Genomic DNA, 115,343 nt, shown 5'->3' on the forward strand with positions numbered 1-115,343 from the left:
CCGTCTCGCGTCCGCATCCGCTGTGGTCGGAGCAAGATCCCGAACAGTGGTGGCTGGCGACGGACACGGCGATGAAAGCCCTGGGCGCGCAGCATAGCCTGCGCGACGTGAAGGCGCTGGGCATTGCCGGACAGATGCACGGCGCCACCCTACTGGATAAATCGTTACAGGTGTTGCGTCCGGCCATTTTATGGAATGACGGCCGCTGCGCCGAAGAGTGCCAGCTGCTGGAAGACAAAGTCAGCGCTTCCCGGCAGATCACCGGCAACCTGATGATGCCGGGCTTTACGGCGCCGAAGCTCTTATGGGTACAGCGCCACGAGGCGGCAGTGTTCAGCCAGGTCGATAAAGTGCTGCTGCCCAAGGATTATCTGCGCCTGCGCATGACCGGCGAGCTCGCCAGCGATATGTCTGACGCCGCCGGCACGATGTGGCTGGACGTCGCCCGGCGCGACTGGAGCGACGAGATGCTCGCCGCCTGCGATCTCAGTCGGGATGCGATGCCGGCACTGTTCGAAGGCAGCGACGTCACCGGGCAACTGCGACCTGAGGTGGCGCAGGCGTGGAATATGCCGCCGGCGCTGGTGGTGGGCGGCGGGGGCGACAACGCCGCGGGCGCGGTCGGGGTCGGCATGGCCGATGCCGGTCAGGCGATGCTGTCGCTGGGCACCTCAGGCGTCTACTTCGCCGTCAGTGAAGGGTTCCTTAGCAAACCCGAAAGCGCGGTGCACAGCTTCTGCCATGCCCTGCCGGGCCGCTGGCATTTGATGTCGGTGATGCTCAGCGCGGCCTCCTGTCTGGACTGGGCGGCAAAATTAACCGGTCTCGCCAGCGTGCCGGCGCTGATCGCGGCGGCGCAGACGGCGGATGAAAGCGCCGGTCCGGTGTGGTTCCTGCCCTATCTGTCGGGCGAACGCACGCCGCACAACAACCCGCAGGCCAAGGGCGTCTTTTTTGGCCTGACGCATCAGCATGGGCCGGCAGAGCTGGCGCGGGCGGTGCTGGAAGGGGTGGGCTATGCGCTGGCGGATGGTATGGACGTGGTGCACGCCTGCGGCATCAAGCCGCAGAGCATCACGCTTATCGGCGGCGGGGCGCGCAGCGCTTACTGGCGGCAAATGCTGGCGGATATCAGCGGCCTGCAGCTCGATTACCGTACCGGGGGCGATGTCGGCCCGGCGCTGGGGGCCGCCAGGCTGGCGCAGCTGGCGGTTCACGACGAGGCAGACCGCCCCGGGCTGCTGAAGCCGCTGCCGCTTGAACAAGCCCATCGCCCGGACGATCGCCGTGTGGCCCACTATGCGCCGCAGCGGGAAACCTTCCGCCAGATTTATCAGCAACTGAAACCGCTGATGTCTTAGCCTCAGTCCGTCCGGCAGCGCCGGGCGGATTCCCTTCCTGAATGTCCCGGCTACATCCATCCATAAATGCGTATTTATTTATTCCGAAATCTCCGCTTTGTCGTACGTAATCTGAGGCATCGCCGAGGGAGTCGGTCATAATCAGCCCCTGTCGACCAGGGAGGTGAGATGATCACAAAACGCAATATTGCCAGGGGGATGATGGCGGCAGGATCGCTGGTTTATCTGCTCGGTATCTGGCGGACCTGCCCGCTGTTCAGCGGCAAAGGGTATTTTCTCGGCGTGCTGGTGATGGGGATGTTTGCTGTTCTCGCCCATCAGCGCGCCAGTCAGTGGCAGGAACAGGACGACGGTTTTATTGCCTTATGCCGGCTGGTGCTGCTGCTATCGGTCGGCCTGCTGCTGGTCGGCGCCTGGTATGTACCGGCAGACTGGCATGAAAAAGCCGTCTATATCGCGGCATGGTTTGTCTGCTTATATGGCGCATCGGCAACCCCCGAACGGACCCGCATCGCCCGCGCGATGCAAAAAACGGAATAAGCGCCGCCCCGAGGCGCGTAAAAGGTAAAAAGTGATGGAAAACAAGCACGCGACGTATTCTCCTGCGTTTCATTTGATCTCCTGGATTGCCCTGATCGGCGGCATCGTCACCTATCTGGTGGGGCTGTGGAATGCCGATATGCAGTTGAATGAGAAAGGCTATTATTTTGCCGTCCTGGTACTGGGGCTGTTTGCCGCGGCATCTTATCAAAAGACGGTGCGCGATAAGTATGAAGCCATTCCGACCACCGCGCTGTACTACACCACCTGTCTGGTGGTCTTCGTTATCGCTGTAGGTCTGCTGGTTATCGGACTGTGGAATGCCACTCTGCTGCTCAGCGAGAAAGGGTTCTATGGGCTGGCGTATTTTTTGAGCCTGTTTGGCGCTGTTGCGGTACAGAAAAACGTGCGTGATGTCTGGGACCCGACGCGCTTACGGGAACCTCTCAGCGTGACGGAAGAGGGGCCTGAGACGTAAGTCGGGCCCCCCTGGGCGGCGGACCGTTAGCTGACCAGCCGGCGGCTATCAATCCGCTGCACCAGGCCTGACAGCAGCAGGCTGCCGAGCAGGGCGGCGCTAAATATCCACACAATATCCAGCAGCGGCCAGCGGGATAGCTCCAGATGGCTGGCGCGCAGCGCATGCACTATCAGGGCATGAAAGCCGTAGATCCCCAGCGAATGTCGCGCAATGCAGGCGATACCGGGCAGGGGACCCGCGTTAAGCCAGTTTTTGGCCAGCGTCAGCAGGGTGACCGCGCAAACAAACACCGCCGGTCCGCAGTAGAGATACCAGGTGTCGCCGAAGTCTCCGCGCCAGCGCAGCTCATGCAGCGTGCCGCGGGAAATGACCCACACGGCGGCGATGAACAGCGCGGCGCAGAGCGGTGTTAGCCATTTTTTATCGGTGTCCAGGGTGCCAATGGCTCTGCCCAGCACGCCGTAGAGCACGTAGTAGAAGGTGTCGCCGTTGATATAAAGGTTGACTGGCAGCCACTCAATCCCGGCGGCTTTAACGCTGACCATATTGGGGTTGGCCAGAATGCCGAGGATCGCCATCAGCGCCAGCAGCATTGTGCTACTGGTGGACTTAACCTGAAGCAGCGGCGAGAGCAGGTAGATGACGGCGATAGCAAAGAAAAACCACAGGTGGTAGAAGACGGGCTTCTGCAGCAAATTCTTTAACGACAGCTCGACGTTGATATGGGTAAACAGCGTGATATACAGCAGAGATAGCGCGCTATAGAACGCAATGCACAGGCCAATCCGCCAGAAATGGCGCGGCTGGGCGCTGCGTTCCCCAAAAAAGAGGTAGCCCGAGATCATAAAAAACAGCGGCACGCTGACGCGGGAGGCGGAATTGAGCAGATTGGCGATATCCCATTGCAGCAGGGTAATCGCATGGGGGTGAGTGATATACCAGCTGGTGCTGTGGATCATCACCACCATCATGCAGGCGATGCCGCGCAGGTTGGTGATCCAGTGTATCTTTTCTTGCATCAGTCCCTCAATGTCTGCTGGCGAAATAAGATATGACCTGCCCGGTTTCCCGGTGTCGCAATAGATTAGTCTGAGTTTTCGGTCACAGACTTGTCGCAGTTTCATGATATTCGCAAAATACCTGTAATACTGAATCTTTAGGATAACAACTTGCTAACAAGGCGGTGGAGGAGAACGTGGTGAAAGGTGTTGTTTCCGTCATGCTGGTGCTGCTCCTCGCGGGCTGCAGCGAGACCGTCTCCCCGCCGACGCAAAAAGCGCAGCGCGCTCGTATTACGCCGCAAACCACGCTCAATATGGCGCAGCTTTGCAAGGATCAGGCGGCTATCCGCTATAACACGCAAACGCAGCTCGTTGACGTGAACCACTTTGAACAATTCCAGGCGAGCTATGAGCTTTCTGGCCGTACCGGCAAGAATGAGCGTTTCATCTGTTCCTTTGACCCGGACGGCCAGTTTATGCATCTTTCGATGCGCTGAATCGACCCCGCCTGGCGTAAATTTCGTCCGTTTTCCTGAAACAACGCCGTTTCGTACTGTATATCTCGCAGCCAGCGGGTATACTGACTCCTTCCTTTAAATCCACACGTATCCAGCACGAAATCATATGCAAAAGTTTGATACCAGGACCTTCCAGGGCCTGATCCTGACCTTACAGGATTACTGGGCTCGTCAGGGCTGCACCATTGTTCAACCACTGGACATGGAAGTCGGCGCCGGCACCTCTCACCCGATGACCTGCCTGCGCGCGTTAGGACCGGAGCCGATGGCGACCGCCTACGTACAGCCTTCCCGTCGTCCAACCGATGGCCGCTATGGCGAAAACCCGAACCGTTTACAGCACTACTATCAGTTCCAGGTGGTGATTAAACCCTCTCCGGACAACATCCAGGAGCTGTACCTCGGGTCGCTGAAAGAGCTGGGTATGGACCCGACTATCCACGACATTCGCTTTGTCGAAGACAACTGGGAAAACCCGACGCTAGGCGCCTGGGGTCTGGGCTGGGAAGTGTGGCTCAACGGCATGGAAGTGACGCAGTTCACCTACTTCCAGCAGGTCGGCGGCCTCGAGTGTAAGCCGGTGACCGGCGAGATCACCTACGGTCTGGAGCGTCTGGCGATGTACATCCAGGGTGTGGACAGCGTCTATGACCTGGTCTGGAGCGATGGCCCGCTGGGGAAAACCACCTACGGCGACGTGTTCCACCAGAACGAAGTGGAGCAGTCCACCTATAACTTCGAATATGCCGACGTCGACTTCCTGTTCACCTGCTTCGAACAATATGAGAAAGAGGCCCAGCAGCTGCTGGCGCTGGAGACCCCGCTGCCGCTGCCGGCCTACGAGCGTATTCTGAAAGCGGCTCACAGCTTCAACCTGCTGGATGCGCGTAAAGCCATCTCCGTCACCGAGCGTCAGCGCTATATCCTGCGCATTCGCACCCTGACTAAAGCAGTGGCGGAAGCGTACTACGCTTCCCGTGAAGCGCTCGGCTTCCCGATGTGCAACAAGAATAAATAAGAGGCGGCCATGTCTGAGAATACTTTTCTGGTGGAAATCGGCACTGAAGAGCTGCCACCAAAAGCGCTGCGCAGCCTGGCGGAATCTTTTGCTGCGAATGTGACCGCGGAGCTGGATAACGCTGGCCTTGCGCACGGTAAAGTGGAATGGTTTGCCGCCCCGCGTCGTCTGGCGCTGAAGGTGGCCAACCTGGCGGCGGCGCAAGCCGATCGCGAAGTGGAAAAACGCGGCCCGGCTATTGCCCAGGCGTTCGATGCCGAAGGCAAGCCAAGCAAAGCGGCCGAAGGCTGGGCGCGCGGCTGCGGTATCACCGTCGATCAGGCCGAACGTCTGACCACGGACAAAGGCGAGTGGTTGCTGTATCGCGCCCATGTGAAGGGTGAAAGCACCGAAGCGCTGCTGCCGAACATGATTGCCAGCTCGCTGGCGAAGCTACCGATCCCGAAACTGATGCGCTGGGGCGCGTCTGACGTCCACTTCGTGCGTCCGGTACACACGGTGACTTTGCTGCTGGGTGACAAAGTGATCCCGGCCACTATCCTCGGTATTCCGTCCGATCGCGTGATTCGCGGCCATCGCTTTATGGGCGAGCCGGAGTTCACCATCGACCATGCCGACCAGTACCCGCAGATCCTGCTGGAGCGCGGTAAAGTCATCGCCGATTACGAACAGCGTAAAGCCAAAATCAAAGCTGATGCGCAAGAGGCGGCGCGTAAGATTGGCGGTCAAGCCGATCTGAGCGAAAGCCTGCTGGAAGAGGTCACCTCGCTGGTGGAATGGCCGGTGGTGCTGACGGCGAAGTTCGAAGAAAAATTCCTCGCTGTGCCGTCTGAAGCGCTGGTTTACACCATGAAGGGCGACCAGAAGTACTTCCCGGTCTACGACAACGCCGGCAAACTGCTGCCGAACTTTATCTTCGTGGCCAACATCGAGTCCAAAGATCCGCAGCAGATCATCTCCGGTAACGAGAAGGTGGTCCGTCCGCGTCTGGCCGATGCCGAGTTCTTCTTCAATACCGACCGTAAAAAACGTCTGGAAGATAACCTGCCGCGTCTGGAAACCGTGCTGTTCCAACAGCAACTTGGGACTCTGCGCGACAAGACCGATCGCATCCAGGCGCTGGCGGGCTGGATTGCCGAACAGATTGGCGCTGACGTGAACCACGCAACCCGCGCGGGCCTGCTGTCCAAGTGCGACCTGATGACCAACATGGTCTTCGAGTTCACCGACACCCAGGGCGTGATGGGGATGCACTACGCGCGCCATGACGGCGAAGCGGAAGACGTGGCCGTGGCGCTGAACGAGCAGTATCAGCCGCGATTTGCTGGCGACGCGCTGCCGTCTAATCCGGTGGCCTGCGCGGTAGCGATTGCCGATAAGATGGACACCCTGGCGGGTATCTTTGGTATCGGTCAGCATCCGAAAGGCGATAAAGACCCGTTTGCGCTGCGTCGCGCCGCGCTGGGCGTGCTGCGTATCATCGTTGAGAAGAACCTGGATCTCGATCTGCAGACGCTGACCGAAGAAGCGGTTCGTCTGTACGGTGAGAAGCTGACCAACGCCAACGTGGTTGATGATGTGATCGACTTTATGCTGGGCCGCTTCCGTGCCTGGTATCAGGACGAAGGCTACGGCGTCGACACGATCCAGGCGGTACTGGCGCGTCGTCCAACCCGCCCGGCGGATTTCGATGCGCGTATGAAGGCGGTATCGCACTTCCGTACTCTGGAAGAGTCCTCCGCGTTGGCGGCGGCAAACAAACGTGTCTCTAACATCCTCGCGAAATCCGATGAGACGCTGAACGACATCGTTCACGCTTCAGTGCTGAAAGAAGCGGCGGAAATCAAGCTGGCGGGTAATCTGGTGGTGCTGCGCGACAAGCTGCAGCCGTATTTCGCCGCAGGCCGTTATCAGGATGCGCTGATTGAGCTGGCCGCGCTGCGCGAGCCGGTGGATGAGTTCTTCGAGAACGTGATGGTTAACGCTGAAGACAAAGATGTTCGCATCAACCGTCTGACGCTGCTGTCCAAACTGCGTGAACTGTTCCTGCAAGTGGCGGATATTTCTCTGCTGCAGTAAGCGTATCGGTAATAATAAAGACCTGCCTCAGGGCAGGTTTTTTTATACGTGAAATATAAATAGGTGAACCGTTAATAATTCTGCCATTGATATCTTCATTATTTGCATTCATCGTTGAGAAATGTTTTAGGAATATATAAACATAATTCCGAGAGGTATTTACGCTAGAATGGCGGCGGGTGCTTGAGACTGTGTGTCTCAGGTATTCAGCGGGAGACAGACAGAGAAAAGCCCCACCTGATAGTAATCAAAGTGAGGCTCCCCTATGCATGAACACCATAAGAGTAGCCTCTTACTTGTTGAAAATCAACACTGTGTATGGGTCCACCACATATTGCAATTTTTACTCTCACGTAAAATATAGTCCACTGGCGTCATCAGTTCGAGTGATTTATGTGGCCTTTTGCTGTTATACAGCACCAGATATTCAGCCATTCTTTGATTAAACAAATTCAGGTCGTCAAAAAGCAACAATTCATTGAATTCAATAAATTGTTCTCTAAGTGTCCGGTTAAATCGCTCACAGGTCGCATTCATTTTCGGTGTGTACGGATAGGTCCAGATGTGTTTAATCGAGGCTTCCTGCAACGTTTTATCAAAGTTTCCAAGGAATTCCTTACCGTTGTCAGTAACAACCTGTTTGATAGCAACAGGAAAGAGCTTTGTGGCCTTGCTGAAGAAATGGCTGGTGATATCGCTGTTGAGTGAAGGAACTGCCAGGGCGAGCGCGTAGTCGCTGTGCTCGTCGATCATGGTAATAATATAGCGGCGCAGATCCCCCATTCTGAGTTCAATCGCGTCCATCCCTATGAGTTCGCCTGTTTTTACCGGGCGGTACTGTTTAGGCCTTCTGGGCTTCACTGAGCGTTTTTTTATCAACCTGACTTTGCCTCTGGCACTGAGGCGAACGGGAACCATCCGCATTTTATCGTGCGCTCCGGCAATGATCCTTCCAATGGTTGATGTACTGGGACAGGTAAAATGTCGCAGTTCACACCATGCCTTCAGCCTGACAAAAATCTGCTCTTTGCCGAGATTGGGTAGCTCAGTTCTCAGGCGCCTGATTTCCTTGATCACATCAGGGTGCCAGTGCCTTGAACGGCGAACCAGGGGGGCTTTGCTTCTTGGAATAAGCGCCTGAGGACCACCGGTGCGAAGCAACTGGCGCCACCAGTAGAGCGTTCGTGTTGATACGCCAAAAGCATCAGCTGCGGCACGGATACCATGCTTATCCCAGAAGTTCAGGGCCTTCATTCTTAACTTCGCAATCTCGGGCATAAGGGAGTGTTTCATCGCATAAGCAGTTGCTCGGTAATACCCAAAATAGCCTACTCCGACATGTTGCATCAACATCAGGTAACCCCCTTATTAACCCTGAGGTATTTGCAATATCTGTGTGAACTTACACACACTGGAGGCGTGGAATGCTGCAAAAGTATCTGTTGTTTGGCTTAGTAGTGATTTGCTTCACTATTTTATTATTGACCTGGATGGTTCGTGATTCGCTATGTGAATTACAGCGCAGGCAGGGAAATATTGAGCTGGTGGCATTCTTAGCCTGTGATATTAAACAGTAAGAGCATCTGGTGGGGATCTATCCCCACCATGCTTGCGGTGTCAGGCATTCTCAATGCACCCTTTCATTGTTCACCAAATAAATCATTTGCCTCCTGATATCAGGAGGCCTTTTTATTTTTACAAGATCGTTGAATAAAACAGGCTTGCAACGCATACCGGAGTGTGGCTATCCTATGTCCCGACGAATCCCTCGTCTCACCGGAGCGCGCCCCACAAATGAACAAACACGACTGATGAATTTCACGCCTTACCTCGCAGACGTTGCGGGTAGGGGAGTATTGATTTCATTCAGGAGTGCTTATGGCTCATTGCGCCCACATCCCCGCTTTTGTTTTACATCAGGTCACCTGTCAGTTTGCGACGGGACAGACCCTGTTTGGTCCGCTCAGCGTCTCGCTGGAACCGTCCCTTTGCGGCCTGGTCGGCCGGAACGGCGTCGGCAAGACGCGTCTGCTGCGTCTGCTGGCGGGCCTTGATTCTCCTGCCGGCGGCCATATTGAGCGCGCCGCCGCCGTTGCCTGGGTAGCGCAGCAGCCGACGCTCACGCCGGAGACCACCCTCGCTACGCTGCTGGGCTATGCGTCGGTTTTTGCCGCCTTGTCTCGCCTTGAACAGGGCCAAGGGCTGGCCGACGATTTCGATCTGTTAGATGGTCACTGGGATCTCACCGATCGCCTGAGTTTAGCGTTCCGTGAAGCCGATCTCCCGCCGTTCTCTGCCGATCGCCCCGCGTTTTCACTCAGCGGCGGCGAGCGGATGAAGGCTCTGCTGTGCGGCGCCTTCGTCTCGGGCGCCGATTATCTGCTGCTGGATGAGCCTACCAACCATCTGGACCGCCAGGGGCGGGAGTGGCTCTATCACCAACTGGAAAGCTGGCAGGGCGGGGCTCTGATCGCCAGCCACGACCGCGAGCTGCTGACGCGGATGCCGAGGATTATTGAGCTGACACCGACGGCGCTGCGCAGCTACGGCGGCAACTATGATGAATATCAGCGCCAGCGTATGGCGGAGCAGCAGGCCGCGCGCGCGGCGCTGGAGCATGCCGTGACCGACCGACGGCGCCCCCGCGCGCGAATGCAAAAGGAGCATGACGCCGCCCAGCGGCGCTCGGCTCAGACGCTGCGTACCGTTGATACGCTAAATATCGCCTCCTTCGAACGCGTGAAGTACAAAGGCTCGGCAAAAGAGCGCCCGGGAGCGCTGCGCCGTCAGCATCGTGAACAGAACAGCAGTCTGAATGCCGCCGTGCAGCAGGCGCGGGAGCGGATAGAAGACGACAATCCGGTGATGTTCACCCTGCCGGGTAGCGAAGTGGCCGCCGGCAAGCAGGTGCTGGTGGTGGAGTCATTACAGCTCGACCATGCGCCGGCTGCGCCGCTGAACTGGCGTATCGATGGCCCGATGCGCATCGCGCTAAAGGGGCCAAACGGCTGTGGCAAAACCACTTTGCTGAAAACGCTGTTGGGGCTGGAGCAGGCCGCGTCAGGCGATGTCCGGCTTTCGGTGAGCGCCGCTTACCTCGATCAACATCTGACGCAGCTGGATTTATCCCTGTCGGTAATGGCGCACCTGAGCCTGGAAGATACCCCCCTGGATGAGGGCCTCCTGCGCACCCGCCTGGCGCAGCTCCAGCTGGGCGCGGATAAGGTCACTCTGCCGCTGTCGGCGCTCAGCGGCGGCGAGCGCCTGAAAGCGGCTCTGGCGTGCGTGCTCTGGCGACGCGAGCCTGCCCAACTGCTTTTGTTGGATGAGCCGACCAACCATCTCGATTTAGCATCGACGCAGGCTATTGAAAGCGCGCTGGCGGCGTTTCCCGGCGCGATGCTGGTGGTGTCGCATGATGAGGCGTTTTTACAAGGTCTGAAGCTGACCCATAGTCTGGCGTGGCGGGAGACGGGCTGGCACTTTTCCCTGCTCTGAATGCCCAGTAGCCGCCATCTTATGCTGGCGGCTACTGGCGACAGATAAAAAAAATCCCCGCCATCAGGCAGGGATTCTCGATTCTTAGCGGCTTGAACTTACAGAGAAGTTACGTTGCCAGCTGCCGGGCCTTTAGCGCCGCTTTCGATGGTGAAGGATACTTTCTGACCTTCGTCCAGGGATTTGTAGCCATCGTTCTGGATAGCAGAGAAGTGTACGAACACGTCTTTAGAGCCATCGTCAGGAGTGATGAAGCCGAAGCCTTTGTCAGCGTTGAACCATTTTACGATACCAGTCATTTTACCGGACATAGTGAATTACCTTTAAAAAAATAAGTGAGCCTTGCGGCGTAGGGGTCTGGACTACAGATTTAAAGCGATAAAGGGAAAGTTCACTACGGGGGTATCTTTGGATAACCTTAGAAGGACTGCTCTATTCGACTGCTCTGTGGTCTGTACATCAAACCTGCGAGCATTAACGCACGTTCAGCACCTGATAGCAAACTTTTTTTTACGGTGCAGCGGCAAAAGCTCCCTTACTGGCCTTTGCCGCTGCGCGCGAGATTAATCGAGTAATTGTCGTGAAAGCTGTGGATTGGCCTGAATCAGGCGCATCAATTTCAGCTCGGTGGGAGACGGTCTGACCCGTCTCGACTCCCACTCTCTTACCATGGCGACGCTCACGCCCATGACGTTGGCAAAGTCGTCAATCTTAAGTCCAGTGCCTTTACGCAGCTGTTCAAATTCACTAAACACAGTGGATTTACGGTTTGAGGTAAGTTTCTGATTATCATCCTTAAAAACGATGTGTTCCAGGCTGCTCAGCAGTTCAAACACGGGATCTTTATATTCCATTGAGAACTCCTTTTATCACACAGCGGAAAAGATTTTTCTATAGCTCATTAAGAATAGTCAGAAAATGGCGCAAGGGATGGTAACGTCGGTGATTATTTGCCAACAGGCTATCGAATCTGCCCCGACAGCCAAACGGCAGCGTAGCCTAAAAGAATGATTATTAACGCGATGAGGTGGCTTCGAAAATTTTTGTAAAAGGATAAGAAAAAAGCGGCAAAGCCGGCGCGGGGCGCCGGCTTATAGGGTTAGGCTTTCTGCAGGCTTCTCGCCTCATCTGTCGTCGCCGGCACGGATTTACTGACCCGGTACTTGATCAGCAGCGCAATGGCTGACAGGAACGCCGGGATGGCCAGCAGGGTGAAAATGGTCTCAAAGGAGAGCTGAGCCTGCATCAGGAAGGCGCCGCTGAACGCGCCGAGGATGCCGCCGAAGCGGCCGATACCCAGCATCCAGGCGACGCCGGTGGCGCGCCCCTGCGTCGGATAGAAGCCAGCCGCCAGCGCCGGCATCGACGACTGCGCGCCGTTCATAATGCTGCCGGCGATAAAGACCATCACTCCCATTAGCGCCAGGCTGCTGGTGGAGAAGCCCACCAGGCAGACAAAAACGCCGGTCAGCAGCCAGCCGACGGCCACCACTTTATTGGGGTTGATCTTGTCCATCAGGGCGCCGAGGATCAGCACGCCAATCCCGCCGCCGAGCGGGAACAGGGCGGTAATAATTGAGGCCTGACTCATCGAGGCGCCGGTTTCACGGATGAGCAGCGGCAGCCAGCTGGTCAGCAGATAGAAAATCAGCAGACCCATAAAGTAGGTCAGGCACAGCATCACGGTACCCACCGCGTAGCGAGGAGAGAAAATGACGCCGATCGCGGATTTCTCTTTCACCTGGCCCGCTTCGCGTAGTACAAATTCCACTGTCTTCGGCAGCGGCGCGATATGGCGCAGGATAGCAGCAATGCGCTGCGCCGGGTGCTGCTTCACTACCAGATAGCGGACGGACTCTGGCAGCAGGAATATTAATGCCACCGCCAGCAGGAGGGGCATCACGCCGCCCAGCACCAGCACGCTCTGCCAGCCATAGTGCGGGATCATCCAGGCGGATAAAAAGCCGCCCAGCGAAGATCCCATCGGAAAGCCGACAAACATCAGGTTCACCAGCAGCGCCCGACGGCGCTCCGGCGCATATTCACTCATTAGCGTCGCGGCATTCGGCATCGCCGCGCCAAGGCCCAGACCGGTCAGGAAGCGCAGCAGCGTCAGCTGATTAAGGCTGGTGGCGAAGGCGGTGAGCAGGCTGAATCCGCCGAACACCACGATCGACATGATCAGCACTTTTTTGCGGCCGATGCGGTCAGCCAGCGGCCCTGCGGTTAAGGCGCCGACCGCCAGACCCACCAGCGCGGCGCTCATCACCGGGCCGAGAGCCGATTTTTCCACGCCCCACTCTTGCACCAGGTCGGAGGCGATGAACCCGATAATTGCGGTATCGAACCCGTCCATCGCGACGGTGATAAAGCAGAGCGCAAGGATCATCCACTGGTAGCGGGTGAAGGGGTGCTCGTTGATAAAGGCCTGAATGTCGATGGTTGTCTTAGTCATACGGCTTTCCTGGCAGACTGAGCGAGGGACAGAGGTTTATTATTATCGTCGCCTTCGCGTCGTTGAGTTTGATTTGTGCGATAATCGAACATGTCGCCGTTAATCGCTCATTCATCAAATCATTGAAGTGCGAGGCAGGCAATCCAGACGCGTGCCAAAGCGTGCGATTATCGTCCGCTTTAAGGCGCAGTGCCGGGTTGTGGCTTTTTATTTATATTAATATCAATGACTTATGAGATGCTGGCCCACCTGATCTTAAGACCATATTTGTGATGCGCATAACAGACGTTCTACAGCGCGACGATGGCGTGCAAAATGGTGTTTTTCCCGCGTAAGATTAGCAGGAAAGGGTATCCTGCGAGGCCGAGCTGGACTATCCTTGTCAGCGTCTGGCACGTGTGTGCCGTTGTGCGCTTTTTTTGGCTGAAAGGAGTAAAAAAATGGCGACAGGAAAGTCCTGCTCTCGCTGGTTTGCGGCTATGGCGGCCTTATTGATGGTGGTTAGCCTGAGTGGGTGTTTTGATAAAGAGGGCGATCAGCGCAAAGCGTTTATCGACTTCCTGCAGAATACGGCGATGCGTAGCGGTGAACGTCTGCCGACGCTGACCGCCGATCAGAAAAAACAGTTTGGGCCTTTTGTCTCTGACTACGCGGTGATCTACGGTTACTCGCAGCAGGTGAGCCAGGCGATGGACGCTGGTCTGCGCCCGGTGGTGGACAGCGTCAATGCGATCCGCGTCCCGCAGGATTATATGACCCAGCGTGAGCCGCTGCGTCAGGCGAACGGCGCGCTGGGCGTGCTCAGCCAGCAGCTGCAGAATGCGAAAATGCAGGCCGATGCCGCGCATGGCGCGCTGAAGCAGGCTGACGATCTCAAGCCGGTCTTCGATCAGGTTTACGCCAAGGTGGTGACGGCGCCAGCCGACGCGCTGCAGCCGCTGATCCCGGCCGCGCAGATCTTTACCCAGCAGCTGGTTCAGGTGGGGGATTTTGTCGCTCAGCAGGGGACGCAGGTGAGCTTTGTCGCCAACGGCATTCAGTTCCCGACCTCCCAGCAGGCCAGCCAGTACAATGCGCTGATTGGGCCGCTGGCGGCGCAGCATCAGGCGTTTAATCAGGCATGGACGGCGGCGGTGAACGCCACCCGTTAATGCTTCATCTGGCTGACGTTGGCTGCGGCGAACGGGCAGGATGATGGACAGGATGCAAAAAGAACCCGGGGAGGGCGGTTGCCGCCGTTACTCGGGTTTTTTTATGGCTTATTTTACCTGCGGATTGACGCAGTTTTTCTCTACGTTGCCGTTCAGGGCGTCGATCAGGTTGTCCACCGCACAGGCCGCCATATTGTAGCGCGTCTCATGGGTGGCGGAGCCGATATGCGGCAGCGCGACGACGTTCGGCAGGCTCAGCAGCGGTGAGTCCTTGGCCAGCGGTTCGTGTTCGAACACATCGAGACCGGCAGCGTGGATCTCACCGTTCTGCAGGGCGGCGATCAGCGCCTGCTCGTCCACTACCGGGCCACGCCCGGCGTTAATGAAGATGGCGGAAGATTTCATTTTGGCAAACTGCGCCTGACCGAACAGATGGTGAGTCTCTTCGCTCAGGGGCAGGATCAGGCAGACAAAGTCAGCCTCCTGCAGCAGGGTATCGAGATCGCAATAGCGGGCATTGAAGCGTTCTTCCGCCTGCGGATGCTGGCGACGCGCGTTATACAGGATTGGCATGCCGAACCCGAAGTGGGCGCGCTGCGCCAGCGCCATACCGATGCGGCCCATGCCGACGATGCCTAAGGTTTTATGGTGAACATCCGTGCCGAACCAGTCCGGACCAATGCTCTTCGTCCATTCACCCGCTTTGACGCGCTCCGCCACTTCCACCACCCGGCGCGCGGTACTCAGCACCAGCGCCATGACCGTATCGGCGACGGTCTCGGTCAGCACGGTCGGGGTATGCATCAGCAGCACCCGGCGGGCGTTCAGCGCCTCGACGTCGAAGTTGTCATAGCCAACGGAAACGGTGGAGGTCGCACGCAGCTTCGGCATCTTCTCCAGCAGCGCGGCGTCAACCTTTTCGCTGGAGCCCAGCAGGCCTTCAGCCTGGGCGAAGGCCTCAGCGTGCTGCGAAACGGTCTCCGGCCGCAGGTTTTTCACCTGAGTGACGGAAAAGTGCTCCTCCAGACGCTGTAGCAGGTCGTCGGGAAGCGTTTTATAGAGAATGACAGACGGCTTCATGCGAATCTCCGTAGTATGAGTCGTTCAGGCGTGATGAGCGCCAAGTGGAAGGTTTTGATTATTAGCTGGCTTAACAATCAAAGTCAGCCATACTGAGGCGAAAAGCGCTACCCCCATAAAAATATAGGACGCTGCGGGGCTGCCGGTGGCGCCGTTCAGGTAGCCGACAAACCACGAGCCGCAGAAGGAGCCCAGCGCGCCCATGCTGTTGATCAGCGCCATGGCGCCCCCGGCGACGTTGCGCGGCAGCATTTCCGGAATAATGGCGAAGAAGGGGCCGTAAGGCGCATACATTGCCGCCCCGGCCACCACCAGCAGGGTGTAGGAGACCCAGAAGTGGTTGGCGCCGACCGCCCAGGAACCGATGAAGGCCAGTCCGCCAATCAGCAGCAGCGGCCAGACGAACAGCTTACGGTTTTGCAGTTTATCCGAGGCCCAGGAGACGACGATCATGGCGATGGTGGCCGCCAGGTACGGGACAGAAGAGAGCCAGCCCACTTCCACCATCCCCATATTTTCACCGCCGCTGCGGATAATCGACGGCAGCCACAGTACAAAGCCGTATACGCCGATACTCCAGGCAAAATACTGCGCGCAGAGCAGGATCACGTTGCGGGAGCGGAAGGCTTCGCCATAGTTACGCACCGCTTTGATGCCTTGCTGTTCACGATCCAGTTGTTCCTGCAGCGCCGCTTTTTCACTCTCCGCCAGCCAGGACACCTGCGACGGCTTATCTTTCACCAGCACCCACCAGCAGAAGGCCCAGATCACCGCCGGCACCCCTTCGATGATGAACATTTCCCGCCAGCCGAAGGCCTGAATCAGGTAGCCGGAGACTACCGACATCCACAGGACCGTCACCGGGTTACCGAGGATCAGGAAGGTGTTGGCGCGAGAGCGCTCTGATTTGGTGAACCAGTTGCTGATATAGATAAGCATCGCCGGCATCACCGCGGCTTCGACGACGCCGAGGATAAAGCGGATCGCCGCCAGCGCCGGGATATTATGCACAATACCGGTCAGGGAGGCGCAACCGCCCCACAGGATCAGGCAGATAAAGATCAGTTTGCGAACGCTGCGGCGCTCCGCATAGATAGCGCCGGGGATCTGGAAGAAGAAGTAGCCGAGGAAGAACAGCGCCCCCAGCAGGGAGGAGATCCCCTTGGTGATGCCCAGGTCTTCGGTAATGCCTGCCGCGGAGGCGAAGCTGAAGTTGGCGCGGTCGAGGTACGCCAGGCTATACGTGATAAACACGATAGGCATGATGTACCACCAGCGTTTCGTTGCATTTGTTGAGCTATTCATAGGCTTGCCTCTGTCAATGAGGAGACATACGTCCGTCGAAACGGACGCTGCTGTGCCGCGCTGCAGGTAGGGTACAGGACGGCTGTTATCGTTGCGTAGAAAAGTTACTCGCCCAGCGCGTCGCGAGTGGGCAGCCCCTCGCTGTCGCCCTGGACCTGAATCGCCAGCGAACCGATTTTATTGCCGCGGTTCACCGCCTGAAGCAGGGTTTTGCCTTCCAGCAGGGCGCTAATCACCCCGACGGCAAAGCCGTCGCCGGCACCGACGGTATCGACGACGTTATCGACTTTAATGGCATCGACCGTTCCCTGTTCGCCGCTGGCGCTCTTGAACCAGGCGCCGTCGCAGCCGGTTTTAATGACTACCGCCTTGACGCCGCGGGAGAGATAGAAATCGGCAATCCCTTCCGGGGTCTGCTGGCCGGTAAGAATCACGCCCTCTTTTAAGCCTGGCAAAACCCAGTCAGCCTGGAAGGCGAGACGGTTGAGTTTCTCCACCATCTCGGCTTCGCTTTTCCACAGCACCGGGCGCAGATTGGGGTCGAAAGAGAGGGTTTTTCCTTCGGCTTTCATTACCTTCGCCGCATGCTCCAGCAACGCGTAAGAGCTCTCAGAAAGGGCCGCCGCGACGCCGCTCAGGTGCAGATGGCGGGCGCTGGTGAAGTAGTCGGCGCGAAAATCGTCCGGCGAAAGATGGCTGGCTGCGGATCCTTTGCGGAAATACTCCACAATGGGATCGGTTCCATTTTCGACTTTCGATTTCATCTGGAAACCGGTAGCGAAGCGGTTGTCGATGGCCACAGCGTGGCTATCGATCCCCTCTTTCGCCAGCGATTGCAGTACGAAGCGGCCAAAGCTGTCGTTGCCGACGCGGCTCACCCAGCCGACTTTCAGGCCCAGGCGCGCCAGGCCGGTGGCGACGTTCAGCTCGGCGCCGGCGACACGTTTCATGAAATGCTCCACCTCGGCCAGATCCCCGGTTTCGGTGGCGACAAACATGGCCATAGCTTCGCCGATGGTGATGACATCTAAATTTTCCACGACTTAATCCTCGCGTAACAGGTTGACGTAGCGGCGGGTCACGGCCGTCAGGTCATGGCCAGTCAGCGGAAACTCGATTCCACGCGGCGCGTCGGCGGGAAGATTATCGAGCAGGGCCAGCCAGCGTTCGGCGGCCTGATCCGGCGGTACAGCGCGGAATTTCTCATGATGAGGCTCCGCCGCTTTAACATGAATATAGCTGACTGCCGGCGCAAGATGACGTGCCGCCTCTTCCGGCGAATCGCCAACCCACAGCCAGTTGCCCATATCAAACGTTAAGGTGATCGGCAGCTGATGGACCCGGCAGGCGGCTTTGAAGCGCTGCATCGGCGCCAGCTGGCCGCAGTCGGTCTGGTCATTCTCTACCACCAACGCCATGCCGCTGTCGCTGAGGATATCGCGCAGCTCATCCAACTGCTGATTGTGGAGGAAATGGCCAAGGGAGAGCTTCAGCCACAGAGCGTTCAGAGTTTGCGCTTCCGCGAGCAGCGTCGGGAGATCCGGGTTAAGCTCGCCGTTGTCGGTGAACAGCGCCTGCGGCGCGGAGTAGCAGGCCAGCAGGCCGTGGCGCTCAATGGTGGCCGCCAGCGAGGGCAGAGCGTTGAGCTCTTCCGCGCTGCACAGCTCGCGGCGGATTTCGACGCCGTCCGCGCCGGCGTTGGCGATAAACGGCAGGACGGCGGCCTGCCCGCCTAAGGATTTAACATGGTCATTACCATACGCAGCGGTAACGACAATAATTTTTCTGGCCATCGCGCTCTTACTCCCGGCGTTTGTTGCTTAATCTCCTTAATACGCTAGATGGTATCGGTTCCATAAGAAAGGGCGAGATGTTTAATTTATGATCGGCATCACGAAGGATCGTTAACGGGAGGTTGATCCGCGGACGATAAGCTCGCCGGAAAATACCCGTTCGCGGATGGGGTCGTTAGTGCCGGCAATGCGCCGAATAACCTGTTCGACCGCCGCGTAGCCGATCTGCCACGTCGGCTGTTTGAGGGTGGTAATACCGACGCCGGCCAGCTCCGCCCACTCCAGTTCGTCGAAGCCCAGCAGGCCGATATCGCTCCCCCAGATCAGGCCGACGCGCTTTAGGGCGCGGGCTACCTGCAGCGTCAGCGCGCCGTTGGCGGAGATGACCGCTTTGCGCATCCCGCGGTGGCGGGCATGGAACTGACGCAGGACGTTGTCCAGCATCGCGCCGTCGTTAAGCTGCACCTCGGCGTTTTCGGCCACCACGCCGTGGTGGCGGGCAAGCGTGGCGCGAAAGGCGCTCAGGCGCTCGCGACGGGTATTCACCGAGCCCAGCGGTTCGCTGAGAAACAGGATGGCCTCGAATCCTTTTTCCACCAGATGTTCGGTGGCGGTGGTGGCGGCCTGGGCGTTATCAAGCCCGACCACATCGCAGGCGAAGTCGGGGATTTTACGGTCGATCAGCACCATCGGCAGGGCCGACTGCTGCAGGCGGTTCAGGCCATCCTCCCGCATACCGACTGCGTTGACCACGATGCCTTCCACCTGGTAGCTGCGCAGCAGGTCCAGGTAGTGCAGCTCCTGATCGAGCTCGTTATTGGTATTACACACCAGCAGGGTGAAGCCCTTTTCCCGGCAGGCTGCTTCAATGCCGCTCATGACGTTGACCGAGTAGGGATTGGTGATATCGGCGATGATCAGGCCGATGAGGCGGGTTCGGCCGTGCTTGAGGCCGCGGGCCATCAGGCTGGGGCGGTAGTCGAGTTCGGCAATGGCTTTTTCAATACGTGATAACAGGTCGTCGGAAAGCAGATGCTTCTCGCCGTTAAGATAACGTGAAATGCTGGTTTTGCCGGTCTTTGCGGCTTTCGCCACATCGCTGATAGTTGCACGCGCCGCTTTCGCCATGGTGGCTTCCTTTGCTGAAAATCTGCCAACACCTTAGCGCGAAAAATAGCGATATCAAGCATTTTGCCCGGCAGAGCGGCTGCCGGGCGACATGAGGTTGCGCTTACTGCAGCGGGCTGAGGGTAATTTCTACGCGACGGTTCTGCGCTTTGCCTTCCGCCGTGCTGTTGCTGGCGATAGGATTCGCCGGGCCCATGCCGGTGGTGCGAATGCGATTGGCCGCCACGCCCTGGGTGATGAGCGCGCTGGCGACGCTGTCTGCACGCTGTTGCGATAGACGCATATTCAGATCCTTGCTGCCGGTGCTGTCGGTGTAGCCGACCACGTTAACGGCGGTTTTCTCATACTCTTTCAGCACCATGGCCACGCCGGTCAGGGTGTTGGCGCCGGCCGGCTTCAGGTTGGCGCTATTGCTGTCGAAGGTGACGTTATTCGGCATGTTCAGCACGATATTGTCGCCATTTCGCGTCACGCTGACCCCGGTTCCCTGCATTTTGTCGCGCAGCTTCGCTTCCTGCACGTCCATGTAGTAACCAATGCCGCCGCCGAGCGCCGCGCCGGCCGCTGCGCCAATCAGCGCGCCTTTGCCGCGGTCATGTTTGGAAGAGGAGAGCGCGCCGACGCCAGCGCCCACTAAGGAGCCAATACCTGCGCCAATACCGGATTTGCCTGCTTCACGTTCACCGGTATAGGGGTTGGTGGTGCAGCCAGAAATGGCCAGAGTGCCGCTGACCAGCGCCGCAATCATAAGTACGCGTTTTTTCATTTAATGTCCTTAATCCTTTTTATTCTTTGTCACAGCGAACGTGACGGTTGATTATGACGCGCGATTACGGAGAAAATTCCCCGGATACCATCTCTTTTTGTAAATAACATTGAACGGTTGCCCATCACGCCGTCATGACACCTGCATTCGCTGACCAGGAGCCGCCCTTGCCAACCTCATCTGCAACCAAAACCATCTTAACCGCCGCCCACTGGGGACCGATGCTGGTGGAAACGGACGGGGAAAACGTCCTCTCTTCCCGCGGCGCGCTGGCGACACCGTTTGCCAACTCGCTGCAAACGGCAGTGCGCGATCAGGTGCACAGCAAAACCCGCGTGCGCTATCCAATGGTGCGTAAAGGCTTCCTTGCTTCACCGGACAAGCCCCAGGGGGTCCGCGGTCAGGATGAATTCGTGCGGGTGAGCTGGGAGCAGGCGCTGGATCTGATCGATGCCCAGCATCGGCGGATCCGCGACAGCTACGGTCCGGCCTCCATTTTTGCCGGCTCCTACGGCTGGCGCTCTAACGGCGTATTGCATAAGGCGGCGACGCTGCTGCAGCGCTATATGAGCCTGGCGGGCGGCTATACCGGCCATCTTGGCGATTACTCCACCGGCGCGGCGCAGGCGATCATGCCTTATGTCGTTGGCGGCAATGAGGTGTATCAGCAGCAGACCAGTTGGCCGCTGGTGCTCGAGCACAGCGAAGTGGTGGTGCTGTGGAGCGCCAACCCGCTGAACACGCTGAAAATTGCCTGGAATGCCTCCGACGAGCAAGGGATCCCGTGGTTTGATCGGCTGCGCCAGAGCGGTAAGCGGCTGATCTGCATCGATCCGATGCGATCGGAAACCGTCGATTTCTTTGGCGATTCGATGGAGTGGATCGCGCCGCATATGGGCACCGACGTCGCGCTGATGCTGGGGATCGCCCATACGCTGGTGGAAAATGACTGGCAGGATGATGCGTTTCTTACCCGCTGCACCAGCGGCTACGATATTTTTGCCCGCTATCTGACCGGCGAAAGCGACGGCGTAGCGAAAACCGCTGAGTGGGCAGCAGCGATCTGCGGCGTTAAAGCAGATAAAATCCGCGAACTGGCGAAACTTTTCCACGAAAATACCACTATGCTTATGGCCGGCTGGGGCATGCAGCGTCAGCAGTATGGCGAGCAGAAACACTGGATGCTGGTCACTCTGGCCGCCATGCTGGGACAGATCGGTACCCCCGGTGGCGGGTTTGGTCTTTCCTATCATTTTGCCAACGGCGGCAACCCGACCCGCCGCGCGGCGGTGCTGGGCTCGATGCAGGGGAGCGTGGCGGGAGGCGTGGACGCGGTGGAGAAGATCCCGGTCGCACGAATTGTCGAGGCGCTGGAGAATCCGGGGGCGGAGTATCAGCACAACGGCATGGCGCGGCGCTTTCCCGATATTCGCTTTATCTGGTGGGCCGGCGGCGCCAACTTTACTCATCATCAGGACACCAACCGACTGATTCAGGCGTGGCAGAAACCGGAGCTTATCGTCATTTCCGAATGCTTCTGGACCGCCGCCGCGCGCCATGCCGATATCGTCCTGCCGGCGACCACCTCGTTTGAGCGTAACGATCTGACCATGACCGGGGACTACAGTAACCAGCATCTGGTGCCGATGAAGCAGGTGGTTGCCCCGCGAGATGAAGCGCGCGACGATTTCGCGGTCTTTGCCGACCTCAGCGAACGCTGGGAGGCGGGTGGCCGCGAACGCTTCACCGAAGGGAAGAGTGATTTGCAGTGGCTGGAGACTTTCTATCAGATGGCCGCCCGGCGCGGCGCCCAGCAGCAGGTGACGCTGCCGCCATTTGCCGAATTCTGGCAGGCTAACCAGCTGATTGAGATGCCGGAGGAGCCGAAGAATGCCCGTTTTGCGCGTTTCGCCGCCTTCCGCGCCGATCCCCAGGCCAACCCGCTGAAAACGGCGAGCGGTAAAATAGAGATCCACTCGCCGACCATCGCCGCTTTTGGTTACGCCGACTGTCCGCCGCATCCGATGTGGCTGGAGCCCGACGAGTGGCATGGCAACGCAGAGGCGGGGCAGCTGCAGCTGCTGTCGGCCCATCCGGCCCACCGTCTGCACAGCCAACTGAACCACACCGCGCTGCGCGAGCGCTATGCCGTCGCCGGGCGCGAACCGGTGACTATTCATCCGCAGGATGCGCAGGCGCGCGGGATTGTCGATGGCGATCTGGTGCGGGTATGGAACGCCCGCGGTCAGGTGCTGGCCGGCGCCGTGGTGACGGAGGGGATCCGCCCGGGGGTGATTTGCCTGCATGAAGGAGCGTGGCCCGACCTGGATCCGCAGGTCGGCATCTGCAAAAACGGGGCGGTGAACGTCTTAACCAAAGATATTCCGACATCCCGGCTGGGCAACGGCTGTGCCGGGAACACCGCCCTGGCGTGGCTGGAGAAATATACCGGCCCGGCGCTGCCGCTTACGGCATTTGATCCGCCGGCCAACGCATAATCCACGTCGGGTGCTGAGTATCGTCCTGCCATGCGCAGTCTTCAATCCGGAAGCCCTGCGCATGGTAGAAACTGACCGCCGATTCGTTCTTCTGATAAACCTCAAGGCTCAGCCAGGCGTAGTGCCGTTTGACTTCATCCAGCAGCGCCCGACCAATACCCTGGCGGGTGGCGCCCGGCGCAACAAACAGCGCGCCGACGAAACGGGAGTCCAGTACGCTGACAAAGCCTTTTAACTCGCCATCCTGCTCCCAGACCCAGGTGCTGGCGGCGGGAAGATAGACATCCCGTACTACCGCGACGCTGTCGCGCCAGTAGCTTTCGCTGATAAAAGGATGGGCATGAATCGTGCTGTCCAGCCACAGCGCCAGCAGCGGCGCGGTATCTTCAGTGTCCCACTTGCGGATCATCCTGACCTCCAGGGTGACAGAAGCAGCCGGTGACATGGTCGTTGACCAGCCCACAGGCCTGCATAAAGGAATAACAGATTGTCGAGCCGACAAACTTAAAGCCGCGTTTTTTCAATGCCTTCGACAGCGCATCGGAAGCCGGCGTCGTGGCGGGAATTTCCGCCAGCGTCGCAGCGCGGGTCACCTGTGGCGCATTGTCGACGAAGGACCAGACAAAATCAGTGAACGACTCGCCATTTTCTTCCATCGCCAGATAGGCGCGGGCGTTGCCGATAATGGCCTGGATTTTTCCCCGATGGCGAATGATGCCGGTATCCTGCAGGAGTCGCTCGATATCGTCATCACCCATCGCCGCCACGCGCACCGGATCGAACTGGTGAAAAGCCTGGCGGTAGTTCTGCCGTTTTTTTAACACCGTGATCCACGATAAACCGGCCTGCTGGCCCTCAAGGCAGATCATTTCAAACAGCTGGCGACCCTCTTTTTGCGCCACACCCCATTCGGTATCGTGATACTCGATGTATAACGGATCCTGACTCACCCATCCGCAACGCTGCATAGCTGTTTCTCCCTCTGCGCTAAAAAAGTGGACGCCCGCCTTGACGGCTGAAAGATAAAGATAATAGTTAATACAGGGAAATCGTATCCCCACTAAAAACACAGCAATATTGCCGATTCGGCTCTTTTCTGGAGTCGCATTAATGATAATAAAGAAATGCAATGGCCTCCGGGGGTTCTTGATCCCGGCGAGCGTATCCGTCTGGGTGTCATGTGTCTCTGGAGCGAATGCCTGGCAACAGGAATATATCGCTATCGATACAAAAAGTAATACGTCGGAACGCTATACATGGGATAGCGATCACCAACCACGTTATGAAGATATTCTCGCCGAGCGGATGAAGTCCTCTGAGACGCCCGGCGGGCTGGCGTTAAACCAGGGGCTGGCGCCGCCGGACAGCGGCCGCGGCCTGAGCGTTGGCTGGAATTATCCGCTGGCAAACGGCGTAACCTCCGGGCCGGTGGCCAGCCTGCGCAGCGACGTCACCGCGCCGACGGTGAGAAACGCAGGCGAGGCGGGCTACGTTAACACGCTCGGCTGGCGCATGGATTATCAGGCGCTGTGGGGCGTGCATCCCTGGGCGCAGGTGAGCTATAACCAGTCGCTCGCCAGCGATGTCTGGGCGCCGATGACCCGTGCCAGGGAGGGAGGCTGGAGCGATGTCACCCTGGGCGCTGATATGCGGTTGGGATCCCACGTGGCGGCATGGGCAACGCTATCGCAGGCGGATAACCTGCCGTCAGGGGAAAATACGCTCTATTTGATGGGGGTCAGCGCCAATTTTTAATCGGGAATTGTTACGCATTTGAAACGATGTGGTTATTGTTAAATCTCAGCAATGGCGCATTTCTGTGAGATAGCGCACACTAACTTTTTGCCTGTAATTTACGGAATGAATGTTATGCAATGCCATTCATTCCAACATTAATGCATTTCATTCCCCGCTGATGGCAGTTCATGCCTTTTTCCCCCACTGGATGAGGGGCCTTCGCTATTGTGGCGGCAGTTAATTTATCAGGACAACTGCTATGAACGCTGCAAACCGTCAATCGACCCGCTGGCTGACACTGATCGGCACCATCATCACCCAATTCGCTCTCGGTTCGGTTTATACCTGGAGCCTGTTTAACAGTTCGCTGTCTGACAAACTGGGCGAGCCGGTCAGTCAGGTGGCTTTTTCCTTTGGTCTGCTGAGCCTCGGGCTGGCGCTCTCTTCGTCGGTCGCCGGCAAGCTGCAGGAGCGCTTTGGCGTGAAGCGCGTCACCATGGCCTCCGGGATCCTGCTCGGCCTGGGCTTCTTCCTGACCGCGCACTCCAGCAGCCTGATGATGCTGTGGCTGAGCGCGGGCGTGCTGGTGGGGCTGGCGGACGGCGCCGGTTACCTGCTGACCCTGTCGAACTGCGTGAAATGGTTCCCGGAGCGTAAAGGGTTGATCTCCGCCTTCTCCATTGGCTCCTATGGTCTCGGCAGCCTGGGGTTCAAATTCATTGATTCCCACCTGCTGGCCACCGTTGGCCTGGAAAAAACCTTCGTTATCTGGGGCGCTATCGTGCTGGTGATGATCGTCTTTGGCGCGACCCTGATGAAAGATGCGCCAAATCACCCGGCAGCCACCGCGGCCAACGGCGTCGTGGAAAACGACTTCACCCTCGCCGAATCGATGCGTAAACCGCAGTACTGGATGCTGGCGGTGATGTTCCTGACGGCCTGCATGAGCGGTCTGTACGTAATTGGCGTAGCGAAAGATATTGCCCAGGGAATGGTCCACCTGGATGTCGCCACGGCGGCCAACGCGGTAACGGTTATCTCGATTGCGAACCTCAGCGGTCGCCTGGTGTTAGGTATCCTGTCTGATAAAATCTCCCGCATTCGCGTGATTACCATCGGTCAGGTCGTGTCGCTGGTGGGGATGGCCGCGCTGCTGTTCGCCCCGCTGAATGCCTTGACCTTCTTCGCCGCCATCGCCTGCGTCGCCTTTAACTTCGGCGGCACCATTACCGTCTTCCCGTCGCTGGTGAGTGAGTTCTTTGGTCTGAACAATCTGGCGAAAAACTATGGCGTGATTTATCTGGGCTTCGGTATCGGCAGCATCTGCGGCTCTCTCATCGCTTCGCTGTTCGGCGGTTTCTACGTGACCTTCTGCGTGATCTTCGCCCTGCTGATCCTCTCGCTGGCGTTATCCACCACCATTCGTCAGCCGAAAAGCACGGTATATAACGAGGCGCACGCCTGAAACCTGCAGCGTGAAACGTGCCCCTGGTTATTTCCCTAAGCAAATAGTGCCAATCCAGCCAAATGTTTTGTAAATGTTTGGCTGGATCACATTCCCTCCTGATACTTTTCTCGTTCCCTGTGGTCTACTTATCGCGGTTTGTAGAGGTTTCTGATAACCAACCCTAACGCACCCTATTAGCCTACTGACTCGTGCCACAGCGTCAGGCGGTGTTTTATTCTTCTTTTTCCAGGTTTGCTTGCATGAAATATATTAGAACGATGACGCAGCAGAAGCTTAGTTTTTGGCTGGCGCTGTACATCGGCTGGTTTATGAACGTCGCCGTTTTTTTCCGGCGTTTCGATGGTTATGCTCAAGAGTTCACTTTCTGGAAAGGGCTTTCCGGTGTTGTTGAACTGGTTGCCACGGTATTTGTCACCTTCTTCCTGTTACGTCTTCTGTCGCTGTTCGGCCGCCGTATCTGGCGCATTCTGGCGACGCTGATTGTCCTGTTTTCCGCCGCGGCGAGTTACTACATGACGTTCCTCAATGTGGTGATTGGCTACGGGATTATCGCTTCGGTGATGACCACCGATATCGACCTGTCGAAAGAGGTCATCGGCTGGCACCTGATCCTCTGGCTGGTGGCGGTGAGCGCGCCGCCGTTGCTGTTCATCTGGAGCAACCGCTGCCGCCATACGCTGCTGCGCCAGCTGCGCACCCCGGGCCAGCGGGTTAAAAACGTGCTGATCGTGGTGCTGGCCGGACTAATTGTCTGGGGACCCATCCGCCTGCTAGAGCTGCGCCAGCATGATGTGGAGCGCCATTCGGAAGTGGATATGCCGAGCTATGGCGGGGTGATCGCCAACTCTTACCTGCCGTCGAACTGGTTGTCGGCGCTGGGACTGTACGCCTGGGCGCAGGTGGATGAATCCTCAGACAACAAATCGCTGATTAACCCGGCGAAGAAGTTCACCTACGTCGCGCCGGAAGGTCTGGATGATACCTATGTGGTGTTTATCATTGGCGAAACGACCCGCTGGGACCATATGGGCATCCTCGGCTATAGCCGCAATACCACGCCAGAGCTGGAGAAAGAGAAGAATCTCGTCGCCTTCCGCGGTTACTCGTGCGATACCGCTACCAAACTGTCGTTACGCTGCATGTTTGTGCGCGAGGGCGGGGCGGAAGATAACCCACAGCGGACGCTCAAAGAGCAGAATGTCTTTGCCGTGCTGCATCAGCTGGGCTTCAGCGGCAATCTGTACGCCATGCAGAGCGAGATGTGGTTCTACAGCAACACGATGGCCAACAATATCGCCTACCGCGAGCAGATTGGCGCCGAGCCGCGCAACCGCGGTAAGAGCGTTGACGATATGCTGCTGGTGGATGAGATGAAGCGCGGTATGGCGCAGGGCAACGCCTCCGGTAAGCATCTGATCATTCTCCACACCAAAGGCTCCCACTTTAACTACACCCAACGCTACCCGCGCAGCTTCGCCCAGTGGAAACCGGAGTGCGTCGGCGTCGACAACAAGTGCTCGAAAGCGGAACTGATCAATTCCTACGACAATAGCGTGACCTATGTCGATCACTTTATCGTCAGCGTCCTCGACCAGCTGCGGGATAAGAAAGCGATTGTGTTCTATGCCGCCGACCACGGGGAGTCGATTAACGAGCGTGAACACCTGCACGGTACGCCGCGCAAGATGGCGCCGCCGGAGCAGTTCCGCGTGCCGATGATGGTGTGGATGTCGGATAAGTACCTGGAAAATCCCGATCACGCCGCCGCGTTTGCCCATCTGCAGCAGCAGGCTGCGATGAAGGTGCCGCGCCGTCACGTCGAGCTGTACGACACCATTATGGGCTGCCTCGGCTATACCTCGCCGGATGGCGGGATCAATGAGAACAACAACTGGTGCCGGTGGAAAAAGTAAGGCCCGATAGTTTTCAGATTCTCGGGTCTGTTTTCCTTTCCTGAGCCCAGGATAAGCTAATCCCTCGCCGGCTGACGCCGCGCGAGGGATTTTTTTCGCACAGTGGACGTGTCTGGCAGGTGACCTCTTCTTCTTTGATTACCCCTGTTTCCTCGCTTCCCCTGTGCATGAACTTTTCATGGAGAGAAAGGATGAAGGTGATAAAGGGGTTGGTCCTACTGTGCCTGATGATGCTCGCGGGCTGCCAGTCTGAGGAAGAGACCAGCCAGTTCCTGCTGGCCTGTAAATACGATGCGCCAGCGACGATCGCAGCCATGCTGGATAACGGCATTGATGTGGATGGTCAGGATAAAACCGGCTTAAGCGGCCTGATGGTCGCTGCTGCGGAAAATCGACGCGATGTGGTTGAATTGCTGCTTAAGCGTCGGGCGAAGCCGAACCTCCAGACGCGCCAGGGCGTCACGGCGCTGATGCTGGCGGCGGCGCGTGGCAGCGATACCGCGATTATCGGCGATCTTCTCCAGGCGGGAGCGTCGGTGAATCAGACCTCCATCGACAAGAGTACGGCATTGATGTCCGCCATCTCCGACGGCGGGGACGTCAGAAACGACTATCAGCATATTCTGGCGATGAAAAAGCCCGATGCGCCTGTCGAAGAGGAGAGTACGCTGGACAAGATAGTTGGCGCAACGGCGGCGAAATCGCTGGCGACGGGCAATCGCGCGCTGATGACCGAAGACATGGCGTTACAACTGGCGCCCGGCGCGTTTAAGAAGAACGTCGACGAGATAGTGGCGCTGCTCCTCAAGCACGGCGCGGACGTGAAGGCCGTCAACGCGTCCGGGGAATCGGCCTTTTTCCTCGCTGTCGATCACGCGCGATCGGCGGAAACCATCACGACCCTGGCCAACGCCGGGGCGGACACCAGCCTGGCGGATAAATCCGGCACCACACCGCTGATGCTGGCGGCGGCGGGGGATGATCCCGATCTGGTGCTGGCGCTGTCGGCCTCCGGGGTGGAAGTGGATCAGCCGAACCGTGAAGGACTCACGGCGCTGCAGGTGGCGGCGGGGCAGGGGGCGCCTGCGGTGATCGCGGCGCTGGTGCAGCGCGGCGCAAAGGTGGACCAGCTTTCCGCCAACGATCTCAGCCCGCTGATGCTGGCGGTCAAAATGAATAATAAAGCCAATGTCGAGGCGCTGCTTGCGGCTGGCGCCAGCGTCAACCTCAGCAATAAGGCCGGCTATACGGCGATTGGCTACAGCCGGGCCGGCGAGGTTCGCCAGCTGCTGCTGGCACAGCATGCCGAGCTGAAGGGGCAGGCCGCGCATATGGCGCAAAGCGAACTGCAGTTTTGTGCTAATGCCTTTGCCGACAAGCTGGCATACAGCGACATCGCCCGGGCGGTGAATAACGATACCCGCCCGGATATTATGCGTCATCAGCAATCCTGCCTGGAGCTGGGGGAGCTGACGATGCTACTGGGAGAGTTTACATTCACCCCGGCGGGCGCGACCTATCTCGGCGAGCCGGTGACATGTAAGGTATCCGAGTATCGCAAAACGTTTGAGGTGAACTGCCGCTAAAAACGTTGAGCAACCGGCGATTCGCTGCTCAGGCTGCTGAGTTTCTCGCCGGTTGAGCGATTTTTTGAAAATAAGGCATTGACGGGTAGGCATCCCAGCAGTAAGATGCGCCCCGCATTCGGTGATTGGCGCAGCCTGGTAGCGCACTTCGTTCGGGACGAAGGGGTCGGAGGTTCGAATCCTCTATCACCGACCAAATTCGAAAAGCCTGCTCAATGAGCAGGCTTTTTTGCATCTGAGGCCTGCGAGGATGAGAACCTCCGGGGGCAGGAGGTTCGACTCGAGCGAAGCGAGAGAACGTTGCGTCAGCAACGGCCCGCAGGGCGAGCCACGAAGTGGTGAGTCATCCTCTATCACCGACCAAATTCGAAAAGCCTGCTCAATGAGCAGGCTTTTTTGCATCTGAGGCCAGTGAGGATGAGAACCTCCGGGGGCAGGAGGTTCGACTCGCGTTTCGTAGGCCCGCGCAAGCGCAGCGCCGCCGGGCATCATCAGTGCACAACTGGCCAAAAATACCACCAAAATCACAATAAACGTCTTTACTCACGTTTTCAGCCGGCTATTCGCTATTTTGTGACATCTTCCATTGCATTTTTTTATCGATGAACAGATCTTTTTTCGCGAAGCTTATGGCTGAATGCAGCATTTTCCGCTGTGCGTTTTAACGTTCACGCTATTAATCGCTCACATATTGGTCACACAGCAAGAAATTTTTCTCATTTGCTGGCATTGTTTCCCACTGGGTGTTGCAAATTAATAAGGTCTTTATTCTGCTGAATTGCCAGTAGCATAAATTTCTCTGCTGAAAATAGCGTCCTGAAGTTTTTTTAATCTTTGCCTGCCGTTTCTCACGCTGGATGTAAAACCCGGCTGGCTGTATTGACGTTTCCCCATTCTGTTGACAGATTGTAGGGCATGAGGGGCATTTCATGGAGAATCCGTACTGCAACTCAGTCGTTTTTGCGAAAGGAATCCCCATCTCTCTCTACGCCTTCGGGCACCACCGACCGGACCGGGTAAAAAATAAATAAAGGTCCGGCGGATATATGCAAACAACATCACAATTTTGGAGCAGAATAATGAGTATTTCCTTGAAGAAATCAGGGATGCTGAAGCTTGGTCTGAGCCTGGTCGCCATGACCGTCGCCGCCAGCGTGCAAGCGAAAACCCTGGTTTATTGTTCTGAAGGCTCGCCGGAAGGATTTAACCCACAGCTCTTCACCTCTGGCACCACCTATGATGCCAGCTCCGTACCGATCTATAACCGCCTGGTCGAATTTAAAACCGGTACGACGGAAGTTATTCCAGGACTTGCTGAGAAATGGGAAGTCAGTGCGGATGGCAAAACCTATACTTTCCACCTCCGTCAGGGTGTGAAGTGGCAGGATAATAAAGACTTTAAACCAACCCGTGACCTGAACGCCGATGACGTGGTGTTCTCCTTCGATCGCCAGAAGAATACTAATAACCCGTACCATAAAGTTTCTGGCGGCAGCTATGAATACTTTGAAGGGATGGGCTTACCGGACCTGATTAGCGAAGTGAAGAAAGTGGACGATAATACCGTCCAGTTCGTCCTGACCCGTCCGGAAGCGCCGTTCCTCGCTGATCTGGCCATGGACTTCGCCTCCATTCTTTCGAAAGAGTATGCTGACAACATGCTGAAAGCCGGCACGCCGGAAAAAGTGGATCTCAATCCTATCGGTACCGGCCCATTCCAGCTGCTGCAATACCAGAAAGATTCCCGCATTCTGTATAAAGCCTTCCCGGGCTACTGGGGTACCAAGCCGAAGATCGATCGTCTGGTCTTCTCCATCACCCCGGACGCTTCCGTGCGCTATGCCAAGCTGCAGAAAAATGAGTGCCAGGTGATGCCGTACCCGAACCCGGCGGACATCGCGCGCATGAAGGAAGATAAGAACATTACCCTGCTGGAACAGCCGGGTCTGAACGTTGGTTATCTCTCCTTTAACACCGAGAAGAAACCGCTGGACGACGTCAAAGTACGTCAGGCGCTGACCTACGCGGTCAACAAAGAAGCGATCATCAAAGCGGTTTACCAGGGCGCAGGCCAGGCGGCGAAGAACCTGATCCCGCCGACCATGTGGGGCTATAACGACGACGTTAAGGACTATACCTACGATCCGGAGAAGGCGAAGCAGCTGCTGAAAGAAGCGGGCCTGGAAAAAGGCTTCACCATCGATCTGTGGGCGATGCCGGTACAGCGTCCGTACAACCCGAACGCCCGCCGCATGGCGGAGATGATTCAGGCTGACTGGGCCAAGATTGGCGTCCAGGCCAAGATCGTCACCTACGAGTGGGGCGAGTATCTGAAGCGGGCGAAAGCGGGCGAGCACCAGAGCGTGATGATGGGCTGGACCGGCGACAACGGGGATCCGGATAACTTCTTCGCGACCCTGTTCAGCTGCGCCGCGGCGAAAGACGGCTCCAACTACTCGCGCTGGTGCTATAAGCCGTTTGAAGATCTTATTCAGCCGGCCCGCGCTACCGACGACCACAACAAGCGTATTGAACTGTACAAACAGGCTCAGGTAGTGATGCATGACCAGGCTCCGGCGCTGATCATTGCTCACTCCACCGTCTATGAGCCGGTGCGTAAAGAAGTCAAAGGCTATGTGGTGGACCCGCTGGGCAAACACCACTTCGATAACGTCTCTGTCGAATAATAAGCACGATGCCTGACCCCCTCTCCCCGCGTGGGAGAGGCGGGGGGCGTATTCCCGCTATTCCGGGGAATGCTTTTGTGAGCAATACAGACGCCCTGTCGCCAGGCGGGGCGTCACTAGAGAGAATCCGGGTTATGTTGCAGTTTATTCTCCGACGTCTGGGACTTGTCATCCCGACATTTATCGGTATCACCCTTCTCACCTTTGCCTTCGTCCATATGATCCCCGGCGATCCGGTGATGATTATGGCGGGCGAACGTGGTATTTCCCCCGAACGTCACGCGCAGCTGCTGGCCGAAATGGGCCTTGATAAGCCGCTGTGGCAGCAATATGCCCACTATATCTGGGGCGTGCTGCACGGCGATTTAGGCATCTCGCTGAAAAGCCGCATTCCCGTGTGGCAGGAGTTTGTCCCGCGCTTTAAAGCCACCCTTGAGCTGGGCGTCTGCGCGATGATCTTCGCCGTCGCCGTCGGCATTCCGGTGGGCGTGCTGGCTGCGGTAAAACGCGGCTCCATCTTTGACCACACCGCGGTGGGCCTGGCGCTGACCGGCTACTCAATGCCTATCTTCTGGTGGGGCATGATGCTGATTATGCTGGTTTCGGTACAGCTGAACCTGACGCCGGTCTCCGGGCGCATCAGCGATACGGTGTTCCTTGACGATACCCTGCCGCTGACCGGCTTTATGCTGATCGACACCGCCATCTGGGGCGAGCAGGGCGACTTTATTGACGCCTTAATGCATATGATCCTGCCCGCTATCGTGCTGGGCACCATCCCGCTGGCGGTGATCGTGCGTATGACCCGTTCGTCGATGCTGGAAGTGCTTGGCGAAGACTATATCCGTACCGCGCGCGCCAAAGGCCTGACCCGGATGCGGGTGATCGTGATCCACGCTCTGCGTAACGCGATGCTGCCGGTGGTCACGGTGATTGGTCTGCAGGTGGGCACCCTGCTGGCGGGCGCCATCCTGACGGAAACCATTTTCTCATGGCCTGGTTTAGGTCGCTGGCTGATCGACGCGCTGCAGCGTCGCGATTATCCGGTGGTGCAGGGCGGGGTGCTGCTGGTGGCGACGATGATTATCCTCGTCAACCTGCTGGTCGACCTGCTGTACGGCGTGGTGAACCCGCGTATCCGGCATAAGAAGTAAGGGGGCCATCATGTCACAAGTTACTGAAAATAAAGTTATCGCTGCGCCGGTACCCATGACTCCGCTGCAGGAGTTCTGGCACTATTTCAAACGCAACAAAGGGGCGGTCGTCGGGCTGGTATACGTGGTGGTGATGATCGTCATCGCGGTATTCGCCAACTTCCTCGCCCCCTATAACCCGGCGGATCAGTTCCGTGATTCGCTGCTGGCGCCGCCGTTCTGGCAGGACGGCGGCAGCCTGTCGCATCTGCTCGGCACCGACGACGTGGGCCGCGATATTCTGTCGCGCCTGATGTACGGCGCCCGCCTGTCGCTGCTGGTGGGCTGCCTGGTGGTGGTCCTGTCGCTGATCCTCGGCGTGGTGCTCGGCCTGGTGGCGGGCTATTTCGGCGGAGTGGTGGACTCAATCATCATGCGCGTCGTCGATATTATGCTGGCGCTGCCGAGTCTGCTGCTGGCGCTGGTGCTGGTGGCAATCTTCGGGCCCTCCATCGTCAACGCCTCGCTGGCGCTAACCTTCGTGGCGCTCCCGCACTATGTGCGTCTCACGCGCGCCGCGGTGCTGGTGGAGGTCAACCGTGACTACGTGACCGCCTCCCGCGTAGCGGGCGCCGGCGCGATGCGCCAGATGTTCGTTAATATTCTGCCTAACTGTCTCGCGCCGCTGATCGTTCAGGCGTCGCTGGGCTTTTCCAACGCCATTCTCGACATGGCAGCGCTGGGGTTCCTCGGCATGGGCGCGCAGCCGCCGACGCCGGAGTGGGGCACCATGCTTTCCGACGTGTTGCAGTTCGCGCAGAGCGCCTGGTGGGTAGTCACCTTCCCGGGCGTGGCGATCCTGCTGACGGTGCTGGCATTTAACCTGATGGGTGACGGTCTGCGTGACGCGCTCGATCCCAAACTGAAGCAGTAAGAGGTTCGAGATGGCGTTATTGAATGTAGATAAATTATCGGTGCATTTCGGCGATGAAAACGCGCCGTTTCGCGCCGTAGACCGCATCAGCTATAGCGTGAAGCAGGGTGAAGTGGTCGGTATCGTCGGGGAGTCCGGCTCCGGTAAATCCGTCAGCTCGCTGGCGATTATGGGGCTGATTGACTATCCCGGCCGGGTGATGGCGGACAAACTGGAATTTAACGGCCGCGATCTGCAGCGCATCTCTGAAAAAGAGCGGCGCCAGCTGGTGGGGGCGGAAGTGGCGATGATCTTCCAGGATCCAATGACCAGCCTCAACCCGTGCTTTACCGTCGGCTACCAGATTATGGAAGCGATTAAGGTCCATCAGGGTGGTAATAAGCAAACCCGCCGCCAGCGGGCCATCGACCTGCTGAACCTGGTGGGCATTCCCGATCCGGCCTCGCGGCTGGACGTCTATCCGCATCAGCTTTCCGGCGGCATGAGCCAGCGTGTGATGATCGCGATGGCGATTGCCTGTCGGCCAAAACTACTGATTGCCGATGAACCGACCACCGCGCTGGACGTGACCATTCAGGCGCAAATCATTGAGCTACTGCTGGATCTGCAGCAGCAGGAGAATATGGCGCTGGTGCTGATCACCCACGACCTGGCGCTGGTGGCGGAAGCCGCGCATAAAATTATCGTTATGTACGCGGGTCAGGTGGTGGAGACCGGTGACGCGAAAGATATCTTCCGCGCGCCGCGCCATCCTTATACCCAGGCGCTGCTGCGCGCGCTGCCGGAATTCGCCCAGGATAAAGCGCGTCTGGCCTCGCTGCCGGGCGTGGTGCCGGGGAAATATGACCGTCCCAACGGCTGCCTGCTTAATCCGCGCTGCCCCTATGCCACGGATAAATGCCGTAGCGAAGAGCCGGCGCTCGCGGATCTGACCGGCGGCCGCCAGTCTAAATGTCACTACCCACTCGATGATGCCGGGAGGCCTGGATTATGAGTACGCAAAAGGCCGCCACGCCACAACCGCTGTTGCAGGCCATTGATCTGAAAAAACACTATCCGGTGAAGAAGGGGTTATTCGCCCCGGAACGGCTGGTGAAGGCGTTGGACGGCGTCTCCTTTACCCTTGAGCGCGGTAAAACGCTGGCGGTAGTGGGGGAGTCGGGCTGCGGCAAATCGACCCTCGGTCGTCTGCTGACGATGATTGAGATCCCCACCGGCGGCGAGCTCTATTATCAGGGGCAGGATCTGCTTAAGCACGACCCGCAGGCGCAGAAGCTGCGGCGGCAAAAAATCCAGATTGTGTTCCAGAACCCGTATGGTTCGCTGAACCCGCGTAAAAAAGTGGGGCAGATTCTGGAGGAGCCGCTGCTGATTAACAGCAGCCTGAGCAAAGAGCAGCGGCGTGAAAAAGCGCTGGCGATGATGGCGAAAGTGGGCCTGAAAACCGAGCATTACGATCGCTACCCGCATATGTTCTCCGGCGGTCAGCGTCAGCGTATCGCTATTGCTCGCGGGTTAATGCTGGATCCAGATGTGGTGATTGCCGATGAGCCGGTCTCCGCGCTGGACGTTTCGGTACGCGCCCAGGTGCTGAACCTGATGATGGATCTGCAGCAGGATTTAGGGCTGTCCTACGTGTTTATCTCCCACGACCTGTCGGTCGTCGAGCACATCGCCGATGAAGTGATGGTGATGTATCTCGGCCGCTGCGTGGAGAAGGGCACCAAAGACCAGATCTTCAACAATCCGCGTCATCCGTACACCCAGGCGCTGCTGTCGGCGACGCCGCGTCTGAACCCAGACGACCGGCGCGAGCGGATCAAGCTGACCGGCGAACTGCCGAGCCCGCTAAATCCGCCACCGGGCTGCGCCTTTAACGCGCGCTGTCGCCGTCGCTTTGGCCCCTGCACTCAGCTCCAGCCGCAGCTGAAGGATTACGGCGGCCAGCTGGTGGCCTGCTTTGCCGTCGACCAGGATGAGAATCCGCAAAAGTCCCACGCCTGATGGCGCGCTCCCGGTCCCATGGCCGGGAGCTTCTCTCCCGCCGTGGATAAAACCTGGCGCTTGCGCATATTGCCGCAGTTTATGTCACGCTCTCAGAGCATTCTTCGTAGATTATCCGAAAAAATAAGCCTTTCAGTCCATTTTTATAGAATTAAAGAGAAATTAAAATGGTTCAGGTTTATTCTTTCGCTGATCTGACGCTATGATTTCATCATGACCTAATACTTTTATATAAAAACGACTGGGAAGCGTGGTGATTGCGGGAAGTTAAGGATGTACGCATACCTAAAAAATGGGGCTACCCTTCTGCAAGGGGAATGTTAGTGTAGCGATACTTCTGCCGTGGAATCATCCCGAAAATCAAATTCTAAACTATTATAACCCTGTCAATCGTGTGTATTGGTACGTCACCATCGGCGCGTTATCTGGCATCCCAGAAGCGTGACGATATTTTTAATATACCCAGAAAATAACAACAAACTTAATATGAAATTTTTAAAATCATGAGGTTATCAATGAACCATTATGATGATCTGCAGCGCTTTCAAGAAAAAACGCGGACGCAAAACCTCAACTTTCAGGATCTTTCTTCGCAAGCCGCCACGCGGGAACACGGCGACTGGGCGATCCTCAATCAGCTAAATCCCGGCGCCGAGAAAACCTCTTCTCTGGCGCTGGGAGGCTCGGTCTCCGCGCCGTTGCCGCAGTCGGTGCCTGCGGATCTGTTCCGCCAGGTAGAGGCGGCCGTAGCAGCGGCGCCAACCTCTGATCCTGTTGTGTCTGCCGCTTCGGCCGCGCCTGCTACCCCCCAGCCGGTCGTGGAGACCGCCGCAGCCGCACCGGAGCCGGTCAGGCAGGAGCCTGCGCCGACCCCTGCGCCTTCAATTCCGGCGTCGGAACCGGCCATGGCGCCGCCGCCGAGAATGGCCCCCCGACCCGCGCCCGCCGCCGAGAACTATGCCCACCTGTTCGCCGCGAAAAGCGCGGAGCCGGTGGCGAAAAATAAAGACCAGCCTTTGAAATCACTTCTGGAAAGGATCGCGACATGCCGTTGATTTGCGTCTGTTCACCGAAAGGCGGCGTAGGGAAAACGACCCTGGCGGCCAATTTAGCCTATTCGCTGGCGCGGACGGGCAGCAAAGTTCTGGCGCTGGATTTTGATGTCCAGAACGCGCTGCGTTTGCATTTTGGCGTACCGCTGAACGATGAGCGGGGCTATGTGGCGAAGGCGCTGGAGCTGCACGACTGGAGCCAGTGCGTGTTGAGCGCCGGCAGTAATATTTTCGTCCTGCCATATGGCGAAGTGAGCGAGGCGCAGCGTCAGGCGTTTGATGAGCAACTGACCCATAATGACCATTTCCTCCAGCGCGGTCTGTCCGCGCTGCTTAATTATCCCGGGCTTATCACCATCGCCGATATGCCCCCTGGACCTTCGCCCGCGCTAAAGGCGCTGACGGGGCTGGCGGACCTGCATCTTATCCCGCTGCTGGCGGATACCGCCTCGATGTCGACCCTGGCGCACGTAGAAAAGCAGCGCCTGACCGGCGCGGCGCTGAATCATAAGCACGGGCACTATTTCGTCATTAACCAAAGCGATAGCCGTCGCCAGGTCAGCCGGGACGTCACCAGCCTGATGGAAGAGAAACTGGGCGAGCGACTGCTTGGCGTGATCCATCGTGATGAAAGCGTAGTGGAGGCCAATGCCTCGCAGAAGTCGATCCTGGACTTTAACGCTTCCTCGGCAGCGGCCTTCGATATTGAAATCATGGCTAAAAAAATATCTTCGCTGTTGGGTATTCATATTGGCGATGGCACGGTGCACAGCCAGCCACGCATGTCAGGGCGTTAACTTTTTGCAGGGCTGCTGAATGAAAAAATCTCTTTTTTGGTTGCTGGCGCTGGTGCTGTCACCCGTCGCCGTGCTGGTGGTGATCACGCCGATGGACAGCCAGAAGCAGTATATTTTTGGTCTGTTAAGTATCGGTATTCTCTTTCTGATGGGCTTCAGCAAGCGCCGCAGCGTATCGGTCATTATGGTCGTCACGTCGCTGCTGATGTCCACCCGTTACATGTATTTTCGCCTCACGCAGACCCTGCACTTCAACTCGTCCATTGAAGCTATTCTCGGCATGGGACTCTTTCTGGCGGAAGTCTATATCTGGGTGATGCTACTGCTTAACTATCTGCAGACGGTCTGGCCGCTGAAGCGCGGCATTGTTCCGCTGCCGGATGATATGAGTAAGTGGCCGACGGTCGATATCTATATTCCGAGCTATAACGAACCGCTGGAGGTGGTGCGCGATACCGTCCTGGCGGCACAATGCATTGATTATCCAAAAGATAAAATGAAAATCTATCTTCTGGATGACGGTAAGCGCAGCGAGTTTGCCGTCTTCGCCGCCGACGTTGGGGTGGGCTATATCACCCGCAATGACAACAAGCACGCCAAAGCGGGGAACCTTAACCATGCGCTGACCCTGACTCAGGGGGAGCTTATCTGCGTTTTCGACTGCGACCACGTCGCCACGCGCGTCTTCCTGCAGGCCACCGTCGGCGGCTTCCTGAAAGACCCGATGCTGGCTCTGGTGCAGACGCCGCACTACTTCTATTCCCCGGATCCATTTGAACGTAACCTCTCCGTCGGACGCAACATTCCCAACGAAGGGATGTTGTTCTATGGCCCGATTCAGCAGGGGAACGACAACTGGAACGCCACCTTTTTCTGCGGCTCCTGCGCGGTGATCCGTCGCGAGGCGCTGGCGCAGATCGGCGGTTTCGCCGTCGAAACGGTGACCGAAGATGCTCATACGGCGCTGAAGTTTCAGCGTCTGGGGTGGAAGTCGGCCTTTCTCGATATCCCACTGGCCGCAGGCCTCGCTACTGAACGCCTGGTGGTGCACGTCATCCAGCGTACCCGCTGGGCGCGCGGGATGACGCAGATTTTCCGCGTCGATAATCCGCTGTTTGGCCGCGGGCTGACTTTTCAGCAGCGCTTGTGCTATCTCAGCGCCATGCTCTACTACCAGTTCGCGCTGCCCAGGGTGGTGTTTGTCACCGCCCCGCTGGCTTACCTGCTGTTTAACCTCAATATTATTTACTCTTCAGCGAGCCTGATTGTCTCCTATGCGCTGCCGCACCTGTTCCTCGCTATTTACGTCGGTTCGCGAATGAACGGCCGCTATCGCTACAGCTTCTGGGGGGAGATCTACGATATTGTGCTGGCCTTCCACCTGGTGCTGCCGACCCTGGTGACGATGATTTTCCCTAAACGCGGCAAGTTCAACGTCACCGATAAGGGCGGCCTGCTGGACGTCGGCTACTTCGATTTCACCGTGGTGCGCCCGCATCTGGTGGTGGCCTGCCTGCTGGCCCTGGGGGTGATCGTCGGCATCGTCCGGGCGATTGGCCATGACTACTTTGGCTCGGATCCCAACGTTATCGCCCTCAACGTCGGGTGGGGGATCTACAGTCTGATCTTCCTGCTGGCGGCGATTGCCGTGGCGCGCGAAACGCGGCAGGTGCGAAAAACCATTCGTATCGATGTCGACATTCCGGTGGTGATCCATTACGCCAGCGGCATCGTCTCGCGCAGTCATACCGCGGATCTGTCGATGGGCGGCTGCCGCGTGGTCGCGCCTGATAATCGCCATCTGGAGGATGACATCGAAGAGATTGAGCTGATCCTGCAGTCCGGGGCTATCTCGATTCCGGCCCAGCTGGTCACCTCTGACGAGCGCTTCCTGCGCCTCAAGTTTGATGAAGATATTCCGCTTTCGCGCCGCCGTGAACTGGTGCGCGTGGTGCTGGCCCGCGCGGATGCGTGGATTAATCCGCCGCGCCCGCAGGATAACCCGTTCCGCTCCTTCTTCACCATTTTACGCTGCGTGTTCGAACTGTTCTGGCTGACGTGGAAAACCCGTCGTAGCCAGCGCAATCGGGCAACAGTGGCGAAAACGGCGCAGGAGGATGGGACGTTATGAAGCGATTAACCACGCTGGCGCTGCTGGCAGGGATGCTCTCTGCGCCTGCGCTACACAGTGAAGAACCGGGCTCCGGCTCCGCTGCCCCGCTGAGCTTCCCGCAGCTCAACGACGCGGCGGACAGCGAGCCAGGCGACGAACCTCCGGCTGCCTCGCCGGAGGAGGGCGCCTCTCCGGCAGCCCCCGCCACCGCCGGCGATGCGGTGGCGACGGCCCCTGCGCCGGTTATGCCGGACTTACCCCCGCCGGTGAGCGGCACGGCCGCGCCGGAGGTCATTCCTGTCGCTCCGGTCTGGGGAGGCGATCTGAATCTGGCGCAGATGGGGATGCCGGACGGGATTATCCTCAGCGGCGGCCAGCGACAGGGTGGGGTCAGCTTTACCCTGCCTGCCGATCAGGTGGTGATCCATTCTCAGCTCAGCCTTGCCGTTCGCGTATCGCCGGAGATGGCGAGCCGCAACGCCACCCTGCAGCTGATGCTCAACGGTCAACCGCTCGGCACGCTGCCGCTGGGCGCCGATGGCGAGGATGTCTCCCATTATCAGCTGGATATTCCGCCCGCGCTGATGGTCTCCAGCAATAACCTGAGCGTGAAGATCAACGATGGCGATACCCTGCAGTGCCAGCGTGACATTCATGATACGTCGCGGGTGACGGTGCTGCCCACGTCGCATTTCAGCTGGGAAAGCCAGCAGCTGAACATCAGCGACGACCTGAGCCACTTCCCGCGGCCCTTCTTTGACAGCATGCAGATGACCCCGGCGGACATTGCGGTCGCCTATGGGGCCAAGCCGTCGGCGGACGTCTTCAGCGCCGCGGCGCTGATCTCCTCCTGGCTGGGTATCCAGGCGGACTATCGCGGCATCGCCTTCAGCGCTCTGCGCGACCGTCTGCCGGAACGCCACGGCATCGTGATTGGCCATCCGGGGGAGCAGGTGGGCGGCATGATGCTGCCGGAAACCGATAAGCCGCTGCTGCGCATCATCGCCAACCCCGCCAATCCGGCCTATAAACTGCTGCTGATTGTCGGCAAAAACGATACGGCGCTGCGCATGGCCGCCTGGCGGTTAACCCGCGGCAACTTTGCGCCGCAAACCGCGACGCTGGATGTCGAACCGCAGACCATCCCGGTTGGCAAAGCATATGATGCCCCGCGCTGGATCCCCACCGATCGTCCGGTCAAGCTCAGCGAGCTGCTGCGTAAGGATCAAAGCCCGACCGTCAGCGGCGTCTGGCACGAACCTTTACGTATCGCCTTCCGCGCCGCGCCCGATCTCTATCTGTGGGATGGAGAGACCATTCCGCTACAGGTTGGCTACCGCTTCCCGTCGGAAAGCTGGATTAATGAGGACAAGTCCTTGCTGAGCGTCACGCTCAACGGCACCTTCCTCAACAACCTGCCGATGAACAAGCAGGGGCCGCTGGAGAAAGTCTGGCGCTACCTCGGGGGCGATGCGCGCCAGGAGCGCTTTACCATCCCGCTGGCGCCCTACCTGATTTACGGCGATAACCAGCTGTCGATGTACTTCAATGTGGTGCCGAAGGACGATGTTCCGTGTTCGGTGCTGCTGAATAACAATATCAAGAGCCGGATCACTGACGACTCCTGGATCGATTTGAGCAAGACGCGTCACTTCTCGCTGTTGCCCAATCTCTCCTACTTTGTCGGCGCCTCGTTCCCCTTCTCGCGGCTGGCGGACTATTCGCAGACGACCCTCCTGCTGCCGGCGGACCCGTCTGAAACCCAGGTGGCGACCCTGCTGAATCTGGCGGCACGCTCCGGGAACGCGACCGGCACCGCGCTGGCGAATAACCGCGTCGTGCTCGGGATGCCCACCGGCGGGGGGGATTTGCAGTCGCTGCGCGAACGTGACGTGCTGGCGGTCACCGCTCTCGATCAGCAGGCCTTTAACCAGAGCCTGCTGGCCGACTCACCCTACCGCCCGGTAGATAATGTGCTGAGCGTCCGCGAGCCAGACCTGTGGCAAAAAGTCCAGCGCCGGCTCACCGGCGACTGGACTTCCGCCAGCCTCGACGCCGATCGCTACTTTTCGTCGAGCAGCGCCTGGCGCGGGTTCATCAGCTATCGCTCGCCGTGGAATTCCACCCGCCTGGTGGTGGTGGCGCTGGCCAGCAATGATGACCAGCTGGCGCGACTGAAGACCGATCTGGACTCGCCGCGCATTAACGCCGGGATCCGCGGCGATACCGCGGTGATCACCAGCGATAACGGGGTGCGCAGCTTCCAGGTGAGTACGCCGTTCCCCAGCGGTCAGATGCCGTGGTACATGATGGCGGTCTGGTATGCCAGCCAGCACTCAGGTTTCCTGGCGGTGCTGGGGCTGATTGCCACCTCGATAATGGGACTGGCGCTGACCGCGATGTTTAAACGTCACGCCCGTAAGCGTCTGGGTTCGGGGGATAACCAATGAAAAGAAAAATAATAATAACGATGAAAAACACCCGTCGGCTCACCACGTTCTGCCTCACCGGCGCGTTGACTCTCGCTGCCTCGGGCGGCGCGCTGGCGTCGGGGAACGACGCGGCGCTACAGGCGCTGTTCGCTCAGGCCAACTACTGGCATGAGAAATCTCATGACGAGCTGGCGATGGAGTCCCTGCAGAAGGTGCTCTCGGTGGATGCCAACAACACCCAGGCGCTGTATCTGATGGCGCTCTGGTCGCAGCAGGGCGGCGATATGCAGGCGGCGGCGCAGTGGCGCGCGCGGCTGGCGAAAGCGGCCCCTGACAGCCCGGGACTACAGGATCTGGACAACGCCAAAAAGATGTCGCAGGTGCCGCAGGGCCAGCTCAACCTGGCCCGCCAGCAGGCGCGCGGAGGCAATATCCCCGGGGCGCTGGCGACCTGGCGCAGTATGTTCAATGGCAATACGCCGCCTGCCGGGCTGGCGGCGGAATATTACCTGACCATGGCCAGCGACAAATCGCTCTATCCGCAGGCTATCAGCGAGCTGCGCCAGTACGTGGCGCAGCATCCGCAGGAGAACGCCCCGCGGGTGGCGTTGGGCAAAGCGTTAACCTGGCGGGAAGAGACTCGCCGGGAAGGGATCGCCCTGCTCGAGCCGATGGCCAGCGGCAATAAAGAGGCGGACAGCGGCTTGCGCCAGGCGCTGCTCTGGCTGGGCCCGCAGGCCGGGGATGAGCAGTATTACGACACCTGGATGCAGCGGCATCCCCAGGACAGCGAAGTTCAGAATTACTTTCGCGAACGGCGCAGCGGTCAGGCGCGCGGCGAGGGCTACGCCAATCTCAACAGCGGCAATACCGCCGCCGCGAAACAGCAGTTTGAAGAGGTATTGCAGACCAACCCCCAGGATGCCGATGCGCTGGCGGGCATGGGCTATATCGCCCAGCGCAGCGGCGACTACCAGGCCGCGTCGCAGTATTTGAGCCGGGCCGCGGACCTCGGCGGCGACGCCTCGGCGACCCGTCGTCAGCAGGCGGCCGATGCGCTGTTCTACGGCCAGCTGGCGCAGGCCCAGCAGGCCTATAAGCAGGGCAATATCAGCCAGGCGCTGGCGCTCTCCGCGCCGTTGGCGCAGCAGAGCGGGGCGCAGGGCGCCTCGGCGAAGCTGTTCCGCGCCGATGTGCTGCGGCACAACAAAGATTTGCCCCAGGCGGAGCAAACGCTGCGCTCACTGTTAAATGACGATCCGCAGAACGCGGCGGCGCGGGAAAACCTCTATTACGTGCTGCGCGAGCAGAATAAATCCGCCGAGGCGCAGGCGATGCTGCAGACGCTCCCGCAGAGCCTGCGGCAAAAACTGCAGCCGCGGGTGGTGGCCGGTATGCCGGGCGATGCCCTGCGCCGTCAGGCCCAGGCGCAGGTCAGCGGCGGTAACCCAGCCGGCGCCATTGCCACCCTGCGCGAAGGCGTCGCCCGCTATCCGGACGATCCCTGGCTGCGCCTCGACCTGGCCCGGCTGCTGCAAAAATCGGGTAACGGCAGCGAGGCCTCTTCGCTGATGTCGGCGGCCTATCGCCCCGGCGCCAGCAACAGTGCGCTGTATGCCGCCGCCCTGTTTGCCAGCGAAAACGGCGCCTGGCAGCAGGCGCAGACGCTGCTGGCGCGCATTCCCGGCGGCAGCCAGACCAGCGACATGCGCGATTTGCGCCAGCGGGTGAACTACAACCTGCAGTTGGTGACGGCCGAAAACTACCTGGCGCAGGGCAATACCATCGCCGCCAGCAATACCCTGCGGGCGATGGCCTCCACGCCGCCAAAAGCCCCGGCGGACGCCGGCAAGCTGGCGCGTCTGCTGGCCGAGAGCGGCGACCTGACCACCGCGGTCTCGCTGGTGCGCAACAATATCAGCAGCGGCGTATCCGGCAATGCCGGGGATTACGCCGATCAGATCGCTGTCCTGAATCAGGCCGGGCTGACCGGCGAGGCGCAGAACCTGATCAGCAATCCGCAGCTGCAGGCCAGCAGTACGCCGACGCAGCTGGCGAGCATTCGCAATGGCTATGTGATCAACGAAGCCGACCGCCTGCGCGAGCAGGGCAATTACGCTGCGGCGTATGACAAGCTGATCCGCGCTATGCAAAGCGATCCGCAAAATACCGATCTGATGTTCGCCATGGCGCGGCTGTACCAGAGCGGCAAAATGAACAAAGAGGCCGGGGTGGTCTATGACTACCTGATGACGCGCGATACGCCGAACCAGGATGCGCGCGCCGGGGCCATCGACGTGGCGCTGTCGGCGGGGAACAACGATCGCGCTGAACAGCTGGCCGGCGGTTTGCGCCAGGATAACTCCCCGGATCGCCTGCTGCTGCTGGCGAGAGTGGCGGAGGCCCAGGGACATCATCAGCAGGCGATGACCTATCTGCGCAGCGCCCGCGGCAAACTGCTGGGCATGCAAAGCACCAACAGTAGCGAAACGCCGACCGTCGGCGGGGTGCTGGCGGCGGATAACCCCTTTATCGGCGTGTCGCAAACGTCGGCGCCGACGCGGACGGCCTCCGCCTACGGGCAGTACATGCCGTGGCAGGTTGCCCAGTCGGCCGCCGCGCCTGGTTCCACGCTGCCGGGGATCCAGCGCACCGATCTGCCGGTGGACACCGCCCAGACGCGGATGCTGCGTCAGGTGGACACCATGATGGAGTCGCTGCAGGAGAAAACCGGCAGCTGGCTGCAGGGGGGAATGGACGTGCGTGGACGCGACGGCGAATCGGGCACCAGCAAGCTGACGGAGCTCCGGACGCCGCTGACCTGGTCATCCTCGCCGTTTGGCGACTCGCGCTTTGACTTTACCGTCACCCCGGTGTCGTTGAACGCCGGGACCGCCAGCGGCGACGCCTGGCGTCGCTACGGCGCCAACCCGCTGGCTAACGCGGTCTCCAACATGGTGAGTACCGCCACCAGCGAGCAGGCGGCGATCGCCTCGATGACCGAGGCGGAGCGGACGGCCTATTTCGCCAGCAATCCAGGGGCCGAGGCGTTAAGCGGCCTCGGCACCCTGAACGCGGCAGATTTCAATCCTACCACCAGCAGCGGGATGGAAAACCTGGCGAAGCTCGGGAGCTATGATGCGGGGCAGGTGGCCAGCTATCTCTCTTCGTCCAGCCGCAAGCCGAACGTTGACCAGACCAGCGGCTCGACCGATTCGCAGAAGGCCAATGGCGTCGAACTGGCGCTGGCGTTAAGTGGTGACGATTACCGGGTCGATATCGGCAGCACGCCGTTGGGCCAGGATCTTAATACCGTAGTCGGCGGGGTGAAATGGTCGCCCAAGCTGACCAACTATCTGTCGCTGATCCTCACCGGCGAACGCCGCTCGCTAACCGACAGCCTGCTTTCCTACGTGGGTCTGAAAGACGCCTATTCCGGGAAAACCTGGGGGCAGGTGACGAAAAACGGCGGCACCCTGCAGCTGAGCTATGACGACGGCGACGCGGGCTTCTATGTCGGCGGCGGTGGATACAGCTATCTGGGGCAGAACGTCGCCAGCAACACCAGTATCAACGCCAATGCCGGGGTCTATCTTCGTCCCTACCATGACGAATACCGCCAGCTGCAGGCCGGGTTGAGCATGAGCTATATGGATTACTCCAAAAACCTCAGCTACTTCACCTATGGTCAGGGGGGCTACTTTAGTCCGCAAAACTACGTCAGCGTATCGCTGCCGGTCAGTCTGACGGAGAAATATGATAACTGGACCATGAAGCTCGGCGGCTCGGTGGGCTATCAGTCTTACAGTCAGGATAAGAGCGCCTATTTCCCGACCAATTCGGAGTGGCAACAGACCCTGGAGACGGCGGTGAGCAATGGGTTTGCCAAGGAAGCCTACTACTCCGCGACCTCGAAGAGCGGCATAGGGTATACCCTGCGCGCCGGGGCGGATTACAAGGTCAACAAACAAATGACCCTGGGGGGCCAGATTGGCTATGACACCTTCGGGGATTATAACGAAAGCACCGCCGGGCTCTATATTCGCTATATGTTAGGAGATCATTGATGATGACGGAGAACAATAACCCGGTGGTGATGACCTGGTTTCAGCAGCAGCAGACGCCTGCCGGATGGTTCGATCTGTTGATTATTATGGTCGAAGGTATGCTAAATAATGCCGGCGAGCTGGAAAGCCAGCCTTTCCTGCGTCAGATGGGCGCCTCGCTGGCGGAGACCCATCCGCTGCCGGCGTCGGAGACGGTGGGGGATCTGGAGGCCAATATCAACCGGCTGCTGACTCATTTTCACTGGGGCGTGGTGACCATCGATGTCGGTGAGGACGGCCTGCGCCTGCGCCATCAGGCGTTGCCGGTCAGCCGCGACGAAGCGGGGCGCGTGCGCTGGTGCAACGCGTTCTGTGCCATACTCGAGGGGTTATATTCTCGCTGGCTGCAGAGTCAGGGAGGCAGTGCCCACGTGATACTGCAGCGTGAGCGGGTGTTCTCCGTGTCTGACGTTCAGTTTCTCTACTACCATCCATAAAGAGTGAATTTATGCCCCTGCGTGCTTTAGTGGCGGTGATAGTGACAACGGTAGTGATGCTGGTGCCCAGGGCGTGGGCGGATACGGCCTGGGAGCGCTATAAGGCCCGTTTTATGATGCCGGATGGTCGTATCATTGATACCGCCAATGGCAATGTGTCGCATACGGAAGGTCAGGGCTTCGCCATGCTCCTGGCGGTGGCGAATAACGATCGTCCGGCGTTCGACAAGCTGTGGCAGTGGACGGACAACACCCTGCGCAACAAGTCTAACGGGCTGTTTTACTGGCGCTATAACCCGGTGGCGCCGGACCCTATCGCCGATAAAAACAACGCCTCCGATGGCGATACCCTGATCGCCTGGGCGCTGCTACGCGCGCAAAAGCAGTGGCAGGATAAGCGCTATGCGATTGCCTCTGACGCCATCACCGCCGCCCTGCTGAAGTCTACGGTGGTGTCTTTCGCCGGTCGCCAGGTAATGCTCCCGGGCGTGAAAGGGTTCAACCTCAATGATCACCTGAACCTTAACCCTTCCTATTTCATCTTCCCGGCCTGGCGCGCCTTCGCGGAGCGGACGCATCTCACCGCCTGGCGGACATTGCAGAGCGACGGACAGGCGCTGCTGGGGCAGATGGGCTGGGGGAAATCACATCTACCCAGCGACTGGGTGGCGCTGCGGGCGGATGGCAAGATGCTGCCAGCCAAAGAGTGGCCGCCGCGGATGAGTTTCGATGCGATCCGTATCCCGCTGTATCTCTCGTGGGCCGATCCGCACAGCGCCTTGCTCGCGCCCTGGAAGGCCTGGATGCAGAGTTACCCGCGCCTGCAAACCCCGGCGTGGATCAACGTCAGCACCAACGAGGTGGCTCCCTGGTATATGGCCGGCGGCCTGCTGGCGGTGCGCGATCTGACGCTGGGTGAACCGCAGGAGGCGCCGCAGATTGACGACAAGGATGATTATTACTCTGCGAGCCTCAAGCTGTTGGTCTGGCTGGCGAAACAGGATCAGCGCTAAATTCGGTGATTGATTTGCCGCCTTCCCCGCCCGTATGCCTGCGGGCTGAGAAGGTAGAATGGGAACGTCTCACGATGTAAGGCCGCCAACATAGGCGGCCTTGTCGCTTATTGCGGATAAGGCACCCAGCTACCGCCATTCAGCTGGACATAAGGCTTGCCCTGATACTGGATGACGATGGCGTTGGCGTTCTCGGACACCGCCGCGCTCTGCGGCAGGTTGGCGACATACTGCTGCCAGTTGACGCTGTCCTCGCTGAACATTTTGCCGTCGAGGGCGCGCACCACCAGCTCCGACACCGCCAGATAACTGCTGGGCTGAACGATGATAATCGGCGCCCCTTCATGCGGCGCCTTCATGCCGAAGAATTTCACCGCCGTCGGGACGTTAGTGATCGACGGGCTTGGAATATCGCGCAGGCCAGATACCTGCATCTTATCGCCCTTCAGCGCGCCGCCGTGTTCCGGCACCACCACCACCATCACTTTCCGCCCCGATTTCTCCAGCTCGGTGAAGAAGTTATCCAGGTCATCAAACAGCTTCTGCGCCCGCACTTTGTAGTCTGCGGTTTTGCTTTGTCCCGGGAAGTGGTTGCCGTCATGCAGCGGCAGGGTGTTATAGAAGGTGGCGTTCCGCGGATTGCTGCTGGCCTCTTCGGTCTTCAGCCAGCGGTTGAGGACCGCCAGATCCTCATACACCGGGGAGCCGTCAAACGCCTGCAGGCTGACCGGCAGGCCGGTCTGGTCCATCAGCGGACTCTGCATACCGCCCAGCGAACGCAGCTCTTTCAGGAAGTCGCCGAACAGACCGTTATGGCCGAGCATCAGCTGCTGGTTGAAGCCGAGCTTTGCCAGGTTTTCAAACAGGTAGCAGTCGGCGCCGGACGGCTGATACAGATTAGTATGCGACAGCTGGCCGCAGCTGGCGCGCAGCAGGCGCACCGCCGCCGGGCCGCTGTAGGAGGTCGCGGAGTTAAAGTTTTTGAAGACAATATCAAAGTGCTTCCATAGCGGATGATCCATCAGACCGGCGGCTTCAATATCCGACCAGGAGAGGGAGCAGATGTTGATCACCAGCAGGTCAAACGGCTGCGCATCCGCCGGCAGCTGGTCCGGGAACGGCGTCTTGCGCTTCTGCTCGGCGGCATAGAAAGCGTTCAGCCAGTTGGTCAGGTTGGCTGAGGTCGGCGGCTCGGTCTGCGGCGGAATATCGCTGTTGGCGGGGCTGGACGCGGCGCCAGCGGCGGCGTTGGCCCCGGTATTGGCCTGTGCGGTCGTGGCGGCGGCCGTGGTGGGCTGACCGGCGGGCCATAGGGTAAAGGCCGGCAGCAGCGGGCTGACCGCCAGCCAGACGATCATTGCCGAGACAAACACGGTGACGCGCAGCCACTGGCTGATAAACAACCATAGCACCAGTAAAACAAAGAAGGCGCCAACCATGCTCCAGTTGATAAAGCGGACAATCAGATCCCAGATATAGCTGGCGCTGAAGCCGGCGATTTGCGACCCCTGGCTAAAAATCGACTCTGGCCCGGGCAGCCAGGTATCGTGCCAGAACAGCGCGAATCCCAGCGGAATAGCGATCCAGTGGCGGATACGGTGTAGCTTTTCGCGCGGGATCGGCACCAGCAGAAAGGCGAGAAATACCAGGTTCAGCATCGGATGGAAATTGAGATACCCGGCCCACAGCAGGGCAAACTTGACCAGAAAGTAGAAGTTCCAGCCGCCAAGGCCGCGCCAGTACTGCCAGAGCGGAAGCGGTGCCGCGGTCGTTTTTTTATTTGTCATTTGTTCGCTTTGCCTTGCTTAACCGTTGTTCCCCGGCGTAATACCCCTGCCGGTTTCACGTAACGGGGTTTAAAGAACATCAGTCTTAACGTCGTGCGGATCCGGCGCTGATAGTGGCGCGTCAGGTAGCCCAGCGGAAAAAACAGCAGGGCGCAGAGCACCACCAGTTGCAGAATATCGGCGAGAGACATCATCAGGCTTGCTCCTCGCGGGTGGTTAACCGGTGTGGTTCGGGGTAGCGTCGCCAGTGGCGTCCATCGTGGGTGGCGTTAATGGTCTCGTTTTTACCGACTGAGAGAGGCAGCGGCGTGTTCCAGCGCGCCGACTCGACGCCGCGCATGATTACGATTTCCGAGAGGATTTGCTTGTCTTCAAACCACACCATACGGTTAGAAAAAATATCGCCGGTCGGCAGCGGGAAAATGTGGTTTAGCGCGGTATCGAGGTCATTGATCCGGCAAAACGACAAAAACAGCACCAGCCGGTTATTGCCGATGGTCATGATGTCGCCCATCCGGTTAGGTTTGCATAACGTCAGCGCCTGTTCAACGCGCAGCCCCGGCGCCGGGCGCAGGGCCACCATCACGCCTTTGCTGTCGGGTGGAAGCAGGGTATTGGTCATCACGTTGTGCACCGCTTCGCAGAAGGCATCCCACTTCTGGTAGCCGCGCAGCTTTAACGGCTGGCTCCAGGTCAGCAGGGTGGCAAAATCTTCCGGGATATGGCGGGAGAACTTTTGGTTCTGTACGCTTTCGATTAGCGTCAGGCAGCGGGAGAGCGATGCGCTGCTGGGGATCACCAGGCTGGCGCCGCTGCTGAGCAGTAGCCGCTCATCGGTCGCGCGCAGGCTCGGGGTTTGTTCACGGACGATGATTTTCAGCGCCGTACCGCGCTGGCGACGCAGGGTATGAATATAGCGGCCCAGCTGTTCAATTTGCGTATTTTGGGTAATGGAGAAGAGGATCGTCGCCGCTTGCGCGGTGCGCCCGGCGTTGAAGACCTCGTCGTTGGTGTCAAACAGCGTCCAGTATTCCGACAGCGGCGGTGCGCCTTCCAGCACGCGCACATGGCTGAGGATCGCTTTTTCGTCGCTGCGCGGCTGCACGCTGGTTTCAGCGTCCTGCGCTAATCGCCAGCCAGCGTCATCATGTTGCACCATCAGCTGCTGTTGGGCGCTGATACCCTTATCGCTTCCCCACCAGGCAATATCAAAGATATGCCGGTCGCCCTGGTAACGAATACTTGCCAGTCCGGAAAGGGAGCGGTACTCACGTAATAAGGGAGTCAACTGCCGATCGATTTCCTGCGCGGAATTGATCGCTAAGAACGCGCAACGGTGATATTGCGCCCAGCGGCTGGTCTTTTCTACCCAGGCGCATAACTTTTCATTATTTATATTTTGCCAGGCATTTTCAGCGCATAGCAGAATAAACAAATAATTGCCAGGTTCGAGGGAGCAGACTAAATCGCGGTGTATTTCCTCCAGCGCCTGCGGGCGATTCGGCAGGGTGAACAGCGCGATATTATCCGGACCGTGAATATGATCTAATGAAATGATATCCTTGGGTTTGTTTCCCATAACCAGCGCGGCAACGTGGCTGTTTTTCGCCTGCGCGGCCAGTGTCTGATTAAACAGGCTGACGGCATCGGCATAACGGTCGACGTTGAGCCACCATACTCCGCCGACCGGCATATGGCACACTTCATCCCATAATGATGAAATACCCAAAGTAAATACATTATCCACGGCATCCCTCGTGCGCCCTGATTGACACTGAATAAGTTTACTAGCGAAACCGACAGAGTAAACCTAACATTGAAATTAAAGGTCATCAGTTTTAGCATGTACACCTGCTTTTAAGGATGAGCTGTATACGTCCTCTGGTTTAATAATAAATTTCGAACGGACAGAGATATGCCAGCAAAAGATCCTGCGGTACCCACGGACGCCACGCTGGGGTACACCTTTCAAAATGATTTTCTGGCGCTTAGCCGGGCATTTTCCCTGCCGGATATTGATTATCATGATATTTCCAGGCGCGAACAGCTGAACGCGGCGCTGAAGCGCTGGCCGCTGCTGGCAGAGTTTGCAGAGAAAAAATAAGGAAGCCGGAGATGGCTATTCTGGGATTACAGGGCGTGCGCGGGGGAACTGGCGTCACGTCCATTACGGCTGCACTCGCCTGGGCCCTGCAATTGCTCGGTGAAAGCGTGCTGGCGATCGACGCCAGCCCGGATAATATGCTGCGCTTTTTCTTTAATACCGATATCCATCATCAGGACGGCTGGGCGCGGGCGCTGCTCGACGGCCGGGACTGGCGTGACGCGGGCTTGCGCTATACGCAGCATATCGATCTACTGCCGTTTGGCCAGCTCAGCGCCGGCGAAAGAGAAAATGTCGACCAGCTGCAGCCCACCCTGGGGGCGATAGCGGAGGCAGTACAGCAGCTACAGGGCCAGTACCGCTGGCTGCTGCTGGATCTGCCGGCGGGTTATTCGCCGTTGACTCGCGAGCTGCTGACGCTTTGCGATCGCTCGCTGGTGGTGGTTCATCCCGACGCCAATAGCCATATCCGTCTACACCAGCAGCCCCTCCCGGCCAACGGCGATATTCTGATTAACGATCTGCGGGTCGGCAGCCAGCTGCAGGAAGATCTCTACCAGCTGTGGCTGGAGAGCCAGCCGCGCATCCTGCCGGTGACGATTCACCGCGATGAGGCGATGGCCGAGTGCCTGGCGGCGAAACAACCTCTCGGGGAGTATCGTCAGGATTCGCTGGCGGCGGAAGAGGTGCTGACCCTGGCGAACTGGTGCCTGATCCACTATTCCGCCGGGAGAGCGGCATGATCCGCCTCAGTACGCTGCTGCTGGCCCCGCCGGTGGGGGAGCGGCTGCGTGCGCGCTATGATGACTATCGGCAGCACGGCGCTTCGTGGCTGTCGGCGTCGCTTGGCTGTCTGTGGGCGTCGCTGGTCTGGGCGCTGATGCCGCTGGAGACGCCGCGCTGGCAGGCGATTCTGGCCCGCCATGAAACCTATTTTCCCCACATAAATCCGCATCGCCCGCGTCCGCTGGATCCGCTGCGCTACCTGCTGCAATCCCTGTGGTTACTGACGACGCGCGTGCCGGAGCCGGAGAAAAAGGTCAACTGGCGTTCGCTGGCGGCGCTGGAAGGGGTGCACGGTCGCTATACGCAGTGGATGGAAAAATTGCCTGAGCAGATGAACGCCCGCACCGGCCATCTGGATAAACAGAAAGAGCTGGCGCACCTCAATCCTAAACTGCGCCGGGCGATCCTTGGGGGGGTGACCTTCTGCTCGCTGGTGCTGGCGCTGATGTGTATTACGCAGCCCTTTAACCCGCTGTCGCAGTTTATCTTCCTGATGCTGCTGTGGGGCGTGGCGCTGCTGGTGCGACGAATCCCGGGCCGTTTCTCGGCGCTGATGCTGATCGTGCTGTCGCTGACGGTGTCGTGCCGCTATATCTGGTGGCGCTATACCTCGACGCTGAACTGGAACGACCCGGTAAGTCTGGTGTGCGGGATCATTCTGCTGTTCGCAGAGACCTACGCCTGGGTGGTGCTGGTGCTGGGCTACTTCCAGGTGGTCTGGCCGCTGAATCGCCAGCCGGTGCCGCTGCCGGAGGACATGGATTTGTGGCCAACCGTGGACATCTTCGTCCCCACCTATAACGAAGATCTCAACGTGGTGAAAAACACCATTTACGCCTCGCAGGGCATCGACTGGCCGAAGGACAAGCTGAACATCTGGATCCTCGACGACGGCGGACGGGAAGCGTTTCGCCAGTTTGCCAAAGATGTTGGGGTGCACTATATCGCCCGTACCAGCCACGAACACGCCAAGGCCGGCAACATCAATAATGCGCTGAAATATGCCAAAGGGGAGTTCGTCTCGATCTTTGACTGCGACCATGTGCCGACGCGCTCGTTTCTGCAGATGACTATGGGCTGGTTTCTGAAAGAGAAAGAGCTGGCGATGATGCAGACCCCGCACCACTTCTTCTCGCCCGATCCCTTTGAGCGCAACCTTGGTCGTTTTCGCAAAACGCCGAACGAAGGGACGCTATTCTACGGCCTGGTGCAGGACGGGAACGACATGTGGGACGCCACCTTCTTCTGCGGCTCCTGCGCCGTTATCCGCCGCGGCCCGCTGGATGAAATTGGCGGGATAGCCGTCGAAACGGTGACCGAAGATGCCCACACCTCGCTGCGTCTGCACCGGCGGGGATATACCTCCGCCTATATGCGTATTCCGCAGGCGGCGGGGCTGGCGACGGAGAGTTTATCCGCGCATATCGGCCAGCGCATCCGCTGGGCGCGCGGGATGGTGCAGATATTCCGCCTCGATAATCCGCTGTTTGGCAAAGGCCTGAAGCTGGTGCAGCGCGTCTGCTACGCCAACGCCATGCTTCACTTTCTCTCCGGTATTCCGCGCCTCATCTTCCTCACGGCGCCGCTGGCCTTTTTGCTGCTCCATGCCTATATCATTTATGCGCCAGCGCTGATGATCGCGCTATTCGTGTTGCCGCACATGATCCACGCCAGCCTGACCAACTCGAAGATTCAGGGCAAATATCGCCATTCGTTCTGGAGTGAAATTTACGAGACGGTGCTGGCCTGGTATATCGCGCCGCCCACTTTTGTGGCGCTGATCAACCCGCATAAAGGCAAGTTCAACGTCACCGCGAAGGGCGGGCTGGTGGAAGAGGAGTATGTCGACTGGGTGATCTCCCGGCCCTATATCTACCTGGTGCTGCTCAATCTGGTCGGCGTCGCGGTGGGGATCTGGCGCTTCATGTACGGCCCGGAAAATGAAATCCTCACCGTCTGGGTGAGTATTGTCTGGGTATTCTACAACCTGATTATTCTTGGCGGCGCGGTGGCGGTCTCGGTTGAAAGCAAGCAGGTTCGCCGTTCGCACCGTGTCGAAATGAGCATGCCGGCGGCTATCGCCCGCGAAGATGGTCACCTGTTCTCCTGCACCGTCCACGACTATTCCGACGGCGGACTGGGGATCAAAATTAACGGCGACGCGCAGGTGCTGGAAGGCCAGAACGCCAGGCTGCTGCTCAAACGGGGACAGCAGGAGTATGCCTTCCCGGTCAGGGTCGCGCGGGTCAACGGCAGCGAAGTGGGGCTCCAGCTGCTGCCGTTAACCAACCAGCAGCATATCGATTTTGTGCAGTGTACGTTTGCCCGCGCTGATACGTGGGCGCTTTGGCAGGATAGCTTCCCGGAAGATAAGCCGATGGAAAGCCTGCTGGATATCCTCAAGCTGGGCTTCCGTGGCTATCGTCACCTGGCGGAGTTTTCGCCGCCGTCGGTGAAGGTGGTTTTCCGCGCGCTCACTTCGCTGGTGGCCTGGATAGCGTCGTTTGTACCCCGACGCCCTGAACGCGCCGCGCCGACGCTCTCCGCAGACCCGGCAATGGCTCAACAATGATGATAATGCGATGAAAAGAAAACTTTCCTGGATGTGTGCAGTAGCGGTGGGCATGTGCAGCTGGTATCCACTGGCCTCTTACGCGGCGCCGGCCGCGGTGGCGAACGCTGCCCCTGGCGTTCAGCCGCAGGCCGCGACCCCGGCTGCGCCGATCGTGGTGGGCGAGCCGACGGCGACCCTCGCCGAACCGACCGCTCCGGCGGCGGTGGCCGAGAACGTGCCGCAGCGGGAGGTGAAGCTGAGCTTTGCCACCATCGCGCCGCCGCCCGGCAGCATCGTGCTGCGCGGCTCACGGCCTGACGCGTCGGTCGAATTCGGCATGCGCAGCGATGAGCTGGTCGCCAACGCGCTGCTCAATCTGGAATACACCCCATCGCCCTCGCTGCTGCCCGTGCAGTCGCAGTTGAAGGTCTATCTTAACGATGAGCTGATGGGCGTCCTGCCCGTCACCAAAGAGCAGCTGGGGAAAAAGATCCGCGCGCAGCTGCCGATTGACCCGCTGTACATCACCGACTTCAACCGCGTACGGCTGGAGTTTGTCGGCCACTACCGCGACGTCTGCGAAAACCCGGCCAGCAGCACGCTGTGGCTGGACGTCGGACGCGAAAGCTATCTGGATCTCACCTACCAGTCGCTGAAGGTAAATAACGATCTGTCACACTTCCCGGTGCCGTTCTACGATCCGCGCGATAACCGCCCGCTGAAGCTGCCGATGATTTTCCCGGGCTCGCCAGCGGTCACCCAGCAGCAGGCGGCGGCGATAGTCGCCTCCTGGTTCGGCAGCAAGGCCGGCTGGCGCGGCCAGCAGTTCCCGGTCTATTTCAATGAACTGCCGGATCGTAACGCCATTGTCTTCGCCACCAACGACAAGCGTCCGGACTTCCTGCGCGATCATCCGCCGGTCAAGGCGCCGACCATCGAAATGATCGACAACCCGAACGATCCCTACGTCAAGCTGCTGGTGATTTTCGGCCGCGATGATAACGACCTGCTGCTGGCGGCGAAGGGGATTGCTCAGGGCAATATTCTGTTCCGCGGCAGCAGCGTCACCGTGGACGGCATCAAAACCCTGCAGCCGCGTCAGCCTTACGACGCGCCGAACTGGGTGCGCACCGACCGTTCGGTTACCTTTGCTGAGCTGAAAACCTATGAGCAACAGCTGCAGTCCAGCGGCCTGGTGCCGGATGCCATCACCGTGGCGCTTAACCTGCCGCCGGATCTCTATCTGCTGCGGGCCAACGGCATCGATATGGATCTGAAATACCGCTACACCATGCCGCCGGTGAAGGACAGCTCGCGGATGGATATCAGCCTCAACGACCAGTTCCTGCAGTCGTTCAGCCTTAACAGCTCCCAGGACGTGAACAAACTGATCCTGCGCCTGCCGGTGCTGCAGGGGCTGCTGGACGGCAAATCGGAGGTCACCATCCCCGCGCTGCGTCTTGGGGCGGTCAACCAGCTGCGCTTTGACTTCCAGTATATGAACCCGATGCCCGGCGGCTCCATCGACAACTGTATTACCTTCCAGCCGGTGCAGAACCACGTGGTGATCGGCGACGATTCGACCATCGACTTCTCGAAGTATTATCACTTTATCGCCTTGCCGGACCTGCGCGTCTTCGCCAATGCGGGCTTCCCTTACAGCCGTATGGCGGACCTTTCCGACACGCTGGTGGTGGTGCCGAAGGCGCCGACCCAGGGCCAGGTGGCGACGCTGCTGCAGGCGCTGGGGGGCATCGGTTCGCAGACCGGTCTGGCGGCGATTAATCTGCAAATGACCGACGATGGCAACCAGATCAAGAACAAAGATGCGGATCTGCTGCTGATCGGCGCGATCCCGTCGTCGCTCAAGGACGACACCAAAATCAACCTGCTGGTCGAGGCGACCAAAAGCTGGGTGAAAATGCCGATGCGCCACTATGACCTGGCGAGCATTTATCCCGACGATGAGGCCCGCACGCCCAATACCCGCACCGACATTACCTCTTCCGGGCCGATGGCGGCGGTGATTGGCTTCCAGTCGCCGTATAACGATCAGCGCAGCGTGGTGGCCCTGCTGGCCGACAGCCCGCGCGGAAATGAACTGCTGACCAACGCCCTCAACGACAGCGGTAAGCGGGCAGCGATGTTTGGCTCGGTGGCGGTGATCCGCGAATCCGGCGTCAACAGCCTGCGGGTGGGGGATATTTACTACGTGGGTCATCTGCCCTGGTTCGAGCGCATCTGGTTCGCGCTGTCTAACCACCCGATACTGCTGGCGATCTTCGCCGCCATCAGCATTGTGCTGCTGGCATGGGTGCTGTGGCGCATGCTGCGCATCATCAGCCGCCGCCGTCTTAGCCTGGATGATGAGTAAACCATGATGAAAGTACTTTGTGGCGCGGTGCTCTCGGCGCTGCTGCTGGCGGCGGGCCAGGTGGGCGCCGCCTGCCAGTGGCCCGCCTGGGAGCAGTTTAAACAAGCGTACGTCAGCCCCGAGGGACGGGTGATTGACCCCAGCGATGCGCGCAAAATCTCCACCTCCGAAGGGCAGAGCTATGGCCTGTTTTTCGCCCTGGCGGCCAACGATCGCGCGGGGTTCGACAAACTGCTGACCTGGACGCAGAACAACCTGGCGGAAGGCGATCTGAAACAACATTTGCCGGGCTGGCTGTGGGGCAAAAAGGACGATGAGCAGTGGACCCTGCTGGACAGCAACTCGGCGTCCGACTCGGATCTGTGGATAGCCTGGGCGCTGCTGGAGGCGGGGCGCCTGTGGCAACAGCCGCAGTACACCGAGACCGGAAAAGCCCTGCTGGCGCGGATTGTCGCTGAAGAGACGGTGGCGGTGCCGGGCCTCGGCACGATGCTGCTGCCGGGAAAAGTCGGTTTTGCCGATGACAGCGGCTGGCGGTTTAACCCCAGCTATCTTCCGCCGCAGCTGGCCACCTACTTTGTGCGTTTTGGCGCGCCGTGGCCCGCTCTGCGCGATAGTAACCTGCGCCTGCTGCTGGAGACCGCGCCGAAAGGCTTTACCCCGGACTGGGTGCGCTATGAGAAAGGGAAAGGCTGGCAGCTGAAAACCGAAAAGCCGCCGATCGGCAGCTATGACGCGATTCGCGTCTACCTGTGGGTGGGCATGCTCCATGATGGCGATAAGCAGAAAGCGCGTCTGCTGCAACGCTTCACGCCGATGGCGGCGCAGACCACGAAGCAGGGGATACCCCCGGAGAAAGTGAATATCGCCACCGGCAAAACCAGCGGTCAGGGGCCAGTGGGCTTCTCCGCGGCAATGCTGCCGTTTTTACAGGACGACGAGGCCCGGTCGGTGCAACGCCAGCGCGTCGCCGATAACTATCCCGGCGCGGATGCCTACTACAGCGCAGTTCTGACGCTGTTCGGCCAGGGTTGGGATCAACACCGTTTTCGTTTCACGGCGAGTGGCGAATTACAACCTGACTGGAACCAGGAATGCGCAAGCTCACACTAAGTTTACTCACGCTGTCCCTCGGCGTTGCGCTGCTGCCGTTAGCGCAGGCGGCGACGACGCCTGCCCAGGAGCATCTGCTGGAGCAGGTCCGCCTCGGCGAGGCCAGCAATCGTGAAGACCTGGTGCGCCAGTCGCTGTACCGTCTGGAGCTGATTGATCCCAACAACCCGGAGCTGATTGCCGCGCGGATGCGCTATCTGCTGCGTCAGGGGGATGCCGCCGGGGCGCAAAAAGAGCTGGAACGACTGACGAAGCTGGCGCCGGACTCCCCGGAGCTGAAGGCGTCGCGCAATGAGATGAAAAGCAACACCGGCGAGGGCCGCCAGGCGCTGCAGCAGGCGCGACTGCTGGGCGTGGCCGGGAAGGTCGATGAAGCCATCGCCGCCTATGAAAAACTGTACGGCGGGGTGCCGGATGACGTTGACGTCGCCATTGAATACTGGACGCTGGTGGCGCGCCTGCCGGCCCGCCATAGCGAAGGCGTCAGCCAGTTGAAAAAACTGAACGCCAGCGCGCCGGGCAACGTCAGCCTGCTGACTTCGCTGGCGAAGCAGATGTTCGCCGATAACAAACCGCAGGAGGGGTTCGCCTATCTGGCGGAGATGGCCCGATCGGCCTCGGGACGCGGTATCGCCGCCGATATGTGGTTCAGTGAGGTGAAAAGCATGCCGGTGAGCAAGGCCAGCGTGCAGGCGTTGCAGCAATTTCTTCTGCAGTTTCCCACCGGCTCGGTGGCGGCGAACGCCCGCGTTCTGCTCGACCAACAGCAGGCGCAGCTGCAGGATCCGACTTTCCGCGCCCGCTCGGAAGGGCTGGCGGCGGTCAGGTCCGGGAATACCACGCAGGCGGTCGCGGATCTGCAGAAAGCCGTTCAGGCCGACAGCCGCGACAGCGACGCGGTGGGCGCTCTCGGCCAGGCCTATTCCCAGCGCGGCGACCGCGCGCGGGCAGTGGCGCAGCTCAGTAAAGCGATTGCCATGGACCCTGACAGCCCGAACCGCGGCAAGTGGGACAGCCTGCTGCAAACTAACCGCTACTGGCTGCTGATAAAGCAGGGGGATAACGCCCTGAAAGCCGGCCAGCTTTCGCAGGCGCAGAACTATTATGCCCAGGCGCAGCGGGTCGATCGCACCGACAGCTATGCCGTGCTGGGGCTGGGGGATGTCGCGGCGGCGCGCAAAGAGGCGGCGGCGGCGGAGCGCTATTATCAGCAGGCGTTGCGCCTGGATCGCGGCAATAACCTGGCGGTGCGCGGCCTGGCCAACCTCTATCGCGCCGAATCGCCGGAGAAAGCCAGCGCCTGGATCGCCGGCCTCCCCCCCGCTCAGCGGCGCAGTATCGATGATATTGAGCGCAGCCTGACTAACGACCGGCTGGAGAAACAGGCGCAGGCTCTGGAGAGCCAGGGCAACTGGGCGCAGGCGGCGGAAGTTCAGCGTCGGCGCCTGGCGCTGGATCCGGACAGCGTCTGGATAACCTACCGTTTGGCGCGGGATCTGGTCAGCGCCGGCGAACGCCAGGAGGCCGACGCGCTGATGCGGACGATGGTCAACCGCCAGCCGCAGGACGCCGAACGGGTCTACGCCTCGGGACTCTACCTGTCGGGGAACGACCAGGACGATCTGGCTCTGGCGCAAATCGCCGCTCTGCCGCGCAGCGCGTGGACGGATAACATTCGTGAACTCGAAGCGCGCCTGCAAAGCGACCGGGTGCTGCGCCAGGCCAACCAGCTGCGCGACAGCGGCGACGAAGCGCAGGCGATCGCCCTCATCAAACGGCAGCCCGCCTCGGTGCGCTATGATCTGACGCTGGCCGACTGGGCGCAGCAGCGCGGCGACAGCCAGACGGCGATTGCCGACTATCAGCGGGTGCTGCGTCAGGAGGCCGACAACGGCGATGCGCGCCTCGGCCTTGCGGAAGTCTACCTGGCGGAGGGCGATAAACCGGCCGCCCGGGCGCAGGTCATGCAGCTGAAAGGCGCAGAGACCGAATCCATGAACATGCAGCGGCGGGTGGCGCTGGCGCGAGCTGGCCTTGGCGATACCGCTGACGCGCAACGGATTTTTAATCAGATTGTGCCGCAGGCGAAGGCGCAGCCGCCCTCGATGGAGAGCGCGCTGGTGCTGCGCGATGCCGCGCGCTTTGCCACCCAGAGCGGGGCGCCGCAGCAGGCGCTGACGCACTACCGGGAAGCGATGGTGGCCTCCGGCATTACCCCCGCGCAGCCGCAGGATAACGATACTTTTACGCGGCTGACGCGCAACGACAGCCATGATGACTGGCTGAAGCGTGGGATCCGCAGCGATGCCGCCGACCTTTATCGGCAGCAGGATCTGAACGTCACCCTGGAACATGACTTCTGGGGTTCCAGCGGCACCGGCGGCTATTCCGACCTGAAGGCGCATACCACCATGCTGCAGGTGGATGCTCCGCTGGCGGATGGCCGGATGTTCTTCCGCACCGACCTGGTCAATATGGATGCCGGCAGCTTTTCCACCCACAGCGACGGGAGCTACTCGCCCAGCTGGGGCACCTGCGGGGAGATCGCCTGTACCAGCGGCAGTAAAAATCAGACCGACAGCGGGGCCAGCGTGGCGGTCGGCTGGAAGAATGACACCTGGAGCGGGGATATCGGCACCACGCCGATGGGCTTCAATGTCGTCGATGTGGTGGGGGGGCTGAGCTACAGCAGCGACGTCGGGCCGGTGGGGTACACGGTCAACGTCCACCGGCGGCCTATCTCCAGCTCGCTGCTCTCCTTTGGCGGGCAGAAGGACAGCAGCAGCCATACCGGCGCCACCTGGGGCGGCGTCCGCGCCGACGGCGGCGGCCTGAGCCTGAGCTACGATCGCGGGGATGCTCACGGCATCTGGTCCTCGCTGGGCGCCGACTCGCTGACCGGTAAAAACGTGGCGGATAACTGGCGCGTGCGCTGGATGACCGGGTACTACTACAAGGTCATCAACGAGAATAATCGTCGCGTCACCGTCGGCCTCAACAATATGATCTGGCACTACGACAAAGATCTCAGCGGCTACACCCTCGGCCAGGGCGGCTATTACAGCCCACAGGAGTATCTCTCGTTCGCCGTGCCGGTGACCTGGCGTCAGCGCACCGAGAACTGGTCCTGGGAGCTCGGCGGGTCGGTGTCATGGTCCCATTCGCGCACCCAGACGCAAGCCCGCTATCCGCTGCTGAACCTGATCCCGTCCGACTACCGGCAGCGCGCCAGCGAGCTGACGGAGGAGGGAAGCAGCAGCCATGGATTCGGTTACACCGCCAGAGCGCTAGTGGAGCGGCGGGTGACCAGCAACTGGTTCGTCGGCGCCGCGGTCGATATTCAGCAGGCGAAGGATTACACCCCGAGCCATGCGCTGCTTTACGTCCGCTACTCGGCGGCCGGCTGGCAGGGGGATCTGGATATGCCGCCCCAGCCGCTGGTGCCCTACGCCGACTGGTAGCAGAATAGGCTGAATTACGTTACAGAGCGCCACTCCGCGACGCGCTTCGCGTATACTCGTGAGGCGTTGCCCACCGTTGGCCGTCGGGGATGTATCCCGGCGTCCGCGCCACCGCGCGGAAATATCCCGTCACTTCATCCCTCGCGGGCGTGGGCGAAGGATTTAAGTATATAATCAGCCTGAAACGACCGGGATTGAAGGATTGATACCGGGTATGTATTCAGTATCAGTGGAGAACACCGTTGCGCGTCAGCCGTTCACTTACAATCAAACAGATGGCGATGGTCGCGAGCGTGTCCATGGCCTTTGTATTGGTTTTTTGCACTATTTTGCTGTTTCACTTTGTGCAACAGAGTCGCTTTACCACGGCCACGCAGTTAGAAAGTATCGCGCGATCCGTTCGCGAACCGCTGTCTGCGGCTATTCTGAAAGCCGATATTCCGGAAGCGGAAGCCATTTTAAGCCGTATCCAGCCTGCTGGCATCGTCAGCCGGGCGGATGTGGTATTGCCGAACCAGTTCCAGGCGCTGCGGATGCGATTTATCCCCGAGCGGCCGGTGCCGGTAACCGTCACCCGGCTGTTTGAACTGCCGGTGCAGATTTCGCTGCCCATTTATTCGCTGGAGCGGCCGGCCAACCCGCAGCCGCTGGCCTATCTGGTGCTGCAGGCCGACTCCTATCGCATGTATAAATTCGTCATGAGCGCCCTTGCTACGTTAGTGACTGCTTACTTACTTCTGGTGCTGATGCTGACGGTGGCGCTCACCTGGTGCATCAACCGGCTGATGGTTCGCCCTCTGCGGCGTATCGCCCGCGAGCTGAACGATCTCTCCCAGCAGGAGCGTCTTGGCCATCAGCTGACCCTCCCGCGCCTGCACCATGACGACGAGATCGGTATGCTGGTGCGTAGCTATAACCGCAACCAGCAGAGCCTGGTCCGCCAGCATGATGAGCTGTCCATCCAGTCGACCCGCTTCCCGGTCTCCGAGCTGCCGAATAAAGCCTTTTTGCTGGCGATGCTGGAGCAGACGGTGGCCCGCCCGCAGAGCGCCGCGCTGATCGTCGTCGCCTGTGAAACCCTGCAGGACGCTGCCGGGGTCCTCAAGGAGAGTCAGCGCGAAATGCTGCTCCTGACGCTGGTGGAGAAGCTGCGGGCCGCGATCCCGCCGCAGATGGTGCTGGCTCAGGTGAGCGGGTATGACTTCGCGATTCTCGCCGATGGCCTCGCCGAACCGTGGCAGGCGGTAACGTTAAGTAAGCAAGTGCTCACTATTATTAATGAGCGTTTACCGCTGCATGGGCTGCAGCTGCGCCCCTACGCCAGCGTCGGGATAGCCATGTTCCACGCCGGGCTCAGCGCCGAGCAGTTTTACCGGCGCGCGGTGTCGGCCGCCGTCACTGCACGACGTAAAGGCAAAAACCAGATCGAGTTCTTCGATCCCGAGCAGATGGAAAAGGCTCAGCGCCGCCTGATGGAAGAGCACGACATTATGACCGCGCTCGATAACCAGCAGTTCGCGATCTGGCTGCAGCCGCAGGTGGCCTGCGCCAGCGGCGAGATCTGCGGCGCCGAGGTACTGCTGCGCCAGCGGCAGGCGGATGGCAGCTGGTCGCTACCGCCGTCGCTGATTGAGCGCATTGAGTCCTGCGGGCTGATTATCCCGGTCGGCTACTGGGTGATGGAAGAGGCCTGCCGCCAGCTGGCGGCCTGGCAAAGCCAGGGGATTATGCTGCCGCTGTCGGTCAATGTTTCCCTGCTCCAGCTGCTGGAACACGACCGCGGCGAGGAGATGCTAAAGCTGATCGCCCGCTACCGCATCGCCCCGGGCACCCTCATCCTCGAGGTGACGGAGAGCTGCCGGATGGACGATCCGCAGGATGTGATGGCGCGGTTGCGACCGCTGCGCGAGGCCGGGGTACAGATTGCGCTGGATGATTTTGGCATGGGTTATGCCGGGTTGCACCAGCTGCAGCAGATGAAAGCTCTGCCGGTGGATATTCTGAAAATCGATAAAGTATTCATCGATATGCTGCCGGAGGATGTCAGCATGGTGCCGGCGATGATCCAGCTCGCGCGCGGCCTGTCGCTGCGTATCGTGGCGGAAGGGGTGGAGAACGACGCCCAGCGCCGCTGGTTGCAAGCCGCCGGCGTCGAGGTGCTCCAGGGCCATCTGTTCGGTTGCGCTTTGCCGCAGGAGGCATTCAGCGCGCGCTATCTCTCCCCGGCCCGGGAGGATGCAAATTTGTAAATGTTTTGTTGACTTGTGCGAGTCAGCTCAAAGATTTTAACAATTGCGTTGCACTTTCGGCGTTAGTTATTTCTGAAATGTTTCCAGGGTGTTATTTTTAAGCCACAGACGTCAAATATCCCTTCTTGCTCTGTGGTTATTCCCAAAGGACACCCTATGAAAACCTCTATCTTTAAAAGCCTCTATGTCCAGGTGCTGACGGCCATAGCGATCGGTATTCTGCTGGGCCATTTTTACCCGGAACTGGGCGCGCAAATGAAACCCTTTGGCGACGCCTTCGTTAAGCTGATTAAAATGGTGATTGCTCCGGTTATCTTCTGTACCGTCGTGACGGGGATCGCCGGGATGGAAAGCATGAAAGCCGTTGGCCGTACCGGGGCGGTGGCGTTGCTCTATTTCGAAGTTGTCAGCACCATCGCGCTGATTATCGGTCTGATTATCGTCAACGTGGTGCAGCCGGGCGCCGGGATGAACGTCGACCCGTCGACGCTCGATGCGAAAGCGGTGGCGGTGTACGCTGAGCAGGCTAAAGATCAAGGGGTCGTGGCCTTTTTACTGGATGTGATCCCGGGCAGCGTCATTGGCGCCTTCGCCAGCGGCAACATTCTGCAGGTTCTGCTGTTCGCCGTCCTGTTTGGTTTTGCCCTGCACCGTCTGGGCAGCAAGGGCCAGCTGATTTTCAACGTCATTGAAAGCTTCTCCCAGGTTATCTTCGGCATTATCAATATGATCATGCGCCTGGCGCCGATCGGCGCCTTCGGAGCCATGGCCTTTACCATCGGTAAATATGGCGTCGGCACCCTGGTGCAGCTGGGGCAGCTGATTATCTGCTTCTATATCACTTGTATCCTGTTCGTGGTGGTGGTGCTGGGGAGCATCGCCCGGGCCACCGGCTTCAGCATCTTCAAATTTATCCGCTATATCCGGGAAGAGCTGCTGATTGTGCTGGGGACCTCCTCATCAGAATCGGCGCTGCCGAGAATGCTCGACAAGATGGAGAAGCTGGGCTGCCGCAAATCGGTGGTGGGCCTGGTGATCCCGACCGGCTATTCGTTCAACCTCGATGGCACCTCTATCTATCTGACGATGGCCGCAGTCTTTATCGCCCAGGCGACCAACAGCCATATGGATATTTTCCATCAGATCACCCTGCTGGTGGTGCTGCTGCTCTCCTCGAAAGGGGCGGCAGGGGTGACCGGCAGCGGCTTCATCGTGCTGGCGGCGACCATCTCGGCCGTCGGGCATTTACCGGTGGCTGGCCTGGCGCTGATCCTCGGTATCGACCGCTTTATGTCCGAAGCCCGCGCGCTGACTAACCTGGTGGGTAACGGCGTTGCCACGGTGGTGGTGGCGAAATGGGTGAAAGAACTGGATGCCAAACAGATGGATGACGTTCTGAATAACCGTGTTCCGGCGAACAAAACGCACGAATTATCCTCTTAAATCCTCCTCTTAGGCCCGTACTCCCTTGCTGGAGTACGGCCTCCTGCGCATAATTAGAGGTCATTCCCGCCCGGCGGGAATGACACGAAATGATTATTTTACGTTGTCATGCGACATTTTCGTCTCCGTGTGGTCTAACCGACGTATTTCACTCTCACTTTTTTCGGCAGCCCGTCAGTGGGGTGCTGTTGTAACCAGGAATGTTCATCAGGGGTTCACATGCAGGGCACAACAATTAAACTCTTAACGGGCGGTTTGCTGATGGTAGCGGCGGCCGGTTATGTGCAGGCAGAAGCGCTCCAGCCTGATCCGGCCTGGCAACAAGGGACCTTAGCGAATGGTTTGTCGTGGCAGGTATTGGCCACGCCGCAACGTCCCAGCGACCGTATCGAAGTCCGTTTGTCCGTCAATATTGGCTCGCTGAGCGAAAGCACTCAGCAGAGCGGTTTCAGCCGCTTTATTCCCCGCCTGGCGTTGACGCAAAGCGGCAGCCTGCCGACGATGCAGGCGCGCTCTTTATGGCAGCAGAGTATTGACCCGAAGCGTCCTCTGCCGCCGGCCATCGTCTCCTACGATTACACGATGTTTAATCTCAGCCTGCCCAATAACCGCAACGATCTGTTGAAAGAGGCGCTGAGCTGGCTGGCGGACGCCAGCGGTAAACTGGCCATTACGCCTGAATCGATCAATCATGCGCTGCAGGGCAGCGACATGGTGGCGACCTGGCCACTGGATACCAAAGAGGGTTGGTGGCGCTATCGCCTGAAAGGGTCCACCATGCTGGGCCATGACCCCGCCGCGCCGCTGAAGCAGCCGATCGACGTGGCGCAGCTGAAAGACTTTTATCAAAAATGGTACACCCCCGACGCCATGACGCTGATCGTGGTGGGGAATGTCGACAGCCGCAGCGTTGCCGAGCAAATCAATAAGACCTTTGGCGATCTGAAGGGCAAGCGGGAAACCCCCGCAGCGGTGCCGACCTTATCGCCGCTGCCTACCGTGCCGGTCAGCATCATGACCAACGCGGTGCGTCAGGACAAACTGTCCATCATGTGGGATGCGCCATGGCAGCCGATCCGCGACTCCGCGGCGCTGCAGCGCTACTGGCGTGACGATCTCGCCCGTGAAGCGCTGTTCTGGCACGTGCAGCAGAGCCTGAGCAAAAATAACGTGAAGGATATTGGCCTTGGCTTTGACTGCCGGGTGCTATATCAGCGCGCGCAGTGCGCCATCAACATCGATTCACCGGGCGAGCGCCTGAACAACAACCTGAGCGTGGTTTCGCGCGAGCTGGCGAAAGTGCGGGACAACGGCCTGCCGCAGGAGGAGTTTGACGCGCTTATCGCTCAGAAAAGCCTCGAGCTGCAGAAGCTGTTTGCCACCTATGCGCGCACTGACACCGACATTCTGATGAGCCAGCGCATGCGCTCCCTGCAGAATCAGGTGGTGGACATCGCGCCGGAGCAGTACCAGAAGCTGCGTCAGGAGTTCCTCAACTCCCTGACGGTGGACATGCTGAACCAGTATCTGCGCCAGCAGCTCTCGCAGGACATGGCGCTGGTGCTGCAACAGCCGAAGGGCGAACCGGAATACAATATGAAGGAACTGCAGGCCACCTGGGAAAAACTGATGGCGCCGAATCCGGCGGCCACGGCGGCTAGCGGCAGCGCCGATACGGTTGACGCCCACAGCGAGGCCAGCGACATCCCGCCGGGGTAGTAACCTAACGCCTCTCCGGCGCGCCAGCGGCGGCCGGAGAGCGCTTTGTGCGGAGAATTACTGCGGCATCGCTTCCCGCGGGATGATCGCCCCGCGATACTGGATCACCGTGCTGGCGGTCAGGTGTCCGCGTCTGGCGGCGGATTCGGCATCGCCGCCGGTCAGGCGAACGGCCAGGTAGCCAGCGCTGAAGGAGTCTCCGGCGGCGGTGGTATCCACCACCTTCTCTTTGGCCAGCCTGACGGCCGGCACTTCCCGCAGCGGTTGCCCGCTAACCGAGACCAGGCAGGCATCCGCGCCGCGCTTCACCACCACCTCTTCCACGCCGGCGGCGTGGGTGCGGGCGATCACCTCAGCAACCGGTTTTTCTCCCCACAGCGCGTCTTCATCATCGAGGGTCAGAAACGCGATATCGGTGCAGGCGAGCATCTCCTGATAGACCTGCTGCGTTTCCGCCTGGCTGGCCCACAGGCGCGGACGATAGTTGTTGTCGAAGATCACCTTGCCGCCGTTGGCGCGGCACTCACGCAGCAGCGTGAACAGCTTGTCGCGGCTGGCCGGGCTGAGAATGGCGAGACTGATGCCGCTCAGATAGAGATAGTCGAAAGTGGCCAGCTCTTCGCAAATCGCCGCCGCGCGATCGCTCTCCAGCCAAAACTTTGCCGCCGCCTCGTTGCGCCAGTAGTAGAAGGTACGCTCGCCGGTATCATCGGTTTCAATGTAATACAGCCCCGGCAGGCGGTCGGCCATCCGCTGGATAAGATCGGTGTTGAGGTTTTCCTGTTGCCAGCTGTCGAGCATCTGCTGGCTGAACGCATCGGTTCCCAGGGCGGTGACGTAGTGGACGCTCAATGCGCTGGCATCCGTCTGCCGCGCGATATAGACCGAGGTGTTTAAGGTATCGCCGCCAAAGCCGCGGTTAACGGCCCCGTTTTTCTCTGACAGCTCAATCATGCATTCGCCAATAACGGCAATTTTTTTAGACATAGCCAGAACCTGCAATGGAATCGATATAAGCGCTAGTGTGCGCTGCGCTGTTTTGCTGGTCAATCATATTAAAACATCGTTCCATTATTTTTTTGACCTGACGCGCGTAATGTGACGAAAAGCGCATTTCCAGGATAAACGCCGCTTTTTGACTATATTCAGGACTGACGTGATGCAAAAGGAGCGGAGTAGGGATGAGCAGAACCCGTAAAACGTTGGTTATCATCACAGGAACGATACTATTGCTGATCGTTCTTTTCTTTATCGTGCTGGCCACCTTTGACTGGAACCGGCTGAAGCCGACGATCAATCAGAAAGTGTCCGCCGAACTTAACCGCCCGTTCGCCATCCGCGGCGATCTCGGCGTGGTCTGGGAACGGCAGCCGGACGAGCGCGGCTGGCGCAGCTGGATCCCGTGGCCCCACGTACACGCGGAGGATATCGTGCTGGGCAACCCGCCGGCCATTCCCCAGGTGACCATGATCCATCTGCCGCGGGTGGAGGCGACCCTTGCCCCGCTGGCGCTGCTGAGCAAAACGGTGTACCTGCCGTGGATCAAGCTGGAGCAGCCCGACGTACGGTTGATCCGCCTGGCGGAAGACAACAATAACTGGACCTTTCAGCTGGCGGGCGATAAGCGTACTCCGGGCGACAGCGCGCCCTCCAGCTGGTCCTTTCGCCTCGATAATATTCTCTTTGATCGCGGGACTATCGCCATTGACGACAAGATCACCCGCAGCGATATCACCATCCTCGTCGATCCCCTAGGCAAACCGCTGCCGTTCAGCGAAGTGACCGGCACAAAGGATCGCCATAGCGCGGCGAAACCAGGCGACTATGTCTTTGGTCTGTCGCTGAAGGGCCGCTACAAGGGCCAGCCGGTCACCGGCAACGGGAAAATCGGCGGCATGCTGGCCCTGCGCAGCGCAAGCGCCCCCTTCCCATTGCAGGGCGACTTCCACTCCGGTAACACCCGGGTAGCGTTCAGCGGCACGGTCAGCGACCCGCTCAACGTCGGCGGCATTGACCTGCGGCTAAAATTCGCCGGCGACTCGCTGCGCGATCTCTATGACCTGACCGGCGTGCTGCTGCCGGAGACGCCGTCATTCTCCACCGACGGCCGCCTGCGCGCCGACTTTACGCAAAAAAACCGCATGCGCTTTAACTATCAGAATTTTAACGGCCGAATCGGCGATAGCGACATTCATGGCTCCCTGACCTACACCACCGGCAAGCCGCGGCCGAAACTCAGCGGTGATATGGAGTCGAAGCAGCTGCGTCTGGCGGACCTCGGGCCATTAATCGGCGTTGATTCCGGCAAAGGAACGAAGAAAAGCGCTTCGCGCCAGGCGGGTGACCGGCCGCAGCCGGCGGGTAAAGTGCTGCCGGCGGACCGCTTTGAAACCGACAAGTGGCAGGTGATGGATGCCGATGTGCGCTTTAAGGGCCGGAGAATTGAGCACGGCGGCACCCTGCCGATCAGCGATCTGTCGACCCATGTGATTCTGGAGGATGGTGACCTGCGCCTGCAGCCGGTGCGCTTTGGCCTGGCCAACGGGTCGATTGCCGGCAGCGTACACCTGCAGGGCGATAAAAAGCCGCTGCAGGGTGAGGCCAATCTGCAGGCGCGACGCCTGAAGCTGAAGGCGCTGATGCCAAACGTCGAGATGATGCAGAAAACCCTCGGCGAGATGAATGGCGACGTCCAGCTGCGCGGCAGCGGCAACTCGGTGGCGGCCCTGCTCGGCAACAGTAACGGTAACCTGAAGCTGCTGATGAACGACGGACTGATCAGTCGCAACCTGATGGAAATCCTCGGTCTTAACGTCGGTAACTACCTGATCGGCCAGATTTTTGGCGATGAGGAGGTTCGGGTGAACTGCGCCGCGGCCAATATCGACGTAACCAACGGCGTCGCCCGGCCGCAGATTTTTGCCTTCGATACAGAAAACGCGCTGATCAATGTGACCGGGACCGCCAGCTTCGCCTCCGAGCAGCTGGACCTGACCATCGATCCGGAAAGCAAAGGCTTTCGGGTGATCACCCTGCGTTCCCCGCTGTATGTCCGGGGCACCTTTAAATCGCCGCAGGCGGGGGTGAAGGCCGGGCCGCTGATTGTCCGCGGCGCGGTAGCGGCGGCGCTGGCAACCCTGGTGACGCCGGCCGCCGCGCTGCTGGCGCTGATCTCCCCGGCGGAGGGCGATAGCAACCAGTGTCGGATCATTTTGTCGCAGATGAAAAAGTAGAGGAGAGCCCTGACGCCGGGGGCGTCAGGGCGAAGGATCACAACGACTGGTGGCGGGTCTCGTGGGTCAGCAGCAGGGCGATCAGCGTCAGCGCCGCCATCGCCGCCAGATAGGTGCCGACCGCCGCGAGACCGTAGTTACCCTGCAGCCAGGCGGCAATGTACGGCGCGACCGAAGCGCCGAGGATCGACGACACGTTATAGGAGAACGACGCGCCGGTGTAGCGCACTTCCGTCGGGAACAGCTCCGGGAGCAGCGCGCCCATCGGGCCAAAGGTCAGTCCCATCAGGCTTAAGCCCAGCAGCAGGAAGGCGAAGACCAGCAGCGGATTGCCGGAGCCCAGCAGCGGTTTAAAGGCGAACAGGGCGAACAAAATAATCATCGTGGTGATGATAATCATGCTCTTGCGACGACCAAAGGCGTCCGCCAGCAGGCCGGCGACAGGCACCATCACGCCAAAGCCAATCACCGCCATCATCAGCATCCACAGCACTTCGTTACGCGGCAGACCCAGGCCATTCGGCGCCGCGCCGGTGCTGAAGGTCATCGAGTAGACGGTCATGATGTAGAACAGGGTATAGGTGGCCAGCATGATGAAGGTGCCCAGCACCGTCACCCGGACGTGTTTGGTCAACAGGGTACCCAGCGGGATTTTGACCTGTTTTTTCGCCGCCGCCACTTTGGCGAAGACCGGGGTCTCATGCAGCGAGACGCGAACATACAGACCGATGATCACCAGCACCGCGGAGAAGATAAACGGCACGCGCCAGCCCCACTCCATAAACTGCTGGTCGGTCAGCAGCCAGGAGAGCAGCAGGAAGGTGCCGTTGGCGAAGAAGAAGCCGATCGGCGCGCCCAGTTGTGGGAAGGAGCCATACAGGGCGCGCTTGCGCGCCGGGGCGTTTTCCGTAGCCAGCAGCGCTGCGCCGCCCCATTCCCCGCCGAGGCCAAGGCCCTGACCGAAACGCGCCAGCGCCAGCAGCATCGGCGCGACAATGCCAATGCTTTCATAGCCGGGCAGCAGGCCGATCACCACGGTGGAGATCCCCATGGTTAACAGCGAGGCCACGAGGGTGACCTTCCGGCCGACGCGATCGCCGAAGTGGCCAAACAGCGCGGAGCCGATCGGCCGGGCGACGAAGGCGATGGCGAAGGTGGCCAGCGACTGTAGGGTGGCCGCAGCGGCATCGCCCTGCGGGAAAAAGATATGCGGGAAGACGATGACCGCGGCGGTGGCATAGATGTAGAAGTCGAAAAACTCAATGGCGGTGCCAATGAGCGAGGCGACAACAACCTTGTTGCGTGAGTTGACCGGGGCGGTTTCCTGCGTGTTTTCGAGAGTGGTGGCTGTGGCTTGCATAGATCTTTCTTATTTTTGCGCGAACGAAAAGCCATATAGCCACAGCCACAGGGACATTTCAATCTGTAACAAACGCGGAAAATGGGCAAAAAAGAGGCAAAAAGCGGATAATTTTTACACCAGTAAAAATAGTTCTATGAAATGCTTCACACAATTAAAAAGATAGATAATAAAACCAGTTTTGAGTTAAATAAAAGTTACATGCTGGATTTATCTGCTGAAATCAAGCGCGAGGATGAATTTTGCCTCTTTTATTCATCCTCGCAATACCTCAGCGGTGGGTTTTGCCCGGCATCCGCCGGTCGTCTTTATACTCCGCGGTGGCGATCCACGCGGCGCAGAATAGCGTCAGGCGGGCGAAGAAATAGAAAAAGGCCATCAGCCCCAGCACCGATCCGAACGCCGCCCCGGAGGGGGATTTCACCAGCGCTGGCAGCGTCCAGGTCATGACGATTTTTATGATTTCAAAGCCAATCGCCGCGATAAGCGTGCCGCGAAACAGGGCCTTGCGCCGCGGACGATGGCGCGGCAGGCGCCAGAAAATCCAGAAAAAGAGCAGATAGTTGGCAAAAATCGAGATGGCGAGGCCGATTAGCCGCCAGGCGGGTTTCAGCCATTCAATGTTGTCGAGATACAGCGCGGAGATAATCATCTGCTGGGCGGAGCCGGCGACGGAGGTGATCGACAGCGTAATAATCAGCGCCACCAGCAGACCGATCAGCGAGATAAGATCGCGGAAGTACTTGACCCAGATTTTCTCCTCGTCCTGCGGCCGGCGCTCCCAGACGTCGCGCGATTGAGCGCGGATCGCTTCGCGCAGGTTGCCCATCCAGTTAATACCGGAATAGAGGGCGACCAGCAGGCCGACCAGACCGACGGCGGTGCGCTGTTGCACCGCGGTGTTGATGGTGTTTTTCAACGTTGCCGCCAGCGTTGGGTCGCTGACGTTTTGCAGAATTTTGTCGAAAATGTCCTGCAGCAGGGTTGGGTGCCAGGCCAGCACGAAGCCGGCGGCGGCAAAGGAGACCATCAGGATCGGGATCATCGACAGGAACGAGAAATAGGTGATAGCCGCCCCAAACTGATTGCCGAGCCGGTCATTGAAGCGCTCTGCGGCGCGCAGCAGATGGGCGATCACCGGGTTGCGCTGCACTTTGGCCGCCGTTCCGGTGACGGTCTTCAGCGCCTGGCTGGCTTTTTGCCCGACGGCGGTGTCATTAAGGGCCTCGAGCGTGCTTTTGCTTTTCTCCGGCTGCGTATCCGGTTCCTGTGGCGGGCGTCGATCGTCGTTTTCCGGCGTCATACGTAATTTCTTCCTTTTTTACAGCGAGATTCAGCAAAAAGTATACCTTAAATGCCGTATCCTGCAGGAATGCCTCTCCCCGCCGCCCGTTTTCCAGCCGCGCCGCTCAATCGACATACGCTTTCATCAGTCCGCCCAGCCACTCCATAAACAGATTTACCCGGCGGGAGAGATTGCGCCGGTGCGGGTAGATCAGCGAGACCGGCAGCGGCTCGGCGCGGTACTGGGGCAGGATCTCAATCAGGTCGCCGGCGCGTAACGCCTCGCGCACGCCGGTGCGTGGCACCTGAATAATCCCCAGCCCGGCGATACAGGCTGCCTGATAGGTTTCCGTACTGTTGACCGTCAATATGCCGCCGGTTTTTACCCAGCGCACCGCGCCGTCGATCATTACCTCAAAGCCGGGGGGACGGACCCCGAGGGTGCTGGCGTAGTGGATCAGGGCATGATCCGCCAGATCCTCCAGGGATTGCGGATAGCCAAAACGCGCCAGATAGTCCGGGCTGGCGCAGTTAATTTGCGTCAGCTTGCCCAGCGGCCGGGCAATCAGCCCTGAGTCTTTGAGCGCGCCGACGCGCACCACGCAGTCAAACCCCTCGCGGATCACGTCCACCAGCCGATCGCTGCTGCTCAGCTCCAGTTCGATGCCCGGATACTGCTGTAAAAAAGTCGGCAGATGCGGGATCACCATTTTTTTAGCAAAACCGACCGGCATATCCACCCGCAGCCGGCCGCTGATGCTCGCCGGATCGTGCTGGAACATGCCGTCCAGTTCGTCGAGGTTGCTCAGCAGATCTTTCGCCCGCTCGTAGTAGACCATCCCATCCTGGGTGAGCTGGACCCGGCGGGTGGTGCGGTGCAGGAGCCGCACGCCAAGATGGCTTTCCAGGGCCTGAATCTGTCGCGAGACGCTACCCTTAGGTAGCGCCAGGGTCTCGGCGGCGCGGGAGAAGCTCTCCAGGTCCGCTACGCGAATGAATAACTGCATTGCATGAATTTTATCCATGCCGATCGCCTATTGTTGTTATTACTGAAACAGTAAAACGCAATATAGCGTATTTATTGTTGCATGAGCAGTTAATAAGCTACAACACAATCACAACGCAACCTGAAAGGGGTCTTCTGATGACACAACGTATCGCTTTAGTGACCGGCGGCAGCCGCGGTTTGGGTAAAAACGCCGCGTTGAAGCTGGCGGCAAAGGGAACCGATATTCTTTTGACCTATCACAGCAACCGCCAGGCGGCCCTCGACGTGGTGGCGGAAATAGAGCAAAAAGGGGTCAAAGCGGCAGCATTAGCGCTGAACGTCGGCGATTCCACAACATTCGACGCATTCGCCAGCGAGGTGGCGCAGGTGCTGGCGCAGAAGTGGGGACGCACTACCTTTGATTATTTACTGAACAATGCCGGAATCGGACTCAACGCGCCCTTCGCCGAGACCAGCGAAGCGCAGTTTGACGAGCTGATGAATATCCAGTTCAAAGGGCCGTTTTTCCTGACCCAGCGTCTGCTGCCTCTCCTGCAGGATGGGGGGCGTATCCTCAATGTCTCCAGCGGCCTGGCGCGCTTTGCCCTGCCGGGCTATGCGGCCTACGCCGCGATGAAGGGGGCGATGGAGGTTCTGACCCGCTATCAGGCGAAAGAGCTGGGCGGACGGGGGATATCGGTGAACATCATCGCGCCGGGTGCCATTGAGACCGACTTTGGCGGCGGGGAGGTGCGCGATAACGCCGAGGTGAATCGGCATATCGCCGCCCAGACTGCACTGGGGCGCGTTGGGCTGCCGGATGATATCGGCGACGCCATCGCCGCCCTGCTCAGCGATGAGCTGGCGTGGATGAACGCGCAGCGTGTGGAAGTCTCGGGCGGGATGTTCCTCTGATCCTGACTGCCCCCAGCCTGTGACCGGCGGTGCGCTACGGCGCATCGCCCTCCCCACGCAGCCGACCGAACAGCCAGTCGTTGTGCCAGCGTCCGTTGAGCCAGTAGTTTTCCCGCAGCTCTCCCTCCAGCCGGAAGCCGGCTTTGAGCAGTAACTGCTTAGACGCCTCGTTGCCGGCGGTGACGCTGGCGGTCAGGCGGCGGACGCCGCCGGTGGTAAAGGCGTAGTCGCACAGCGCGCGCAGCGATTCGTAGCCGTAGCCCCGACCCTGCGCCGCCGGGGCGAAGAGAAAGCCAACCTCGGCAATGTCGCGCTGATGATGCTGGTAGCCGGTCAGGCCGAGCGGGGTATGGGTCAGCCTGTCGCGCACCACCAGGCACAGCCAGTGTTCATCCCCGGGCGTCCACGGCGGCAGCCGCGAATCGAACGCCTCGCGGATGGCCGCCTGCGGTCGGGGATCGGCGACGTAGAGCATGACCTGCGGATCCTGCTGCAGGGAAAGAAAAAACGACCAGTCGTCCAGCTGCAGCGGTGAGCAGCGCAGGCGCGGCGTCAGAAGTTCAGGCATAAGCGTCGTTCCGGGCAGGGCGAATCCTCTGAACATAGCAGGAGAAAGCCGCCGGGAACAGCCCGACTAGGTTGGCTCACCGTACAGGCCAATCAGTCGGCGCACCACGCCGTTGGTCCAGCCAAAGCCATCCTGCAGGGGATACTCCCCGCCGCCGCCCTCATGGGGGACGCCGGTGGCAATATGGTATTTTTCAATCAGCTTGTGATGCTGCTTGTAAAAGTGGTTGACCGTCTGCAGCCAGCTCCAGGCAATCTCATCTCCCAGCGGATCCTGGCCGTAACGTTTAAATCCCTGGATCGCCATCCACTGCAGCGGCGCCCAGCCGTTGGGTTTATCCCACTGCTCACCGCTTTCGTATTCGGTGGCCATGATCCCCCCGGGGGTGAGCAGGCGGGCCCGCACCGCATCGGCAAGGCGTTCTGCCTGTTCGTGGGTCGCCAGGCCGACGTAAAGGGTGACGATACTGGCTGCGGAAAACAGCGCCAGCTGTTCACGGCGCCAGTCATAATCGCGGAAACAGCCGTTCTCATCATCCCACAGATAGCGGTTGACCGCCGCCCGCCGATCCTGGGCCTTCTGGCGGAAGGCCGCCTCCGTCTCGCGATCGCCCTTCAGGCCGGAGAGGTTGGCAATGGTCGTCTCCAGCTTGAACAGGAAGGCGTTCAGGTCGATGGGGATAAACTGCGTCGTGCGGATGCTGGCCAGCCGCGTGATATCCCGCAGCCAGCGGCTGGAGTAGTCCCAGCCGGACGCGGCGCCCGCCCGCAGGTCGCGGTACACTTCATTGGCGGGCCGCCCGGAGTGTCGGGCGGTCTCCACGTCTTCGCGCCACGACTCATCCCGCGGCGTGTCACGGTCGTCCCAGTAGCGATTGAGCAGGGAGCCATCCGGCATACGCACCACGTGGCGATACGCCTGGTGCGGGATCAACGACTCGGCGCCGTCCATCCAGAAGGCGTGCTCCATCTTCAGATGGTCCAGATAGCGCTTCGCGCCGCGCACGCCATCCTCTTCAAAGAGTTCGACCATCAGGGCGAACACCGGCGGCTGCGAGCGGCTGAGGTAGTAGGTGCGGTTGCCGTTCGGAATGTGGCCGTAGGTTTCAATCAGCCAGGCAAAGTTATCGGCCATGCATTTCAGCAAATCTTCCCGGCCGCTCTCCGCCAGCCCCAGCATGGTGAAATAAGAGTCCCAGTAATAGGTTTCGCTAAAGCGGCCGCCGGGCACGATGTAGGCCTGCGGCAGCGCCAGTAGCGATGACCACGGGATATGATCCTGAGGCTCGCGGGTCAGCACCGGCCACAGCTTGTCGATGTGTTCTTTCAGGGTCAGGCTGGGGTCGGAGATATAGATGTCGCTCTGGCTCTCCGGCAGCCAGAAGTTGTCCTCAACGAACTGCCGCAGATCGAAGTCGGGCTGGCGTTTGACCTTGCGGTAGTTCCGCAGGATGTCCAGCGGATCGTGTTTCGGCGCGCAGTCGGGGAAGGTTTTGCTGTCCGCGAAAATGCGTGATTTCTGCACGTTGGTAAACAGCTCAAGATAGCGATCCGCCGGGGTGAGGGCATCGGACGCCGGAAGCCCCTCGATCACCTCAGGCTCCGGTTCAGCGTCTATCATCTCATCCAGCTTTAATTCGTACGGATCGGCTTCGTAGCAGGGATCGATGTCGATCCTTAACTCCTCGTCTTCAACGTGGCGTAATTTCTGGCTGAACATAGCGATACGGACCTCCGGATAGCGTGAGTTCGGGGCCGGGCATACCCGGCCTTGTCTATTAAGCGTAGACAGTCGCTTCGGTGAGTGTGAAGCAAACTGTGCGTGAGATCACGCTTTTCCGCCGAGAAGAAAAGCTGCCATTTCAAAGTACGCTGTTGATAAGTAATTAAAAATTGTAGATCCTGGCGCAGATGAAATTCGGAGCATTCATTATGCAACAAAATTTTATCCCGGGGCGCTCACTCCCACGCCGCCTCCAGCATCTCCAGCAGCTGTTCGCCGCTCAGGCTGACCGGGTTGGCCTTCATCGATGAGGAGGTGCTGGCGGCCAGCGCCGCCGGTTCCAGCGCATCGCGCGCTACGCCGAGGTCGCGCAGGGTGCCAAGGCCAGCGCGATGGCTCCATTCCCGCAGACTGTCCCAGACCTGATCCACAGGGACGTCCAGCCCGTCGGCCAGCCAGCGGCGGACATCGTTAACGCGCTGGCGCAGGCCAGGGTCGTTGATCTGCGACTCATTGAGCGCCAGGCCAAACGGCAACAAACTGCCGCATAGGGCGCCGTGCGAGGCGCGGCTCAGGCCGCCCAGCGGGCCGGCGAGGCCGTGGATCACCCCCAGCCCGGCGTTCGCCAGCGCCAGTCCGCCGCACAGGCTGACCCAGGCCATCTCGTCGCGGCTGGCCGGACACTCTTGTTCCATCAGGATTTTTAGCGCGCGAATTCCCCGCGGGATCGCCTGCTGGCAGAGAGCATCGGTGAAGGGAGTGGCCCGGCTGCAGAGCCAGGGCTCGATCACCTGGGTCAGGGCGTCGAGGCCGGAGCTCAGGGTGATGCTCCGCGGCGCGTTGTCGGTTAGCGCCGGGTCGACAATCGCCAGGTCAGGCAGCATTCGGTCGTCGCGCAGGCTCACTTTCCGCTGCTGTTCCGGAACGTTGATCACCGCATTTTTGGTGACCTCCGCGCCCGTGCCAGCGGTGGTGGGGATCGCCACGAACGGCAGGGGACTGGCTTCCAGCTGACGGCCCGTTCCCACCACCTCCAGATAGTCGATCACCGGGCCGGCGGCGGGGACCAGCGCCGCAATCGCCTTACCGGCGTCAATCACCGCGCCGCCGCCGAGGCTGACCACCGCTCTGATCCCTTTCTCGCGCGCCAGCTGGACGCCCTGCTCGATATCGCTAAGCCAGGGTTCGCGACTTATCGCCAGCGTCGTGACCGCAAGCTGCAGCGCCTCCAGCTGCTGGCGGAGAAACGCCGCCCGCTGCGGGCGGGCGCCATGCACCAGCAGGATTGGGCCGCCCTGTTGCGCCAGCCAGGGGGCGGCGCTCTCGGCCTGACCACGGCCAAAACGAATATTTGCAGGCATCAAAACGGTAAAAGGGGTCAACATGTCGGGTTCCTTTTCGGCAAACAGGCTGGAATCAACTATACACATTATCCAGCGCTCTGCCTTGTTGCTGGCTGGCAATAGAGTAGAGTGAATGAACTGTCTTTTATGGCTGAGGAATCGCTGACGATGCTAACAATTCTGGGTAAACGCTCTTCAATTAATGTACGGAAAGTGCTGTGGACCTGCGAGGAAGCCGGGCTGGCGTACCAGCAGGAAGATTACGGCAGCGGATTTAAGCCCCTGGATACGCCTGAGTTTCAGCGTCTGAATCCTAACAGCCTGGTGCCGGTGCTACTGGACGATGACTTCGTGCTCTGGGAGTCGAACAGTATCTGCCGCTATCTGGCGCGCAAAGCGGAGCGCTGGGATCTGCTGCCCGCCGAGCCGCAGCCCGCCGCCGAGGTGGAGCACTGGATGGACTGGCAGGCGACCGAGTTTAACACTGCCTGGCGCCATGCTTTTATGGGGCTGGTGCGTAAAGATCCGCGCTTTCAGGATCCGGTGGCGATTAAAGAGAGTATTGCCGCCTGGACCCACTGCGTGCGCATTGTTGAAGCGCAGCTGCAGCGTACCGGGGCGTGGATAGCCGGCGAGCGCTTCACCCTGGCCGATATCGTGCTGGGGCTGTCGGTGCATCGCTGGAAAATGACCCCTTTCGCCCATCCGGAGATGCCAGCCGTGGAGCGCTGGTATATGGCGCTCAATCAGCGCCCGGCGTTTATGCGCCATGGCAATAACGGCGTGGCCTGAGCATAAAAAAAGAAGCCCCTGGGGGCTTCTTTTTATCATCCGGCGATCGCGTCTTAGCGCATGGTGACGAACTCTTCTGCCGCCGTCGGGTGAATGGCGACGGTGTTGTCGAAGTCTTTTTTGGTGGCGCCCATCTTCAGGGCCACCGCAAAGCCCTGCAGCATCTCATCCATCCCGAAGCCGATGCCGTGGATGCCGACAATCTTCTCTTCCGGGCCGACGCACACCAGCTTCATGCGGCACGGCTGACGGTGAGAGGTCACGGCGGTATACATCGCGGTGAAGGAAGATTTGTAGACCTTCACGGCGTCGTCGCCGTACTGCTCGCGCGCCTGCGGCTCGGTCAAGCCGACGGTGCCGATTGGCGGATGGCTGAAGACCACGGTCGGGATGTTGCTGTAGTCCAGATGCTCTTCCGGTTTGTTGTTAAACAGGCGTTCGGAGAGACGACGGCCTGCGGCCACGGCGACCGGCGTCAGCTCAACGGCGCCGGTATTATCGCCCACCGCGTAGATGCCCGGCACGTTGGTGTTCTGGAATTTATCAACGATGATGTACCCTTTATCGTTGGTTTTAACGCCCGTTGCCGCCAGATTGAAGTTGTCGGTCGCCGGTTCGCGGCCAATCGCCCAGATCAGGCAGTCAACGGTCTGGCTGCGGCCATCTTCCAGCTCCAGCGTCAGGCTGCCGTCGGCATTCTTCACCACCGCTTTCGGGATCGCATTGGTATGCAGCTGCGGGCCTTCGGCGTTCATCACTTCCACCAGGGTCTCAACGATCAGCGGATCGAAACTGCGCAGCGGCGCGTGTTTGCGCACGAACAGGTGGGTTTCGGCGCCGAGGCCGTTAATCACCCCCGCCAGCTCAACGGCGATATAGCCTGCGCCGACCACCGCCACGCGCTTCGGCAGCGCCGGCAGTTCGAAGAAACCGTCGGAATCAATACCGTATTCGACGCCCGGAATATCCGGGTGGCTCGGCCGGCCGCCGGTGGCGATCAGGATATGGTCAGCGGTGATGATCTCGCCGTTGACTTCCACGGTGTGGGCATCGACAAAGCGCGCGAAGCCTTTGATCACGTCGACTTTATTCTTACCCAGTACGTTGTCGTAAGAGGTATGAATACGGTCGATATAGGCGCTACGGCTGGCGACCAGCTTCTCCCAGTCAAAATGGTTGATGGTGGTATCGAAACCGTAGTCCGGGCCGTAAAGATGAATCGCTTCGCGGATCTGCGCCGCATGCCACATCACCTTTTTCGGCACGCAGCCGACGTTGACGCAGGTGCCGCCCAGCTCTTTGGCTTCAATCAGCGCGCACTTCTGGCCGTACATGGCCGCGCGGTTAATTGAGGCGATACCGCCGCTACCGCCGCCGATGGCGAGGTAATCATAATGTTTGCTCATGCCCATATGTCCTTAATCGTTGATTGCCGCGATTGTAGCGCGAGGCTTAAAAGGTTCCACCGATGGTTGCGATTACTCCGGTACGATCCAGCTGACGGTGGCGTGGCCGGTGCCGGTCGGAACCAGTTTGCTGTGCAGCCACGGCAGCACGTTATTCATCTGCTGCTCCAGCTTCCACGGCGGGTTGATGACGATCATCCCGGAGGCGGTCATGCCGCGCTGGTCGCTGTCCGGACGCACCGCCAGCTCAATCTGCAGGATTTTGCGAATGCCGGTGGCTTCTAACTCTTTGATCATGCGTTTGATTTGCGCGCGCAGCACCACCGGGTACCACAGGGCGTAGGTGCCGGTGGCGAAGCGTTTGTAGCCTTCGTTAATCCCGGTGACCACCGCCTGATAGTCGGTTTTAATTTCGTACGGCGGGTCGATCAGAATCAAACCGCGGCGCGATACCGGCGGCAGCTTGGCTTTCAGCTGCTGGTAGCCATCGGCTTTATCGACGCGCGCGCGGCTGTCTTTCTGGAATTCAGCGCGCAGCAGCGGGAAGTCGCTCGGGTGCAGCTCGGTCATCTGCAGGCTGTCCTGCTCGCGCAGCAGCTGGCGGGCAATCAGCGGCGAGCCCGGGTAGTAGCGCAGCTGGCCGTTACGGTTGAAGTGTTCTACGACCGAAATATACGGCTCCAGCTCTGCCGGCAGGTCGTCCTGCTGCCAGATGCGGGCGATGCCTTCAAGATACTCGCCGGTACGTTCGGCGTGCTCGCCGCTCAGCTGATAGCGGCCCGCGCCGGCGTGAGTGTCCAGGTAGAGAAACGGTTTTTCTTTCTCTTTCAGTGATTCAATGATCAGGCTCTGAACGGTGTGTTTGAGGACGTCGGCGTGGTTGCCTGCGTGAAAGCTGTGGCGATAACTGAGCATGGATGCAGAGATTCCGGGAAGTAAACAAGTTAACCGATAGTCTACCGCAGATCGGCCGAGATTACCGCTGCGCCGCCGCGCTGTTTCATTTCTGCCAAAAGCGTTGCAAAACATAACGCTGTCATAAAAACGTCAAACGGCCGCGCTAGCGTCGGATACAGGCAAGGTAATTATTTGAATAAAAGGAAAAATAATGAAAAGGCAACTCTCGCTGCTGGCCGTCGCGCTGCTGCTGGCGCAACCGGTTCTGGCTAAAGACATCCCGCTGAACAGGGCGGCGGCCCTCGCCAATAGCGTGACGCCGGCTGCCTCCAGCCAGGCGTATGACGATCTTGAGCAACAGGCGCTGGCGCAGCTACGCCACGCTCTGCAGGGGAATGCCGCCACGCTGACCCGCGATCGGCTGGCGCGCACCAAACAAAACCAAACTCAGGCCGATACCGCCTGGCTGAAGGCCAGCGGCTATGACTTCCAGACCCGGGCCAACCAGCAGGCGGGCATTGCGCTGCTGTCGGCGTTCAGCACCCTGCCGGAGACCGTCGTGAAGCAGAATCTGGCGACGGTGACCGCCATCAATCGCGACGCCGTGCAGACCACGCGCCGTCAGGCGCTGGCCGATGCGGAAGGCATTAGCTACCTCTACTTCCTCAGCGATGCGCTGGGGCCACGCCTTGGCAAAGCGTTTCTGACCGCCTATGACCAGGGCGCGCTGGGGAAAGCGGCAGCGTTGATCAAAGCCTCGGAGGTCAGCACCGGCGAGGCGAAAAAGCACTTCAATAATCCGCGGCCGTTTCTGGTGCAGGGCAACACCATTCACCTGGTGCCTGACGATGTGGTGGTGAAAGATAACCAGCCCTACACCGCCGACGGCGGCTCGTTCCCCAGCGGCCACACCAACACCGGCTATACCGATGCGCTGCTGCTGGCGGCGATGATCCCGGAGCGCTACGACGCGCTGGTGGCGCGCGGCGCCCGCTATGGCTACTCGCGCATCGTGCTGGGCGTCCACTACCCGCTGGACGTGATCGGCTCGCGAATGGTGGCCGAGCGCAACGTGGCCCACTATCTTAACGATCCGCACTACCGGGTATTATTTAACGAAGCCCGCGATCAGCTGCGCGCCGCGCTGGCGAAGGCCTGCGGCACATCGCTTGCCGAGTGCGCGAAGAGCAGCGTGAAAGACGATCCCTGGCGCGATCCGGCGATGCGTGATTTCTCTCGCTTCACCATGACCTACGATCTGCCGCAGCAGAAGGGTCCGCAGCCGCGTTTACAGGTGCCGGAGGGGGCGGAAGTGCTGCTGGAAGATGCCCTGCCGCATCTGTCAGCGGCTCAGCGTCGAACGTTGATGGTCAACACCGCGCTGCCGGCGGGTTACCCGCTATCCGGCACCACCCCCGAACAGCAATTCTGGCAGCGGCTGAATCTGTCGGCGGCCTGGGAGATGGCGCAAAAAAGGCAGTAATGTGGTTTCCGGCACGCTGCACTGCGTGTCGCGCTTTTCCGGCAACGGGCGGACTTATCGCAGCAATACCCAGGCTGACGCACCGCCCGTCATTGAAATTCCCCCAACTATCCCCCATTCTAGATCTCATGCATAAGCGCCGGACGCGCGCTTCATTCACCCTTTTCAACAGGACAGCGCATATGACCAATCCATTATTGACGCCTTTCTCCCTGCCGCCTTTTTCTGCGATCAAACCAGAGCACGTGGTCCCTGCGGTCACCAAAGCGCTGGAGGATTGCCGGGCCGCGGTGGAAAGCGCGGTGGCGCATGGCGCGCCGTATAGCTGGGAAAATCTTTGCCAGCCGCTGGCGGAAGTGGACGATGTGCTGGGACGCATCTTCTCGCCTGTCAGCCATCTGAATTCGGTTAAAAACAGCCCTGAACTGCGTGAGGCCTACGAACAGACGCTGCCGCTGCTCTCCGAGTACAGCACCTGGGTCGGCCAGCATGAAGGCCTGTATAAAGCCTATCGCGACCTGCGCGATGGCGATAACTACGCCACGCTGAATACCGCGCAGAAAAAAGCGGTTGATAACGCGCTGCGCGATTTTGAATTATCCGGGATTGGCCTGCCGCCGGAGGCGCAGAAACGCTACGGTGAAATCGCCGCGCGCCTCTCTGAGCTGGGCAACCAGTACAGCAACAACGTCCTCGACGCCACCATGGGCTGGAACAAGCTGGTGACCGATGTCGCCGATCTGGCCGGCATGCCGGAAAGCGCGCTGGCCGCCGCTCAGGCTCAGGCGCAGGCCAAAGAGCAGGAAGGGTATCTGCTGACCCTGGATATTCCGAGCTATCTGCCGGTGATGACCTACTGCGATAACCAGGCGCTGCGCGAAGAGATGTATCGCGCCTATTCCACCCGCGCCTCCGATCAGGGCCCGAACGCCGGGAAATGGGATAACAGCCCGGTGATGGCGGAGATCCTCGCCCTGCGTCACGAGCTGGCGCAGCTGTTGGGCTTTGACAGCTATGCGTTTAAATCCCTCGCCACCAAAATGGCGAAGGATCCGCAGCAGGTGCTCGACTTCCTCACCGACCTGGCAAAACGCGCCCGTCCGCAGGGCGAAAAAGAGCTGGCCCAGCTGCGCGCCTTCGCCAAAGCCGAGTTTGGCGTCGATGAGCTGCAGCCGTGGGACATTGCCTACTACAGCGAAAAACAGAAGCAGCACCTCTACAGCATTAGCGATGAGCAGCTGCGCCCCTATTTCCCGGAAAACAAAGCCGTTAGCGGCCTGTTTGAAGTGGTTAAGCGCATTTACGGTATTACCGCTAAAGAGCGTACCGATGTCGATGTGTGGCATCCGGAAGTGCGCTTCTTCGAGCTGTATGACGAACACAACGAGCTGCGCGGTAGCTTCTATCTCGACCTGTATGCCCGCGAGCATAAGCGCGGCGGGGCGTGGATGGACGACTGCGTCGGCCAGATGCGTAAACTGGATGGTTCCCTGCAGAAGCCGGTCGCCTACCTGACCTGTAACTTCAACCGCCCGGTCAACGGCAAGCCGGCGCTGTTCACCCATGACGAAGTGATCACCCTGTTCCACGAGTTCGGCCACGGTCTGCACCATATGCTGACCCGCATCGACACCGCCGGGGTTTCCGGCATCAGCGGGGTGCCGTGGGATGCGGTCGAGCTGCCGAGCCAGTTTATGGAGAACTGGTGCTGGGAGCCGGAAGCGCTGGCGTTTATCTCCGGCCATTATGAAACCGGAGAACCGCTGCCGCAGGAGCTGCTGGAGAAAATGCTGGCGGCGAAAAACTACCAGGCGGCGATGTTTATTCTGCGCCAGCTGGAGTTCGGCCTGTTCGATTTCCGCCTGCATGCGGAGTACAAACCGGAGCAGGGGGCGAAAATCCTTGAGACCCTGGCCGAGATTAAAAAGCAGGTCGCCGTGGTGCCGGGGCCGACCTGGGGCCGCTTCCCGCACGCCTTCAGCCACATCTTCGCTGGCGGCTATGCGGCAGGTTACTACAGCTACCTGTGGGCCGACGTGCTGGCGGCAGACGCCTTCTCACGCTTCGAAGAAGAGGGGATTTTCAACCGTGAAACCGGTCAGTCGTTCCTCGACAATATCCTGAGCCGCGGCGGTTCCGAAGAGCCGATGGAGCTGTTCAAACGCTTCCGCGGGCGCGAGCCGCAGCTGGACGCGATGCTGGAGCATTACGGGATCAAAGGCTGATTGCTACGTGAAGATCTGCTTAATTGATGAAACAGGCGCCGGTGACGGCGCCTTATCTGTTTTAGCCGCCCGCTGGGGGCTGGAGCAGGATGACGATAACCCGATGGCGCTGGCGCTGACGACGGAGCATCTGGAGCTACGCAAGCGCGATGAGCCCAAGCTTGGCGGCATCTTCGTCGATTTCGTCGGCGGGGCGATGGCCCACCGGCGCAAGTTTGGCGGCGGCCGCGGCGAAGCGGTGGCTAAAGCGGTGGGTATTAAAGGCGATTACCTGCCGGATGTCGTCGATGCGACGGCCGGGCTGGGACGCGATGCCTTTGTGCTGGCGTCGGTCGGCTGTCGCGTGCGGATGCTGGAGCGCAATCCGGTGGTCGCCGCGCTGCTCGATGATGGCCTGGCGCGCGGCTATGCTGACGCGGAAATCGGCGGCTGGCTGCAGGAGCGGCTGCAGCTGATCCACGCCTCCAGCCTGACGGCGTTAACCGATATCACCCCGCGCCCGCAGGTGGTGTACCTCGATCCGATGTTCCCGCATAAGCAGAAAAGCGCGCTGGTGAAGAAAGAGATGCGCGTCTTTCAGTCGCTGGTGGGGCCGGATTTAGACGCCGATGGTCTGTTGGCGCCAGCGCGTCAGTTGGCGACCAAACGAGTGGTGGTCAAGCGCCCGGATTATGCGCCGCCGCTGGCGGATGTCGCCACGCCTAACGCGGTGGTGACCAAAGGACATCGGTTTGATATTTACGCCGGTACGCCGGAGTAATATTACGCCGTGGTGGTAACTCCCGGATAGCGGCGCAACGCGCCTTATCCGGGCTACCGAATCGTCGCCCGGCTCCGCGTAGCGCGAGCCGGGAACCGCAATATTTAAACAAACGGCGCCAGCGGATCGGCCATCTCAAACGGTTATTCGGCGCTGGCCGGGGTATTAATCATCCGGTTCAGCCACGGCACCATCAGCGCCATTACCACCGTGACGCCCAGCGTCACCAGGCCAATTTTACTGAACACATTGGTGTAGACCGGCAGGGTCTGCAGCGGGTCGGTGATGTTTTCCGGCACCGCGGTAAAGGTCGCCACATAGCCGCCCAGCAGGAAAGCGGCGGCCTGGGTCAGAAACCACATCCCCAGAATAAAGCCCATCAGATGCTGCGGCACCAGCGCGGCAACCATCGCCAGCCCCAGAGCGCTGATTAACAGTTCGCCCAGACTCTGGAACAGATAAACCAGCACAATAAACCACGGCGAGGTTAACCCCTGGGCGTCGGCGAACCACATCCCGGCCGCCGCGGCGGTCAGGAAGCCCAGCGCGCAGAGGAACATCCCGAGGGTAAATTTCACCGGCATGGTCAGGTCTTTACCCTTATGACCGAGATGGGTGTAGATCGCCGCCAGCACCGGGCTGGCGACCACTACCCAGAAGGGATTCAGCGCCTGGAAGCTGACCGGGTTGATGGTAAAGCCAAGGATCTCATGATGGACGTTGTTGATGGCGAAGAAGTTCAGCGAGGTCGGCATCTGGGCATACAGAATGTAAAACAGCACCGCCTCGATCATCAGAATAAAGGCGACGAACATTTTGTTGCGTCCAGTTTTATCGAGGCGAAACGCCTCACGGAAAAAGAACGCAATAACCACGACCGACAGAACAATCAGCACCAGGTTGGCGATCATCACGTTATGCATCAGCCAGGCGCAGAGAAAAATCATTACCACCGTACCGGCCAGCACCAGCGCCAGATTGCGTAGGCTGAGGGGGCGATGATCCGGCTCGGAGCCAATATCTTTCACCATCCCGCGGCAGGCGAAGTAGACCAGCAGCGCGATAATCAGCCCCGCGCCGCACAGGTTATAGGTTACCGCATAGCCAAATTTTTCGGCGATCACCGGCGCCAGCGACAGCGACAGCAGCGAACCGATGTTTATCGACATATAGAACAGGGTAAATGCCCCGTCGAGACGGGCATCCTTCGGCGGATAGCATTTGGAGAGCAGGCTCGCCGGGTTGGCTTTAAACAAACCGTTGCCGACGGCGATGGTGCCGAGAGCGATAAAGATCAGCTGCGGTTTCAGCAGCGACATCCCGGTCATAAAGTAGCCGATAGCCAGCACAATGGCGCCGAGCACCAGCGTGCGTTTGGTCCCCAGCAAATGGTCGCCCACGTAGCCGCCGATGGAGATCAGCCCGTAAACCAGCGCCGCGAAGGCGCCGAAGGTGATAAAGGCCTGTTCCTGAGAGAAGCCCAGCTGTTTAACAAAGAAGACCGCCAGGATCCCCTGAACGCCGTAATAGCCAAAACGTTCCCAGAGCTCCACAAAGAAGATCATAAAGAACGGACGAGGTTGCTGCAGCAAGCCCGTAGGTGCAGTTGTATTCATATTCCTTCGCCTTGTATTACTTTCCCAAAAAGTATGAACGCGTATGCCAGAACGCGCCGAAAATGTCTGATAACTCGCCATGCTGCGGTTATTGGCTTATGGAATAGATTATTATATAGATATTTCGCCGAATAACTGGTTGATCACACTAATTTAATGGCGATTTTATGGATTGAAGTTCTGCCGCATGGCGAGGGAAAGCGAAAATAAAAAACGCCCGCATCGGCGGGCGTATTGCGCGGATAAAACGAGACGGTTATTCGTCTTCTTCGTCGCGCAGCGGGACGATCAGCATGTCGACATGAACGGTGTTAATCAGCTGGCGGGCAGAGGACATCAGCTTGCTCCAGAAGTCCTGATGATGGCCGCAGACCACCAGGTCCATATCGTATTTTTTAATCGCATCGACCAGCACCTGGCCAAGGTCGCCGCTGCCGCTCAGGGTCTCGGTGATGGGATAGCCTGCGTTGGTCGAGAGCTCGGTCAGCGCGTGATGGGTCTCTTCGGAGATGCGTTTTTGCATGTCGCCGAGGTTAACGTCAATCAGCCCGGTGTAGAGGTCGGAGTAATTCACATCCACATGGATCAGGGAGACTTTCGCGTTATACGGGCGGGCCATAGAAACGGCTTTTTCAACCAGTACTTTACTCTCCGGGGACAGGTCTACTGCAATCAGAATATGTTTGTAAGCCATAGTGTTACTCCTTCCATAAGTTTGTCGATGACCATTGGACCTGACAGCTGGCGCTGCCGTTTCGCCCGCGTCCTGCGTGCTACATTCGCGGGAGGGTAGCCTTTAAGGACTTCATTGTAGAAGATATTTCCTACCTTATAGCGCCCCCCGCACTCCGTCAATGCACTGGGTTCACCTAAAAGTTAAACAAATTTATCCGTCTTACGTATTGATAACGAATAACCTTGTGGTAAAAAAATTAATGGATCTCCTACACTATTTAATGAGCCGGTCGGAAAAATAAATGTGATCGGAATCGCACTCTTTACGGTATCGTCGTGGGTTATTTGGGGAGCGGTAGCCGCGGAGGTTTTCTCCGTAGGCGGGTCGCCGGGGAGGAGGTATGATCAGCACTATTGCGCTGTTTTGGGCCCTGTGTGTCGTTTGTGTGGTGAATATGGCACGCTACTTCTCATCGTTGCGTGCATTATTGGTGGTGCTACGTGGTTGCGATCCCTTGCTCTATCAGTATGTTGATGGCGGCGGCTTTTTTACCTCGCACGGGCAGCCCAGCAAACAGATGCGGCTGGTGTGGTATATCTATGCCCAGCGCTACCGTGACCATCACGATGATGAATTTATTCGTCGCTGCGAACGTGTTCGTCGCCAGTTTATCCTGACCAGCGCCCTGTGCGGCCTGGTGGTGGTGAGCCTGATTGCGCTGATGATCTGGCACTAACGTTTCAGAATAAAAAAACGGGCCAGCAAGCTGGCCCGTTTCGAACGAATAACGCTTAAATCAGTTTCAGGGAGAGCCAGTAAAGGACGCCTGAAAGGATAATCGCTGCCGGCAGGGTCAGCACCCAGGCCATCAGAATGCTGGTCACCGTCTTTTTCTGCAGACCACCGCCATCCACCAGCATCGTCCCCGCTACCGAGGAGGAGAGTACGTGGGTGGTGGAAACCGGCATCCCGGTGTAGCTCGCCAGACCGATAGAAACCGCTGCGGTCATCTGAGCCGACATCCCCTGAGCGTAGGTCATGCCTTTCTTACCAATCTTCTCACCGATGGTGGTCGCCACGCGGCGCCAGCCGATCATGGTGCCGATACCCAGCGCCAGCGCGACAGCCATGATAATCCAGATTGGCGCGTACTCGATGGTGCTCAGCATATCGGTTTTCAGTTTCTTCAGCAGACGCTGGTCGTCAGCGCTCACATCCGGCAGCTTCGCCACCTTGTCGGTGGTGTCGGAGATGCAGAGCATGATGCGACGCAGCTGGCCGCGCTGTTCCGGTTTTAGCGACTCGTAGTTCTCAACGCCGGTCAGCATGGTTTTGACGCGGTCAAGGGCGTTGATGGTGTTCGCCGGATGGCAGTGGAACTCGCCATTGGCCGCGGTATTGGTATCCGGAGAAGGCACCAGCTGATCGACGCCGGTGGCTTTTTTCAGCAGTTCAGGACGCTGCTGGAAGAAGGTTTCCACGTTGTTGACCGCATCGCGGGTACGGGTGATTTCGTAACCAGAGGCATTCATATTCACCACGAAACCCGCCGGCGCGACGCCGATCAGCACCAGCATCACCAGGCCAATGCCTTTCTGCCCATCGTTAGCACCGTGAGAGAACGACACGCCAATAGCAGACAGGATCAGCGCGATACGGGTCCAGAACGGCGGCTTTTTCTTACCGTCTTTCTTTTCACGCTCTGCGGGCGTCAGGTGGATACGCGCGCGTTTTTTGGTTCCGCTCCAGTAGCGACGCAGCAGGAAAATCAGGCCGCCCGCGATCACCAGACCGACGATCGGCGAGATGATAAGCGAAGCAAAAATGCCGATGACTTTCGGGATATTCAGCGCATCAACCACGGAAGTACCGGTCATCAGCGCATTGGTTAAACCAATGCCGATGATGGCGCCAATCAGGGTATGAGAACTGGAAGCTGGAAGACCGAAGTACCAGGTGCCGAGGTTCCAGATGATCGCCGCCAGAAGCATAGAGAACACCATGGCGAGGCCATGTGCGGAACCCATGTTAAGCAGCAGATCGGTCGGCAGCATATGCACGATGGCATAGGCTACGCTGAGACCGCCCAGCAGAACGCCGAAGAAGTTGAAGAGCGCCGCCATCGCCACAGCGAGCTGTGAGCGCATTGCGCGAGTGTAGATAACCGTAGCCACCGCGTTTGCGGTATCATGGAAACCGTTAATTGCTTCGTAAAACAGTACAAAAGCTAAAGCAAGCAATAATAATAGTCCGGTATGTAAATCCAGACCGGCAAATAAATGTAGCATAGGACGTTACGCCATTTTGAGGACATGAACGCGGCGCATTATCAGTGACTTTAGCGGCGCGGGCAAAGTGAAATATAGACTTTTTTTGATTTTCTTCCTGTTTAGGTTTTACCCTGTTGGGAGTAATCCTATATCTTTCAATGATGTATCTAATGCGGGATTTTTCCCGCTGGTGTGACCAGAGTGAAATATTTACAAAACCCGACAATTGGGGAACGAGGAACGCGGTGTGGAAAGGTTTGATGCCATTGTCGTTGGCGCCGGAGCGGCGGGTATGTTTTGCGCAGCGCAGGCGGGCCAGCTTGGCTGCCGCGTCCTGCTGCTGGATAACGGCAAAAAGCCGGGGCGAAAAATTCTGATGTCCGGCGGCGGCCGCTGCAACTTTACCAACATGTATGTTGAACCGGCGGCCTATTTGAGCCAAAACCCGCATTTTTGCAAATCTGCCCTGGCGCGCTACACCCAGTGGGACTTTATCGAGCTGGTCGGCAAATATGGCATCGCCTGGCATGAGAAGACCCTCGGCCAGCTGTTTTGCGATGATTCGGCGGAGCAGATCGTCAATCTGCTGCTCGCGGAATGTGAAAAGGGCGGCGTGCAGATCCGTCTGCGCAGCGAAATCCTCAGCGTGGAGCGCGATGAACAAGGCTACCGGCTACAGGTGAACGGCGAAACGCTGATGACCAAAAAGCTGGTGATCGCCTCCGGCGGTCTGTCGATGCCGGGGCTCGGCGCCTCGCCGTTTGGCTATAAAGTCGCCGAGCAGTTCGGCCTGAAGGTGCTGCCGACCCGCGCGGGACTGGTGCCGTTTACCCTCCACAAGCCATTGCTTGAGCAGCTGCAGGTCCTCTCCGGCGTGTCGGTGCCGTCGACCATTACCGCCGAGAACGGCACTCTGTTTCGCGAAAATCTGCTGTTCACCCACCGCGGCCTTTCCGGACCGGCGGTGCTGCAAATTTCCAGCTACTGGCAGCCCGGCGAGTTCGTCACCGTTAATCTGCTACCGGACTGCGATCTTGATGACTTCCTTAACGAGCAGCGCAGCGCGCATCCCAACCAGAGCCTGAAGAACACCCTGGCGATGCAGCTGCCGAAGCGGCTGGTGGAGTGTCTGCAGCAGCTGGGGCAGATACCTGATGTGACGCTCAAGCAACTGAACGTTCGCGATCAGCAGACGCTGGTGGAGACGTTAACCGCCTGGCGCGTGCAGCCGAACGGCACCGAAGGCTACCGGACGGCGGAGGTGACCCTCGGCGGCGTGGACACCAACGAACTCTCGTCGCGTACTATGGAGGCGCGTAAGGCGCCGGGTCTCTACTTTATCGGCGAAGTGATGGACGTTACCGGCTGGCTCGGGGGGTATAACTTCCAGTGGGCGTGGTCAAGCGCCTGGGCCTGCGCGCAGGCGCTGGTGGAAGGGTAATCTACGCGTCCGGGCGCCCTGGTGCCCGGACGTATATGATCAGTTCAACCCAAGAAAATACTGGGCGATTTTGAAATAGATAATCAGCCCGGTGCCATCAATCAGCGTGGCGATAAACGGCGCGGAAACTACCGCCGGGTCAATGCCGATCCGCTTAAGCACCATCGGAATGACCGAGGAGACAATCGCGCTCCACAGGGTAATGCACACCAGCGTCAGGCTGACGATGAGCGTGATTTCCATGCCAATCCCCATCATCCAGGCGCGCAGGCAGCCCGCCAGGCCCAGGGTCAGGGCAATCAGAAACGAGGTCGATACCTCTTTGCGGATCACCCGCCCCATATCGCGCAGTCGCACTTCCCCCAGCGCCATCGAGCGCACCAGCGTCGAGGTGATCTGCGTTCCGCTGTTGCCGCCGGTGCCGATGAGCAGCGGAATAAAGAAGGCCAGCGCGATGGCCGATTCCAGGGCTTCTTCGAAATGCTGCAGTACGCTGCTGGTGTAGGCTTCGGCCACGAACAGCAGCAGCAGCCACACCGAGCGTTTTTTCCACAGCGTCCAGGGGCTGATCTCGAGGTACGGTTTTTCCAGCGGCAGCGTTGCCCCCTGCAGCTGAGCATCTTCGGTGACGTCATCCTCCAGCAGATGGGCGATCTCCTTCTCCATCAGGCAGCCGACCAGCTCGCCTTTATCGACGACGGGGACCAGGTCGAGGCCGCGCTCGCTGAGCTCGGCAATCACCTGCTGGCGCTCATCGTCAGGTTTGACGCGAAACAGGCAGCTGTCCATCAGGTGGCGGATAGACTGGTTGATATCCGTTTCCTGGAGTAGCTTTTTGACCGACAGGCTGCCACGCAGCTTCTTGCCGGCGACGACAAACACCTGCCCGGGAATATCATCGCTGGCCAGCTGGGAGATAAAGTGTTCGCGCGCCTCATGAACGCTGAGATGTTCCTGCAGCGTAATAAAATCGGTACGCATGTACTGGGCGATCGCATCGCCGTCGAAGCCAGAGGTCGCCTGATGGGCGGCGCAGAGTTGAATGGAAGACATGTTTAAAAATCCCTATAAAAAATCACTCATAGGGGCGAACAAGACAGGGTTAGCGCAGGCAGATCCCTACGTCCTGGTTTTAGCACTGCATAACGTATCTGAACGGTCATGACCGCCAGAAGTTACCTTGGCAACACCTTGATTCGATGGAAGCCTGTATTTCCCTGAGTGGTCTCTCTCGATACCAACAGGGCGGTAACTTGTATTTATGCAGGAGCCTCGCCATAACGAGATCGTTAAATGAGGCGCCATTATTGGCGAAGCGGGATAATTAACAAAGCGTATAATTTATATGGTTTATCAACTGTTGATAAACCACCCAAGAATTTTCAAATAATTAATCATCCGCTAAACACTGCAAATGCCCATGGCGCACGCCGCGCTGGGCAATCACGTCGTCGGCAAAATGCTGTACCTCGGCCATATCACCTTTCAGCACCGCAATCTCCAGGCAGTCGTCATGACTGATATGCACATGCAGCGTGGCGACGGAGAGATCGTGATGATGATGCTGGGTGGCCACCAGCCGGCTCGCCAGTTCGCGTTTTTCATGTTCATACACGTACGACAGGACGGCATACCCGCGCCGTGATTCCGGCGACGGAGGATCCTGGTTGAGGGCGTCGCGCAGAATATCGCGTACCGCCTCCGAACGGTTGTGGTAGCCGCGGCGGGCGCTTAGCGCATCGAGGGCGGCCAGCAGGTCATCATCAAGGGTCAGGGTTACGCGCTGCATGGCATGGCCTCGTTAAGCAGAGTGGCAGAAAAAGGGGGGAGCACCGCCTGCTGGAGCGCCTGTCCGGCAGGAGAGCGCAGGCGTAGCGGTAGACTAACCGTTGCGGTTTCGACGATGCGCCCGTGCTCCATCACCAGCACTCGCTGGCAAAAGCGCTCCACCAGCCGCAGGTCATGGGTGATGAACAGGCAGGCGGTGTCAAACTGCGCCTGCAGACGCTTCAGCAGGGCGATAATCTCCGCCTGCAGCAGCAGATCGAGATTTGAAACCGCTTCATCAAGGATCAACAGCTGCGGCCGTACCGCCAGGGCGCGTGCCAGGCAGACGCGCTGCAGCTGTCCGCCGCTGAGCTGCGCCGGGCGCTTATCGAGCAGCGACGGCGCGAGGTCGACGGCCAGCAGCATCTCTTCCACCCGCCGCGCACGCGCCTCACGCGACAAGCGTAACAGATGGCGCAGCGGCTCGCTGACGATCTCGCGCACCGTTTTGCGCGGATTCACCGCGCTGAAGGCATCCTGAAATACCAGCTGAATATCACGGCGGAAGGCGCCGATGGCCTCGCCCTTCAGGGCGGCCAGCGGCGTGCCGCGCCAGGCAATATCACCGTGCTGCGGCGTTTCCAGACCCACCAGCATCCGCGCCAGGGTGCTTTTCCCACAGCCGCTGCGTCCGAGCAGGGCCACCGTTTCGCCAGGGGCGATGGCGAGATGGATCGCATGCAGGACCCTGCCGTGGTGAGGATAATCGTGACTCACCCCGGTAGCGCTGAGTAAATTCATGGTGTTTTCTCCAGACCGTATAACGCCAGATGCGCGGCCAGCAGGCGCTGGCTGAGCGGGTGCCGCGGGGCGCTAAATAGCGTATTCACATCGCAGTGTTCAACGAGGCGACCGTTCTCCATCACCGTTACGTGATGCGCCAGCCGCGCCACGACGCCCATGTCATGCGTCACCAGCAGCAGTCCCAGACCGCGCCTGGCGACAATATCCGCCAGCAGGTCGAGGATGCGTGCCTGGGCGATGGCATCGAGATCGGTCGTCGGCTCGTCGGCGATGATAAAGGGCGCGCGGCTGAGCAGGGCGAGAGCGACCATCATCCGTTGCAGCATGCCCCCGCTCATTTCAAAAGGGTAGCGCTTCAGCAGCGCCCGCGGATTGTCCAGACCGACCTCCTCCATCGCTGCCAGCAGCACGGCGTCATTCGTTTCACGACCCGCTGCCCGGCAGGTTTCCCGGGCGTGCGCGGCCATGGTATGCAGCGGGTTAAAGGCGCTGCGCGGGTTCTGCATGATGGTGGCGATGGTCGCCCCGCGCAGCTGTTCGCCGTGCACCGGAATGCCGTCGAGAAGCACCCGGCCGGCGGTTTGCCTGACGCCGGGCGGCAGCAGGCCCAGCGCGGCGGCGCAGGTCAGCGATTTTCCGCAACCACTGCTGCCGAGCAGCGCCAGCACCTGGCCGCGGCGCAGGGTGAAGGAGACGTCGCTGACCAGCGGTCGGTCAGCGGCAAGCGAGATCTGTTCCAGTTGGATCTTCTGCGGCATCAGTGGCTATGCTCCGCGATCAGGTGGGGATCGAGACGATCGCGCAGCGCGTCGCCCAGCAGGTTAAAAGCCATCACGCTGATGAACAGCGCCAGCCCCGGCCAGACCATTTGCAGCGGCTGGGTCCAGATATACTGCCGGGCGTCGTTGATCATCACCCCCCATTCCGCCGTCGGCGCGCTGACGCCGAGACCGAGGAACGACATGCCGGCTACGTGAAGCATCATATGGCCGATATCCAGCGAGGCGAGCACCAGCAGCGAGGGGATCACCGCGCCGGCCAGATGGTCGCTGAACAGCCGCCACTGGCTGGCGCCGCTCAGACGGGCGGCGAGGATAAATTCGCGCTGGCGCAGGGAAACCACCAGGTTACGCACCATTCTGGCGTACCAGGCCCAGTGTGACAGCGCAATGGCGAGGATCACATTGGTCAGCCCGGTACCCAGCACTCCCACCATAAAGAACGACAGGATCGAGGTCGGAAAGGTCATAAACAGTTCGGCGATGCGCATCAGGCCGCGGTCGGCACGGCCGCCCAGCAGTCCGGCGCTGCCGCCGACCGCCAGGCCGATCAGCAGCACCAGCAGCAGACAAGCCATCACCGCCCCCAGCGAAACGCGGGTGGCGGCCAGCAGGCGTGAGAAAATATCCCGGCCGAGATGATCGGTGCCGAGCCAGTGCGCTGCGCCCGGCGGCAGCAGCCGCTGCTGAAGGTCAATCGCCGCTGGATCCCAGGGCAGCCACCAGCCGCTGCCGATGGCGATGACCGCCAGCAGCGCGATAACCAGCATGGCCAGTTTTACCGGCCAGCGAAAGCTTTGTAGCCCTCTCATGCGCTCACCTCCTCGTGGCGGCGCAGGCGCGGGTCGAGCGCCGCGTTAAGCACATCTACCGCCAGATTAGCCAGCACGAACACCGTCACCATCATCAGGGTAAAGCACTGGATCACCGGGTAATCGCGATTGAAAATGGCGGAAACTGCGTAGCGGCCGACCCCGGGCCAGGCAAAGATATTTTCGATAATCATGGTGCCGCCGATCAGCTCGCCAATGTGCATGCCCATGGCGGTCACCACCGGCAGGGTGGCATTGCGCAGGATATGTCGGCGCTCCACCTGGCGCGCGCTCAATCCGCGCAGTCGCGCCCATATCACGTGACGCTGGCTGGCGGCGTCCAGCATGCTGGCGCGCAGCAGGCGGGCGTTGATCGCCAGCGACATAAAGGCGATGGAGACGGCGGGCAATATCAGGTGCTGCCAGTCGCCATACCCCATCGCCGGGAGCCACTGCAGATGCACGGAAAAGAGCATCACCAGCAGAAAGGCCAGCCAGAAGTTGGGCATTGAGACGCCGAGGAAGGCAATCAGCCGTACGATATAGTCCGGCAGGCGATCGCGATGGCGCGCCGCCCAGATGCCCAACGGCAGGGAGGTGACGAGGATCAGCGCCAGCGCCGCGCCGGTGAGCAGCAGGGTGGCCGGCAGGAAGTGCAGCAGGTCGTCCAGCACCGGGCGCTGGGTGGCATAGGAGAGACCGAAATCCAGGTGCAGCGCCCGCCATAGCCAGTGCAGATACTGCATTGCCAGCGGCTGGTTGAGCCCCAGCAGCTCGCGTGTCGAGGCAACCATCTCTTCAGTGGGCGGCAGGTTCGACAGGCGTAAATAATCCAGCGCCGGGTCGCCGGTGCCGAGCCGCAGCAGCAGAAAGATGATGGCGGAGGCGGCGAGCAGCAGCGGGATCAGCAGCAGCAGGCGGCGTAAAATATAGCGTAGCATTATGGCGTTACCGGGGTAATCTGGTCGAAAGGGATCTCGCTGGTCACCGGGGCGAACGGGATCTCCCCGACCTCCTGGCGCGCGACCGACATCAGCGAGACATAGCTGATGGGCAGATACACCGCGTCCTGATGCAGACGGGTCAGCACATCATGGTACAGTTTTCTCCGCTGCGCCTCGTCACCGGTGGTCAGCACTTCACTAATCTCTTTATCAATCAGTGCCTTGTCTGGCAGGCCGCGCTGGGCCTGGTAATCCGCATGCGACGGGACGCGCATTGAGCTTAAAAAGGCATGCGGATCGTAGGGCGCGCCCCAGGTGCGATTGAAGATCATGCCGAAGCGGCCTTCGCGCTGGCGCGCGTAAATGCTGCTTTCCTCCTCGCCCACCAGGGTGACCTGCACGCCGACCTGCCGCAGATTGGCCTGAATAATTTCGGCCATCGATTTAGCCAGCGCGTCGGTGCCAATAAACGCCAGCTCAATCGCCAGCGGTTGCCCGGCTTTTTGTCGCCAGGGCTGGCCCTCCAGCTGCTGCCAGCCGGCCTGTTCCAGCAGGGCGCGGGCTTTTGTCGGGTCGTAACGGCGCGGCGTCAGATCCTGCGGGGCGTAGGGGACGGAGGGGGCAAACAGGGTGTCGGCAACCTGCTGGGTGCCATACAACACGCTATCGACAAGGGTCTGTTTATCGACGGCGTAGTTGAGCGCCTCACGAACCGCCTGCTCGCGGGTCGGGCCCTGGCTGGCGTTTAGCGCCAGCATTACCGTCTCCGCCGGGGCGGACAGGCGCGCCACGTAGCCGGGGTGATGGCGAAAGCGTTCGAAGGTGTCCAGCGGCAGCAGCCCTTCATCGCCGTAGAGCATATCGATTTCCCCGGTTTCGAACGCCACCGCCCGGCTGGTGGCGTCAGGGATCACCTTGATGGTGATTTGCTGTAGCGCGGGTTTGCGACCCCAGTAGCGCTCATTGCGCACCAGCACATCGCGCTGATTGAGCTGCGAGCTTGCCAGCCGCCACGGGCCGGTGCCGATCGGGGCTTTAATGCCCCTGGCGGTGCCGCCATCGATAAACTGCGAGGGGGCGATGAAGCGGAACGGGCGGGGCAGGGCCAGCTCTTGCAGTAAGGGGGCGTAGGCGCTTTTCAGGGTGATCTGCAGCTCGGTGGCGCTGAGGGCCCGCACGTCGGTTATTTGGTTGGCGAGCTCAAGCCAGGCGTGGCGTTGGCGGTTGGCCAGCACCGCCTGAAAATTGGCCGCCGCGGCCTGGGCGTTAAACGGTTCGCCGTTGGAGAAGGCCACATCGTCGCGCAGGGTGAACCACCAGGTTTTGCCGTCGGCGGAGTGACGCCAGCGGGTTGCCAGCCAGGGCTGTACGCTGCCGTCAGCCTGATACTTCACCAGCGGTTCATAGACCATGCTTTGGGCAAACATCTGGTTGGGCGTATAGAGATGGGGATTCAGCGGGCCGACGTTAACCGGCCAGGCGGTGGTGAGCTGGTACGGCGCGGCCTGAGCCAGCAGAGGGACGCAGGCGACCAGCGCCAGCAGGGTGAGGCGGATAATAGACAAGACGGCAATCTCAACGACAGGAAAGTATGACGATTTTAGTGATTCATCATACTTTGGGAGTAACCTGGATCAATATTGCGCCGGAAAGTATAAGAAAATCGTATCATTACGCCCAGGCGACCAGCGCCGCCTTACCCCTCAGGGCGTCCGGAACAACGCCAGCAGCGTGGCCACCTGTTCGTCGATCGGCGCCAGGTCCCGCTTGACGATCAGATGCAGCGGCGTCGCGCGGCGCGCGCCATGGCTGAGGGGCAACCGCTTCAGCACGCCCTGGTCGAGATGGGGGCGAATGCGCTCCTCCGGCAGCCAGCCGAAGCCGACCTGATACATCACCGCATCAATGGCGGCATCAATGGTGGAGAAGGTCCAGGCGTCTCGCGGCGCCTGGCTATCTCCGCCCTGATCGGCAATGCGCACCAGCGGCCACGGCGCCAGCGCGCTATCCTCCAGCGGTCCGTCCAGCGCGGCGAGAGGGTGGTCGCGGTGGGCGACGGCGATGAAATCAATATTCATCAGCCACTCCCCGCGGCCGGTAATATCCTGGCGGCGGGTCAACACCATCACATCGGCTTCCGTCCGCGCCGCGCTCTCGTCATCCAGGTTTTCCAGCACTTCGGTGAGCCTGACCTGGGTCTGCGGATAGCGCTGCTGAAACTGGCGTAAAATCGCGAACAGCCGCTGGCGCGGGAAAATACTGTCGACCACCAGATCCAGGCGGGTCCGCGCCCCGTTGCGCAGAGTGGCGGCGTGCGTCTCGACGTAGGCGAAGGCCTGCAGCAGCGGCTTGACCTGATTCAGCAGTAGTTCGCCAGCCGGCGTCAGCACCGCCCGCCGGCCGGACGGCGCCAGCAGCGCCACGCCTAAGCGCTCCTGCAGCAGCGCGAGGTTATAGCTTACCGATGACTGACTGCGATTGGTCTCCTCCGCCGCTCTGGCAAAGCTCCCCAATTCCACTACCTTTTCGAGTAACGCCCACTGCTCCAGGGTTGTCTTGTGCATAATCAATCTAAAATTTGAATGTATTTAATCCAAACATAGCGTTATTCATTCATTTTTTAAAGACGTATGCTGTCCTCAACAAAACAGAGGAGAATAAATGATGAGCACTTTCGACAAACATGACCTCAGCGGCTTTATCGGTAAACATCTGGTCTATACCTACGACAACGGCTGGAACTACGAGATTTACGTCAAAAATGGCCACACCCTCGACTACCGTATTCACAGCGGCATCGTCGGCAATCGCTGGGTGAAAGATCAGGAAGCGTACATTGTGCGGGTGGGGGAAAGTATCTACAAAATCTCCTGGACCGAACCGACCGGCACCGACGTCAGCCTGATCGTCAACCTGGGCGACAAACTGTTCCACGGCACTATTTTCTTCCCGCGCTGGATCATGAATAACCCGGAAAAAACCATCTGCTTCCAGAACGACCATATTCCGCTGATGAATTCGTATCGCGATGCCGGCCCGGCCTACCCGACGGAAGTGATTGACGAGTTCGCCACTATCACCTTCATTCGCGACTGTGGCGCGGATAATGACGAGGTCATTAATTGCCCGGCGAGCGAATTGCCTGCGGATTTTCCTGCAAATTTGTAATTCAGCAGAAATAACTTTCTGATCTGCGCTAACTTTTTGTCATTAAGCGTGACAATGACAGAATAATAAATTGTGAACTGGTTTAGTTCTCGTTTAATTTCAACTATTGCGTTCCTGTTCTCTTTTTCGTGACAGGAACGCATCTCCGTCAAATTTCTGCCATAAAAAACTCCTATCATACTGTTTATTAAGAATTTATTTCTTATTCCGAAGAAATATTAATTTCTTAATATTATCCTAAGCAAGGTCGACTACATTAATAGTGGTCGAGATACCCTGAAATGGAATGCCGTGCTGAACTCACTTCATTTTAATTTCGTTTAAGTCCGCAGGCGCAGGATATTTTATTCTAACGACCCAGATTCGTGCGTGGGTCATCTACAGAACAGGATGATGATGAGCGATTTTTTGCCTTTTTCGCGCCCGTCGATGGGCGACGCAGAGCTGGCAGCCCTGCGTGAAGTTTTAGCGTCGGGCTGGATCACCACCGGGCCGAAGAATCAGGCACTTGAAGCGGCATTCTGCCAGCTGACCGACAACCGTCATGCGATTGCCGTCAGTTCAGCGACCGGCGGGATGCATGTGACCCTGATGGCGCTGGGTATTGGCCCCGGCGATGAAGTCATTACGCCGTCCCAGACCTGGGTCTCCACTCTCAATATGATCTGCCTGCTGGGCGCCACGCCGGTGATGATCGATGTCGATAACGACAATCTGATGATTACCCCTGACGCGGTGGAAGCGGCGATCACTTCGCGTACCAAAGCGATAGTTCCCGTGCACTACGCGGGCGCGCCAGCCGACATCGACGCCATTCGCGCGGTGGGCGAGCGCCATGGCATTTCGGTGATCGAAGACGCCGCCCATGCGGCCGGTACCCATTATAAAGGCCGCCACGTGGGCTGGCAGGGGACCGCCATTTTCTCGTTCCACGCGATCAAAAACATGACCTGCGCCGAAGGCGGGCTGATTGTCACCGACGACGACGAGCTGGCCTCCCGCATCCGTAGCCTGAAATTCCATGGTCTGGGCGTGGACGCTTATGATCGCCAGACCCACGGCCGCGCGCCGCAGGCGGAGGTGATCACCCCGGGCTTCAAGTACAACCTTGCCGATATCAACGCCGCTCTGGCGCTGGTCCAGCTGGAAAAACTGAGCCACGCCAATCAGCGCCGGACCGAGATTGCCCAGCGCTACCTGCGCGAGCTGGCGGACACGCCGTTTAAACCGCTGAGCGTCCCGACCTGGGATCACCAACACGCCTGGCATCTGTTTATCATCCGCGTCGATGAGGCCGCGTGCGGCATCAGCCGCGACGCGCTGATGGAAAAGCTGAAGGCGATGGGCATCGGCACCGGCCTGCACTTCCGTGCGGCCCATACGCAAAAATATTACCGCGAGCGCTTCCCTGAGGTTTCCCTGCCGAATACCGAATGGAACAGCGCCCGCATCTGCTCTCTCCCGTTGTTCCCGGATATGACCGATGACGATGTCACTCGCGTTATCTCCGCACTGCGCCAGTTGTCAGGACGTTGATATGCTTACTTACCCTCCCGTGAAGAAGGTCTCGGTGGTTATCCCGGTTTATAACGAACAGGATAGCCTGCCGGAACTGCTTCGTCGTACGGATGCCGCCTGCGCCACCCTGGGGCGGCAATATGAAATTCTGTTGATCGACGATGGCAGCAGCGACGATTCCGCGCGCATGCTCACCGAAGCCGCCGAGGCGGAAGGCAGCCACGTCGTCGCCGTGCTGTTAAACCGTAACTACGGCCAGCACTCGGCGATCATGGCCGGCTTCAGCCATGTAACCGGCGATCTGATTATTACCCTCGACGCCGACCTGCAAAACCCGCCGGAGGAGATCCCGCGGCTGGTGGCGAAGGCTGATGAAGGTTACGACGTGGTGGGCACCGTCCGCCAGAACCGTCAGGACAGCATCTTCCGTAAAACCGCGTCGAAGATGATCAACCGCCTGATCCAGCGCACCACCGGCAAAGCGATGGGCGACTACGGCTGCATGCTGCGCGCTTACCGCCGTCATATCATCGACGCCATGCTCAACTGCCATGAGCGCAGCACCTTTATCCCGATCCTGGCGAATACCTTCGCCCGGCGCGCGGTGGAGATCCCGGTGATGCACGCCGAGCGCGAATTCGGCGACTCCAAATACAGCTTCATGCGCCTGATCAACCTGATGTACGACCTGGTGACCTGTCTGACCACCACGCCGCTGCGTCTGCTCAGCATTTTCGGCAGCGTGATTGCCCTGCTGGGCTTCGCCTTCGGCCTGCTGCTGGTGGTGCTGCGTCTGGCCTTTGGCCCGCAGTGGGCGGCGGAAGGGGTGTTTATGCTCTTCGCCGTGCTGTTCATGTTCATCGGCGCCCAGTTTGTCGGTATGGGCCTGCTCGGGGAGTATATCGGCCGCATCTATAACGACGTGCGCGCCCGCCCCCGCTACTTTATTCAACGTGTTGTTCGCCAGCCGGAAACGGCATCTAAAGAGGAAGATCGTTCATGAAAGCCGTAGTCTTCGCTTATCACGATATGGGCTGCACCGGTATCCAGTCCCTGCTGGACGCCGGGTATGATATCGCTGCTATTTTCACCCACCCGGATAACCCTGGCGAAAACCATTTCTTTGGCTCCGTGGCGCGCCTTGCCGCCGAGCAGGGTATTCCGGTGTGGGCGCCGGAAGACGTGAACCATCCGCTGTGGATTGAGCGTATCCGCGAGATGAAGCCGGACGTGCTGTTCTCCTTCTACTATCGCAACCTGCTGGGCGATGAGATCCTCAATCTGGCGCCGAAAGGGGCGTTCAACCTGCACGGTTCGCTGCTGCCAAAATATCGCGGCCGCGCGCCGCTGAACTGGGTGCTGGTCAATGGCGAAAGCGAAACCGGCGTCACCCTGCACCGGATGGTGAACCGCGCAGACGCTGGCGATATCGTCGCCCAGCAGGCCGTGGCGATTGGCGCGGATGACGCCGCCCTGACGCTGCATCGTAAGCTGTGCGCTGCCGCCACTGAGCTGCTGAGCCGGGCGCTGCCGGCGATCCTCGCCGGCACCACCGATGAGCGTCCGCAGGATCACAGCCAGGCAACCTATGTGGGGCGTCGTACCCCGGAAGATGGCCGGCTGGACTGGGAGCTGCCGGCGCAGACCCTGCACAATCTGGTGCGTGCGGTCTCGGATCCGTGGCCGGGCGCCTTCGGCTACGCCGGAGCGAACAAGTTTATCGTCTGGAAATCCCGCGTTCGCCACGATTTGCCAGCAGCTAAACCGGGCACCGTGCTCTCCATTGCGCCGCTGATCGTCGCGTGCCAGGACGGGGCGCTGGAGATTGTCACCGGCCAGACCGAACGCGGCGTGTACATGCAGGGCGCTCAGCTGGCGCAGGCGCTGGGCCTGGTGTCCGGGGCGGTGATCAGCAGCAAACCGGTGGTGGCGATTAAGCGTCGCACCCGGGTGCTGATCCTCGGCGTCAACGGCTTTATCGGTAACCACCTGACCGAGCGCCTGCTGCAGGACGACAACTATGAGATTTACGGTCTGGATATCGGCTCCGACGCCATCAGCCGTTTTCTCGACTGTCCGCGTTTCCACTTTGTGGAAGGCGATATCAGCATTCACTCTGAGTGGATCGAGTATCACATTAAGAAATGCGACGTGGTGCTGCCGCTGGTGGCCATCGCCACGCCTATCGAATACACCCGCAACCCGCTGCGCGTGTTCGAGCTGGATTTCGAAGAGAACCTGAAAATCATCCGCGACTGCGTAAAATACAATAAGCGCATTATCTTCCCGTCGACCTCGGAAGTGTACGGCATGTGCACCGACAAAAATTTCGACGAAGATAGCTCCAACCTGGTGGTGGGGCCGATCAACAAACAGCGCTGGATCTACTCGGTCTCCAAGCAGCTGCTGGATCGCGTGATCTGGGCCTATGGCGATAAGAACGGCCTCAAGTTCACCCTGTTCCGTCCGTTCAACTGGATGGGGCCGCGTCTGGATAACCTTAATGCCGCGCGTATCGGTAGCTCCCGCGCCATCACTCAGCTGATCCTCAACCTGGTGGAAGGGTCGCCGATCAAGCTTATCGAAGGCGGCAAGCAGAAGCGCTGCTTCACCGACATCAGCGACGGTATCGAAGCGCTGTTCCGCATCATCGAGAACAAAGACGGCCGCTGCGACGGGCAGATCATTAACATCGGCAACCCGGATAACGAAGCGAGTATCAAAGAGCTGGCCGAAATGCTGCTCGCCTGCTTCGAACGTCATCCGCTGCGCGATCGCTTCCCGCCGTTCGCCGGCTTCCGTGAAGTGGAAAGCAGCGATTACTACGGAAAGGGCTACCAGGACGTTGAGCATCGTAAGCCGAGCATCCGCAACGCCAAACGCTGCCTGAACTGGGAGCCGAAGGTGGAGATGGAAGAAACGGTCGAACACACGCTGGACTTCTTCCTGCGCACGGTTGAACTGGTGGACGATAAAAATCCATGAAACAGGTCGGCTTACGCATAGATGTCGATACCTTTCGCGGCACGCGGGACGGCGTTCCGCGGCTGCTGGAGCTGCTGGGCCGGCATGGGATCCAGGCAAGCTTCTTCTTCAGCGTCGGGCCGGACAATATGGGGCGCCACCTGTGGCGCCTGGTAAAACCGAAGTTTCTGTGGAAGATGCTGCGTTCCAGAGCCGCCTCGCTGTACGGCTGGGATATTCTGCTGGCCGGCACCGCCTGGCCGGGGCGCCGCATCGGCGCAGGGAACGAAGCGGTGATCCGCGCCGCCGCCGAATCTCATGAAGTCGGCCTGCACGCCTGGGACCACTACAGCTGGCAGGCGTGGAGCGGCGTCTGGCCGCAGGAACGGCTGGCGCTGGAGGTTGAGCGCGGCCTGCTGGAGCTCGAGCGCATCATCGGCCGGCCGGTGACCTGCTCGGCCGTCGCCGGCTGGCGCGCCGATCAGCGGGTGGTTAAAGCCAAAGAACCCTTCGATTTTCTCTACAACAGCGACTGTCGCGGCACGCGGCCGTTTCTGCCCCAGCTCGGCAGCGGCGTCTCTGGTACCGTGCAGATCCCGGTCACGTTGCCGACCTGGGACGAGGCGGTGGGCACGGCGGTGGATATCGCCGGCTTTAACCGCTACCTGCTGGATTGCATCCATCGCGATGCGGGCGTTCCGGTCTATACCATTCACGCTGAAGTGGAAGGCATTGCCTACGCCGATCAGTTCAATGAACTACTGACCATGGCGGCGGAAGAAGAAATTCAGTTTTGCCCACTGAGCCAGCTGCTGCCCGCTGACTTTAGCGAGCTGCCCTCAGGCAAAGTGGTTCGTGGTGAACTGGCTGGCCGGGAAGGCTGGCTCGGACGTGAACAATTACTGACTTCGGGTATTTGATGAAAAGCATTCGCTATGGCGTCTCTCTGATTGCGCTGTTTGCGCTGTATTATCTGCTGCCGCTCAATTTCCGTTTGCTTTGGCAACCCGACGAAACCCGCTACGCGGAGATCAGCCGTGAAATGCTGGCCACCGGCGACTGGGTGGTACCGCATTTTCTCGGCCTGCGCTACTTCGAAAAACCGATTGCCGGTTACTGGATCAACAGTATCGGTCAGTGGCTGTTTGGCCATAATAACTTCGGCGTACGCTTCGGGTCGGTCTTCGCCATCACCATGACCGCCCTGCTGGTGGCCTGGCTGGCGTGGCGGATCTTTCGTGATAAGCGGGTAGCTATCCTGTCGCCGATTATCTTCCTCACCGCGATGCTGGTGTATGCGATTGGCACCTATGCGGTGCTGGACCCGATGATCACCCTGTGGCTGGCGCTGGCGATGTGCAGCTTCTGGGGCGCGGCGCAGGCGCACAGCCGCAGCGGCAAAATACTGGGCTACGTGCTGCTGGGCGTCGCCTGCGGGATGGGGGTGATGACCAAGGGCTTCCTGGCGCTGGCGGTGCCGGTGGTGGGCGTTCTGCCGTGGGTGATCGCCCGTAAACGCTGGCGTGAAGTGCTGACCTACGGCTGGCTGGCGGTAATCGTCTGTACGCTGGTGGTGCTGCCCTGGGGGCTGGCTATCGCTCAGCGCGAGCCGGACTTCTGGCGCTACTTCTTCTGGGTCGAGCATATTCAGCGTTTTGCTGAAAAAGACGCCCAGCACAAAGCGCCGTTCTGGTACTACATCCCGTTCCTGATCGCCGGCAGTCTGCCGTGGCTGGCCCTGCTGCCGGGGGCGCTAAAGCGCGGCTGGCTTGAGCGCGATGAGGCCCGCGGCGCGCTGTATCTGTTAGGTTGGGTGGCGATGCCGTTCCTGTTCTTCAGTATCGCCAAAGGCAAACTGCCGACCTATATTCTGCCGTGCTTTGCGCCGCTGTCGATCCTGATGGCCCGCTACGCGCTGGAGGCCGCAAAGACCGGCGCGAAAGCGTTGCGCATCAACGGGATGATCAACCTGGGCGTTGGTTTGCTGGGGCTTATCGCCGTGCTGGTGGTCTCGCCGTGGGGCTTCATGCATAAGCCGGTGTGGACCAAGATTGAGCTGTATAAATGTCTGCTGGCGGCGATCGCTTTTGCCGTCTGGGCGCTGATGGGCTGGCTGGCGATGAAAGACTCTGGCCGCCGCTGGAGCCTCGCCGCGCTCTGTCCGCTCGGCCTGGCGCTGCTGGTGGGCTTCGCCATCCCGGACCGGGTTATCGACAGCAAACAGCCGCAGTTCCTCGTGGATATCGTCAGCGAATCCCTGCAGCCCAGCCGTTACGTCCTGACCAACAACGTTGGGATCGCCGGCGGCCTGGCCTGGGAGCTGAAGCGAAGCGATATTATTATGTTCGACAAACAGGGTGAGCTGAAGTACGGTCTCGACTGGCCGGATGCTCAGGGAAGCTTTGTCAGCCAGGCCGGTTTTGCCGACTGGCTGGCCGCGCATCGTCAGCAGGGGCCGGTCTCGCTGGTGCTGTTGATGGATAAAGGAGAGAGTATGCTCGACTTACCGTTACCGAAACCGGATAACGCCTACGAGCTGGGCCGGGTCGTTTTCCTTCAGTACCTGCCGCAATGAGCGTCTGGATCTGTCTGGTGTGCGCCAGCCTGCTGAGCTGCGCCGGACAGCTCTGCCAGAAACAGGCGACCCGCCCGTCCCGTCGCGGACGGCGGAGTCGCCATATACTCTTCTGGTTGGGGATGGCGCTGTTATGTCTGGGCTGCGGCATGCTGCTGTGGCTGAGCGTCCTGCAGTCTATTCCGGTCAGCATCGCCTATCCGATGCTGAGTCTGAATTTCGTCTGGGTTACCCTCGCGGGCTGGGGCATCTGGCATGAGCCGGTCGCCCGTCGCCACTGGCTTGGCGTCGGGTTGATCGTCGTGGGCATTGTCATTCTGGGGACCAGCGTCTGATGGGCTTTTTCTGGGCATTACTCAGCGTCGGCCTCGTCAGCGCCGCGCAGTTGCTGCTGCGCAGCGCCATGGTGGCCTTGCCGCCGCTGACCGATATTGTGGCATTTCTCCAGCATCTGCTGCATTTCCAGCCCGGGACTTTCGGCCTGTTTTTCGGCCTGCTGGGCTACCTGCTGTCGATGGTCTGCTGGTACTTTGCCCTCCATCGCCTGCCGCTGTCGAAAGCGTATGCGCTACTGAGCCTGAGCTATATCCTCGTGTGGGCCGCCGCCATCTGGCTGCCCGGCTGGCATGAGCCGTTCTACTGGCAATCGCTGCTGGGCGTGGCGATCATCGTCGCCGGCGTATTGACCATCTTCTGGCCGGTGAAACGCCGCTAGCCGGGGAGCCGGCTTTTGGGACGGCCCGGGCCGAGCAGGATCGCCAGCTTGCTGCCTCCGACGGTGGTTTCCATCCAGATTTTACAGACGCTGGTTAACGGCACCGAGAGCAGCATTCCCACCGGCCCCAGCAGCCAGCCCCAGACCAACAACGACAGGAACACCACCAGGGTCGACATCCCCAGCCGGTGGCCCATCATGCGCGGCTCCACCATGTTGCCCAGCACCATATGCACCACCAGAAACAGCGCCCCTACCAACAGGCACTCATAGATGCCGCTGAACAGCAGCGCCTGCAGCATGGGGGGATAGCGGAGATGGCGGAGCCAATGTTCGGCACATAGTTCAGCAAAAACGCCAGCACCCCCCACATCAGGGCGAACTGTACCCCCATCGCCAGCAGCCCCAGCCAGACAATCAGCCCGGTCCACAGGCTAATCAGCGTCTTCAGCGCCAGATAATGGGTGACGCCTTTCAGCGCCCGGTGCAATCCGGCGATATGCAGGCGCGGGTTATTGAGGGCAAAACGCAGTTTGTAGGGCAGGTGGCGAACCTCAAACAGCATAAAGATCACCGTCATCACCAGCAGCACGATGCTGGCCATCGCCCCGGAAAGCTGGGTCATCAGCGTCGTGGCCCAGGTCATCAGCCGTTCTGAATCCATGCGCCGCAGCATCCGCTCCGGATTGATATGCAGATTAAGGAAGGGGAGATACTCCTGGAGCTGGAGGATCTTGCGCGTCAGGGCGCGGTTGAAATCGGGCAGCATGGCGACAAAGTCATTGAGCGACGCCGCCAGCACGCCGAGCAGCGCGGTGAGCATCACCAGCATCGCCGTCACCACCAGGGTAATGGCGAACGGACGCCGCACCCCGCGGCGAATGAACCAGGTGACCAGCGGGTTGAGAACAATAGCGAAAAACAGCGCCAGCAGCAGCTGCACCAGGATATCGGCGGCGGCGTGGATCCCGGCGAGGATAATCACCAGCGCCGCCAGCTTAAGTAAAATATGAAGCCCGGCTTTATCAGCCTGCGGAGGGGACATAGGTATTCCTTTTATGAGTCGCGCCAGATAAGTGTAGCGGTTCGCCGACTGCCAATATTCCGAAAGGAGGGCTGCTTTTCCGCCGACAGCGTGGTAATAGTGAAAGCTGGTTGTCGAAATCTGGTGGAACCTGATGCCCGAACCCGTCGCCGAACCGGCGCTTAATGGACTGCGCCTCAATCTGCGGATTGTCTCTGTCGTTATCTTTAACTTTGCCAGCTACCTCACCATCGGCCTGCCGCTGGCGGTGCTGCCCGGCTATGTTCATGATGTCATGGGCTTTAGCGCTTTCTGGGCCGGGCTGGTGATTAGCCTGCAATATTTCGCCACGCTGCTCAGCCGCCCGCATGCCGGGCGCTATGCCGACCTGCTGGGGCCCAAAAAGATTGTCGTCTTCGGCCTCGGTGGCTGCTTTTTGAGCGGTTTAAGCTATCTGCTGGCCGCCTGGGGCAGCGGCTGGCCACTGATTAGCCTGCTGCTGCTATGCCTCGGACGGGTGATCCTTGGTATCGGCCAGAGCTTCGCCGGCACAGGCTCGACGCTGTGGGGCGTCGGCGTGGTCGGTTCGCTGCATATCGGGCGGGTGATCTCGTGGAACGGGATTGTGACCTATGGGGCGATGGCGATGGGCGCGCCGCTCGGCGTGCTGTGCTATTCGCACATTGGCCTCAGCGGTCTGGCCGGGGTCATTATGGCGGTAGCGCTGGTGGCTATCCTCTGCGCGCTGCCCCGCGCGGCGGTGAAGGCTGCCAAAGGCAAAGCGATGTCGTTTCGCGCGGTGCTCGGCCGGGTCTGGCCCTACGGCATGGCGCTGGCGTTGGCCTCCGCCGGCTTTGGGGTGATCGCCACCTTTATCACGCTATTTTATGACGCCAAAGGTTGGGACGGCGCGGCTTTCGCGCTGACATTATTCAGCTGCGCGTTCGTTGGCGCGCGGCTGCTGTTTCCCAACGCCATTAACCGACTCGGCGGGCTGAACGTGGCGATGCTCTGCTTTAGCGTGGAGGCTATCGGCCTGCTGCTGGTCGGCTTTGCCGATACGCCGATGATGGCGAAAATCGGTACTTTCCTTACCGGGGCTGGCTTTTCGCTGGTCTTCCCGGCGCTGGGGGTGGTGGCGGTGAAAGCGGTGCCGCAGCACAATCAGGGGTCGGCGCTGGCGACCTATACCGTGTTTATGGATTTGTCGTTGGGCGTCAGCGGGCCGCTGGCCGGATTGCTGATGGCGTGGACCGGGATCTCGATGATTTATCTCGCCGCGGCGGGGCTGGTGATGGCGGCGCTGCTGTTGGGCTGGCGGCTAAAAAAACGGCCCCCGGTTAGCGAACCGGAGGCCAGCGCACCAGGCCAGTAATTACTGGATGGTGAGGGTGTTGATGATGCTTTCCGCTTCGGTCTGCGCCTGCTGCTGGTTATCCGCCGGCAGGGTGACCTGCAGGGTCAGCAGCTTGTCATCCACTTTGCCGAGGATCACGGAAGACCAGGCGGTCTGCCCCTTGGCGGAGATGATGCTGTCCAGCTGCTGCAGGGTATGGCCTTTAATCTCCAGCGGTTTATTGCTTACCACCTGCAGCTGCGGGTCGCGGCTGCGCTGCTGATCTTCCAGGCGTTTCGCCAGCACCGCCAGATCTTCATTGGTGCTGTCGCCGACGATGACGATGACCGCTTTCTGGCCGGTAGCGTCAGAGTAGACGTGCATATTGTTCGCCTGGGTACCCAGTTTGCCGCTCTGGTCGGCCATGCCCGCAGGCAGGGTGAAGCTCAGCTTGCCATCCAGCAGGCTGATTGCCTGGCCGCTGGCATTGCTCTCCGCTGCTGCGCCAACGGTTGGCGCTTTTGAATCGCTGTTATCGCAGGCGGCAAGCCCCATCACCAGCAGGCCAATACCGACATATTTAACCAAATTGCGCATTGACATCTTCCTTTCGATAAACGGCCACTAATGGCTCATCCGGCTATCTTAACACATCAGCCCGCGAGTACCTTTAACTCGGCTGTAATGCCGACAAATCAGATTTATCCGCCAGTCTTTTCAACAGCATATTTAACAGCACGCCGTACATCGGCAGGAAGAAAATGATGCTGATAAGCACTTTAAAGCTGTAGTCGACGAGGGCGATTTCCCCCCAGTGGGCGGCCATAAACGGGTCCGGGCTGCGCCAGAAAGCGATAAAGAAAAACGCCACGGTATCGCTGATGTTGCCGAACAGCGTCGAGGCGGTAGGGGCCAACCACCAGCGGCGGCTCTGCCGCAGGCGGTTAAAGACGTGAACGTCGAGGATCTGCCCCAGCGCATAGGCCATAAAGCTGGCGACGGCGATGCGCGCGACGAAGAGATTAAAGGTGCCCAGCGCGGCAAAGCCCTGCCATTCGCCCATGTAGAACAGCGCGGAGATGCCGTAAGAGATGGCCAGCGCCGGGACCATCACCGCGAAAATGATGCGTCGCGCCAGCGGGGCGCCAAAAATTCGCACCGTCAGGTCGGTGGCGAGGAAAATAAACGGAAAACTAAACGCGCCCCAGGTGGTATGGAAACCAAAGATGGAGATCGGCAGCTGAACCAGATAGTTGCTGGAGGTGATGACCAGCAAATGAAATAGCGAAAGCCAGACGAGCGCTTTTTTGCGCTGTACGGTAGTAAACGGATTCATATTGTGACCTTTTTATGCCCGTCATGCTTCAGGTGAATGAGCAATCGGCAGCGGAACGTTGGGGTGAGGGAACCCAATTAAAAACGGCTGCATGATACTGCGTTGCCGGCGTAATGCAATGGTTGTTTTTCGCGCAAACGTTAACCTGGCTTGCGTACTGGCGAGCAGGGGGTAAACTAGGGCCGTTTTGTTGACGTGAGACTAAAATGAGCGACCTTTTCTCCACTCCTGACCACACCCTGGATGCCCTGGGACTCCGCTGCCCGGAGCCGGTCATGATGGTGCGTAAAACCGTGCGGACGATGCCGGTGGGCGAGACGCTGCTGATTATTGCTGACGATCCGGCCACCACCCGCGATATCCCGGGATTCTGCCGCTTTATGGAGCATGAGCTGGTGGCCCAGGAAACCGAAGCCCTGCCGTACCGCTACCTGATCCGCAAAAGCCACTGAGCCTCTCCCGGATGGCGGCGCGTAGCGCCTTATCCGGGCTACCCCTTTATGCCGTTATGTTGTCTTTTGCCGGGTGGCGGCTACGCCTGACCCGGCTTACAGCAGCAACAAACCGCTCCACCCGTAGGCCCGCGCAAGCGCAGCGCCGCCGGGCGCTATTTCAGGCACCGTGTCCGATATTTTCCCCGGTGGCGGCTGCGCCTGACCTGGCCTACGTCCCTGAGCCTCTCCCGGATGGCGGCGCGTAGCGCCTTATCCGGGCTACCCGACGGTCTGGAACCGTAGCCCTGCTAAGCGTAGCGCGAGCAGGGAAGCCGGTATCGATGCTACAACTTCTTACGCAATAACCGCAGCGCGTTAGCCGTTACCAGCACGGTGGCGCCGGTATCCGCCAGCACCGCCAGCCACAGACCGGTCAGGCCGAGCAGGGTGGTGACGAGGAAAATCCCCTTCAGCCCTAAGGCAATCGCGATGTTCTGGCGGATATTGGCGTGGGTGGCGCGCGCCAGGGAAATCATCTGCGCCAGGCCGGTCAGACGGTTATGGGTCAGCGCGGCGTCGGCCGTCTCCAGCGCCACGTCGGTTCCGCTGCCCATGGCGATGCCGATGGTGGCCGCTTTCATCGCCGGCGCGTCGTTGATACCGTCCCCGACCATCGCCAGCGGCGCGTCGGCATTCAGCGCTATCACCGCGTTGACCTTGTCCGCCGGTAGCAGACCGGCGCGGAATTCCAGCCCCAGTTCGCTGGCGATGGCCGCCGCGGCGCGCGGGTTATCCCCGGTAAGGATCACCCCCTGAACGCCCAACTGATGCAAAGCATCCACCGCCTGACGCGCGTCGTCGCGCAGGGTGTCGCGCAGCGCCAGAATGCCGAGCAGTATCTCGCCGCGCATCACCAGCACTACCGTTTGCCCGGCGCTTTCCAGCTGCTGGATCTGCGCCTCATGCTCTGCCGGGGCGGCTTTGCTGGCGGCGCAGATCAGGATGCGGCTGCCGTTGACTTCGGCTTCGATACCAGAGCCCGCCAGCGCCCGCTGGCCGCTGGCAAGCGGAATGCTCAGCTGACGCCGCTGCGCTTCACGGACGATAGCCTGCGCCAGCGGGTGGCTGGAGCCTTGCTCCACCGCCGCCGCCAGCGCCAGCAGCGCGTTGTCGTCAACTTCGGCCGTGGCAATAACCGAAGTCACCTGCGGCTGGCCGACGGTCAGGGTGCCGGTTTTATCGAACGCCACCTGGCGCACCTGGCCCAGCTGCTCCAGCGCCGCGCCGCCTTTGATTAGCGCCCCGCGGCGAGCGGCGACCGCCAGGCCGGAGGTGATGGCCGCCGGCGTGGAGATGACCAGCGCGCACGGACAGCCGATCAGCAGCAGCGTCAGCCCTTTATAAATCCACGGCAGCCAGGCGCTGGCGAAGAACAGCGGCGGGACAATAGCGACCAACAAGGCCACCACCATAATGGCCGGGGTGTAGATCCGGCTGAAGCGGTCGATGAAGCGCTCGATCGGCGCCCGACGCTCCTCAGCCTCTTCAATCAGCTTCAGGATGCGGTCGATGGCGCTGTCGCCCGGTTCGGATATCACGGTAAGCTGCACCAGGCGATCGACGCTGGTGGCGCCCGCCGCTACCCGTTCCCCGGCCTGACGCTCCACCGGCACCGACTCGCCGGTCAGGGCGCTTTCATCAAAGCTGGCAAACGGCGACAGCAGCTGGCCATCCGCCGGCAGACGCCCGCCGGCAGCCACTTCAATCACATCTCCGGGACGCAGGTCGCGCTGGGCGACGGTTTCCCGCACGCCGTTGCGCAGACGGATGGCGGTGTCGGGCTTCAGCGCCATCAGCGCGCTCACCCCCTGCCGTGCGCGGCTGGCGGCCCAGCCTTCGAGACGCTCGCCGATCAGGAACAGCAGCAGGACCATCGCCGCCTCCGCGGTGGCGCCGATAAACAGCGCCCCGATGGCGGCGACGCTCATCAGCGTTTCAATGGCGAACCAGCTCCCGCTCTTGATCAGGCGCAGCGCCTGGCGGGCAACCGGCCACAGGCCAACCAGGGTGGTGGCAATAAAGGCCAACTGACCGGCAGGGTGGTTGGCCTGCTCCAGCCCCCAGCTCAAGGCCATCATGATAACCAGCGTCAGTAACGGCAGATTGTCGCGCAGCAGCGACCCTCGGGTTTGCTCTGCTGCGGGAGCATCGGCATCGCGCAGCGTATACCCCGCCTGGCGGACCGCGTTCTCAACCTGAGCGCGGACATCGCCCTCGGCGTTAACCAGCAGCTTTTCTGTGGCGAACAGCACCTGGACCTGACTGACCCCGGGCACCTGACGGACCGCGGTTTCCACCTTGCGGGCGCAGGCGGCGCAGTCCATGCCATCAACTTGCCAGCTATAGCGGGCGCCGCTAAGCGCTTCGGCGGCAGGGGCGGACTCTGTGGCGCAGGCGTGATCTGTACAGCAGCTCTCCGCCGGGGCGGTTGCTGGCCGCATGGTGAAAGACGAG

Annotated in this window: 92 protein-coding genes, 1 tRNA gene, 1 other RNA gene, 2 pseudogenes and 1 riboswitch (2 of these 97 cut by a window edge); of the genes and pseudogenes, 56 read left to right on the forward strand and 40 right to left on the reverse strand. The window is 59.7% G+C overall.

From position 1 onward, the window contains the following. From xylB to yiaA, 3 genes are all read left to right on the forward strand, one after another. A protein-coding gene (xylB, locus tag KB890_RS15315) for a xylulokinase (RefSeq protein WP_004150156.1) crosses the window boundary here: on the forward strand, positions 1-1,361 show its 3' portion. Its footprint begins 94 nt before the window's first position; the window shows 1,361 of its 1,455 coding nt (coding positions 95-1,455); the start codon falls outside the window, past its left edge; the stop codon is at positions 1,359-1,361. 168 nt (positions 1,362-1,529) lie between these two features. Beyond that, complete coding sequence (gene yiaB, locus KB890_RS15320) at positions 1,530-1,901, forward strand: inner membrane protein YiaB (RefSeq protein WP_004181516.1); 372 nt, start codon at positions 1,530-1,532, stop codon at positions 1,899-1,901. Between the two features lie 31 nt (positions 1,902-1,932). Next, positions 1,933-2,379 carry an inner membrane protein YiaA gene (gene yiaA, locus KB890_RS15325; RefSeq protein WP_004188180.1) on the forward strand — a complete coding sequence of 149 codons (447 nt, stop codon included), beginning with the start codon at positions 1,933-1,935 and terminating at the stop codon, positions 2,377-2,379. Positions 2,380-2,405: 26 nt separating this feature from the next. On the opposite strand, the gene KB890_RS15330 is transcribed toward yiaA, so the two are convergent. Then, a complete protein-coding gene (locus tag KB890_RS15330) occupies positions 2,406-3,401 on the reverse strand; it encodes an acyltransferase (RefSeq protein WP_004181515.1) in 996 nt (331 codons plus the stop codon). A gap of 179 nt (positions 3,402-3,580) precedes the next feature. On the opposite strand from KB890_RS15330, the gene KB890_RS15335 reads away from it, so the two are divergent. The 3 genes from KB890_RS15335 (at position 3,581) to glyS (ending at position 6,998) form a co-directional block, all read left to right on the forward strand. Continuing rightward, positions 3,581-3,880 carry a YsaB family lipoprotein gene (locus KB890_RS15335; protein WP_002922129.1) on the forward strand — a complete coding sequence of 100 codons (300 nt, stop codon included), beginning with the start codon at positions 3,581-3,583 and terminating at the stop codon, positions 3,878-3,880. A 127-nt stretch (positions 3,881-4,007) separates the two neighbouring features. Further along, a complete protein-coding gene (gene glyQ, locus KB890_RS15340; RefSeq protein ID WP_002922128.1) occupies positions 4,008-4,919 on the forward strand; it encodes a glycine--tRNA ligase subunit alpha in 912 nt (303 codons plus the stop codon). Positions 4,920-4,928: 9 nt separating this feature from the next. Beyond that, positions 4,929-6,998, forward strand: coding sequence for a glycine--tRNA ligase subunit beta (gene glyS / locus KB890_RS15345; protein WP_002922127.1), 2,070 nt, complete (start codon positions 4,929-4,931; stop codon positions 6,996-6,998). Positions 6,999-7,304: 306 nt separating this feature from the next. Here the strand turns inward: glyS and KB890_RS15350 are convergent, their stop codons facing one another. Then, positions 7,305-8,351 carry an IS481 family transposase gene (locus KB890_RS15350; RefSeq protein ID WP_023327762.1) on the reverse strand — a complete coding sequence of 349 codons (1,047 nt, stop codon included), beginning with the start codon at positions 8,349-8,351 and terminating at the stop codon, positions 7,305-7,307. Positions 8,352-8,422: 71 nt separating this feature from the next. On the opposite strand from KB890_RS15350, the gene hokA reads away from it, so the two are divergent. Both hokA and KB890_RS15360 read left to right on the forward strand, forming a co-directional pair. Further along, entirely contained in the window at positions 8,423-8,575 is a 153-nt protein-coding gene (gene hokA / locus KB890_RS15355) for a type I toxin-antitoxin system toxin HokA (protein ID WP_004181513.1), read from the forward strand. Positions 8,576-8,876: 301 nt separating this feature from the next. Continuing rightward, a complete protein-coding gene (locus KB890_RS15360; RefSeq protein ID WP_004181512.1) occupies positions 8,877-10,496 on the forward strand; it encodes an ATP-binding cassette domain-containing protein in 1,620 nt (539 codons plus the stop codon). A 98-nt stretch (positions 10,497-10,594) separates the two neighbouring features. Here KB890_RS15360 and cspA read toward each other — a convergent pair whose 3' ends face one another. The 3 genes from cspA to KB890_RS15375 form a co-directional block, all read right to left on the reverse strand. Beyond that, positions 10,595-10,807, reverse strand: coding sequence for a transcription antiterminator/RNA stability regulator CspE (gene cspA, locus KB890_RS15365; RefSeq protein WP_000014594.1), 213 nt, complete (start codon positions 10,805-10,807; stop codon positions 10,595-10,597). 252 nt (positions 10,808-11,059) lie between these two features. Further along, positions 11,060-11,350, reverse strand: a complete 291-nt coding sequence (locus KB890_RS15370) for an HTH-type transcriptional regulator (protein WP_002921931.1) — start codon at positions 11,348-11,350, stop codon at positions 11,060-11,062. 245 nt (positions 11,351-11,595) lie between these two features. Further along, on the reverse strand, positions 11,596-12,951 hold the full coding sequence (locus tag KB890_RS15375; RefSeq protein ID WP_004181511.1) for an MFS transporter: 1,356 nt from the start codon (positions 12,949-12,951) through the stop codon (positions 11,596-11,598). Positions 12,952-13,391: 440 nt separating this feature from the next. Between KB890_RS15375 and KB890_RS15380 the strand changes: the two genes are divergently transcribed. Continuing rightward, positions 13,392-14,102, forward strand: coding sequence for a DUF3053 domain-containing protein (locus tag KB890_RS15380; protein WP_002921929.1), 711 nt, complete (start codon positions 13,392-13,394; stop codon positions 14,100-14,102). Positions 14,103-14,210: 108 nt separating this feature from the next. On the opposite strand, the gene ghrB is transcribed toward KB890_RS15380, so the two are convergent. The 6 genes from ghrB to KB890_RS15410 all read right to left on the reverse strand — a co-directional run bounded on the left by ghrB (position 14,211) and on the right by KB890_RS15410 (position 20,174). After that, positions 14,211-15,182, reverse strand: a complete 972-nt coding sequence (gene ghrB, locus KB890_RS15385) for a glyoxylate/hydroxypyruvate reductase GhrB (protein ID WP_004145219.1) — start codon at positions 15,180-15,182, stop codon at positions 14,211-14,213. 24 nt (positions 15,183-15,206) lie between these two features. Further along, positions 15,207-16,487: an MFS transporter gene (locus KB890_RS15390; RefSeq protein ID WP_002921927.1), complete on the reverse strand. Its 1,281-nt coding sequence runs from the start codon at positions 16,485-16,487 to the stop codon at positions 15,207-15,209. Positions 16,488-16,591: 104 nt separating this feature from the next. Next, positions 16,592-17,527: a sugar kinase gene (locus KB890_RS15395; protein WP_002921921.1), complete on the reverse strand. Its 936-nt coding sequence runs from the start codon at positions 17,525-17,527 to the stop codon at positions 16,592-16,594. Positions 17,528-17,530: 3 nt separating this feature from the next. After that, complete coding sequence (locus tag KB890_RS15400) at positions 17,531-18,280, reverse strand: sugar phosphate isomerase/epimerase family protein (protein WP_002921919.1); 750 nt, start codon at positions 18,278-18,280, stop codon at positions 17,531-17,533. 111 nt (positions 18,281-18,391) lie between these two features. Then, a complete protein-coding gene (locus KB890_RS15405; protein WP_002921918.1) occupies positions 18,392-19,408 on the reverse strand; it encodes a LacI family DNA-binding transcriptional regulator in 1,017 nt (338 codons plus the stop codon). A 103-nt stretch (positions 19,409-19,511) separates the two neighbouring features. Continuing rightward, positions 19,512-20,174, reverse strand: coding sequence for an OmpA family lipoprotein (locus KB890_RS15410; protein WP_002921917.1), 663 nt, complete (start codon positions 20,172-20,174; stop codon positions 19,512-19,514). Positions 20,175-20,341: 167 nt separating this feature from the next. On the opposite strand from KB890_RS15410, the gene KB890_RS15415 reads away from it, so the two are divergent. After that, the gene (locus KB890_RS15415) at positions 20,342-22,672 is read left to right on the forward strand and encodes a molybdopterin guanine dinucleotide-containing S/N-oxide reductase (protein ID WP_094932897.1); all 2,331 of its coding nucleotides are present in this window, start codon (positions 20,342-20,344) and stop codon (positions 22,670-22,672) included. On the opposite strand, the gene KB890_RS15420 is transcribed toward KB890_RS15415, so the two are convergent. Next, the gene (locus KB890_RS15420; RefSeq protein ID WP_004181509.1) at positions 22,641-23,081 is read right to left on the reverse strand and encodes an N-acetyltransferase; all 441 of its coding nucleotides are present in this window, start codon (positions 23,079-23,081) and stop codon (positions 22,641-22,643) included. The genes KB890_RS15415 and KB890_RS15420 overlap by 32 nt on opposite strands. Further along, entirely contained in the window at positions 23,059-23,640 is a 582-nt protein-coding gene (gene tag, locus KB890_RS15425) for a DNA-3-methyladenine glycosylase I (RefSeq protein ID WP_004145213.1), read from the reverse strand. The genes KB890_RS15420 and tag overlap by 23 nt, the downstream gene beginning before the upstream one ends. Before the next feature lie 205 nt (positions 23,641-23,845). Between tag and KB890_RS15430 the strand changes: the two genes are divergently transcribed. The 19 genes and pseudogenes from KB890_RS15430 to KB890_RS15520 all read left to right on the forward strand — a co-directional run bounded on the left by KB890_RS15430 (position 23,846) and on the right by KB890_RS15520 (position 48,084). After that, positions 23,846-24,427 carry a hypothetical protein gene (locus KB890_RS15430; protein WP_020324194.1) on the forward strand — a complete coding sequence of 194 codons (582 nt, stop codon included), beginning with the start codon at positions 23,846-23,848 and terminating at the stop codon, positions 24,425-24,427. A gap of 241 nt (positions 24,428-24,668) precedes the next feature. Then, positions 24,669-25,874: an L-lactate MFS transporter gene (locus tag KB890_RS15435; protein ID WP_002921907.1), complete on the forward strand. Its 1,206-nt coding sequence runs from the start codon at positions 24,669-24,671 to the stop codon at positions 25,872-25,874. A gap of 242 nt (positions 25,875-26,116) precedes the next feature. Further along, complete coding sequence (eptB, locus tag KB890_RS15440; protein ID WP_004152427.1) at positions 26,117-27,790, forward strand: kdo(2)-lipid A phosphoethanolamine 7''-transferase; 1,674 nt, start codon at positions 26,117-26,119, stop codon at positions 27,788-27,790. A 191-nt stretch (positions 27,791-27,981) separates the two neighbouring features. Beyond that, positions 27,982-29,376 (forward strand): ankyrin repeat domain-containing protein, encoded by a 1,395-nt coding sequence (locus KB890_RS15445; RefSeq protein WP_004181507.1) that lies wholly within the window; start codon positions 27,982-27,984, stop codon positions 29,374-29,376. A gap of 119 nt (positions 29,377-29,495) precedes the next feature. Beyond that, a tRNA-Pro gene (locus tag KB890_RS15450) sits at positions 29,496-29,572 on the forward strand. A 34-nt stretch (positions 29,573-29,606) separates the two neighbouring features. Beyond that, positions 29,607-29,739, forward strand: a non-coding RNA gene (locus KB890_RS15455) — RtT sRNA. A gap of 716 nt (positions 29,740-30,455) precedes the next feature. Then, positions 30,456-32,063, forward strand: a complete 1,608-nt coding sequence (gene dppA / locus KB890_RS15460) for a dipeptide ABC transporter periplasmic-binding protein DppA (protein WP_002921789.1) — start codon at positions 30,456-30,458, stop codon at positions 32,061-32,063. A 134-nt stretch (positions 32,064-32,197) separates the two neighbouring features. Next, a complete protein-coding gene (dppB, locus tag KB890_RS15465; RefSeq protein ID WP_002921786.1) occupies positions 32,198-33,217 on the forward strand; it encodes a dipeptide ABC transporter permease DppB in 1,020 nt (339 codons plus the stop codon). A gap of 10 nt (positions 33,218-33,227) precedes the next feature. Next, on the forward strand, positions 33,228-34,130 hold the full coding sequence (gene dppC, locus KB890_RS15470; protein ID WP_020324211.1) for a dipeptide ABC transporter permease DppC: 903 nt from the start codon (positions 33,228-33,230) through the stop codon (positions 34,128-34,130). Between the two features lie 10 nt (positions 34,131-34,140). Next, complete coding sequence (dppD, locus tag KB890_RS15475; protein ID WP_002921785.1) at positions 34,141-35,124, forward strand: dipeptide ABC transporter ATP-binding protein; 984 nt, start codon at positions 34,141-34,143, stop codon at positions 35,122-35,124. Further along, entirely contained in the window at positions 35,121-36,134 is a 1,014-nt protein-coding gene (gene dppF / locus KB890_RS15480) for a dipeptide ABC transporter ATP-binding subunit DppF (protein WP_002921784.1), read from the forward strand. The genes dppD and dppF overlap by 4 nt, the downstream gene beginning before the upstream one ends. Before the next feature lie 18 nt (positions 36,135-36,152). Beyond that, complete coding sequence (locus tag KB890_RS15485) at positions 36,153-36,332, forward strand: hypothetical protein (RefSeq protein ID WP_004145206.1); 180 nt, start codon at positions 36,153-36,155, stop codon at positions 36,330-36,332. A gap of 317 nt (positions 36,333-36,649) precedes the next feature. Further along, a complete protein-coding gene (locus KB890_RS15490) occupies positions 36,650-37,189 on the forward strand; it encodes a cellulose biosynthesis protein BcsO (RefSeq protein WP_020324202.1) in 540 nt (179 codons plus the stop codon). Position 37,190: 1 nt separating this feature from the next. Beyond that, a pseudogene (locus tag KB890_RS15495) lies at positions 37,191-37,983 on the forward strand (cellulose synthase operon protein YhjQ/BcsQ). Between the two features lie 19 nt (positions 37,984-38,002). Then, positions 38,003-40,114 carry a UDP-forming cellulose synthase catalytic subunit gene (gene bcsA, locus KB890_RS15500; RefSeq protein ID WP_004186066.1) on the forward strand — a complete coding sequence of 704 codons (2,112 nt, stop codon included), beginning with the start codon at positions 38,003-38,005 and terminating at the stop codon, positions 40,112-40,114. Further along, on the forward strand, positions 40,111-42,546 hold the full coding sequence (gene bcsB / locus KB890_RS15505) for a cellulose biosynthesis cyclic di-GMP-binding regulatory protein BcsB (RefSeq protein WP_004181504.1): 2,436 nt from the start codon (positions 40,111-40,113) through the stop codon (positions 42,544-42,546). Before bcsA (KB890_RS15500) ends, bcsB (KB890_RS15505) begins: the two co-directional genes overlap by 4 nt. Then, positions 42,543-46,595 carry a cellulose biosynthesis protein BcsC gene (locus KB890_RS15510; RefSeq protein ID WP_020324195.1) on the forward strand — a complete coding sequence of 1,351 codons (4,053 nt, stop codon included), beginning with the start codon at positions 42,543-42,545 and terminating at the stop codon, positions 46,593-46,595. Before bcsB (KB890_RS15505) ends, KB890_RS15510 begins: the two co-directional genes overlap by 4 nt. Then, positions 46,595-47,071, forward strand: a complete 477-nt coding sequence (gene bcsD, locus KB890_RS15515; RefSeq protein ID WP_020324200.1) for a cellulose biosynthesis protein BcsD — start codon at positions 46,595-46,597, stop codon at positions 47,069-47,071. The genes KB890_RS15510 and bcsD overlap by 1 nt, the downstream gene beginning before the upstream one ends. Positions 47,072-47,082: 11 nt before the next feature. Next, on the forward strand, positions 47,083-48,084 hold the full coding sequence (locus KB890_RS15520) for a glycosyl hydrolase family 8 (protein WP_004181503.1): 1,002 nt from the start codon (positions 47,083-47,085) through the stop codon (positions 48,082-48,084). 107 nt (positions 48,085-48,191) lie between these two features. Here the strand turns inward: KB890_RS15520 and bcsG are convergent, their stop codons facing one another. Genes bcsG through bcsE form a run of 3 tightly spaced genes read right to left on the reverse strand, consistent with a single transcriptional unit; the run spans position 48,192 to position 51,618 of the window. After that, positions 48,192-49,871: a cellulose biosynthesis protein BcsG gene (bcsG, locus tag KB890_RS15525; protein WP_020324193.1), complete on the reverse strand. Its 1,680-nt coding sequence runs from the start codon at positions 49,869-49,871 to the stop codon at positions 48,192-48,194. Next, entirely contained in the window at positions 49,868-50,065 is a 198-nt protein-coding gene (gene bcsF, locus KB890_RS15530; RefSeq protein ID WP_002921518.1) for a cellulose biosynthesis protein BcsF, read from the reverse strand. Before bcsF ends, bcsG begins: the two co-directional genes overlap by 4 nt. Next, entirely contained in the window at positions 50,065-51,618 is a 1,554-nt protein-coding gene (bcsE, locus tag KB890_RS15535; protein ID WP_020324192.1) for a cellulose biosynthesis protein BcsE, read from the reverse strand. Before bcsE ends, bcsF begins: the two co-directional genes overlap by 1 nt. 168 nt (positions 51,619-51,786) lie before the next feature. Here bcsE and bcsR point away from each other — a divergent pair, with 168 nt between their 5' ends. From bcsR to KB890_RS15580, 9 genes are all read left to right on the forward strand, one after another. Beyond that, positions 51,787-51,975, forward strand: coding sequence for a cellulose biosynthesis protein BcsR (gene bcsR / locus KB890_RS15540; RefSeq protein ID WP_002921513.1), 189 nt, complete (start codon positions 51,787-51,789; stop codon positions 51,973-51,975). Between the two features lie 11 nt (positions 51,976-51,986). Continuing rightward, a complete protein-coding gene (gene bcsQ / locus KB890_RS15545; RefSeq protein ID WP_002921510.1) occupies positions 51,987-52,718 on the forward strand; it encodes a cellulose biosynthesis protein BcsQ in 732 nt (243 codons plus the stop codon). Further along, a complete protein-coding gene (bcsA, locus tag KB890_RS15550) occupies positions 52,715-55,333 on the forward strand; it encodes a UDP-forming cellulose synthase catalytic subunit (protein WP_020324209.1) in 2,619 nt (872 codons plus the stop codon). Before bcsQ ends, bcsA (KB890_RS15550) begins: the two co-directional genes overlap by 4 nt. A 10-nt stretch (positions 55,334-55,343) precedes the next feature. Then, entirely contained in the window at positions 55,344-57,689 is a 2,346-nt protein-coding gene (gene bcsB / locus KB890_RS15555; RefSeq protein ID WP_009484214.1) for a cellulose biosynthesis cyclic di-GMP-binding regulatory protein BcsB, read from the forward strand. Positions 57,690-57,692: 3 nt separating this feature from the next. Continuing rightward, entirely contained in the window at positions 57,693-58,802 is a 1,110-nt protein-coding gene (gene bcsZ / locus KB890_RS15560) for a cellulose synthase complex periplasmic endoglucanase BcsZ (protein WP_020806023.1), read from the forward strand. Continuing rightward, positions 58,784-62,263 (forward strand): cellulose synthase complex outer membrane protein BcsC, encoded by a 3,480-nt coding sequence (gene bcsC / locus KB890_RS15565; protein WP_020325150.1) that lies wholly within the window; start codon positions 58,784-58,786, stop codon positions 62,261-62,263. The genes bcsZ and bcsC overlap by 19 nt, the downstream gene beginning before the upstream one ends. 242 nt (positions 62,264-62,505) lie before the next feature. Then, on the forward strand, positions 62,506-64,512 hold the full coding sequence (gene hmsP / locus KB890_RS15570) for a biofilm formation regulator HmsP (RefSeq protein WP_020325158.1): 2,007 nt from the start codon (positions 62,506-62,508) through the stop codon (positions 64,510-64,512). Between the two features lie 156 nt (positions 64,513-64,668). Further along, positions 64,669-65,955 (forward strand): dicarboxylate/amino acid:cation symporter, encoded by a 1,287-nt coding sequence (locus KB890_RS15575; RefSeq protein ID WP_002921438.1) that lies wholly within the window; start codon positions 64,669-64,671, stop codon positions 65,953-65,955. Positions 65,956-66,174: 219 nt separating this feature from the next. After that, a complete protein-coding gene (locus KB890_RS15580) occupies positions 66,175-67,674 on the forward strand; it encodes a M16 family metallopeptidase (RefSeq protein ID WP_020806021.1) in 1,500 nt (499 codons plus the stop codon). Positions 67,675-67,731: 57 nt separating this feature from the next. Here the strand turns inward: KB890_RS15580 and KB890_RS15585 are convergent, their stop codons facing one another. Further along, complete coding sequence (locus tag KB890_RS15585) at positions 67,732-68,661, reverse strand: 2-dehydro-3-deoxygluconokinase (protein WP_020325155.1); 930 nt, start codon at positions 68,659-68,661, stop codon at positions 67,732-67,734. A 194-nt stretch (positions 68,662-68,855) separates the two neighbouring features. On the opposite strand from KB890_RS15585, the gene KB890_RS15590 reads away from it, so the two are divergent. Next, positions 68,856-70,907: an AsmA family protein gene (locus KB890_RS15590; RefSeq protein ID WP_020325148.1), complete on the forward strand. Its 2,052-nt coding sequence runs from the start codon at positions 68,856-68,858 to the stop codon at positions 70,905-70,907. 37 nt (positions 70,908-70,944) lie between these two features. Here the strand turns inward: KB890_RS15590 and KB890_RS15595 are convergent, their stop codons facing one another. The 3 genes from KB890_RS15595 to KB890_RS15605 form a co-directional block, all read right to left on the reverse strand. Then, complete coding sequence (locus tag KB890_RS15595; protein ID WP_004150118.1) at positions 70,945-72,267, reverse strand: MFS transporter; 1,323 nt, start codon at positions 72,265-72,267, stop codon at positions 70,945-70,947. Positions 72,268-72,538: 271 nt separating this feature from the next. Further along, on the reverse strand, positions 72,539-73,570 hold the full coding sequence (yhjD, locus tag KB890_RS15600; RefSeq protein ID WP_002921337.1) for an inner membrane protein YhjD: 1,032 nt from the start codon (positions 73,568-73,570) through the stop codon (positions 72,539-72,541). A 106-nt stretch (positions 73,571-73,676) separates the two neighbouring features. After that, complete coding sequence (locus KB890_RS15605) at positions 73,677-74,576, reverse strand: LysR family transcriptional regulator (protein ID WP_004145179.1); 900 nt, start codon at positions 74,574-74,576, stop codon at positions 73,677-73,679. Positions 74,577-74,695: 119 nt separating this feature from the next. Here KB890_RS15605 and KB890_RS15610 point away from each other — a divergent pair, with 119 nt between their 5' ends. After that, on the forward strand, positions 74,696-75,454 hold the full coding sequence (locus KB890_RS15610; RefSeq protein WP_002921336.1) for an SDR family NAD(P)-dependent oxidoreductase: 759 nt from the start codon (positions 74,696-74,698) through the stop codon (positions 75,452-75,454). 34 nt (positions 75,455-75,488) lie between these two features. Here KB890_RS15610 and KB890_RS15615 read toward each other — a convergent pair whose 3' ends face one another. The 3 genes from KB890_RS15615 to KB890_RS15625 all read right to left on the reverse strand — a co-directional run bounded on the left by KB890_RS15615 (position 75,489) and on the right by KB890_RS15625 (position 79,129). Beyond that, the gene (locus tag KB890_RS15615) at positions 75,489-76,022 is read right to left on the reverse strand and encodes a GNAT family N-acetyltransferase (protein ID WP_002921333.1); all 534 of its coding nucleotides are present in this window, start codon (positions 76,020-76,022) and stop codon (positions 75,489-75,491) included. Positions 76,023-76,088: 66 nt separating this feature from the next. Then, entirely contained in the window at positions 76,089-77,741 is a 1,653-nt protein-coding gene (locus KB890_RS15620; protein WP_020325152.1) for an alpha,alpha-trehalase, read from the reverse strand. A gap of 239 nt (positions 77,742-77,980) precedes the next feature. After that, positions 77,981-79,129 carry an iron-containing alcohol dehydrogenase gene (locus tag KB890_RS15625; protein WP_014906811.1) on the reverse strand — a complete coding sequence of 383 codons (1,149 nt, stop codon included), beginning with the start codon at positions 79,127-79,129 and terminating at the stop codon, positions 77,981-77,983. 126 nt (positions 79,130-79,255) lie between these two features. Here KB890_RS15625 and KB890_RS15630 point away from each other — a divergent pair, with 126 nt between their 5' ends. Next, complete coding sequence (locus KB890_RS15630; protein ID WP_002921273.1) at positions 79,256-79,879, forward strand: glutathione S-transferase family protein; 624 nt, start codon at positions 79,256-79,258, stop codon at positions 79,877-79,879. 53 nt (positions 79,880-79,932) lie between these two features. Here the strand turns inward: KB890_RS15630 and gorA are convergent, their stop codons facing one another. Further along, on the reverse strand, positions 79,933-81,285 hold the full coding sequence (gorA, locus tag KB890_RS15635) for a glutathione-disulfide reductase (RefSeq protein WP_002921271.1): 1,353 nt from the start codon (positions 81,283-81,285) through the stop codon (positions 79,933-79,935). Between the two features lie 72 nt (positions 81,286-81,357). Further along, positions 81,358-82,200 (reverse strand): 23S rRNA (adenine(2030)-N(6))-methyltransferase RlmJ, encoded by an 843-nt coding sequence (locus tag KB890_RS15640; RefSeq protein ID WP_002921269.1) that lies wholly within the window; start codon positions 82,198-82,200, stop codon positions 81,358-81,360. Between the two features lie 193 nt (positions 82,201-82,393). Here KB890_RS15640 and KB890_RS15645 point away from each other — a divergent pair, with 193 nt between their 5' ends. The 3 genes from KB890_RS15645 to rsmJ all read left to right on the forward strand — a co-directional run bounded on the left by KB890_RS15645 (position 82,394) and on the right by rsmJ (position 86,650). After that, the gene (locus KB890_RS15645) at positions 82,394-83,665 is read left to right on the forward strand and encodes an acid phosphatase (protein WP_020325159.1); all 1,272 of its coding nucleotides are present in this window, start codon (positions 82,394-82,396) and stop codon (positions 83,663-83,665) included. Between the two features lie 182 nt (positions 83,666-83,847). After that, a complete protein-coding gene (prlC, locus tag KB890_RS15650; protein ID WP_004173955.1) occupies positions 83,848-85,890 on the forward strand; it encodes an oligopeptidase A in 2,043 nt (680 codons plus the stop codon). 7 nt (positions 85,891-85,897) lie between these two features. Then, a complete protein-coding gene (gene rsmJ, locus KB890_RS15655; RefSeq protein WP_004188262.1) occupies positions 85,898-86,650 on the forward strand; it encodes a 16S rRNA (guanine(1516)-N(2))-methyltransferase RsmJ in 753 nt (250 codons plus the stop codon). Positions 86,651-86,793: 143 nt separating this feature from the next. Here rsmJ and dtpB read toward each other — a convergent pair whose 3' ends face one another. Together dtpB and uspA are read right to left on the reverse strand one after the other, a co-directional pair. After that, positions 86,794-88,266 (reverse strand): dipeptide/tripeptide permease DtpB, encoded by a 1,473-nt coding sequence (gene dtpB, locus KB890_RS15660; RefSeq protein WP_002921264.1) that lies wholly within the window; start codon positions 88,264-88,266, stop codon positions 86,794-86,796. Between the two features lie 256 nt (positions 88,267-88,522). Then, positions 88,523-88,960, reverse strand: coding sequence for a universal stress protein UspA (gene uspA, locus KB890_RS15665; RefSeq protein ID WP_004145166.1), 438 nt, complete (start codon positions 88,958-88,960; stop codon positions 88,523-88,525). A 382-nt stretch (positions 88,961-89,342) separates the two neighbouring features. Here uspA and uspB point away from each other — a divergent pair, with 382 nt between their 5' ends. Then, a complete protein-coding gene (gene uspB / locus KB890_RS15670; protein WP_002921203.1) occupies positions 89,343-89,678 on the forward strand; it encodes a universal stress protein UspB in 336 nt (111 codons plus the stop codon). Between the two features lie 55 nt (positions 89,679-89,733). Here the strand turns inward: uspB and pitA are convergent, their stop codons facing one another. Next, positions 89,734-91,230, reverse strand: a complete 1,497-nt coding sequence (pitA, locus tag KB890_RS15675; RefSeq protein ID WP_002921200.1) for an inorganic phosphate transporter PitA — start codon at positions 91,228-91,230, stop codon at positions 89,734-89,736. A 229-nt stretch (positions 91,231-91,459) separates the two neighbouring features. Between pitA and KB890_RS15680 the strand changes: the two genes are divergently transcribed. After that, the gene (locus KB890_RS15680; protein ID WP_016529349.1) at positions 91,460-92,653 is read left to right on the forward strand and encodes a BaiN/RdsA family NAD(P)/FAD-dependent oxidoreductase; all 1,194 of its coding nucleotides are present in this window, start codon (positions 91,460-91,462) and stop codon (positions 92,651-92,653) included. A 39-nt stretch (positions 92,654-92,692) separates the two neighbouring features. Here the strand turns inward: KB890_RS15680 and KB890_RS15685 are convergent, their stop codons facing one another. From KB890_RS15685 to KB890_RS15720, 8 genes are all read right to left on the reverse strand, one after another. Beyond that, positions 92,693-93,706: a magnesium transporter gene (locus KB890_RS15685; protein WP_004181490.1), complete on the reverse strand. Its 1,014-nt coding sequence runs from the start codon at positions 93,704-93,706 to the stop codon at positions 92,693-92,695. Between the two features lie 57 nt (positions 93,707-93,763). Further along, a riboswitch (M-box (ykoK) riboswitch) is annotated at positions 93,764-93,945 on the reverse strand. A gap of 98 nt (positions 93,946-94,043) precedes the next feature. After that, complete coding sequence (nikR, locus tag KB890_RS15690; RefSeq protein WP_002921188.1) at positions 94,044-94,442, reverse strand: nickel-responsive transcriptional regulator NikR; 399 nt, start codon at positions 94,440-94,442, stop codon at positions 94,044-94,046. Then, positions 94,430-95,221 (reverse strand): nickel import ATP-binding protein NikE, encoded by a 792-nt coding sequence (gene nikE / locus KB890_RS15695; protein ID WP_020325156.1) that lies wholly within the window; start codon positions 95,219-95,221, stop codon positions 94,430-94,432. The genes nikR and nikE overlap by 13 nt, the downstream gene beginning before the upstream one ends. Further along, positions 95,218-95,982 carry a nickel import ATP-binding protein NikD gene (locus KB890_RS15700; protein WP_020325157.1) on the reverse strand — a complete coding sequence of 255 codons (765 nt, stop codon included), beginning with the start codon at positions 95,980-95,982 and terminating at the stop codon, positions 95,218-95,220. The genes nikE and KB890_RS15700 overlap by 4 nt, the downstream gene beginning before the upstream one ends. Further along, positions 95,982-96,815: a nickel ABC transporter permease subunit NikC gene (gene nikC / locus KB890_RS15705; RefSeq protein WP_019705031.1), complete on the reverse strand. Its 834-nt coding sequence runs from the start codon at positions 96,813-96,815 to the stop codon at positions 95,982-95,984. The genes KB890_RS15700 and nikC overlap by 1 nt, the downstream gene beginning before the upstream one ends. Continuing rightward, positions 96,812-97,756: a nickel ABC transporter permease subunit NikB gene (gene nikB, locus KB890_RS15710; RefSeq protein ID WP_004150102.1), complete on the reverse strand. Its 945-nt coding sequence runs from the start codon at positions 97,754-97,756 to the stop codon at positions 96,812-96,814. The genes nikC and nikB overlap by 4 nt, the downstream gene beginning before the upstream one ends. After that, positions 97,756-99,324, reverse strand: coding sequence for a nickel ABC transporter substrate-binding protein (gene nikA / locus KB890_RS15715; RefSeq protein ID WP_004181484.1), 1,569 nt, complete (start codon positions 99,322-99,324; stop codon positions 97,756-97,758). Before nikA ends, nikB begins: the two co-directional genes overlap by 1 nt. A gap of 138 nt (positions 99,325-99,462) precedes the next feature. Next, positions 99,463-100,323 carry a LysR family transcriptional regulator gene (locus KB890_RS15720; RefSeq protein WP_004151421.1) on the reverse strand — a complete coding sequence of 287 codons (861 nt, stop codon included), beginning with the start codon at positions 100,321-100,323 and terminating at the stop codon, positions 99,463-99,465. Between the two features lie 97 nt (positions 100,324-100,420). Between KB890_RS15720 and KB890_RS15725 the strand changes: the two genes are divergently transcribed. The 8 genes from KB890_RS15725 (at position 100,421) to arnF (ending at position 108,699) form a co-directional block, all read left to right on the forward strand. Then, positions 100,421-100,927, forward strand: coding sequence for a phenolic acid decarboxylase (locus KB890_RS15725; protein ID WP_004181483.1), 507 nt, complete (start codon positions 100,421-100,423; stop codon positions 100,925-100,927). 396 nt (positions 100,928-101,323) lie between these two features. Next, positions 101,324-102,463, forward strand: a complete 1,140-nt coding sequence (gene arnB, locus KB890_RS15730; RefSeq protein ID WP_004181482.1) for a UDP-4-amino-4-deoxy-L-arabinose aminotransferase — start codon at positions 101,324-101,326, stop codon at positions 102,461-102,463. A gap of 1 nt (position 102,464) precedes the next feature. Beyond that, positions 102,465-103,448 (forward strand): undecaprenyl-phosphate 4-deoxy-4-formamido-L-arabinose transferase, encoded by a 984-nt coding sequence (gene arnC / locus KB890_RS15735; RefSeq protein WP_002921035.1) that lies wholly within the window; start codon positions 102,465-102,467, stop codon positions 103,446-103,448. Then, a complete protein-coding gene (gene arnA / locus KB890_RS15740) occupies positions 103,445-105,430 on the forward strand; it encodes a bifunctional UDP-4-amino-4-deoxy-L-arabinose formyltransferase/UDP-glucuronic acid oxidase ArnA (RefSeq protein ID WP_002921032.1) in 1,986 nt (661 codons plus the stop codon). The genes arnC and arnA overlap by 4 nt, the downstream gene beginning before the upstream one ends. Then, positions 105,427-106,329, forward strand: a complete 903-nt coding sequence (arnD, locus tag KB890_RS15745; RefSeq protein WP_004181481.1) for a 4-deoxy-4-formamido-L-arabinose-phosphoundecaprenol deformylase — start codon at positions 105,427-105,429, stop codon at positions 106,327-106,329. Before arnA ends, arnD begins: the two co-directional genes overlap by 4 nt. Next, positions 106,329-107,984 carry a lipid IV(A) 4-amino-4-deoxy-L-arabinosyltransferase gene (gene arnT, locus KB890_RS15750; RefSeq protein WP_004151418.1) on the forward strand — a complete coding sequence of 552 codons (1,656 nt, stop codon included), beginning with the start codon at positions 106,329-106,331 and terminating at the stop codon, positions 107,982-107,984. Before arnD ends, arnT begins: the two co-directional genes overlap by 1 nt. Beyond that, positions 107,981-108,319 carry a 4-amino-4-deoxy-L-arabinose-phosphoundecaprenol flippase subunit ArnE gene (gene arnE / locus KB890_RS15755; RefSeq protein ID WP_002920864.1) on the forward strand — a complete coding sequence of 113 codons (339 nt, stop codon included), beginning with the start codon at positions 107,981-107,983 and terminating at the stop codon, positions 108,317-108,319. Before arnT ends, arnE begins: the two co-directional genes overlap by 4 nt. Beyond that, positions 108,319-108,699: a 4-amino-4-deoxy-L-arabinose-phosphoundecaprenol flippase subunit ArnF gene (arnF, locus tag KB890_RS15760; RefSeq protein WP_002920863.1), complete on the forward strand. Its 381-nt coding sequence runs from the start codon at positions 108,319-108,321 to the stop codon at positions 108,697-108,699. Before arnE ends, arnF begins: the two co-directional genes overlap by 1 nt. Here arnF and KB890_RS15765 read toward each other — a convergent pair. After that, positions 108,696-109,744: pseudogene (locus KB890_RS15765) on the reverse strand (AI-2E family transporter). The gene arnF and the pseudogene KB890_RS15765 overlap by 4 nt on opposite strands. 133 nt (positions 109,745-109,877) lie before the next feature. On the opposite strand from KB890_RS15765, the gene KB890_RS15770 reads away from it, so the two are divergent. After that, positions 109,878-111,098, forward strand: coding sequence for an MFS transporter (locus tag KB890_RS15770; RefSeq protein WP_004173981.1), 1,221 nt, complete (start codon positions 109,878-109,880; stop codon positions 111,096-111,098). Here KB890_RS15770 and KB890_RS15775 read toward each other — a convergent pair whose 3' ends face one another. Beyond that, positions 111,099-111,656 (reverse strand): DcrB family lipoprotein, encoded by a 558-nt coding sequence (locus tag KB890_RS15775; protein WP_002920861.1) that lies wholly within the window; start codon positions 111,654-111,656, stop codon positions 111,099-111,101. Between the two features lie 73 nt (positions 111,657-111,729). After that, a complete protein-coding gene (locus tag KB890_RS15780) occupies positions 111,730-112,395 on the reverse strand; it encodes a 7-cyano-7-deazaguanine/7-aminomethyl-7-deazaguanine transporter (RefSeq protein ID WP_002920860.1) in 666 nt (221 codons plus the stop codon). A 206-nt stretch (positions 112,396-112,601) separates the two neighbouring features. Between KB890_RS15780 and tusA the strand changes: the two genes are divergently transcribed. Beyond that, a complete protein-coding gene (tusA, locus tag KB890_RS15785) occupies positions 112,602-112,847 on the forward strand; it encodes a sulfurtransferase TusA (RefSeq protein ID WP_004181480.1) in 246 nt (81 codons plus the stop codon). Between the two features lie 326 nt (positions 112,848-113,173). Here tusA and zntA read toward each other — a convergent pair whose 3' ends face one another. Further along, a protein-coding gene (zntA, locus tag KB890_RS15790; protein ID WP_004181479.1) for a Zn(II)/Cd(II)/Pb(II) translocating P-type ATPase ZntA crosses the window boundary here: on the reverse strand, positions 113,174-115,343 show its 3' portion. The gene runs 41 nt beyond the window's last position; 2,170 of the gene's 2,211 nt are visible here — the last part of the coding sequence; the start codon falls outside the window, past its right edge; its stop codon occupies positions 113,174-113,176.

It is taken from the genome of Klebsiella sp. P1954 (genome assembly GCF_018199955.1).
GTDB lineage: Bacteria > Pseudomonadota > Gammaproteobacteria > Enterobacterales > Enterobacteriaceae > Klebsiella > Klebsiella pneumoniae.

Excerpts from the sequence above, each read along its gene's own strand:
- yiaB (WP_004181516.1), top strand. The coding sequence starts at position 1,530 with ATGATCACAAAACGCAATATTGCCAGGGGGATGATGGCGGCAGGATCG.
- KB890_RS15330 (WP_004181515.1), bottom strand. The coding sequence starts at position 3,401 with ATGCAAGAAAAGATACACTGGATCACCAACCTGCGCGGCATCGCCTGC.
- glyQ (WP_002922128.1), top strand. The coding sequence starts at position 4,008 with ATGCAAAAGTTTGATACCAGGACCTTCCAGGGCCTGATCCTGACCTTA.
- glyS (WP_002922127.1), top strand. The coding sequence starts at position 4,929 with ATGTCTGAGAATACTTTTCTGGTGGAAATCGGCACTGAAGAGCTGCCA.
- KB890_RS15350 (WP_023327762.1), bottom strand. The coding sequence starts at position 8,351 with ATGTTGATGCAACATGTCGGAGTAGGCTATTTTGGGTATTACCGAGCA.
- hokA (WP_004181513.1), top strand. The coding sequence starts at position 8,423 with ATGCTGCAAAAGTATCTGTTGTTTGGCTTAGTAGTGATTTGCTTCACT.
- KB890_RS15360 (WP_004181512.1), top strand. The coding sequence starts at position 8,877 with ATGGCTCATTGCGCCCACATCCCCGCTTTTGTTTTACATCAGGTCACC.
- cspA (WP_000014594.1), bottom strand. The coding sequence starts at position 10,807 with ATGTCCGGTAAAATGACTGGTATCGTAAAATGGTTCAACGCTGACAAA.
- KB890_RS15370 (WP_002921931.1), bottom strand. The coding sequence starts at position 11,350 with ATGGAATATAAAGATCCCGTGTTTGAACTGCTGAGCAGCCTGGAACAC.
- KB890_RS15375 (WP_004181511.1), bottom strand. The coding sequence starts at position 12,951 with ATGACTAAGACAACCATCGACATTCAGGCCTTTATCAACGAGCACCCC.
- KB890_RS15380 (WP_002921929.1), top strand. The coding sequence starts at position 13,392 with ATGGCGACAGGAAAGTCCTGCTCTCGCTGGTTTGCGGCTATGGCGGCC.
- ghrB (WP_004145219.1), bottom strand. The coding sequence starts at position 15,182 with ATGAAGCCGTCTGTCATTCTCTATAAAACGCTTCCCGACGACCTGCTA.
- KB890_RS15390 (WP_002921927.1), bottom strand. The coding sequence starts at position 16,487 with ATGAATAGCTCAACAAATGCAACGAAACGCTGGTGGTACATCATGCCT.
- KB890_RS15400 (WP_002921919.1), bottom strand. The coding sequence starts at position 18,280 with ATGGCCAGAAAAATTATTGTCGTTACCGCTGCGTATGGTAATGACCAT.
- KB890_RS15405 (WP_002921918.1), bottom strand. The coding sequence starts at position 19,408 with ATGGCGAAAGCGGCGCGTGCAACTATCAGCGATGTGGCGAAAGCCGCA.
- KB890_RS15410 (WP_002921917.1), bottom strand. The coding sequence starts at position 20,174 with ATGAAAAAACGCGTACTTATGATTGCGGCGCTGGTCAGCGGCACTCTG.
- KB890_RS15420 (WP_004181509.1), bottom strand. The coding sequence starts at position 23,081 with ATGATCCGCAAGTGGGACACTGAAGATACCGCGCCGCTGCTGGCGCTG.
- tag (WP_004145213.1), bottom strand. The coding sequence starts at position 23,640 with ATGCAGCGTTGCGGATGGGTGAGTCAGGATCCGTTATACATCGAGTAT.
- KB890_RS15435 (WP_002921907.1), top strand. The coding sequence starts at position 24,669 with ATGAACGCTGCAAACCGTCAATCGACCCGCTGGCTGACACTGATCGGC.
- eptB (WP_004152427.1), top strand. The coding sequence starts at position 26,117 with ATGAAATATATTAGAACGATGACGCAGCAGAAGCTTAGTTTTTGGCTG.
- KB890_RS15445 (WP_004181507.1), top strand. The coding sequence starts at position 27,982 with ATGAAGGTGATAAAGGGGTTGGTCCTACTGTGCCTGATGATGCTCGCG.
- dppA (WP_002921789.1), top strand. The coding sequence starts at position 30,456 with ATGAGTATTTCCTTGAAGAAATCAGGGATGCTGAAGCTTGGTCTGAGC.
- dppB (WP_002921786.1), top strand. The coding sequence starts at position 32,198 with ATGTTGCAGTTTATTCTCCGACGTCTGGGACTTGTCATCCCGACATTT.
- dppC (WP_020324211.1), top strand. The coding sequence starts at position 33,228 with ATGTCACAAGTTACTGAAAATAAAGTTATCGCTGCGCCGGTACCCATG.
- dppD (WP_002921785.1), top strand. The coding sequence starts at position 34,141 with ATGGCGTTATTGAATGTAGATAAATTATCGGTGCATTTCGGCGATGAA.
- dppF (WP_002921784.1), top strand. The coding sequence starts at position 35,121 with ATGAGTACGCAAAAGGCCGCCACGCCACAACCGCTGTTGCAGGCCATT.
- KB890_RS15485 (WP_004145206.1), top strand. The coding sequence starts at position 36,153 with ATGGCCGGGAGCTTCTCTCCCGCCGTGGATAAAACCTGGCGCTTGCGC.
- KB890_RS15490 (WP_020324202.1), top strand. The coding sequence starts at position 36,650 with ATGAACCATTATGATGATCTGCAGCGCTTTCAAGAAAAAACGCGGACG.
- bcsA (WP_004186066.1), top strand. The coding sequence starts at position 38,003 with ATGAAAAAATCTCTTTTTTGGTTGCTGGCGCTGGTGCTGTCACCCGTC.
- bcsB (WP_004181504.1), top strand. The coding sequence starts at position 40,111 with ATGAAGCGATTAACCACGCTGGCGCTGCTGGCAGGGATGCTCTCTGCG.
- KB890_RS15510 (WP_020324195.1), top strand. The coding sequence starts at position 42,543 with ATGAAAAGAAAAATAATAATAACGATGAAAAACACCCGTCGGCTCACC.
- bcsD (WP_020324200.1), top strand. The coding sequence starts at position 46,595 with ATGATGACGGAGAACAATAACCCGGTGGTGATGACCTGGTTTCAGCAG.
- KB890_RS15520 (WP_004181503.1), top strand. The coding sequence starts at position 47,083 with ATGCCCCTGCGTGCTTTAGTGGCGGTGATAGTGACAACGGTAGTGATG.
- bcsG (WP_020324193.1), bottom strand. The coding sequence starts at position 49,871 with ATGACAAATAAAAAAACGACCGCGGCACCGCTTCCGCTCTGGCAGTAC.
- bcsF (WP_002921518.1), bottom strand. The coding sequence starts at position 50,065 with ATGATGTCTCTCGCCGATATTCTGCAACTGGTGGTGCTCTGCGCCCTG.
- bcsR (WP_002921513.1), top strand. The coding sequence starts at position 51,787 with ATGCCAGCAAAAGATCCTGCGGTACCCACGGACGCCACGCTGGGGTAC.
- bcsQ (WP_002921510.1), top strand. The coding sequence starts at position 51,987 with ATGGCTATTCTGGGATTACAGGGCGTGCGCGGGGGAACTGGCGTCACG.
- bcsA (WP_020324209.1), top strand. The coding sequence starts at position 52,715 with ATGATCCGCCTCAGTACGCTGCTGCTGGCCCCGCCGGTGGGGGAGCGG.
- bcsB (WP_009484214.1), top strand. The coding sequence starts at position 55,344 with ATGAAAAGAAAACTTTCCTGGATGTGTGCAGTAGCGGTGGGCATGTGC.
- bcsZ (WP_020806023.1), top strand. The coding sequence starts at position 57,693 with ATGATGAAAGTACTTTGTGGCGCGGTGCTCTCGGCGCTGCTGCTGGCG.
- bcsC (WP_020325150.1), top strand. The coding sequence starts at position 58,784 with ATGCGCAAGCTCACACTAAGTTTACTCACGCTGTCCCTCGGCGTTGCG.
- KB890_RS15575 (WP_002921438.1), top strand. The coding sequence starts at position 64,669 with ATGAAAACCTCTATCTTTAAAAGCCTCTATGTCCAGGTGCTGACGGCC.
- KB890_RS15580 (WP_020806021.1), top strand. The coding sequence starts at position 66,175 with ATGCAGGGCACAACAATTAAACTCTTAACGGGCGGTTTGCTGATGGTA.
- KB890_RS15585 (WP_020325155.1), bottom strand. The coding sequence starts at position 68,661 with ATGTCTAAAAAAATTGCCGTTATTGGCGAATGCATGATTGAGCTGTCA.
- KB890_RS15590 (WP_020325148.1), top strand. The coding sequence starts at position 68,856 with ATGAGCAGAACCCGTAAAACGTTGGTTATCATCACAGGAACGATACTA.
- KB890_RS15595 (WP_004150118.1), bottom strand. The coding sequence starts at position 72,267 with ATGCAAGCCACAGCCACCACTCTCGAAAACACGCAGGAAACCGCCCCG.
- yhjD (WP_002921337.1), bottom strand. The coding sequence starts at position 73,570 with ATGACGCCGGAAAACGACGATCGACGCCCGCCACAGGAACCGGATACG.
- KB890_RS15605 (WP_004145179.1), bottom strand. The coding sequence starts at position 74,576 with ATGGATAAAATTCATGCAATGCAGTTATTCATTCGCGTAGCGGACCTG.
- KB890_RS15610 (WP_002921336.1), top strand. The coding sequence starts at position 74,696 with ATGACACAACGTATCGCTTTAGTGACCGGCGGCAGCCGCGGTTTGGGT.
- KB890_RS15615 (WP_002921333.1), bottom strand. The coding sequence starts at position 76,022 with ATGCCTGAACTTCTGACGCCGCGCCTGCGCTGCTCACCGCTGCAGCTG.
- KB890_RS15620 (WP_020325152.1), bottom strand. The coding sequence starts at position 77,741 with ATGTTCAGCCAGAAATTACGCCACGTTGAAGACGAGGAGTTAAGGATC.
- KB890_RS15625 (WP_014906811.1), bottom strand. The coding sequence starts at position 79,129 with ATGTTGACCCCTTTTACCGTTTTGATGCCTGCAAATATTCGTTTTGGC.
- KB890_RS15630 (WP_002921273.1), top strand. The coding sequence starts at position 79,256 with ATGCTAACAATTCTGGGTAAACGCTCTTCAATTAATGTACGGAAAGTG.
- gorA (WP_002921271.1), bottom strand. The coding sequence starts at position 81,285 with ATGAGCAAACATTATGATTACCTCGCCATCGGCGGCGGTAGCGGCGGT.
- KB890_RS15640 (WP_002921269.1), bottom strand. The coding sequence starts at position 82,200 with ATGCTCAGTTATCGCCACAGCTTTCACGCAGGCAACCACGCCGACGTC.
- KB890_RS15645 (WP_020325159.1), top strand. The coding sequence starts at position 82,394 with ATGAAAAGGCAACTCTCGCTGCTGGCCGTCGCGCTGCTGCTGGCGCAA.
- prlC (WP_004173955.1), top strand. The coding sequence starts at position 83,848 with ATGACCAATCCATTATTGACGCCTTTCTCCCTGCCGCCTTTTTCTGCG.
- dtpB (WP_002921264.1), bottom strand. The coding sequence starts at position 88,266 with ATGAATACAACTGCACCTACGGGCTTGCTGCAGCAACCTCGTCCGTTC.
- uspA (WP_004145166.1), bottom strand. The coding sequence starts at position 88,960 with ATGGCTTACAAACATATTCTGATTGCAGTAGACCTGTCCCCGGAGAGT.
- uspB (WP_002921203.1), top strand. The coding sequence starts at position 89,343 with ATGATCAGCACTATTGCGCTGTTTTGGGCCCTGTGTGTCGTTTGTGTG.
- pitA (WP_002921200.1), bottom strand. The coding sequence starts at position 91,230 with ATGCTACATTTATTTGCCGGTCTGGATTTACATACCGGACTATTATTA.
- KB890_RS15685 (WP_004181490.1), bottom strand. The coding sequence starts at position 93,706 with ATGTCTTCCATTCAACTCTGCGCCGCCCATCAGGCGACCTCTGGCTTC.
- nikR (WP_002921188.1), bottom strand. The coding sequence starts at position 94,442 with ATGCAGCGCGTAACCCTGACCCTTGATGATGACCTGCTGGCCGCCCTC.
- nikE (WP_020325156.1), bottom strand. The coding sequence starts at position 95,221 with ATGAATTTACTCAGCGCTACCGGGGTGAGTCACGATTATCCTCACCAC.
- KB890_RS15700 (WP_020325157.1), bottom strand. The coding sequence starts at position 95,982 with ATGCCGCAGAAGATCCAACTGGAACAGATCTCGCTTGCCGCTGACCGA.
- nikC (WP_019705031.1), bottom strand. The coding sequence starts at position 96,815 with ATGAGAGGGCTACAAAGCTTTCGCTGGCCGGTAAAACTGGCCATGCTG.
- nikB (WP_004150102.1), bottom strand. The coding sequence starts at position 97,756 with ATGCTACGCTATATTTTACGCCGCCTGCTGCTGCTGATCCCGCTGCTG.
- KB890_RS15720 (WP_004151421.1), bottom strand. The coding sequence starts at position 100,323 with ATGCACAAGACAACCCTGGAGCAGTGGGCGTTACTCGAAAAGGTAGTG.
- KB890_RS15725 (WP_004181483.1), top strand. The coding sequence starts at position 100,421 with ATGATGAGCACTTTCGACAAACATGACCTCAGCGGCTTTATCGGTAAA.
- arnB (WP_004181482.1), top strand. The coding sequence starts at position 101,324 with ATGAGCGATTTTTTGCCTTTTTCGCGCCCGTCGATGGGCGACGCAGAG.
- arnC (WP_002921035.1), top strand. The coding sequence starts at position 102,465 with ATGCTTACTTACCCTCCCGTGAAGAAGGTCTCGGTGGTTATCCCGGTT.
- arnA (WP_002921032.1), top strand. The coding sequence starts at position 103,445 with ATGAAAGCCGTAGTCTTCGCTTATCACGATATGGGCTGCACCGGTATC.
- arnD (WP_004181481.1), top strand. The coding sequence starts at position 105,427 with ATGAAACAGGTCGGCTTACGCATAGATGTCGATACCTTTCGCGGCACG.
- arnT (WP_004151418.1), top strand. The coding sequence starts at position 106,329 with ATGAAAAGCATTCGCTATGGCGTCTCTCTGATTGCGCTGTTTGCGCTG.
- arnE (WP_002920864.1), top strand. The coding sequence starts at position 107,981 with ATGAGCGTCTGGATCTGTCTGGTGTGCGCCAGCCTGCTGAGCTGCGCC.
- arnF (WP_002920863.1), top strand. The coding sequence starts at position 108,319 with ATGGGCTTTTTCTGGGCATTACTCAGCGTCGGCCTCGTCAGCGCCGCG.
- KB890_RS15770 (WP_004173981.1), top strand. The coding sequence starts at position 109,878 with ATGCCCGAACCCGTCGCCGAACCGGCGCTTAATGGACTGCGCCTCAAT.
- KB890_RS15775 (WP_002920861.1), bottom strand. The coding sequence starts at position 111,656 with ATGCGCAATTTGGTTAAATATGTCGGTATTGGCCTGCTGGTGATGGGG.
- KB890_RS15780 (WP_002920860.1), bottom strand. The coding sequence starts at position 112,395 with ATGAATCCGTTTACTACCGTACAGCGCAAAAAAGCGCTCGTCTGGCTT.
- tusA (WP_004181480.1), top strand. The coding sequence starts at position 112,602 with ATGAGCGACCTTTTCTCCACTCCTGACCACACCCTGGATGCCCTGGGA.